This is a genomic window from Pseudomonadota bacterium, assembly GCA_039028935.1.
In the GTDB taxonomy this organism is placed as follows: Bacteria; Pseudomonadota; Gammaproteobacteria; order Steroidobacterales; family SZUA-146; genus SZUA-146.
In genome coordinates this window covers 1-115343 of record JBCCHD010000010.1, presented here as the reverse complement: position 1 = coordinate 115343, position 115343 = coordinate 1, and the positions used below count along the sequence as shown (strand labels likewise).

The following is a 115343-nucleotide window of genomic DNA, read 5'->3' as shown; positions in this document are numbered from 1 at the left end:
CCGCCATCACACGTTGCGTTTCAAGCCAGTCGGGAGCACCTCATAACCCGGCTCTTCCGGTTCATCGTCGACCATTTCGAGCGGGAAGCCCGGGGCGAGAATCGACAGTCCCGTCGCGTCTTCAAGCCGCCTGATGATGTTGGGTGAGAGTTCACGCGGTCCGTAGCGTTGTTCGCCATCCTGAAAGATGGATTTGAGCAGGGGTGAAATTTCAAGCGGTATGTTGGCGCGATCGGCGATGTCCTGAAACAGGGAAATATCCTTGACCACCAGGTCCATTGTGAAATTGATGTCGCGCGAGCCGTTTAGGATAACTTGGCTTTCCGTTTCGTGAACAAACGATGTGCCGGACGAAATCCGAATGGCTTCAAAAGCGGTATTGAGATCCATGCCGGCGGCTTTGGCCGTTACCATGGCCTCGCAGAGAGTCACCAGGTTAGCCGTCGCTAGATAATTGGTGACAACCTTTAAGATCGAGGCGCTGCCGATATCGCCTGTGTGCAGTATGCGGCGCCCCATGGCTTTGAGCACAGGCAACGCACGCTCAAAGGTTTCTCGCGTGCAGCCGGCGAAAATTGAGATGTTACCGGTCGCCGCACGATGACATCCTCCTGATACTGGGCAGTCAACGGGTTCCGCCCCCTTCGCACGGACGCGCTCGGCGATGCGACGCACCTCGGTTTCATCCGTCGTTGACATCTCGGCCCAGATTTTGCCTGCAGACAGTCCGGCCAAAAGACCATCGTCGGCCTCCATTACCGTGGCGCACACAGCCGGGGACGGTAAGCAAGTAATCACCATGTCGCAGCTTTCAGCGATGGCTTTTGGGCTATGTGCCCGGCGAGCACCTTGCGCGACAAACGCGTCGACGAGTTCATCGTTTAAATCTCGCACCGTTAAGTCGTAGCCGTTGCGCAAGATGGAGCCGGCTAATTTGCCGCCAACGTTTCCAAGACCAATAAATCCGATTTTCATTGTTGCTCTCTTATTGAGGGTGATGACATTCGCGGGGTGCATCAGTCGCTTAATCCATCTGCGAACACTCGTCGCTGTTCATGTGCATCCGTTGTCTTACCGTATAAATTCATAACGCGCGCCTTGCTGCCGACCATTCCCGGCGCATCGGCAAACGACATGATGAGCACAAGGCGGTCGGCATCGCCGGTATTTTTCGTGACTCGATGCAGCGCAAATCGACCAAGAAAGAACTGAAGGTCGCCGGCATGAAGCGCGAGTTGCCTTACGCGGCTTCGATCGCCCTCAAGCACCTGCTTTACGTCGTGGTAACGCTCGTCGTCTTCGGTGCGAAGGCCGGGCACGTACTCGAAGTGTCCGCCTTCACGTGCGGGGCGCAGCAGCATGGTGATGGTGAATTCATTGGTGTCGAAATGCCAATTGAATTCCTCGCCGGGCTGACCCACATTCACGATCATGTTGGAGATTGGGTCTTCATAGATATGCAAGTTGTCTTTTTCCAAACAATCGGCGAGAAAGCGTTTTAGCGGTTCCCAGTAATACAGTTGGTGCGACGCGGTTTCTTCGCCAAATTCATCCGACCGGACAAAGCCATTGGTGCGGGGTAGCAGAACGTTGACGGGATGGTCATCGGGTAAATTGGCGTTGCCCTCGTTTAGATAGACGTTGCACGACTTGTTGGGCGAGTAATACGCGTAAGGCTTACGCTCGTCGGCTTCGGCGACTAGCGCGTCCAGTCCGGCTTCGCTAAAGAAGTGGCGAATTACCGCGCAGCCATCCTCGGCGAGTTCGTCGCGGACACACTGGACCGCGTTCCGCCGCAACGGGTTATCGAGTTCATCGATGGGAAACAGCGGATGATTGATAATGTCACGGCATTTCATCGTCGTTCTCGCCTGTTTTTTGATGACCTGCTTGGTTGCGGACACACCTGCTATCAATCATTTTGCACCAATTTTTCCAGTGTTCCCGCCTAGACGCGACCTGGACTTTTACCTAGCGCCGGCGACCCAATGAGCGCAAGCAAAGGGCGTTCTGTCGACAATCTACTCGCAAATCGCACATTTTTTGCTAAGGTGAGCAGAGGTAAACGGGCTCAGGAGAGCCCGCGTTTGCACACAGAGGGAGCGCCATTATGAATCGATCAACCTTACTCGCCGGCCTGTTTTTGGTTTTCTATACGGCAACCAGCGCACCAGAGGCGGTCGCCGTTACTTACTCAGGAAGTTTTGATGAAACCGTGCCCGAAGCCAACGCGCTGGGTATTTCTTCTTCCTTAGTGTTGGTCGACGATGTGGTGATCAGTTCGCTCTCGGTTGCCGTTACGATTGATCATCCTTGGATTGGCGATTTGACGATGACGCTCACTGCGCCGGACGGCACTCGCATTGTGTTGCTCGACCGACCGGGACTGGCGCCTGGCGCGGGCTTGGGTGCCTGCTGCGGTAGCGGTGCAGACCTTAACAGCATTACTTTTGATGATGCCGCGACCCTCGCGGCTGAAGACATTGTGTCGAGTTTTGATCTCAATCCAGTGGCAGCACCCACCGACTTGCTGGCATCGCTCAATGGCCTTGCCGTCACGGGTGTGTGGACACTCACCATCGCCGATTTTGCACAAGGACAGATGAACACGGTCGCACCGTCTTGGTCGCTCATTGTCAATGAGTCGATTCAGCCCGTACCACTGCCTGGAGCGCTTGGACTGTTTGTGGTCGCACTCGGCGGCATCGTCAGTTGTCGCGCCAAATCCTAGGCGCCTTATTTCATTTTCACTCCTGCTCGGTTGATTGATCGGCCCGATTACTGAAATCCGTATTGCTATATTTGCGCAAATATGCAAATATCAGCCCATGACGAGTACCGAACGAAACGAATTGGCGAGTTTATTAAAGACCTTGGGCGAATTTAACCGTCTGTCGTTGGTCTGCGAGCTTTGTCAGTGCGACTTACCCCAAAACGCCATGTGCCTGTGCGAGTGCTGCAGTGTCGACTCCTCGGTCGCATCGCGACATCTCAAGGCGTTGGCACAAGAAGGTGTGGTTCAGGTCGAGAAAAAGGGCCGGGAACGCATGTATTCCCTCAATCGCTCCGACCTTGCCAACAAACTCAGATCCTTGGCGGATTACATCGACGATGCGCCAGCCTAACGCAAAACCGGAGACGAAAATGACGGACGAAAAAAAGTGCCAATGCGAGTGTAAATCGAAAGAATGTTGCAAAGAGAAGAGCTGCAGCTGCTGTAAGGATTCGTGCTGCTGTTAATCTGAATCGGCCCGACCCAGTGCCCGTTTAGGCGCCGGGCCGGAATCCCTTCCTGGCATGCGGCCGCGCCGCGCGACGTAACTCAGGTCATCACCTCGGGCCGCGCCTTCGCTGATTTCCTTCGAACATTGCGCTCGAAGACCCGACTTACCGACCGAATCATTCCTGTGCTGGGTGCGTATTACCCGCTTGCTAACTGCAAAAAGTAGCCGTTCGCTTTGGTCACTCGCTCGCAAATCAACCTGCATCTCTCGGCGCCGCCACCTTCCGACGCCTCAACACGTGTTCAATTGCTCAAGCAATTGCCGGTCAATTTCTCTCAATCGACTGTTGTCGCAGACTGTGTGCTATTGATGGGTTCTCGTGGCTACCGTCGGCACGTCGGACAGGATAGGATGGCGTGTGTTCAATTCGGAGTCGCACGACAACGCGCCCGGTTTGTTTTCAGAACGTTCGATCAAGCGTCGAGCCACAACTGTATTGCGTAAGGGAGATCTCAATGACAAGGCCCTCTGTCATCCGGTTAATAACGGTATTTTTGTTGACGATGTCGTTCGCCGCGCCGAGCGCTGCGGATGCGTTTGCTGTGCACAGCAGCGATATTGAGCACGGCAGTTTTATGAGCAAGGCGCAAGAATATGAAGGGTTCGGATGCGCGGGCGAAAACGTCTCGCCAAATTTGTCTTGGACCAACGCGCCAAAAGGCACCAAAGCATTTGCCGTGTTCGCTTATGATCCGGATGCACCAACCGGTAGCGGTTGGTGGCATTGGCAATTAATAAACCTGCCCGCTGACGTCACAGAACTCCCAGCGGGCGCGGGTAATGCAGATTCGAAGTCAATACCAGATGGCAGCATGCACCTACGAAATGACTTTGGGTATAAGGGCTTTGGCGGCGCTTGCCCACCGAAAGGTCATGGCGCACATCGCTACCAGTTCACGGTGTTCGCGTTGTCGGACAAACTCGACATTCCAAAGGACGCCTCGGCCGCGCTGACTGGCTATATGGTGAACGCCAACGCCATCGCGTCGGCTACCATCGAGGCACTGTACAAACGGTAATTTCAGCAGGCTGGGGGTGCGTGTAAGGCCGCGCTAGAGCGAGTGAGCGAGCAGCGGTGCTTTGCGGTACGCTAGACACTATCCATTGGCGGGAGACAGAACTATGGCATCACTAGGTGTGATCGGTACGGGTGTAATGGGCCGCAGTCTGGCGCTGAATTTTCTCGATAATGGTGTCACCGTGGCCGCCTGGAATTTGGAGCGAGATAAACTCGATGAGGCGGTCAAAGAAAGCGGCGGTCGGATACAGGCGGCCGATTCGTTGGCGGCGCTGGTGTCGACGTTGGAAAAACCCCGTCGCCTGTTAATGATGATTACGGCGGGCCGGCCCGTTGACTTGGTCATGGACCAGCTGGCACCGCTGTTGGACGAAGGGGACATTGTTATCGACGGGGGTAATTCGGCCTTTGTGGATACACAACGTCGCGAAAAAGACTGGGCGGAACGTAACTTACATTTTGTGGGCATGGGTGTATCCGGCGGTGAGGAGGGTGCCCGTCATGGGCCATCGCTTATGCCGGGCGGCAGTAAACACGCCTACTCGCATCTAGCTGCGATGCTTGAGTCCATTGCAGCCGTCAGCGAATCGGGACCTTGCGTCACCCATTGCGGACCGGACGGCGCAGGTCATTTTGTCAAAACCGTGCACAACGGCATCGAATACGCCGACATGCAGGCGATCGCTGAAACCTACGATGTTCTTCATCGCATCGGTGGGTTTGATAACGCCCAGTTGGCGCAGACGTTTGAGGCGTGGAACGACGGACCGCTCGAGTCGTTTTTGGTTGAACTCACCGCGGAAATATTTGCCCGCAAGGATGACGACGGTTATCTCGTTGATCGCGTGCTCGACAAAGCGGAACAAAAAGGCACCGGGCGTTGGACGGCGACCACTGCACTCGAGCTAAGTGTCGCGGTTCCGTCGATCATCGCGGCGGTGAATGCGCGTTTTATCTCGAGCGTTAAAGCATTGCGACAGCATGTCGAAACCGAGTTCGAGCCGCCCGCTATACCTTCTGTGCCTGACCAATTTTCGAACACTATGCATGACGCGCTGTATGCTGCAAAAGTGCTGACCTATGCGCAAGGTATGCGATTGATTATGCGTGCCAGCGAAACCTACAGTTGGTCGGTCAATTTGCGCGAAGTGGCGAGAATTTGGAAAGCGGGCTGCATTATTCGAGCGCGCCTGCTTGATACGATCATGGCCGCCTACGAAAAAGACCCTTCTCTACCGAACCTGATGTTGGACGACGCCATTACCACGACGCTCAAAACGACGGTACCGGCGCTTCGACAGGTGGTGGCGCTTGCCGCGGCGGCTGGCGTTCCGGTGCCGGTGATGAACGCGAGTCTTGCTTACTTTGACAGTTTGCGCACATCGCGCCTGCCGCAAAATCTCACTCAAGCGCAGCGCGATGCGTTTGGTGCGCATGGTTATCAGACCATCGACGATCCCGACGGGGCGCCGAAACACAGCGACTGGTAGCGCACCTGCGTCGGTCAGCGGTCGTTCAGTCGATCCTGGTCAGCGAGATAGTCGAGAAATTCCGACCACGGTGGCGGACAATCGTTGTGGCCGCAGCGGGCTTCCACGAACACACTCCTGGTGGCGATCGCATGGAGTCGCCGGCCGTGCTCGATTGGTATCAATGTGTCTTGAGTCCCATGATAAACAAACACCGGTACGTCGATCGTGTCGACCGTTGAAGAATTGTCGAAGCGATCGCGAAGCAGAAAAGAGGGCATGCCTTTTTCGGCGACAAGGTCGGCCAACGAGGTAAAAGTTGACTCAAAACCAAGCGCCATCACCGGTCGCTCGGCCGCGAGCAAACTAACCGCGCCGCCACCGATCGAGCGGCCGTGGGCAACCACCCGATTCGCATCAATGTCGGCACGAGCGGTGACGACGTCATAAGCCTCGAGCATGGTGGCGCGGATGCTGGTTAACGATGGTTTGCCCGGGGCGCCGGCATAGCCAGGATATTCGATCAGCAACACAAATAATCCAGCATCGCGCAGGGTGCGCACGCGATTGACAGACCAGATGGCTGCGCCTGCATTACCGTGGGTGTAGATCAGCAGTGGTGAGGGCTCGGTTTGGGTGCGTGTGGGCGTTAGCAATAGCGCATAGCCTTGTTTCAGCGGCACTTTCTCGACACCGGGTGGCAACGGGGAGGGCAATTCAACGCTTGGCGCCGGAAAGATCATGCTGCGCTGAGAGAAATAAAAGAACGCGGCCGTCAGTAGAACTCCCGCCGCGAGAATTTTAACTAGCGTTGCCATCCTTCTCCTCGTCTGTATCGTGCGCCGTGCAACAGCGACTCGTCATTCACCGCGAACGAGCCAAATCGTGTCAAGGCAGTCGACAATTAGCAATGTTGGCTCGGCGTGGGTGCGGCCTCTCGTAACGTTGACCAAGGCTAATCGATTCCACCTCATTACGCACGACCGTTGTGCGCGCTTGAGATCAATCTGTGTCCTAACGGACGCATTGGGCGGCGTCGACGCTGTGTGATACTCGTTGATAAGTTAAGTAAAACCAGCACGCGTCGCCCGCGCAGCGCGTCGGAACAGGAGTCAGCGATATGTCGTCCATCAAGTTGGAACTTGAGCTTGGTCTCAGAGAATCTTCTTCCGAGTCGAACTACTTTGACTATGTCGAACAAAAAATGAATCGTGATGACGACGGACGCGTGGTGGTGAATCCGAAAAAACCCGATATCAATGTGTTGGACTTATCGCTCGAAGACGACACGCCCGCCGGCGCCGACCGAGCAGGTCAGCCGAAAGGCTAGTCGTTCGTCGGTAAGCGCCAGAAGCCCTGACCTAGATCGCTTTGCGAAGCATCGCCGATGGCGATTTGGCGTCGCGTCGCAACACTCGAACTCGTTGGCGCAAATGGCCCGCGTGTTGGATCTACCAACGCACAATGATAGTGCACTAAATCGATCGTTTTCGCGGTGGTCAGACCGTCTTTCAACGCCTTACCGATCAGGAACGCCAGGATTCCGGCTCGGCCTCCCTAGCGTCTCGACTTTCTTGTGTTTGGGCGCTAGCCTGTTCGGCCGAACCCAGCAAGGCGCGTGACATGAGTCGAAAGAAAACGGTGTTATTTCTGTGCACGGGCAACTCATGCCGCAGTCAAATGGCGGAAGGCTTCGCGCGACATTATTGGGGCGACCGATACACCGTGCTGTCCGCCGGTATTGAAAAACACGGACTCAACGAACGTGCTGTTCAAGCCATGCGCGATTCGGGCATCGATATCTCCGACCACCAAAGCAAAACACTTGATGAAGTGCAGGGGCGTCCGGACGTGGTCGTCACGGTATGTGGGCATGCGGATCAAACCTGTCCTGTGTTAACCGGACCGATCAGAAAACTCCACGTGGGATTTAATGACCCACCTACCATGGCGCTCGACGCAAGCTCTGACGCGGAGGCGATGGTGCACTACCGTGAGGTGCGTGACGAAATTGAGGCCTTCATCAAGGAGCTGCCCAGCCAGCTAACGCCCGTCGCCGCACTCCATTAACACAACGGGCTCGCCGGTTCTCCGACGGCTCTTTTAGGAGCGGGAGCCCATGACGCGCGGAACAGACTGACGCGCGCCATGCATCGAGCGCCCATCCCCATCATCACCACATGGTCAGTCTTTGTTATCGCCGTCACTCGTAACGATCGACCCAGTCTCACACCCGGCGACGACGATCATCGTATTAAGCAAAATGCGTATGCGAATAGTAATGATTCTCATTGCTAAGTCGCTGTCGGATGGTTATGCTTCGTCTCATAAACGATGCGGGTGCACCGCACGACGGGAGAATGATGATGAGCGTGAGCAAACGATGTGGCCTGCTTCTGGCCGCGGTGTCACTGTTGGTACCGGTCTCCGCCCAGGCGGATATCTGGGACGTAGTCGAAGATACCTATATTTATGAGTTTTTGGGTAACCAGGGTGCCGGCACCGGAGACAGTGAAGGTATGTTGGTGTGGAACCACGAAACGGTACACGGCGCACAAACCTTATTGCGCTTCGATGCCAATTGGGTCAACGACGCCGCGTTGAGCGGTGACTACGTGGCGATTCTTCACGTGTATTCGGCCTGTACGCCGGGCGGCTTTGTGGGCGCGTGTGCAGGCGACCCAGGGGTCGAGAGCATCATGACCGATGTGGTGCTTCAGTCTGCCGACTGGTCGGAGAATGACCCAACCCTCGCGTGGTCCACGATCAGTCAGACCGGACCCAGTGTGACGTTCGAACAAACCACCGCGTCAGGGTGGTTGAGCATCGATGTTACGTCACTAGTGGAAGTCTGGGCGAGCGGCACCGTTGATTTTGGCCTATCGATTACACAAGAGCAGTACCCAGTGATGCGAGCCGATTCCGGCTCCGTCGCCGTGTCGGTGTTCTGTGATTCGGAGTCGAGCATCGGGCCCTGCGCGACGAGCGACCTACGTCCCTATCTTGAGATCGTCGCGGTAGCGGATAGCGATTCCGACGGCGTGGCGGATGCGAGCGACAACTGTATCGATCTTGCCAACGGCAACCAGTTGGACAGCAATGGGGATGGTTTTGGTAACGCGTGTGATGCGGACATCAACAACGATTGCATTGTGAACTTCCTCGACCTGAGTCAGTTCAGCGGCGTGTTCCTGACGGACGATGCCGACGCTGACTTCAACGGCGATGGTTCGGTTAACTTCGTGGATCTGAGCATCCTCAGTAGCCAGTTCTTTAACCCGCCTGGTCCAAGTGGGCCGGCCGGTGACTGTGTGGCCGACCAACCGGCGGGATACACTCTTTAGGGAGAGGTTGGCGGCCGGATGGCCGCTGACTTAAAAAAACGCCACATGCTCTGCGTGTGGTGTTTTTCGTTCACCCCTGGTGGGGAAGGTAACGAATTTTACCCATAATCTAAATGAGAATGATTTGCATTTCAGTTGGGAGTGTGGGATGCTTTTCAGCCTCAAAACCGCGTCGACACGGCGTGCAGTAGATAATGAAAAACGCGGAATTGTGACCGCGAATTGGGGAGTAACAATGAAAAAAGGGATTCTGGCTTTAGCCGCTTTCATGCTGATGGGTGTCCACGCGGGCGCCACGTCTTTGTCGCCAACCGTCGATTTTTATTCGTTCGCGGGTGGGTTTAGCGACAACGACCGACTGATCGTCAACAACCCAGGTGCGGGTGCAGCCTTTGAATCGGTTGCCTTTATGGACTTCGACGTCAGCAGCCTTGCCGGACAGACCATCACCAGCGCCACACTCGTAATGGAGATGTACTGCAACCCAGGGCTAACCTGCACGGGCGACTCAGCGGGTAGCTTCATGGACATTTCGGTCAACGAGGTGGGCATTGATGTGGAAACTGTGACCGACGCAGCCGGCGCTGCCGTGCTGATGAGCAGCATCGGGTCGGTTGTGGATACCGTCGTGGCGTCGACTCCGGGCGTCTATACCTGGGATCTGACGTCACTGGTTGCATCGTGGGTTGCCGATCCGAGTTCGTCTAATGGCTTCGCCATTACTGCGCGCGGTGCGGGTAACGGCACATTCAATAATTACTTTTACTCTTCGATTGCAACTGGCGGCATGATGCCCGTACTGCAAATCGAAGCAACGCCCGTCCCGGTGCCGGCGGCCATCTGGCTGTTGGGTTCGGCTCTGTTGGGATTGGTTGCGCGTCGCCGATAACACAAAGCGACATCGAAATAAAAACCGGGTGCAGCGTGGCTGCGCCCGGTTTTTTGGCTCAAGGGAGTGCAGAACATGCGTAAAGTCGGCTTGATTGTTATAGGCCTATTGCTGTGCAGTGGCGCCGCGACGTCACACGCGATCACGATCGAATTTGACTATCGCTATGACAATGGGTTTTTTGATGACCCGGCACGACGTGCTCGGTTGGAGCAGGCCGCTTCGTTTTTCACGTTCTTCACCGATTCGTTAACAACGATCTCCCCCGAGGCTGGCGATACTTGGAGTGTGATTATTAATAATCCCTCCAACCTTGGCATGCTGGAAGTACTGACCGACCAGGAGGTGGCCGCCGATACGCTGCGCATATTTGTCGGCGGTGCGAGCATGGGGCCGAGCGTGCTGGGCTTTGGCTCAACCGGCACGCTGTTTGATATCGACGGCAGCGACGAATTCGAGGCGTCGCTGTTCACCCGGGGGCAGCAAAACGCGCTGGGCGCTACGGCCACCGACTACGGAGTGTGGGGTGGCGTGATCAGCGTCAACAGCGACAAAGAGTGGTACTTCGGTGAATCCGCCGATGGGCTTGGCGCGAATCAGCACGACTTTCTCACGACAGCCGTGCATGAGATCGCCCACATCTTTGGCTTTGGCTCGGCCGATTCGTGGTTTTCGCAAATCGTTACAGGACCGGACGGCACGCTTCAATTCGAGGGCGCGGCATCCATGGCCTTGTTTGGTGGTCCTGTGCCACTGGAAAACAGCGCACATTGGCTGGAAGGGTTGTTCAGCGAGGTGGCGGGCGAGTTTCAAGAAACGCTAATGGATCCCAGTACCCCTGCAGGTGAGCGTCAGCTAATGACCGCACTCGATTATGCTGGGCTTAACGACATTGGCTGGGAGACGGTGCCGGTGCCGGTGCCCGCTGCATTCTGGCTCTTGCTCAGTGCGCTCGGTGGCTGGGCGTGGACGGGCCGGTCGGCTCAGAAAACGTCACATGCCGCTTAACGTAATGATGAGCGGGGACGTTGAGCAACGGTAATGCGTTGTTTGGCGGGCACAGGGAACGGTGCGAACCGAAAAAAGTTTCGAAATACGAATAATTATCATTTACATTTGCAAAAAATGAGTTTAGAGTACAATCAACATCGGGAAATCGATGGGAGAGATGCCATGACGAAAACAAGCAAAATGCGACAAGCGCTGTTTTCCAGTTTTATTCTGGCGGCAGTCGGACTGTGTGGTCCGGTCATGGCGGGTACATACGACGCCACACAAGACACCTATCTGTATGAGTTCCTGGGCAACCAGGGCGGCGGTTCAGGTGAGAGCGGTGGTCTTTTGATCTGGAACCACGAGAGCATTCATGGTGGCCAGGCACTGATTCAATTCGATCCCACCTGGATGATGGACGCGGCATTAGCTGGGCCATTTACCGCGACGCTGAACTTATACGCGTACTGTTCCTCGGGTGGTTTTGTTGGGGGATGTCCCGGTGATCCGGGCGCTGAAACGACTACCACCGATGTGGTGATTCAGCGCAGCGTGTGGGACGAAGCAGATGGCTCGTTGTCATGGGGTGAACTGGACAACGCTGGCACGAGTGTGAGCTTTTCACAAAGCGGTGCCGACGGCTGGATCAGCATCGACGTCACGTCGCTGATCCAGGTAATACTCGATACCGGTGTCGATTTTGGCTTCGTACTGAGCCAGGAAGCGTATCCGGTAATCCGAACCGATGAGGGATCGGTGGCGGTATCGGCGTTTTGCGATTCGGAGCTCAGCAGTGAATTTTGCTCGGGCACCGGCTTTACGCCTTATTTGGAAATTAATGCGACACCCGTGCCGGTCCCAGCAGCGGTGTGGTTGTTTGCCACCGCGCTTGGATCGCTCGGTGTGATGCGCCGACGCAAAGCTCGCGACTAGTTCGTCGCGGATTGGTTGTCGGTAGATCGGTTTGCGTACGCAAATGGATAGGAAAGGACGTCTGAGGTTCGCCTCAGGAATACTGCTCGTCGTATTGATGACGGCGAGTGGGTGTAAAGAGTCTGAACTGGAAAACGAATTCATCGCCACGGACGGTGGTGATCCTTCCAGTCAGGAGGTAGCAATTGAAAACGCTTCGCTGTCTAACGGAGTAGGCACGCAAAAGCTTAACGCAACGGATAACGATAAATGGGTGTATTTTGACCTTGATCGGTTTGCAGTGGTGTCGCCCGAGGACCCCTACGCAGACAATTCATGGGACATTGCATTTCAACGATTCAAAATAAAAATAAATAGCGGCGTCAGCGGTAACGGTCAGGTTACAGCGGCTGTTAGTCGAGAGGGAGGGCTTCTGGACGTCATCACTTCGCCCGAGATCCAGTTCCTTCCTGATCGGAGTTTGCTTGACTTAAGCGACGAAGAGATTCTCCGCCTCGGCGGGAATCTCTTTTTTTCTGTCTGTCAGCAGGGCTTCGATGATCGTGATGCCGACAATTACTGTTTGGCCAATGACGTTGTTAACCGTAACCGACTTGATTTAAACACCGCCGCGTTTGCGTTTTTGACGCTCGGCAGTGGTGTGGTGTTCGAAGCCGACGGGACGCCTGGCGAGGCGATCCTCGGTTGGTACGATTATTACCCCGATGAGAATCATTTACTGCGACCTTCCGGCGATATTTGGGTGATCAATAGCTCAGAAGGGGTGAAATTTGCCTTTGAAATGTTGGGCTACTACGGCCTGCCAGAGGGCAGCGCAGAATCAGGCAATATCGCGTTTCACTACACGCCCGCAGCCGACGAAGACTTTGTCTTGCCGCCACCGGGGGCTCAGCAGCTCGGTGTGAGCGCCAGCGCCGATGTGATTTCCGGTAGCGCGCCTTTGTTGGTGAATTTTTCTGCCGAGTCGTCGGGCGCGATCGGCTCGACAACGTATACCTGGAATTTCGGTGATGGCGGTACTGCGACGGGACAGGCCGTTGCGCATACATTTAATGACGCCGGTGGTTACACGGTGAGTGTGACCGCGACCGACGAACGCGGTGCCGCCGGTGGGGCGACGAGCGAGGTCTTTATTCAGGTCAACGCGCCCGATTTGGGACCGGTGCCTGTGGCCAACGCAGGAGCGGATCAGGATATCCTACTCGAGGAACGCGGCGGACAGGTGATGGTGCAGCTTGACGGCACGGCCTCGATGGATGACGACAACAACATCGCCAGCTATGTATGGAGCGGTGAGCCGTTGCCGCTCGCTGAAGCCCAGCCGACGGTTGTGCTTGGCGAAGGCATGTATATGTTCACGCTGACGGTGACCGACGCTAACGGTCAGTCGTCGCAGGACACCGTGACGATCACGGTGCGCGCGCCCGACAACCAGTTGCCGGATGCTGTTGCTATCGCCGATGTGGTGACTGGACCGGCGCCGCTTAGTGTCAATTTCTCTGGCGATCAAAGCAGCGACCCGGACGGCTCGCTGGTGAACTTTGCATGGGACTTTGGCGATGGCGCAACGGCCAACGGCGTAAACGCGACGCATGTGTACACGGTACCCGGACAATACGCCGCGCGACTCACCGTGATGGACGCGGACGGCGCCATGAGCGTCGATATTGTAGCCATCAGTGTGGCGGCGCCTATTCTGACCGCGGCCATCGATTCGAATGTGGTCGGCGGTGATGCCCCGCTTGAGGTGACGTTTGACGCCACGACCAGCGGCGCTCAAGGCGATGTTGACTACACCTGGGACTTTGGTGACGGCAACAGCGCGAGCGGTGCGACCGTGACACATACGTACACGCAAATCGGCGTTTTTACAGCCACGTTAACGGCAACGGACGACCGCGGCCCGTCGTCTGCCGCCACCGCCACCGTTACTATTACGGTCGATCAAGTGGATTTAGGCCCCGCTCCCATCGCTGATGCGGGGACGGATCTTGATTTCACTCTCGACTCGCCGGGCGGGCAGATGAGCGTAATGCTCGATGCATCGGCTTCAAGCGACGGCGACAATAACATTGCCAGCTATGTATGGAACGGGACGCCCGATCCGGATGATGTGCCCATGCCAACCGTGGTGCTGGGTGAAGGGCAGTATGTGTTTGAGCTCACCGTCACCGATGCCAACGGCCAGTCGTCCAGCGACACCGTGAGCGTCACCGTGCGCTCCCCTTCAAATTCGCTACCACTCGCGATCATCGAAACGGATGTCGTGGGTGGCCAAAGCCCGCTCACCGTGCAGTTTTCGGCTGCAGGCAGCAGCGATGCCGACGGCACTATCGACAGCTATGTCTGGGAGTTCGGCGATGGCTCGGCTGACGCATCGGGTGTGACGGTAAGCCACACCTATGCGAGCGCCGGTGACTACATTGCGCGTCTTACGGTCACCGACAACGAGGGTGCGTCGGCGAGTGCGGTCGTGACGATATCCGTCGCTGCGCCGCCGCTGATAGCCGGAATCTCGAGTGATGTAGTGGGTGGCGATGCGCCGCTTACGGTGTCCTTTACGAGCAACATCATGGGTGCCCAAGGTGCCGTTGTGCTCCTTTGGGACTTCGACGACGGATCGTCGGCTCAAGGGGCGAACGTGGTGCACACCTTTACCACCGCGGGCGACTACACGGTGCGTCTAACCGCTACGGATGAGCGCGGACCGTCCGCTGCCGCTACCGCAGAGATAGTTATCACTGTTGAACAGCCGGATCTCGGGCCAGCTCCGATTGCCAACGCGGGCCCCGACCAAACGGTCGTGCTCACGAGTGCGGGCGGCCAAGTTTCTGTGCAGCTCGATGGTTCCGGCTCGACGGACGCCGACAACAACATCACCAGCTACGTGTGGAGTGGTAATCCGGATCCGTTGGACGAAGTATCGCCCGTCGTGTCCCTTGGCATGGGACAGTATGTGTTCCAGCTCACCGTGACCGATGCCAACAATCAGTCATCGCAAGATACCGTGACAATTGTCGTGGAGGACCCGGTTAACCAGCTACCGCTTGCGGCGATCACAACGGATACGGATGCGGGCGTGTTACCGCTTGCCGTTGAGTTTTCCGGTTCGAACAGCAGCGACCCGGATGGTTCCATAGTGAGCTATGAGTGGGATTTTGGTGATGGGTCGATGCCCGTCGTTGGCGAGAATGTGTCTCACACATACACAACGGCGGGTCAATTTAGTGCGCGTCTTACAGTGATGGATGCCGACGGCGCCACGGCCGATTCCACCGTAACCATCCGCGTGTCGGTGCAGCAGATCGCCACGAAAGACACCTTCGTGTACGAGTTTTTGGGTAATCAGGGATCGCCGGATGGTGACAGCGGCGGAATCTCAGTGTGGAATCATGAGTCGGTGCACGGTGGCAAAGGGCTCGTTGCGTTCGGCAGCGACTTGTACGATCAGATACGTGATCTGCCGGTTGGCAGCTATACGGCGACGCTTCACCTTTACTCCGTCTGTGAGAACGGTGGCTTTGTCGGCGGATGCCCGGGCGACGCGGACATGGACAATCCCCATACACCTGGAAATGCCACGGTGCTCACCGATGTCTTTTTGCAATACACGGCATGGGATGAGGGTGGCGACGTGCAGTGGCTGGACGTCAACGATTCGGTCGGCCCGTTTGCCACGTACACGCAAGAAGACTCAGGCCTTTGGGTTGAGGTTGACGTAACGGGCCTGATGACCGCGTGGATTAATGGTGGTGGTGTGGCCGACGGTTTATCATTAAGCCAGGAAGCGTATCCAGTGGTGCGCACGGACAGCGGTTCGGTCGCCGTGGCGGCCTACTGCGACAGCGAGCGCTCTGAAACGGTGTGTACCGAGGCCGAGCTTGGTTTTGACGCGCGGCCATTTATTCGAATTACGGTCAATTAAGCATGTTGTTTAATCACGTTTTGTCTTTCCGACCGCGCATCAGTGCGGTAACGGCGCTCGTTTTGGTCGTGGGTGGTTTCAGTGTTCAAGCGCAAGAAAAGCGCGCGGACGAAAACGTGAACGCCAGCGACGTGCTTGAGCAGGTGATAGTGATCGGTACGCGAACACCGCGGCGACTGTATGAAGCGGCGGAGTCGATCAGCGTCGTCGATGTATCCGAATTCGAGAAGTTTCAAGCGCAGTCGCTCAGCGAAGTCTTAAAAGGCGCGCCGGGTGTTGAATTTACAGCCGGACCGCGCGCCATTGCCCAGGAGCCGGTGATTCGGGGGCTCGGCGGCAATCGGATACTGATCACGGTGGACGGTGTTCGCCAGAATTTCGATTCGGGTCACAAAGGCCGTGTCTTTGTCGAAACCGAACTGCTCAAAGCGGTTGAGGTGCTGCGTGGACCCGGTTCGGCTGTGTACGGCAGTGGCGCCCTAGGTGGCGTAATCGCGATGAAAACCAAAGACGGCGCCGATTTTCTCGACCGCGGTCAATCATTGGGTGCGCGTGTTAAAACCGGGTATACCGACGCGGACAACCAGCAGTCGGGTACCGGCATTGTGGCGGCGCGATCAGACTTTATGGGTGGTCTGGACCTGCTGCTAAGCGGCACCCGACGCGCCTCGGAAGACGTGCGGCTCGGTAATGGAGAGGTGCTCGACGATTCGGCACAAGATGTTTGGGCGGGGCTGGTCAAGCTGGGTTGGGCGCCGACCCTCACTACGCGCGTGCAGTATTCTCGCCAGGCGCATTTTATTGCTGGCGAGGTGCCCGCACAGGCGGATGAGCGAACGTCGCCGACCGCCGTGCTCACCGATCGCGAGACGGAAGTTGAAATCGATCGGGTCGTCGTCAGCCACGGCGATTTGAGCGGTTGGTTTAATCCAGAGCTATCCGTTTACAACAGTGCTCAAATTCTTCGCGAAAAACGCATTGGCACCAACGGTCGACTCGATATCATCAATTTCGACACGCAGGGCGCTGAGTTTCATAATGTCACGCTGTTCGACGGGCCCTGGGGTGAGCACCGCCTCGTCTATGGTATCGAACACTACGAAGACGAAACGCGCAGTACGCGCGGCGGCGGGCCAAACTTGGCTTTCCCTGACGCGACGGCCACTTTCACAGGCAGTTATGTGCAGGACGAATGGCGTGTTAATGATCGATGGACCACCGTGCTTGGGTTGCGCTACGACCAATATGAGACCCAATCGGATGGCGCGACGGTCATCGATAATTCGGAGCGTGACATCAGCGAGTGGTCGCCACGCGCGAGCGTCGTGTTTGCCCAAACGGACCGATTGTCTTGGACCGGATCGTATAGCCAAGCGTTTCGTGCGCCGACTTTCCAAGAGCTGTACATTTCCGGCGTGCATTTCGGCGCGAACAACTTCACGCCTAATCCCAATTTGACGCCTGAAAAACTGGACCGAGGCGTGGAGGTCGGACTGCGTTATTTTCTCAGCGATTTTCGTGACACCGACCACCGTTTCTCCGTGCGGGCCAACCTGTTTCACAATCGGTTTTCCAACTTCATCGACTCAATCATCACCACGACGATCACCTCGTTCGACAACATTAGCAAAGCCGAAACGCGAGGATCGGAGCTTGAGCTGTCATACCAAATGCCTGAGCGCGGCTGGGATATTTCAGCGGGCGTTTCTTATCTAAAGGGAGACAATCTGACGGACGATGTGCCACTTCGGGGTATCTCCGGACATAACTTGAAACTTACTGTCCAAAAGTACTTTGATGGGGTCGATTTGCAGCTCGGCGCACGAAGCGTGTTTTATGCCCGTCAAGGTCGTTTACCGGGCGATCAACCCGACACGGCAGGTTATGCCACGCATGACCTATTTGGTGTATGGCGGCCGCAATTTACGGACAATGACATTACCGTCACATTTGGCATTGATAACGTTGCCGACAAGAATTTCACGTCGCATTTGAGCTCGCTGCCGGCACCCGGTCGCAACGTGAAGGTGACGCTAGCCGCGGGATTCTAAACGCGTCTCTCGCGCGATTGACGGGTGACGTTCGTCGATTGATTATCTTGAACCCTCTTTGCGCCCGCCATCAAGGCCATGCGGATGCGAGCGCTGCGCGCAGGGACCACCAATAAAACCACATCATTCGCGTTATGACACCGCATCGCGTCGCGTGCGTCGTGCGTAAAACCACAGCGCAATTACGGAGATGGTCGCGGCGACGATAAATGGTGACCCGGGATAGTGCACGATCGGTTGCGCGCCAGCGGTTAATGCAAATGTGCCGTTGTAAATCAGCGGCGACAGAATCATTGCAATACTGGTGAGCGATGACAGCCCGCCCTGCAACTCGCCCTGGGCGTCTTCCGACACGCGAGAGGACAGCGCTTGGCGTATTGCCGGGTCTTGCATGGTGCTGATAAGTGCGGTGGTGACCATGACATACACGAACCATCCTGCCGTAGCGCTGCCAATGCCAATCAGCGCAATCACTTCCACAATGAGTGCGATCCAAATAGCTCGTTGTACGCCAATACGCGGAAGCACAATCTGAATAATGACGGCTTGTGCGATAAACGAGATCGTGCCGTAATACGCGATGGACCAGCCAATTTCACTTTCCGTCCAAAGAAACTTGGCTTTCGCCACATACGACCACACGGTTGGGTAGACCCAGGAGGATAGCGTGGCCAAAAAGAAGACCGGTAGCATCGAGCCGATGCCGGGCGTGTTGAAGAGGCGGGACAAGGTGCCCAACGGGTTCGCGCGTGCCCAGCTAAACGCTCGGCGTCGCGACGGCGGCAACGACTCGCGCACAAACAACGCGCCGAACAGTGCATTGATACTGGCGACTAGAGCCCCCGCATAAAAAGGGTAGCGAATATTGATGTCGCCAAGCACGCCTCCGATCGCCGGTCCCAGAATAAAACCCGCGCCGAACGCGGCGCCAATAATCGCAAACCGTTGTCCGCGTTTTTCGGAGGGCGTGATGTCGGCGATATACGCGTTGGCGGTTGAAAACGTGGAGGCAAAAATACCGGCAAAGGCGCGAATGAGCAAAAACCACGGCAGCGTTTTAACCAGTGCCAGCAATAACATATCAAGCGCAAACGCGGTGAGTGACATCACCAAAACTGGGCGTCGACCAAACCGATCGGATAGGGCGCCCACAATGGGTGAGAAGACGAACTGCATGGCCGCATAGCTCACCAGCGCAATCCCGCCCCAGAACGACGCGTCAGCGATATCGCCGCCGGAAATCTCGAGCAGCAGCGAGGGCATAATGGGCGCAATAAGGCCCATGCCCATCGAATTTATGAAGGCGGTTACCGCTAAGAAGATGAGGGCGGCACCCGCGTTTGGCGTGTGGTTGTCTTGGGTCATAACGGCGGTTAGCGAGAGGTTGTTTGTACTGTATGCGTTTCTTAGTCAAATTGATATTGCGGGGTACTCCGCTATGCGCAATGGACAGGCGGTGGCGACCCGAGTTCTGGGTGTGTCGGGCTCCCACCGCGCTTGCCGGTAGCGGTGACGTTGTGTCATCGTCTAATCGTTGACAACACGGTGTCCGGAAATAGAGACGTACTGCAATGAGCCATGACGAATCGCCGCTAGATCGACTGACACAACGCCTCGCGCAGACGCTTGATGCGCAGCGGCCCGACGCGCTCGCTCGGCGTCGCGCTAAGGGTTATCGATCAGCTCGGGAAAATCTTGAAGATCTAATCGACGCCGATACCTTCACAGAGTACGGGCAACTCGCTATCGCTGCGCAGCGCTCCCGGCGCGATGAGACCGAGCTTTACAGCGCGACAGCGGCCGATGGGGTCATTACGGGCACTGCGTGCATTAACCGAGAGCTGGTGGGTATCGCGCGTGCGCGCGCCGCGGTAGCGATCAACGACTACTCCGTTCTGGCCGGCACGCAAGGGTTTTTTCACCACAAAAAGCTTGATCGCCTTCTCGATATTGCGGCCCGCGAGGAACTGCCCGTGGTGATGTACACCGAAGGCGGTGGTGGACGACCGGGTGATACCGATGTCACGGTACAAATGGCTGGACTCGACACGACGGTGTTCGTTGAGTGGGCACGACTCGCGGGCAAAGTCCCGCGCATTGCGGTTAATAATGGGTACTGTTTTGCCGGAAATGCGGCGTTGTTTGGGGCGGCCGACATTACGATTGCGACACGGACATCGTGGATTGGGATGGCGGGACCGGCCATGATCGAGGGTGGTGGGTTAGGTCAGCATGCACCCACCGACATCGGTCCCACGGAGGTGCAGGCGGCGAACGGCGTCATCGATATCATTGCCGAAGATGAAGCCGATGCCACTCGGCTCGCACAAAAAGCACTGAGTTACTTTCAAGGGCCGTTGTCTCGCTGGTCGAGTGCCGATCAGCTGTCCTTGCGCGAGAGTGTGCCAACGGATCGACGATGGGGGTATAAGATTCGCCCGATTATCGATACGCTCGTTGACACCGATTCGTTTTTGGCGCTGCGCGAACACTTTGGGCGTGGCTTGATCACCGGCCTTGCCCGCTTCGAGGGCAAGCCTGTGGGCGTGATCGCGAACAGCGCCATGCCGTTGGGGGGCGCTGTCGACGCCGAGAGTGCAGACAAGGCCGCGCGTTTTTTATCGCTGTGCGATGCCTTTGCGTTACCCATTCTAGCGCTCATCGACACACCGGGTTTTATGGTCGGACCCGGCAGTGAGCAACAAGGAGCCGTGCGTCGCATGGCGGGATTGTTTACCGCTGGTGCAAATCTGTCGGTACCCATCATCACCGTCGTTTTGCGTAAGGGCTATGGGTTGGGTGCGATGGCAATGGCGGGCGGATCATTCAAAGAGTCGATTGTCACCGTCGCGTGGCCCGGCGCTGAATTCGGCGGCATGGGACTCGAGGGCGCCGTGCGGTTAGGGTACAAAAAAGAACTCGATGCGGTGCCCGAAGGCGATGAGCGCGACGCGCTGTTTGAGCAACTCGTGCGCGCGCTCTACGAGCGGGGCAAAGCTACGGAAGCCGCTGCATTTCTTGAAATCGATGCGGTGATCGACCCCGCTGAGACCCGGCGCGTCGTTCTTCGCGCCTTGCGTCAATCCTCCCGCGGTTAAGGCGGTTAACGCACACAACGGTCGCGGGTGGTTCAAGCAGGCGGCTGGACGCGCGCGCCAGACGCATTAAAGAGCGCTACGGACGTCGTCAACCAGACGATTGATGTCTTGTGGTGGCGCGGGATTGGCCGGTGGCACCGGCGCGCTGGGCCAAGTGGCGAGCAGCTTTTTCAGACGGTCAATCACGCGGGAACGTTTAGGTTCACGGTAATCTTGCGCGCGATTGATCGCCACCACTGTAAAGCCGAAGGCGTCCTGGTATTCGCCGGGGTCGGTCACGGCACCGCCCTGCACCCCGATAGCGTACTCTTCGACAATCGTATCAAGTAGGAAGTCAATGACCTCAGTCGTGTCGCCGCCCGCGCGCGTTGACACCATCGCGAGGTTCTGCTGAGCCGCTAGGAGCTGCGGTTCAATCTCGTTTGCCTTTAAACCTTTTGCGAGGGCGTTCGACACTGCGATGAACCGCTCTGCATCAAAGCCCAGTGCATCGAGACCCACTCGCTCCGACGCGTGGGTTTCCGATACGGGATGCTCGAGGTGCTGTGCCGCCATGGTGGGTTCGCCAGCACGATACAGAGCGAGGCCCGCTTCGACATGCCCGGTCATAAACGCCAGGCGTTTTGGCAAAGGCAATGAATCATGTTTCTCGTGATCGGATGCGGCGTCGTGAGCCGCTGATGGGCTATGAGTGCATCCGCCAACTGCGACTAAACCAACTGCCATGAACAGGGCGAACAGCGAGCGAGTGTGGGTGAACATGAGTGATTCCTAATCAGTTAACGGACAGGTGGTTGCAGGCTATGGCTAAGGGTCGCGCTGTGCGGTTCAAAGCCCGAAATATCGACGTGGGTTTGCCCGCGTCACTACTTGAGTGAGCGAGATTGTTGGGTGATCGGCGTTTTGGTAGTTACCGTCCACTCGTCCAGCACGGCCTCAATGCGAGAGGTTTGGTCCTGAACGCTAAGGTCTTCCACTTCGCCTGCCATTTCGAACGTGCTAACAATAATCGGCATGCCGTCCACTTCGGTCGTCAGGGTCAGCGTGTTGCCGCTTTTAAGACGACGCTCCCAGGCTGTGCGTACCCGTGCCCAATACTCAGAGGTTTTTTCCCAATATTCGAAGGCAGGCGAGAAATCGTAACCCTCGATTGTGCGATAGTCATTGAAGCCAAATTCACGCACCAGCGTTCGATCGGTACGGCGTCCATCGCGAACAGTCTTGGTGTTGTCCTGCTCATGAGTCCAGCCATGGGGCGTGATGGTGTGTCGGTTCTCTGCGTTCAGCGAATTGTAGTCGCTACGCTTTGTGTACTCGCGTCGCGGTAAGGGGCGCCAGGAGCGATCGCTGGTCCAGGTCGACACACCGTACTTGTGGTTCCATTCGCCTGTGCCGCAGTAGCGCGGTGCGTCCGATACTTCGTAGACACACTGAGTCCAGTGACCATCGCGTTTATCGTTGTCGATCGCGACATACTCCCAGGTTTGATCGGCCACAAACTCCCAACGTTCTTCCGCTTCGTAGGTCCAGTCCTGGCGCCAATGTTTGATCACGTGTCCGCCCATCACCAAGATGTGCTGCAGAACGATTTTATTCGGCGAGTCTTCAACGATAATGACGGTCTCATAGCCACCGGTGGTTTTGTCGTCATGCAGCGTATAGCCGGCTTCGAGCGCGACGGTTTCTTGAAACGTAAAATCGACCTTATAGTCGCCCTGCATCGCGAGGATCGCCGCATGATCCTTGCCGTGTTTGCTCGACTGAGCAGCAATGGCGGCGTAGTACGGATTGTTCACTAGCGTACCGACCGCTTTTTTCTCTTCTTTGGCCGCGTAGCCGCTGCCGTGTTTGTCGGACGCTTCGTCTGTGGCGTTCTCGGTGGCGTTTGCGGGCTCGCTTGGCGTCACGGAAGCGCACCCAGAAAAAAAGAAAAGCGCAATAAAAACAATAGAATAAAGTGATCGAGCGGCCATAATCGGTTTCCTTCAGGCAGTGGTCAGAGCGGCATCGCGCCCGCTTCACAAACAGTAATCATTCTCATTTACAAAAACAAGTTTTTCGCTGGTTTTAAGCGGTATTTATTCAACGGTCGTGCGCCTTTGGCCACACGATCTTTGCCCTAATTCTGTGCCTCGCAGAAGCGCTGGATATCGTTCGCCAGGTTATCGTCGCCCCCAAACCAAGGGTGAAGGTGAGTCACCATATCTTCGTGTGTGTAGCCAGTATAGAGGCGGCGTTCATTGAGCTGCTTGGCACCGGTGAGCGCGGCGCCAAGCTCGTCTAAGTGATAGCCAGCGACCGTCTTATCGTCGGAACCATGCATGATGAAAAACGGCGGTTCGTCGCCGTCGATAAATGCCAGCGGATTCATCTCAGGATAATTTTGTTCTGGCCCAAACACCGCCATTGTCGCAGGGCGATCAGGTGTAAATCGATAGGGTCCGGCAATGGGGACAACGCCCTGCAGATCGGTGGGTGCTAAACCCAAGTCGATGAGATAGTGCTGGTCGGTACTCACCAGCGCAACGGTGTGCCCGCCGGCAGAATGGCCCGATAGGCAAATGGCGGTGGGGTCGCCACCAAAGCGAGCGATGTGTTTCTTTGTCCAGGCAATGGCCTGCGCGACATCGTTGAGGTGAGCCGGAAACCGCGCTTCGCGCGCAGGATACTTGATGTAGTCGGGTACGACCACGGTGTAGCCCAAGCGCTGAAAGGCGTCGGCAACAAACAGATATTGCTCTTTGCGTCCATGGTACCAACCGCCGCCATGCACAAAAATCATCACGCTGGATCCGGATGCGGCGGGATACACGTCGAGCGTTTGCCAGGGAAGATCGCCATAGCGCTGTTGTGTGATGCGCTCAGGATTACTGACGAGCTTTACCGCTGTATTCATGACCCACAGCGATCGATCGCGATCAGCAAGCGTAAACTGCAGAGCACCATAAAAAAGTAGCGCTATTGCGCTGATGCCTACCGCCACAACGATCAGCCTTCTTGTCATACTGTTATCCGGGGGTCGTCGGGTTGTGGCCTACCGCGCATAGGCGGCGCCAAGCAAACAACAAACCCGTGCCTATTTCATGGCACGGGTTGTTGTCATTCGAATTGAACCAAAAAATGGCAATGCGCTACCCGCCCATCAGGCTGCGCTCTTCGCAGTCCGGGTAGAACTCGGTCTTACCGCCACCCACTTCAACAAAGTCGGTGACCGAGCCGCTGGCGAGGTCTTCTGTGCGAATCGGAAACGTGTTGCGCAGCTCTGGGTTATCGAACAGTTCCATCATGCCGTCGTTCATGAAACTACCGCCACCCATGTTCTTCATGAACTGCTTGAACGTGCTCATCATACCCTCGTAACCCTTGCGCACGTCCGCTGCGCCCTTGATTTCGCCCACGGGCGCAACCCATACGCGCATGGTTAACTGGCCACGTGAATCTTTGACGGCGTAGCCTTTGCCCTTCACGCCGGCGATCTTGATGCTGTCGTCAAGGGCGGTGAGTGACACAGAACGGTCAACGTTCATGGCGTCCATGTTCATCGCGGGGCCCGTAAACTGTCGCATCATGGCTTCTTGCTCCGGCGTCATGCCTTCCGCGCGCGCCTGCGCCATGGCCTGCTCCATCGCAGATTGAGCTTGTTTCATGGCAGCGGCCATTTGTTCGTTAGCTGCCCCAAGGTTACCGCCCATAGCGGCAAGTTCAGGCGGTGGTGCACTATTGGCGCTGAGTTTGCGGCACGTTCGCCCCTCGAGCACGACCACGGTTTCTCCGCGAGATTGATACACCATCGAGTCGCGTACGGGACCCGGCTTACCCCCGGCATATTCGTGTTCGTCAACGCGAAGATCGCCGTCGCTGTTCGCATACATGTGTGTGCGGGTAACCAGCGAATCGCCCTCACGCGTATCCGTAATAATGTGTGCCGCCAGCGTTGTGACGGTTAATGATAGGCTGAGGCCCGTAAGAATCAATTGACGTTTCATGAATCCATTCCTTGATCAAAAGTAAGTTTAAGCGATGAAAAATTACGAGAAAACCGCGCATCAGGCAACTGGCCGTGCGCTCGTTCGTGTCAGGGTGTCGTAAACAGGGCGCTTTGCAACGTCAAGGGTGACGCGTTGATGCGTTTGCTGCAGGTGCGTTGCGCGAGTAGGTCGATGGTCGCCATGTCGTTAGTCCAGTGAGTGCGCCAAGATGGGGGGCTATTGACGGCGGCAGTTGGCATCGAGTGGTTGGTTGAGCGCATTGACGACAAATTGCCGTGCGACTTGTTGTACGCAGGGGTCATCAAGCACGATATGGGATTGGGCTGAAACGGCCAAATGGTGATTCGAGAAGTGCACCACCCGTTCTTCAACATGTTCCAATAATGTCACCGAATCGAGTTCACCATGGATAAACAAGGTCGGGACATCGGTGAGAATCGGATCAGCCAGATCCGTTGCCAGGACAGGGATGTTCATGTCATCGCAGTAGTCGCTAAACCGCATACTCATCGCGGCGATATTGCGCACATAGGAATAGGGGATGGTGCTGATGGCGCGTTCTAGCGCGGGCTGATCGATGTAGGGTTTTTTATCGACACAAAAATGCGCCGACGCGCTGATATCCCCATATGAGTGGTCAAGCAGAAAATACAGCAGCTCTTCGACATGCGGTGTCAGACGTGTTGTGTCACCGCGCTGCATATCTTGCAGTAGCGAAGGAAAGGTCGGAAAGATGTCCTCGCCATAGGTTGCCCAAACTACCGAGTCGAGAAAGCGCCAGCCCGTCAGCACAACGCGCTCTTGGCTGCCGGTGAACGGGTGATGAACCACCATTTCCAGGGGCGTTTCGTCAAGTTGAGCAACGAGCGACCAGAATGTGCGTTCAATGTCTGGTGGGGACATTGCCTCGTCGCACTCGTGCTGCGAGCAGTACCCGAACAACTGCTCATAGGGGCGAGTCATATCACGAACAAATATCTCGTGGTAAGGGATATCGAGAAACGTTGCGGAATCCAGAATCATCGATTCAACGTGCTGGGGAAACTGCCGTGCGTACAGCTGCGCATACACCGTGCCATACGAACCACCGTAGAGCACCCAGCGCTCGATTTGTGCCGCACGACGCAACGCGTCGATATCAGCCACAACCGATGGCGACGAATAGCGTTCGAAATCCGTCCCGTGTTGAGTAAATTGCGCGATACACTGTCGATAGTCGGCATCGCCGGACGCGTAAGACGCCTCGAGTGACAGGTTTTTCTTCCAACGGCGCAATTCGTTTTCAATGTACGTTTGACACATCAAAAGAGGTTTGGCTAATCCGGTGCCCCGTGGATCGATCACATACAGGTCGCGTCCCAATTCAAGAGACACTTGCTTGAATAGCTTGTGCAGCCAAAGCACGGTGTACTCCTCTTGGAGCGCCATCGCACCGCCCGGTCCACCACCACCCAGGTGCAAAACGGGCGAATCGCCGGAAGGATTTGGGCTGTCAAATACGAGAACGGGAAAAGTCACGAGTCGACGAGCGGTCGGGTCATCCGTCTCGGTAACGGTCATTTCGAGGCAGCGATGGGTTGGTAGATAGGATGTGTCGTCGAACCAGCATGCAACTTCCTTAAGACCGAGCGTTGATTCTGCCGGGCTGGGTGCTGAGCAGCCCACAAGCATCAGGGCTATGAGCGCAAACCAACACCCGATCGGGTGTCGGTCGAGACGCGCTGGCGTGAGCTGGTTAAGGCGGTACGGATAAGGCATTTTGCGAGTGTACTGAAATTCGCCTGACCGTTAAAATCGGGTCTCCACTAGAGGAGATTGTGCATGCTCTTTTTTGCCGGACTCATCGCCATTGTGGTGGCCATCGTTCATTCCGTGTTGGGCGAACGATTACTCTTTTCACGAATGCGGGTGGCCGGTGTCATCCCGACGAACGGCTATCCGCTTCTGCGAGAGCGGCATGTTCGTATTTTGTGGGCTACCTGGCATTTGGTTTCGGTGTTCGGCGTCGCCATCGGCGCCTCCCTACTTATCATCGATCGCGCAGACTCTGTTCTATCGTCGATGCGAGTCGTGCTGTGGAGCGTGATTGTCATGATGACGCTGGGTGCGCTACTGGTGTGTGTGGCAACTCGCGGACGGCACCCTGGATGGCTTGGCCTCGGTGCCGTTGCGCTGTTGACCTTCGGTCATTTGCAGGCGCTTTCTTCTGTCTAACGTCTCTACGTATCGCCGTTGAACGTTTGAAATTAAACGCACGGATGGGCTGTAGCAGGCGCGGGACGGCGCATTGCGACGGCGGCGGTCTTGCGCGTGGTGGCTTCTCGTGGGGAGCGCTTAGTCTATTCTGAAATGGGCGCAGGGTTAGCCGCCCGCGACGCCCTCGGCGGTCTCGCTTGGCGCGCGCAAAGCCCTAGCGGTACGCTCAGAGGCACTATGAATTTGCGTCAGTGGTCGACTGTATCGACTGATCAGGTCGATACCGGATTGTCTCGAACCGGTCAGGCTGCATGAGGTGTTAAGTGACGTATCAAAAACCGGCTCATTGGAGCCAGCCTGAAAACAAACTATTTCCTCACCAAGTTGGGTTCACATGCCCGCCGCATGATTTTGATGGTGCTCCATCTGACTTTTTACGCATGGCGCCAGAAACCGTCGGCGTTCATGGACGCATGTTGCATGTGCCGGATTATGCCCACCGGCTCGACCAGCGCAAACACAACTTTTCGCTACTGGAAGAGTTTGTTCACTGCATGGCAAACAATGGTGTGGATGTCTGCGCGCAAGTTGGTTCCAATTGGGTCCATGCGAGCGGGCTGGGTGTGGCAGGTGTGCGCGATTACTGTGCGCGCCTGAGCGATACCTATCAGACCCCTTTTCATATGGCCGGCTACGCCATGGTGGAAGCGCTGCGCGCGATGAATGTCGAAAGGGTGGCGCTCAATGCGGTCTATCACTGGCCTGATTGGTGGCAGGGCACCGTTGGCTTTCTGCGTGAGGCTGGCTTCGATGTGGTTTGGGCAGGCAATTTTGTCGACCAGGGGTTCATCGAAACCCAAGAAGAATGCAACGCTATGCGATGGTGTTTTGATGGTGATCTGGCGGCGCGCTCATTCGCCTACGTGCAGGACAAAGCGCCGAACGTCGATGCCTATCTTGCCAACGGCATGTGTAATTTTCGTCGCCCATCCGATGGGCTGGCTCAGCGTTTTGTTTCACTCGAAGTCGCGCTAGAGGCGGCATTGGGTAAACCGCTCATCACCCATGACAATGCGCTTTACTGGCGCGTCTTTAAAACCCTTAACCTGGCCCCTGTCACACAGCAGGGTGCACTTCTCTCGTCGCTCAACACTTAGGAGTTTGCCGCATGAACAAAATAGTTGCCTTATGGGCGGTGCCGCGCTCAACGTCGACGGCATTCGAATGGATGATGCGCCAACGTGGTGATCTGACGTGCTTTCATGAGCCATTTGGCGAAGCCTGGTATCAGGGTGAATCACCGCTGTGGCCGCGGGTGACCCCCGACAGCGTGCGCACGCCGGGACTGACGCTAGAGAGCGTCGCACACACTTTATTTAGCACCGCATCGAAGGAGGCGGTGTTTATCAAAGATTTCCCCCACTACATTGATCATTTGTGGGACGACTCGTTCTTATCGCACTTCACGCACTCATTTCTCATACGGGATCCAGCGAAAACGATCACGTCGATGTACAACAAATGGCCCGACTTTCATCCGAAAGAAGTGGGTTTCGCAGAGCAGCGCCAGTTGTTTGATCGACTGACGTCTCAAGCTGGCTCGCCACCACCGGTGATCGATAGCGATGATCTGCTTGAGAACCCTCATGACATGGTGCGACTGTGGTGCGAGGCGGTAGGTATTCCGTTCTTGCCGGACGCCCTGCGCTGGGAGCCGGGCGCACGTGACGAAGTCAGCTGGTGGGACGGTGGTTCGTTCCACGCCAATCTGCGTAATTCAGACGGCCTGAAACCGCAAAAAAGGCGCTATGTGGAACTCGACAAGCTCTCTGATCGGGTCAAGTCAGTGCATGCAGAGAATCTCGTTCACTACGAACATCTGTATGCGCATCGCCTGACGGTCTAACCGCAATCTCGCCCACGGCTGGATGGTTCATTAATCGGAGCTGTGGCGGTAACACCGCGACAGACTAATCGAGTTTGGCAAACGCCTCGCGCGTCAGATTGCGTGGGGCACCTTCGGTGACCACCACGTTGTCTTCAATGCGAACACCACCGAATGGTCGCAACGTATCTACCAGGTCCCAATTTACCTGTTTTTTGAGTGGACCCTCGCGAACGGCTTTCAACAGTGAATCGATAATGTAGACACCGGGCTCAATGGTCATGACCTGGTTGACGTCGATGCGCCGTGTTAGGCGCAAAAACGCATGCCCGTCAGGCGGCGCTACGTATTCGCCGCTTTTGTCCTTCATAAAGCCACCAACATCATGTACCTGCAGGCCGATGTAGTGGCCAAGACCATGTGGATAGAACGCCGAGGTCAATCCGCTGTCGGCTGCATCGTCCCCACCGAGCGTGATGACGCCGGCGCTGTGAAGCAGGCCACCGATGGCGCGATGGGTGTCAAGATGCAGCTGTGGATAGCGAACCTTAGGCTTGACCATGTCGCAGATAATGCGCTGCAGCTCGTCCATGCCCTCGATGAGATCGGCATACAGCCCCTCGCGGGCCGCGTAGGTTCGCGTGATATCGGAGGCATAGCCATGACAGGACGCCCCCGCATCGATGAGAAACGAACGGCGCTCATCGGCCGGAACGATGTGTGTGTCGCGATAGGTGTAGTGCAGGACGGCGCTATGGTCATTCAGCGCGATGATATTGCCATATGGCAACTGTTCCTCGGTGTGCCCGCAGGCTGCGCAGTACGCCAAATGGATGTCGTATTCCGAGGTCTCGTCCTCAAACGCTCGGTAGGCGGCGCGATGACCCAGCGCGCCCAGCCACGACGCCTGTTCCATGCAGGCGATCTCATAGTCGGTCTTCCAGGCGCGATCGTAGTGCAGGTGGTGCACCAGCGCCTCTGGATTGACCGCGAACTTGCCCCAGCGTTCGAATCGTTCCTGCCATTCGCCCAAAAAGGCGAGTTGACCCTTGGGCATCCATTTTTTGGCGTCATTTTTGTTACTGACCACTTTTATGTCGATATCATCCACCCAGAACCCAGAGGGAGCGTCGGGTGTTTTGTGCCAATAGTCGTCGGGCTGGTAATACACAAGAACCGGTTTAGTTGTGGGCGTAAAAATAAGGAAACTGTCGGGCAGTTCCGTCAGTGGTACCCAGTGCTTAAATTGTGGGTTGGCTTTAAAAGGATAGGTGTTGTCATCAAGAAACTGAACGAGCGGCGTGCCGGAAAACACCACAGCGGCATCAAACTGATGTTCGGCGAGGGCTGCGGTGTAGCGCGAGCACAGAGTGCGTACGTGCTCACCATAGGCCTGAGCGGCCCGGTCGAGTGTTGAAGTGGAGGTGTCGCCCATGTTCATTCCTTACTCAGAGTGGCCAAAAAAAACCCGGGAAGAATTCCCGGGTTCATCATACGAAAGAATGCGGCGCGACGAAATGCGCGCGATCGTGTGGCTTAATTTTCCACGTAGTTGATATTGACGCGGAAATTGAGCTCGTAGTTGCATCGAATCACATTGTGGGCACGAGGGCTCACGCCGTGTCGGCCATGACACACGCGGCGACCGTTAATGGAGCGCTCGCCTTTGGCAATCCCATCAGCAACAGTCTCTGTTAGATCGAAGCCGCCGCCCTGGCATTCAACGTTTTTGCATCGAAACTCAAAGTACGCAAGCGAATCAGGTCCGAAGCTGCGACCGTTGAGTGTTGGCTCGGTTTCGTAGTCGGGTGGGCTGATCATCAGGTTCACCGCCAGACTACGGACCTGGGGGAATTTCTCATGCATTTTTGCCTGTGACTGCAGCTTGTGATTGACAGGCTCTACCACAAGGTTTGGGGCGGCATGCTCGTCAGGCGATGCCAGCCCAAGGGCTTTTTTGATTGCCGAAAACACGTTTTCTCTCCCGGCATTTTCACGCGAGTCATGCGTAAAACTGCCTGTCTTGCCGGATCGGCCAGTAGCCTTCCGATCGTTAAAGACGGTCTGGGCGCGGTATAAAGTGCGCCCGCCTCGCGCTCTTTTTACGCCAACCGTATCGGACGTAATGTGAACCGAGTCACAATCCGGTGCGTCGGCACAACGCGCGCTACATAACACTCTAAGGCGATAACAAAGTGTCACAAAGTGGCGTTATCGCCACGCATTCAGCGTGTAATGATCCGGGTTTTTACTGAGAGGTGACAACATAACGCACGGGACCCGTAGGGGGTGGGAAGACCCTGAGTGGTGGTCGCGCAACGTGCTGCAGCGATCGTGGGTATTAGCGTTCCTTGGCGGGGTCTTCTGAGGTCCCTGATTTGCTTGCCGACTCAGATTGCAGCGCCTGCAGCTGACGCACCGCCAAGTCCAAATCGTCCGACAGCTCACGAATGGTGCGATCGAGTCGAGCTTCGGTTTCATCCCGATGAAGCCACTTTTCACGGTTTTCGGCCACCAGGCGCTCGAGCGCTTTGATGATTTCCGCCTTAGACGCGTTTTGTTTTTCAAGTCGCTCTATGCGTTCCGCGCCGGACAAGCCCGCGATCGTGTTGATTGCGTCGTCATCCCACGGAAAATCACGAGTCAAATCGGGTACCGAACTGTCTGTCTTGTCGATCGCCGCGTGTTCGACGACCGCGTGTTGCGCCGCGGACGACTGATCTTCGTCGTCCGGTGCGTCGACACCGGGGCGCAGCATCATCAACGGCTCAAGAAGGGCATGACGAAACAGCCAGCCGCACAAAAAGGCCAGCGAAAAGAGCAGAGCAGGCCAAAACGGAGATGGTTTGATGACGCGATCGATCGGTGCAGTTTGCGCTGGCTTGGACGACAAACGCGGCGTCATGGTCATGCCTTCACCATTGGTCATGCGGTTGTTCAATCCGGCTTCAACCGACAGCTCTACCGCCCGCCCCTCGCGCGTTTTTTCGATGGTCAGCATGAACGCCACCGCAAACAGTGCGCTCAGCCCAACCGTGGCAAGGATCAAAAGCCAGCGATGGGCGATGAGGCGGGATTCAGACATCGATCGGCGCGCCTGTCTTGATGCCGACGCGTTGAGAAGACCGATTTACCGACAACGTCGAGACACTATTTACGTGGTCCATTGAGCAGGGCGTCCTTGACCGCCGCTAGAATCAGATCAATTTCTTCGGACGTTATTCGAAAATGCGGGGTGAAGCGCAGCGCGTTCTGGCCGCCATGAATCACATTGATGCCACGTCGGCGAAGATACTCTTCGGTGCTGTTGGCTCCATAGCTTTTGTATTTGTCTGGATTCAGTTCACCACTCGCCAGGAGTCCGGTGCCTTGCACCTTATACAGGTCGCCGCCGAGTTCGATGCCAAGTGCGCGAAGCTTTTCAAACAGCTCTACGCCACGGTCACGGATATTTTGTCGCAGCGCGTCGTCCACATCCGCCAACACCGCACAGGCCACATCGAGTGCACGAGGATTGCTGGTCATGGTATTGCCGTAGATGCCCTTGCGGTAGAGCTCGGCGGTTTCCGCCGTGAGTGCCAATACCGATAGGGGGTACTGACCAGCATTGAGTGCCTTGGAGAAGGTCTCCATATCCGGTGCGTCGCAGTCTTCAAAACCGGGATAGTCGACAATCGATAGACAGCCCTGTGCGCGCAGTCCGGCTTGAATGGAATCGACGAGTAAAAGCGAGCCATGCAGCTTGGTAAGCGCGCGTGCGCGATCGTAAAATTCGCGCGTGGTGCCCATGCCCGGATTGCCTTCGCCCATGACGGGTTCGATAAAAAAGGACTCGATAAAAACGTTGTCGCGGTTGGCTTGAGCGAACACGTTCTCGAGCGCATCAATATCGTTCGGTGGCGTAGTGATGAGTCGATCACTGTCACGGAAAGACGCAAGATGACGGGAATAGGTGGCCAGTGTGCTGTCGGAGAACTGTGCGGGACGATCGGTGCGCCCATGGAAGGCACCGTCGAGTGCCAAAATCTTTATGCGTCGGCCTTCATACCGTGCACCGTCGTCGGTCAGTAATTTAGCGTTGACATCGGATAACCGGGCGGCGAGTGATACGGACTCAGAGCCGCTGTTGAGACACAGATAGCGTGTAAACGGATTGCCCTGACTGTGACGATGACCCAGCTCCTTATCGATCGCCTCAATGAAGTTTCGTTGACTGATGCTCGGCGTCATGATGTTGGCCATCACATGCGGTTTGTTCATGGCGTCGAGTACGGCGTCGGGCGCATGACCAAATCCGAGCATGCCGTAACCGCCACTGTCGTGAACGACTGCCCCCATCGTCGTGATGATCCACGGTCCTTTCGCCGCTAGCGGCACGTAAGGGCAGATGGCGTCGTCGGCATAAAAGTTGGTGAAACCCTGCTGTAGAGCCTGCACCTGATCGGTTTCGTCCTGATCGAATGTTGTGGGTTCGCTGGCCAGCAGTCGTTCGAATGCGGCGTACGCTTCGGTCACAGCTGCGCGCAAGGATGCATCGGTTTCCATAAACGCGTGTACATCGGAATCGGGCAGGCCCACGGTTAGTGCTTTGCCCGCAGCGCGCGCCCGAATTTTTAACAGAAAATCAAACGCTGTTGGATCGGGCTGTAATGTGATTGAAGACATGTTGAACTCCAGAATGTGTGGTCTGTGCCTGAGCCGAGCGTGTGATGCGTCTGACTGGCCAAACCACTATTATAAGTGACAAGCGCTAGGCGAAACAAAGCAAATCCGTGCCAGTGCGAGCCAGTATTGCTATACTTTTTTCATAAAGCGCCCATTTTGCCGTAATACTGCGGATTTAGAGGCGGCATTGTGAGAGTTGGACATGTCAGAAAACAATCCTTATCGCCTGTTTGTGAGCCATACTTGGCAAGAAAGCGATGACTACATGCGGTTTTTCGATTACATCTCGGATATCGAATCGTTTTTTTATGTCAACTTGAGCGAGCCCGATAAGTTTCCCGGCAGTCGTGTCGAGTCTATTCAGACTGAATTGAACCGCCAGATGAAGGACGCCGAGATCGCCATTATCCTCTCATCGTCTTACGTCGAAGACGCCAATCTCGTTCAGTACCAAATGGACCTAGCGCGGGCGCTGGGTAAGCCCATCGTCGCGGTTGAGCCATTTGGGCCTGAATCGATTCTCAAACCGGTCAAAGACCGAGCGGTACAGGTGGTGCCCTGGTACAACCGAGCAATGGTTGACGCTATCCTCCATCATGCCCGCGGCGAGAATACTAGCCGCTACGAGGTGATCGACTTTCCATAGCGTGCAGTGCACGTTTTGCCCGATGCCTTAACCCTGCGGGGCATCACCCGAACGCAACTGAGCGATCATTTCCAATTGCTCGCGATTTTCACTTTCCAGCGCTGACAGGCGTGATTGCAGTTGCTCGACGCGAGTATCCTCCGATACGGTGCGGCCGATGTTCTGGTGGCGGGCGAGTCGTTTCGCGGCTTTCTCTAATTCGTTCTTGAGTGTTTTGTTTTCGACAACCGCTTTGGCGAGCTCATGTTCTAGAAAATCATTGTGCTCTTGCTTGGACGTGAGCTCCACCTCGGTGTCGTGCAGCATGTTCGAATCGTTCTCAAACACTTTTACCAGATCTTTAGTGGCTTTGAGTTCATTACTCAGTGACTGAGCCAGCCGGCTTTTATCCACCAGCGATTGTTTAAGCGAGTCGATTTGCGCAGCATTGAGCGATTCGCCGTCCGGTATTCCTTGCGCCTCGGCGCGTGACGCCATCTCTAAGTCGTCGAGCTTCTGTTGCAGTCCGGCCATTTTTACATCCGCTCGTTGTACCTCTTTTTCGAGCGCGGCAATAATGTTCTCGCGCGCGCGCAGTGCTTCGTCAAGAGATTCGGCTTGTTCGACCGGTGGGGGGAGCTGGGGCGCGGGCGTCATGGCCTCGTAGTCTTGTACCTGCATCGACAGTTCAGAAATCTGCGCCAAATGTTGTTCGCGCTGCTCGTTCAGAGCGACCAGCTGCGAGCCCAGCGTGCTGACCCGACTATTTTTCTTGTTCAGTTCGTTTTGCGCCCGATCAAGCTGGTCTTTTAACGCATTGGCATTGCGCTCGTGCTCATCGCGAGCACCGGTCATCTCGCTAAGCAAACGAGTGCGCTTATTGAGCTCGGCACGGGTCTGCTCGAGTTGTTGCCCGATCTCTGTTTGATCCACCGTGTGCTGCTGATTCTCGACCTCGTTCTCCATCAGATCGATTGCCGTGGTGAGTTCGTCGACTTTTTTCCACACAGACTCGAGTTCGGTGTGTGCGTTGTCGAGTTCGGCGTTCTGCTCGCCGAGCTGTTGACGCAAATTCTGCAGTTCTTCATCTCGATCACCGAGCTTACCGGCGGAGTCTTGCAGTGCGCGTCGTGACTGGTCGAGTTCATGTCGAATCTTGCTACTGGATTTACTCAGCTCGCGATTCTCGCGTTCGAGGTCACGTGTGTTTTCCTCGAGTTCGTCGCGATATTTACGGGCCTGATCCAGTGTCTTTTTGAGGTGCTCATTTGACTGTGTGCGATTTGCCATCGCGAGCTTGAGTGACTCCAGCTCTTTTTCCAATGAGGCGTTGCGTTCCGCCTGTTGCTCAATAAGACTCTTTTGTTGGATGGTGGTCTGAGACAGACGCGCGTCAGCCTTGCTCCGTTGGGTTTTCTCATCCTCCAACTGTTGCTCGAGTTCGACGATGTGCGTATCGAGTAAATCAGTGTGCTCGACACGCGCCTCGAGTTCCGCTGTCTGGTCGGTGGCGCTGTCCAGCGCGGCCAGCGTCTGAGTGTTTTCAAGTTGCTGAATCTCGAGGGTAGATTCCAGTTCTTCGACGTTTTTCTCAAGCTGTTCGAGCGCTTGTTTTTTCGTTGCGTTGTCTTCTTTCTCGCCGCGCAAGTTGTTGCGCAAAACCGTGTTCTCGCGTTCGCGTTGCCCGATCTTCTCTTGGAGCGCCGTGCAGGTTTGCTGGGCGTCGTCGGCGCGTTTGGATTCTTTTTCGAGTTGTTCGGTCGCCGCGGTCAATTGCGCCTTCAGCGCGTCGATGTCGACTTGCTGCGCGCCGAGTTGCTCAACCTGTGCGCGCGCATCGATCAGAGCCGCATCGGTTTCGGAGACCACAGTCTTGAGCGTGTCCAGCTCTTGATTGCGCAACTCGAGGTCGTGGCGGAGTGGCTCCAGGTCAGCGAGCGCGTGACGCGATTCGGCCAAGGCGGCATTCAGTTTGTCCATCTGCTTGGCACGCTCGGCGAGATCGCGAGTGGCTTTCTCGTGTTCTTGCTCGAGTGTTTTGAGTTGGCTCTCGGCGTCGGCATTCGCCTCGAGCTGAGCATTCATCGCCGCGAGCTCGATGTCGCGCTCCTCGGCGTCGGCTTGGGCGGTCGACTGTGCCGCGACCAATTCCTCCGATAAGGCCATGATCTTCGCGTCACGCGCTTGAATGGTTTGGTCGCGTGCATCGACTTCTTCGGTCAGCGCCACGCGAGTCTCGTTAGCAGTTTGGTTTAGCGCCGCGCATTCCTCGGCGTGGGCGGTTTTTAGTTCCTCGACCTCGTTACGCACGGTCTGCAAGGATTGTTCGAGCTGTGTGTGGTCAGCCTGCAGCGCGGAGAGTGACTCGCCGCGCTCGGCAAGTGCGGCATCGAGCTTGGCGTTATCAGCCGAGAGTGACTCAATGCGCGCGACGTTTGACTCCCTGTCCGACTGCAGTGACATTAATTCGTCTGACACGCGCGCTGTTTCGGCTTGCTGCGCGTCAAGTGCTGCGTCGCTTTTCTCCAATTGGGCCTGGAGTTCATCGCGTTCTAGAGCGGCGGTCCGAGTATTGTCGACCGCGCCGTCGCGTTCTTGTTCGAGGGCGCCGATGGCCGCCTGGTGTTCACGCTTGAGCGATTCGATGGCATCGTCTCGGGCTTGTTCAATCGTTTCGATGCGTTGCTCAAATTCGGCGGTAGTGGCCTCCAGGTCGGCTGTCAGTGATTCTTCGGTCACTTTTAACTGCGCTTGAAGCTCCGCTTGAGCATCGTTGAACTCGGCCAGGAGCTTCTCGGACAACGCGGTGGTTTCTGAGACCAGCGTTGTCGCATGATCTTTTTCGATTTGCGCATGCACTTCGTGCTGCGTTTCGATCGATTGTTCAAGCGTCTCCACCTGATGAGCAAACGCACCATTTGAGTCGTGCAGTTGATCGATGTAGGTCGATTTTTCGCGCAATTGCGATTGCAGTGTGGCGAGCGTTGACTGCCATTCCTCGCGAGGGCCTGAACCGCTCTCGATGACCGCCTCTTTGAGTTCATCGATTCGAGAGCGCAGGGAAGTCTGAACGAGCAGTCCGTCGGCAACCGCGTGCTGTTGTTGACGCTTACCGAGCCAGAACATGAAAGGGAGCGCCAGCAAAAATACAGCGAGCCAGCCTGGATGAATACCGTTCGATGATGAGGCAGGCTGTGCCCCATACTCAACCGGCGCGGTGTCGGACGCACTCAGCGTAGGAACCGGATCGGGTTTCTCGCCGGACGGGTCGAGTGTGAGCGATTTGGAAAGTGTTAGGTCGAGCGAATCCGATGTGCGGTTGTCATCGGCGACAGCCACTACACACAAAAGAAACGCCAGGACGATACCTGCGTGTTTCATGAGAGCCCCTTGGCAAGCTCTTTTCGCTTCGCGAGCTGGGCTGACGGTCGCAAATGGACGATCGATACCATGCCGTAGGCGCCTCGAGCGAATGAACTCTTTGTTGTTAATCCACTAGCCTGACTTTCCGTGCCAGACCGTAGCTTTTCATTATTGTTGTGCGCCCTAGTATGAATCGAAGATTATTAAATGCAAGTCGGGTTTTTCTATTTTTAACGTAAAATCATAGAGTTGACCATAACTTACAATTCGGGCGGCGACATTGGCGTGGATCTCACGTTGAGCGCCTGTCATGCACGACAGGGTTCGCACATGGAAATTAAAGCATGGATTTGCTAAAAGATTCGGGTGGCGCATTGGCGTCTTTTACTAACCGAAACAAGGATTTGTTTATGCGGTTTCGGAAGCAGAACGACCGCCTCGTCAGCAACAGGATCGGAGAATGATCAATTATCAGCAATCACACATGATTAGCGCTCCCTTGCCGATGGTGTGGCGCACGGTCAGCAACCCCGCCAATTGGTCGAACCTGTTTGATGGCCTGGCGCGTTTGCAGATTGCGCAAAAAGACAATGACATAACGCGTGTGGAAGCGGTCGACGATCGCTCGCGGCGCTTTGTCATGGTCGTGACAGAACTCGACGACAACGGCTCAACAGGCCGCCGATCAATTCGCGCAACCGTTGAGCAGCCGCGTGCCCATCCTTTTCGTGTGGCGTCCTTCACGTGGCGCGTCGATCAGGTTGATGACCAAACCCGATTGACACTCAGTGCCGACTATCTGACCCCGTTGCCGGTGGTCGGTGCGATGTTGTCAAAATTACGCGGGCGCGTTGACGCGCATGAGCACTTGGATAGCGCGCTGGAAGCGGCCGCGCACCGCGCGCATGGAGAGGCTTGGCGTTATCGCGATACGGTGCAAACAATCCTCAATCGTAAGGGCACACGTGTGGTGTCCGCACGACCCGACGAACCCGTCCAACATATCTGTGATTTGATTCAAACACGGCGTATCGGTGCGGTGCTAATCATCGATGACGATGACCGTCTCGTCGGTCTGGTATCGGAGCGAGACGTGGTGTACCGGCTGTCGGCCGTCGGCGCCGAGGCACTGACGCAGCCTGCCAGTCAGATCATGACGCGCGAGCTCATCATCTGCGAGCCGGCCAGCGACTTGTTGTTTGTCATGGCGTGTATGACCGATAACAAAGTGCGCCATTTGCCGGTGCTCGACCAAGGCAAATTGTGCGGTGTCATCAGCATCGGTGACGTGGTGCAGCAGCGCATGCACGCGCTTGAGGCCGAGTCCGATACGCTGCGCGACTATATTGCTGCACGCGAGTGGCGTTTCCATCATCATCATGGCGTGCCGGGCAGCGAAAACGTACCGCTCACCGAGAGTCCTTAGTGAACGACATTTATCACGCGCTGGATCGGTTGATGACCGAATACGTTGCCGCCGTACAGCGACGCCACAATCGGTTGCCGAGTGTGCCACACGACTCGGAGTGGCCGTCGCTCGCGATCGTACGAACAGAGGGTGATGAGGCATTTTGGCAACCCACGCGGCGCCATGACCCGCTGACCTTCGATGGCCTTTCGCGGGCCCTAGAAATCGACATTCCCGAGGCGTGCGCGGCGTTTTACGGGCGCTATTGGTCTGCGTCGATTCCCGTTATCTGGGGTGAGCGTCCGTTCGAATTGCTTCAGCTTTGGAACGACGAAGACCAAAACAACCTGATGCACAATCTGCTCGGGCACTCATTAGAAAAAAAGCGCGTGCGCGAACCCCTCACCCTGTTCTTTGCGCTGGTCGATGACGCGCGCTTTTTGAGTATCGACCTGGCCTCTGGCGCCGTCATGCTCGAAGAAATCGATGGGCCTCGGCCCGAGGAAGTGGCGGCTGATCTTGGCGCGTTACTTGCGGATGTCACCGCCGTCGCCGCGATTGACGATCCGTCTTGATCCGTAAACTTCCCGCGATTGCACGGATCCATCTCATATGCATCGCGGCGCATCGGCCACGCTGGAATGTGGTGGCACCCGTGATACCGTACTCGTCGAGGCCGTTTTTAAAGATGCTCGTCCAACGTGTTCACAAGAAACACGCGGCGGCCGTATACGACTCTCTTTCTGAATCGCTTTACTGTTCGTACTTTGGGGGACAACATGACTAACTCTATTCTGCGCAAAGGCGGGTTCGCATTCGCAGCCGCGTGGCTGCTGATGGGAAGCGCACACGCTGTCGTGCTCGATACCGACCGCGATAACGACTCAATCAACAATGCCGCGGACAATTGTTCGGGGGTAGCCAATCCGGATCAAACCGACGCTGATGGCGATGGTTACGGCAACGCCTGCGATGCCGATTTCAATAATGATGGCGTGATCAACTTTATCGATTACGCGCAATTGACTGCCGGATTTCTCGGTACCGATCCGGTGCTCGATCTCAATAATGACGGCGTTGTAAATTTCTTGGATATCACCCTGCTCACGAATTCGTTTTTGGGCGCGCCAGGACCCAGCGGCGTTGCAGCCTCGAATCTCACGCTGAGCGGCGAGCGTGTGTATGCCGGCGTGCCCACCGGCTCGCTCATGCGTCTCAAACAAGCCCCTGGTGATAGTTCGCGGTGGTACGGCTTGCAGCGGCAGGGCGCGGTGTTCGCGTTCGACAAGCAGGATAACGCCCAAGGGTCAACGAGTGTTCTGGAATTTAGCGCGTTGGTCGACACCAATTTTGAGGGCGGTGCGCTGGGTTTTGCCTTCCATCCGGACTTCGAAACAAACGGTTATTTGTACATCAGCTACACCACGGAAGGGCCCAACTTTTCGACGCCGTTAATTTCGCGCATTTCGCGTTTTGACACCGCGCCAAACAGCGACGGCGTCGCGATTGCCGATCTGGATTCGGAAGTGGTGTTGATCGCCGTTAACCAGCCTTTCGCGAATCATAACGGCGGTGACTTGTCGTTTGGTCCGGATGGCTATTTGTACTGGAGTCTCGGCGACGGCGGTGGCGGGGGCGACACCCAAAACGCCGGGCAGAACACGACCAATTTGCTGTCGACCTTTGTGCGGCTCGATATCGATGTGACGCAGGCGCAGATCGATCAAGGCATCACGTATCTCATCCCCTCGGACAATCCGTTTGCCTCGAACGCCGATTGCACGGTGGCGTGCCCGGAAATCTATGCTTGGGGCGTGCGGAATCCGTTCCGATTCAGTTTCGATCGCGACACGGGTCTACTGTGGGTCGGTGACGTGGGGCAGAACGCGCGGGAGGAAATCAGCATCATCTCTAATGGCGGCAATTACGGGTGGCGTTGTTTCGAAGGGTTTAATACGTTTAACACGTCACTGTGCGATTTGACCCAGACGTTCGAACAACCGCAATACGACTACGTCCATGCGCTGGGCCGTTCGGTCACAGGCGGGTACGTGTATCGCGGCAGCGCTTACCCGGCGCTGCAGGGCACGTATCTGTTTGGGGACTTTGTGAGCGGACGCATTTGGGGGCTGTTTGAGGGCGATTACATGGGTGAGCGAATCGCCACCAACTTGTCGCTCGTGGCCTTTGCGGAGGACTTTGATGGAGAGCTCTACTACATCGAGCTGGCGTTTGGCGGTAACAGTGAAATTTATCGCTTGACCGCGGACTAGGTCGCGCGCTCCCAGGCACGGGGGGTCGCCGGGTGGATTCTGCTCGGCATACCCCATGCTCACGGCGGCGCCGGCCTCGGCCAACAACTTTGTGCGACGGCGTCCAAGCGGGCGCCGTTTGCCTTTTAGAGGGAGTAACGCGAATCAGGATTCGGGTGGCTGTGCGGCATCGGGTTGGTTAAAGTGCTCGGCATGAACACCGTCACTGCTACTGCCGCGCGTACCGATTACGAATTGGTTGAAGCGGCCATCGATTACTTTCGCGATCATCAAAACGCGCAGCCCAGTTTGGCGGAGGTGGCGCGCACGCTAGGTGTGAGCGACGGTCATCTGCATCGCCTTTTTCGTTCGATGACGGGTCTTACGCCGAAGCAGTTTCTGCAGGCGTTGACGGTTGAAAAAGCCAAGCGACTGCTCAACAACCCCGAAGCCTCACCACCCGTACTCGATACCGCGCTTGACGTTGGACTGTCCGGGCCCGGTCGTTTACACGATCATTTCGTCACGCTGGAGGCGATGACGCCCGCCGAGTTTCGTGACCAGGGCGCCGACCTGACCATCCGTCACGGCCAAATCGATACGCCGTTTGGACGCGCGTTTCTCGCGCTCACGGAACGAGGCGTTTGCCAGTTCGGCTTTGTCGATGGGGCGCAGGGCAAAGACGGGCTGTCTCGACTGCAAACGACGTTTCCGCAAGCCGAGCTGATCGCAGACCAAGCCGTCGCGGAACAGGCCGCCTCGACGTTGTTGGACTGCGTGAACGGCACCTCGATCCAGCCGCTGAGGCTATGGGTCAAAGGCACCAATTTTCAGGTTCAGGTGTGGCGCGCGTTGCTGGGACTGTCGCGCGGGACGCTGTGCGATTACGCCTCGGTAGCGCGTCAGATTGGTAAGCCCTCCGCAACGCGAGCCGTGGCATCAGCGGTGGGGGCCAATCCTGTTGCACTGGTCATTCCGTGTCATCGTGTGATTCGCCGAGATGGCGGTTTGGGTGGCTATCACTGGGGATTGGCCCGCAAGCAAATGTTACTGGCGCAGGAGGTGCGCGCCGATTAATCTTGGCGTCCAGTTGTTCTTAAAGGTCCGCCGATGACTTCTAATGCCTCCCCACGCGAACTGACGCTTGCTGTACGCGGCATGCAGCTTAGCGCGCTTGCCTTTGGTGACCCGTCGCGTCCGCTGCTGCTCGCACTACATGGTTGGATGGACAATGCCGCCAGTTTCGTGCCGCTTGCGCCACACCTAACGTCGCACTATGTGGTGGCGCTCGATTTACCGGGTCATGGCCGCTCGTCGCATCGCCCTGAGGGCTGCGCCTATTTCCACGCGGACTATGCGCTGGATGTCGCTCACGCTGCCCAGACACTCGGAGCGGAGCGATTCGCTCTGTTGGGGCATTCGATGGGAGGCGGTATCGCGACGTTGGTTGCTGCGGCCCACACCGATGCGGTAAGTCAGCTCATCATTATCGATGGGTTGGGACCTTATGTTGAGCCGGCCGACAATACCGCGCGCCAACTGGGTCGTGCCATCACGCAAAGTTTACGGCCCGCATCTCCACCGCGTCGTTATGCCAGTCTCGATGCGCTACTTGCGCGCCGTGCGGAAACCTCGAGTGACATAGATCGAGCGGCGCTTAAACTGATTGTTGAGCGAAATGCACGTGAGCAGAAGGACGAACAGGGCCAGCCGTACTGGCACTGGACGACCGATCCACGGCTCAAACAGGCATCACCGACCCGCCTCACGCCGGAAGCCGCGCTCAACCTGGTCGGGTCGATTGAAGCGCCCGTTCTCAATTTGGTAGCCAGTCGCGGTATGAGCAAACAGTTTCCGTTGATGCGTGAGCGTGAAAGCGCCTTAATTAATGGGCGCACTGACGTTATTGACGGGCATCATCATCTGCATTTGGATGGCGCGGTCGACGAAACGGCAGCTGCCATCAACGCCTTTCTCGAGGCAAGCTGAACGACGCGTCCGCCCACGGTAGGTGTGCGCCACCTGATAGTGTTATCGTTCGGCGCATGGCGGTGCGTGGGTTCCGTTAATCGGCTCCGCACCCCTGACAATTTTCTTATTCACTGCGGATCGACCGGAGCACACCATGGCAGACTCAATTCTCATCGACATTCAGGATCACGTAGCGATCGTCACGCTGAACCGCCCTGAAAAACTCAATGCCGCCGATCAATCGGTTTTTTCAGGCATGATCGATGCCGGTGACGCGCTTGCCGAACGAGATGATGTTCGCGCGATTGTGTTGCAGGGCGCGGGTCGATGTTTTTGCTCAGGCATTGACGTGACAAGTCTGATGTCGGACGGCACGTTTATGCAAAAAGCATTTGAAACCGGCGAAAAGAGTCCCGCGAATTTCGCGCAGCGCGCCGCGTATGTGTGGCAAGAGGTGCCCCAGCCCGTCGTCGCGGCGGTGCACGGTGAGTGTTTCGGGGCCGGGCTGCAGTTCGCGATGGCTGCCGATATTCGCGTGGGTGCTCCGGACGTTGATATGCGAGTGCTGGAGATAAAATGGGGCATCGTTCCGGATATGAGCCTGACCCAGACGGCATTGCACACGGTGCGTCTTGATGTGCTCAAAGAGTTGACGTTTACCGGTCGATCGGTGGGCGCAGAGGAAGGCGTCAACCTGGGGTTACTCACGTCATTACACGAAGACCCGCAGGCACACGCACTGTCGCTCGCTCAGAAAATTGCCTCAAAAAGTCCCGACGCGACACGACGCGCAAAGCGACTGTTCAACGACTCTTGGCGAACCCATGCGCGTCATGGTTTGGAACTTGAAGCGGTACTGCAAAAAGAACTACTCGGTCAGCCAAACCAAATTGAAGCGGTTATGTCGAACGTGGAAAAACGGGCGGCTAACTATCGATAGCGGCGTGTTGTGTGAACCGCGTCATTCGATTGGTCATGTTATGAAAAAACAGTTTTTAGCATGATGGATAGGCCCAGAAATTCGGTATTTTTTTGTGATCGCGTTTACGGATTTTGATGAGTGGCGAGGCTAGTCTGCGCACATCGTTAACTCAAAAGAGAATCCGTATGTCGAGCAATGTTGATCGCGACGTTTCCAACGCTAGTCCGTCACGCCAGAACAACTGGTCAGACGAGTCCCGTGAGTTGTGGGTATCAATGGCCGTTGCGGCCGCTACCGCCAGCCTACGCGCGCTCCCCGATAACGCCGCTCATAGCGAGCGTACGATCGATCCAGATTCGACTTAGCACGTGGGTCCGCCCCCATGCCTGCCCGATGATATCGGTTGGGCGTCGCCAAACCTTTGACCGGGCCTGTCTCGCATGCTAAAAACGCGCCTTAATTAAGCAGTTCACATAAGGTGCAATATGGAAGTGATCGGCCTCGATATCGGCTTTGGTTTCACCAAAGCCTCAAATGGCAAGCGGTCCATTGTGTTCAAGTCGGTCTATGGTGAGGCCAGTGAGCTGCAGTTCAAAGAGCAGCTGCTGTCCGGCGCTGACCAGGAAGAGCACCTCGAAATCGAAATTGATGGCGTTAGTTATTTTGCCGGCGAGCTAGCCGAGCGACAGAGCGTCGAACGCTTCCACACGCTCGACCAGGCGCAGTTTGTCACGGACTTCACCAAAATCTTGGCGCTGGTACCGCTCGCGCGGATGGTAAACCGCCAGGATCCCATCAAGTTGGTTGCGGGATTGCCGGTCAGTTACTACCGCAAACACAAAAAGCAGATTGTCGACATACTCAAAGGTCAGCACGAAGTGCAGGTCGTCGATCAGAATCAAGAAAAGACGCCGACTGTCATTCGCATCAGTAACGTGCGCGTGGTGCCCCAGCCATTTGGTGCGGTGATGAATTTGATGCTCAACGATATTGGGGAGGTGCGCGATCGCCGTTTCATGGATGAAAAAATCGGCGTGATTGACGTGGGCTTCCGCACTACCGATTTTACGATCGCCGATCGCACGCGCTACTCAGAGCGTGGTAGCCGGACGCTCGATATGGGTATTTCCAAGGCGTTCACCTCCATTGCCACCAAGCTGCATGAATCGAGCGGCGTGTCGGTTGAGCTTTATCGACTGTACGACGCCGTTGATTCCGGGTCGATCAAGATTCATGGCAAGAAGTTTGATTTAACGTTGATTAAGGAACACGCGTTCTCACAGTTAGCGACACGAATCGCAAACGAAGCCAACCGCATTTGGGCGAACGATTGGGATATGGATAAAGTATTGATCACCGGGGGCGGCGGAAAAGTGCTCGCGCCGCACCTTGAAAAGTTGGTCAAAGGCGACATCCTGTCTCAAGAAGACAATATCGATACGCGACTGTCGAATGTCCGAGGGTTTTGCAAGTACGGCAAGCGGCTCTGGACACGTGGTTCGAATCCACCGCCAGGACGCTAATACTCCCTCACCTTCTGGATATTGGGTTGACGTCAGCCCTTGGGGTTATGGTGGTCCGTGTGACCCTTGAGTGTGCGGCGTGGGGCTGTTCGTGATGTTGGTTGCAAGGTTTTACAATTGAGCGATCGATCGCATCGCCTGTTGACCAAGGCTAAATACCGGGATTTCTCTGTTTTTTCATGTGCAGATCGCACTTTTGTGCGAAATCGCTCGATGTGTTGCGCCTAAGCATCAGACTTGCATGAAAAAAAGAGTTTTGGTTAAATTGTGGCGCGCAATAGTTATGTCCAGTCGTCGATCGCCATTGCGAAAAGTGAGAACTGGTTAAAATTTTGGTGTGCAGTCTGCGCTTACGATTAACCGCGCGACTGGCACTTTTAGAATCATTTGGAGAGTTTGAGCATGAAAAAGATGGTAGCGGTGTTACTCAGCGGCACACTCCTGCTGGCTCCTGCAGCGAGCGCGTATAGCATCAAGCACAGTTACTCTGCGGCGGGTAACGCGACCGAATACCACGGCCAGTGTGCGAACGGTGAGGCGATTGTGATGGTGGAAAAAGCCAACGGCGTGTGGAGTTATGAAGGACCGCGTGGCGACGGCACCGTTGAAGACGGTGACCTCGATCAAGTCGCGCGCAAAGCCTGCGGCGAATAATCGCAACAACACAACGAATACCCTCGCGGCCCCGTTTTACGGGGCCGTTTTTGTTTGGGCAAACGAACATAATCAGATGGCGGCGTGCGGCCGGACACCGGTCGCTGATCGGGTGATCCATTCCTCAAAGTTAGACTTTTGGCACGTCGAGACACGCGGTGACTTGATACGGTGTGGTGATGAATCAGGATGCCGCCATCGCGTTCGACACAAGCCGTTCTTCATCGTCGGAGGCAGAGTCCGTTGGAGCGGATTCTGATGCAGCCCGCGCGTCGGCACCCGCGCCTGTGGTCACCGATTATGCCTGCGAGCGGCGCTCTTTTCAGAGCAAACTCAGCTTAGCCCTCGATGCCTTGCGGCAGGACCGGCCACACGCGCAGCAAAGCGTACGGTCCTGTCTGTCGGTGCTCGCAGAGTCGCTGTGCAGCCTGCACAAGAGGCGTGCGCGGGAAGGCGCCTTTGATGCACGCGTGCTGGCTTTGATCGACGCGACTCGACATGGCGCGCAAGACTATCGCACATTGCTGAACGAATTGGCGACCCACAGTGCCTTGGAAAGCGAGCCGATCATTGCGTTTCTCGAGCAGGTGTTGGCGCTGAAACAGTCGGCGGCCAATGATCAAGCGTATCTTTGGCGTGATGCACCCGCGTTTGTCGCGCGGGAGCTGTTTGTGAGTACGGTTGCGGTTCTGCTTCGCGCAGAGCGTTGGCCGGAGTTGAGCGAACTACTCAATCACCGTTTCAGTCACACCCGCCCTATCGCCGCAACCTATTCGGCATTCGACGGCTTCCATCGGTCGCTGGATGTATTTCGGAAGCGACGATTGAAGCTCGCGCGCACGTCGGTTTCTGCTGATCTTTTAAAGGCGCGCGTCGAGCGTGGTGACGTGCGCTTTGATGATGTGATTCAGGCCGATTTTGTACTGCATGTCCATTCGGTATTTCACGAGGATTCGATGCAGAATTACTGGTATCCGCGTACGCTTTGCTATGCGGAGAAGCAGCTTGTCACCGGAACGGATCTGTTTATCAATATGCGTGCGGGTAATGCCAACAAGGGCTTGTGTGATGTGTTCGGTGTCGACGATTGGTCGGCGTTTAACGCGGCACTGGGCGAGCGAGTTTGTCTTGATTCCGGGCAGAATCCACTTAACATCGATTACGCGGGGTTGATCGGGGCGAACAACGCCTTATTCGATTGATCGCCTGTTGCGTCAAGGCATCGGTTTTCACTCCGTTTCCAATTACGATATTCTAGGCTCCGGTTTATCACTGGATGCCTCGCTATGCGCCGAATCTACGTGCTCGCGTTTCTTGTCATGATGCTTATCCCGGTTAGTGGCTGCGTTGGCATGGTGGTTGGGCAAACCGCCGATGCCGCGATCGAGGTGGCCAAAGTGCCGTTCAAGGTCGGCGGTGCGGTCATTGACGTGGCCACCGGCGACGATGACGACGATGAAAAAGACAAAGACAACTGACGGTGAACGGTCAACCATGAACCGTGCACCAATGTGGTTACGTCTGAGCCTGAGCGCGACCGGTCTGGTCTTTCTCAGTGGGGGGGCGGCATTGCTTTGGGTCGTGTTTCGCCTATTGTCTGACTCGTTACCCGCGCTCGAAATCAGTACGCATGACCGGGTCTTTTGGGCGCTGTGTGGGGTCGTTGCGCTATGTCTGGTGATGGTGGCCATCAATTTTCTAGTCGCTGCGGCCCGCCGGCAGACGCACAACATCGTGCCTGGGCCCACGCTCTATTTGCTTGGTGTCACGTTGGTCATCTTGGGCTTGTTTATGGCATTGAGTGGCGCTTGGCTGGCCACGCTGGCTCTAGTCGCGTCGGGCGTCGGCTGTATGCGGCTTGAATACCGCAGCGATTTTATTTAACCGTGATGTTTCGCTCTATATCGACGCTGCCGCGCGAACCGAGAGGGGATCAACCGTTTGGTTATGGCATTCTGGCGCTGTTCATGCTGTGCCTGACGGCGTGTGTATCAGAACCGACACCGCCCACGGCGCCGGCCAAGCCCGTCGCCGCGTTTGGCCAGCCGCACACTAGCGCGCCGCCGGAGCTGGATCAGTTTGGACGGTTTGCCGGACGCTGGCGGTGTGGCGTCAATGAACGTCGACCAGATGGCAGCTGGCGGACTCGACCCGATGACATTCTTTGGACGTTTTTCTATACGCTGAATGGATTGGCCGTTCAGGACATCTGGACGCCGGAGGGTCAGGACCTTCTCGCCGAAGGCATTGCCACGAATTTACGCGTGTTTAATGCGCAAACCGGCACCTGGAACGTATCGTGGACCAATACGGTGCAAGCCTCATTCGAATTGTGGTCCGGCGGCGTGGCGGGCGATGAGATGCTGCTCAGTTCGGTACGCGACAATCGCCCCGTGCGTATTCGGTTCTACAATATTCTACCGCGCCAGTTTCAATGGACTTACGAAGCCGCGACGTCGGTCTCTGGCACAGCCTTTGCGCCGGTCATGCAGCTCTTATGCCAGAGAATGGACTAATCGTTCGGTGCATGGGCAGCCGTCTTTCGGCCATGAAGTTAATCGTCGAGGCTCAGCGGCAGCGAGCGCTTTCAGCGTGTAAAGTCGTCGCGTGCTTGAGACTGATGCCGTAGCGTGCTCGCGGTTGTCATGCCTAGACCGCACAGACAAAGCTGTATCCGATTTCTACATCATCCATTTCACGGGAAAAATCATGAACGTAAAACGACAGATACTGTATATCGCGATGTTGGTGCTGTGTGTGGTCGGCTGCGGACAAGGCGATGACGCGACCGGTCCGAGCGCCGTCGCACCGGCCTCAACGGGCGAGCTTGTTATTGAAGATAAGGTGGTCGGTGAGGGCGACACCGCGCAAGAGGGTTCGGCCGTCGCAGTGCACTACACCGGCTGGCTCTATGACGAAACCGCGGACGATCTACTCGGAGAGCAGTTCGACTCATCCGTTGAGCGCAATACCCCGTTTGAATTGGTTCTTGGGCAGGGTCGGGTAATCAAGGGTTGGGACCAAGGTCTCGTGGGCATGCGTGTCGGCGGCAAGCGTCGGTTAATAATTCCTGCCGAGCTTGGGTACGGCAAGCGCGGTGCGGGCAATCGCATTCCTCCCAACGCCACACTGGTTTTTGATATTGAATTGCTCGCAACGGCCTCGATCGAAAGCCGCGACCAAAAAATCGGCGAAGGCGATGAGGTGATCCAGGGCGCCAAAGTATCCGTAGACTACACCGGCTGGCTGTTTGATCCAGACGCTTTGGGCAACAAGGGCAAGCAATTTGATAGTTCGATCGATCGAGGCAAACCCTTCGGTTTTGTGCTGGGTCGGCAACAGGTGATTACGGGCTGGGATGTCGGTGTGCTCGGCATGAAAACCGGCGGCAAGCGTACGCTCATCATTCCGCCGAGTATGGCTTACGGCGCGCGTGGGTTTGGCAATACCATTCCGCCTAATTCCACGTTGGTCTTTGACATTGAGCTGCACGAAGTCGATACCAAGGCGCTGCAATGATCGTGCGTCTTCAGTTTGCGGCGTTTCTGGCATCACTGCTATTGGCGTCTTCCGCGACGGCCGTTACCTGGATACACGCGGGTAAGTTGATCGATGGCGTCAGTGATCGCGTACAGACTGAGAAGACCGTGATCGTTGAGTCAGGACGCATTGTGGCCGTGCGCAATGGCTACGAAGAACCCGATCGTGGTGTGACGCTCATTGATCTTCGAGACTATACGATCATGCCCGGTCTGATGGACATGCATACACATCTGTCTACGCAGCTCAGGCGTGGGTCTTATATCGATCGTTTCATCAAATCCGAAGCCGATGTCGCGCTGTTTGCCGCCAGTAACGCACGCAGAACCCTTGAAGCGGGGTTCACCACCGTGCGAGATCTCGGGGATGCCTACAATGCGACGGTGGCACTGAAAAACGCCATCAACGGTGGCGCGCTACCGGGGCCGCGCATCTTTACCGCGGCCAAATCGCTGGCGACGACCGGTGGTCACGCGGATCCAACCAATGGCTGGCGGCCCGATCTGCGCGGAAATCCGGGTCCTGAATCCGGCGTCATCAATGGCCCTGAAGACGCCGCTAAGGCGGTGCGACAGCGCTATAAAGATGGTGCGGATCTGATTAAAATCACCGCAACGGGGGGCGTACTGAGCGTAGCGCGTAACGGCCAGAATCCCCAGTTTACCGAAGAAGAGGTGGCGGCGATCGTACGCACCGCCAACGACTATGGCTTCATGGTTGCGGCACATGCCCACGGCAAGGAGGGTATGCAACGCGCGATTCGTGCCGGCGTCAGATCCATTGAGCATGGGACGTTCATGGACGATGAGACCATGCGCCTAATGCGTAAACACAATACTTTCTATGTGCCAACCATACTTGCCGGCGAGTGGGTGGGCGAAAAAGCGCAAATCGACGGGTATTTTCCCGAAATTGTGCGCGTGAAAGCGGCGCAGATTGGTCCGATCATTAAGCAGACGTTCGCGCGTGCGTATGACGCGGAAGTTCGTATTGTGTTTGGCACCGACTCCGGCGTGTCGCCGCATGGGGACAATGCACGCGAGTTTGAGTTGATGGTCGAAGCGGGTATGCCGCCGATGACCGCTATTCAGTCGGCCACTTCCGTCGCAGCAGAGTTTCTGGAACTCGATAATTTAGGGCGCATTGAACCGGATTTCCTTGCCGATATTATTGCCGTGCATGGTGATCCGCTTGACGATATCGGCGTCATGCGCAAAGTGCGCTTTGTGATGAAAGGCGGCGTGATCCATAAACGACCAAACTAATTCATCGATTCAGGTGGTGGCGAGTGCGGTGGCGTTGAGTGCCGTTGCGCACGAACGACTAGGGGTTTAATGATGCGAATGCTCCATACGATGCTTCGAGTTGGCGATCTCAATCGGTCCATTGCGTTCTATACCGACGTGTTGGGCATGACGTTGCTCAGACGGTCGGACAACGATGCCTACCAATACACTCTCGCCTTTGTCGGTTATGGCGATGAGGAAAGGCATACGGTGCTTGAGCTCACCTATAATTGGGGAGTGAGCGAATACGAGCTGGGTACGGCGTTCGGTCATATTGCGCTCGGCGTCGAGGATGTGGCAGCGGCCTGTGAGCGCATTCGACAGCGCGGCGGTGTGATTACGCGCGAAGCAGGTCCAGTTAAAGGCGGTACGACGATCATCGCGTTTGTCGAAGATCCTGACGGCTATAAGATCGAGTTGATCGAACGCAACGCCTAGCTCGGCGACCGGTGCGACTTACTCATCATCGCGTGTTGGACACGGCGTCGTCGTGCTGGCGCGGACGCGATCGAGTCTGACGTTTACGTTTCGTTATCGAGCGTCGATGAGGCGTTTCGCCTGTTCCGACCAGCGGCCATTGATAATGCGATCGGGAAACGAGCGCAGTTCTTGGGCGACCCACTCAATATCATTGGGTGTCAGTGCGGCGATCTGATCAAATGTATAAAGCCCCAAGTTGTTCAGCGCCTTTTCAAACGCGGGGCCAATACCACTGATTTTTTTTAGGTCATCCGGTTGATCGGGCGCTTCGGTATACAGCTCAACAACCGGCGCGGTTGCATCGCTTGGGGTGTCTTCATCCAGTTGCGCAAAGAGATCGCCGGAGTGTGGCGCGTCGGGGGCCGATTCGGTGGGTTTCTTTGCCGCTGCGGATTTGGCGCGCGCAGGCTTGTCGAGCACAACGCGCAGTTGCGCGACAATGTCGTCCTGGGCGGACATTGCGTCGCGCAATTCTTTCAGCTCGCGCTCATACTGAAGATTGCGTTCGCGGGCCTCATCGCGTAACCGTTCGACGGTGAGTTCCTGATGTTCGATCACCGTTTTTAGCGTTTGCTGGCGCTTCTCCAGTTCAGACTCGTCGACGTGGCTGGTCTTGAGTCGTTTGATGAGGGCATTGCGTTCATTTAATTTAGCTTCGAGCTCAGTATTCGACTGCGTGAGCGTTTCATTGCTAGCCGTTTGTTCTCGAAGTGCCTCTTTGAGCTGTGTGAGTCGCTCACGCTGGTGGTCGACGACCCGATTACCCTGCGAAAGTTGCTCGATGCGCTCGAATTGATCGTGGTTCTCCTGCTTCAGCTCATCGAGTTCCTGCTGCAGCGCCGAGATTTGCGCGTTGTCGTGAGTGCCTGTTTGGGTATCGCGCTTGGCCAGTTCCGAGCGCAACGCGCCAATGGTCTGCATATGCTCTTCAATCGTGTGATCAAGCCGCTGTTTGTCCTGTTCCGCAGCATCGGTGGCCGACTGCAGGCGCACACGAAGGCGCTGAATTTGCGTGGCGTCGTCGCCTACCGCGGCCGATTCGGCTTCGCTGTCGAGCCGGGCTAGCTGCTGTTCTCGGTCGTGGAGCGTGCGGGATGTGTCCGTGAGTTTCTTTTTGATTTGTTGCAACACGTCTTCACGCGCGAGGCTCTGCTGTTTGAGCGCGTCGACTTGCTGCGAGAATCCACTCAGTTGCTTGCGAGCGCGATCCAGTTGACTTTGGAGTTTGACGGTAACCGCTTTCGCGGCCGCTTCGTCTTCTGGTGAGCGCGGGGGTGACTTGCCGTCCGCGCGGCGGTTTTCGAGAACGCGAATCTTACCGTGTGCCACTTCCACCTGATCGCGGAACGCATCCCGATCTCGGCGCAACGTATTCAGCTGATGGTGCCACTCGGTTTCGCGCTGCTTGAGACGGCGCGTGCGTTCGATACTGGCGACCCAGTAGCCAATCCAGAACCACAGCAGGCCCGTGAGCAAAATGATCAGTAAAATGACGCCGGAGAAATGCAGCATGGTTAACTCTCGTCAAGCAACGAAAATTCGATTCGTCGGTTCATCTTGCGGCGCTCGGCGGTGGTGTTTTCGACCAAAGGTCGTTCCTCGCCATAGCCCACCGCGCGAAGTCGGCTCAGGGATACGCCATTGCGCACAAAAAATTCCATAACTGACTCGGCGCGCCGCTGGCTCAGCGCCAAATTGTTGGCCCGCGTTCCGAGGTCGTCGGTGTGACCGCCAATTTCGAGTACTGCCTGTGGGCACTGTTTGGCGATGCGCACAAGATCTTGCATGAGCGATTGACTGGCCGAATCAATGTCACTACTACCAGTATCAAAGCCGATGTGCTGTTCGGCTAGGCGGGTGCGAATGGCCGCCGCACACGGTGCGCTTGCCATGGCCTGCGTTACGTCGGTTCGCGTGTTGGTGGTTTGCTGTACGGGTACGCGCACGGTTTCGATAACGGTGTTGTCCTCGGCACGCGTGCCAACTGTGCCCACTCTAGCCGCCAGACTAGGGTGAACGCGAAGCAGTGCCTGCAATTCCTGTTCATCACCGACCTGAATATTGGGCGCGTAGTCTTCGGGCAAGTTGCTGAGGAGTGTTTCGAGTGTTTCGCGACTGTCGTTTGAGCCACTCAGGCCCTGCACGATCACTTCATGATCGTTCACCAACACCATGCCGCGACTGAGCTCGCGCGCGGCGGCAAGTGCCTGTGTGGACGCGGCCAAGTAGCCATCGGGGGCACCCGGTGATACGAGTAATCGGTCGATGACGCGCCCGTCGCCAAACGCGCGGTTGGCAAGATTCAGTACACTTTCTTTGGCGATGTTATCCGGCACCAGTCCGCTCAGCGTCAACACAGCCGCCTCCACTTCCAGGTGAAGTTCATAGGGCAGGTCGAGTGTAAAAATTGGCGCATCGTCTTCGATATCCGCCAGCAATTCGCGCGCGCGACGTTCGGCTTCCTCTGGCGCCAGTTGCGGTGCGCGAGCTGCCGCGACCAGAAGTTCGTCTTTCACTCGACGAACCCCGGCGACCGATTCGACCAGTCCCACGGCGCGTGACTTAAGCGCACCGTTGGGTGCGATGCCGCTCACTTGCAGATCCCGGCCGTCGGCGTCCACCCTCGCCCAGGAGAGATTGGCCTCTTGCAGCAGTTGTTGGCTGTCTTGCTCAAGACGGCTTTCCACGTACGGCACCACGCGCCAAAGAAACAACGTGGTGATAATGACTTGCAGGCACACGCCAAGGAGTATGACCGCGCCGCGGTGAGTGCTTAGAACCATGAAACCTTATTCTGGGCCAACGGGCAGGGTAGGGCCGAACGGTGTCACTATTCGCCCCGACCCTATTATGGGCAATATTGGTCTCGAGCAACAGCCTCTTTGTGCCGGCCACCGATCGTCGGAGAACCGTCGTGATTCTCGACCCTCTGCGGGGCCCGGCGCGGGTTTAAGGTCGGGGCGGCTAGCGCACGGTAGACCGCAATAAGCGCCATAAATCCGTTACGCCGCAATAGTTTGTGAAAGTTGCCTGGAGGTTGCACTGGGGCCGCGTGAGGGCTACGGTAGGACCCGTCATTGGCAAAGGTCTTTGTCTTGGATACACATCATTTGAGTTTTGCCCTCGTGTCGCTCGTCGCGCTCGGTGTGGGCGCGCAGTGGATGGCGTGGCGATTTCGACTGCCGGCCATCGTGTTGTTGGCTCTGGCGGGCCTGATTGTCGGTCCGGTCACCGGCTTAATTACTCCTCGTGAACTGTTTGGCAACCACCTTCAGTCGGTGGTGAGCCTCTGTGTGGCGATCATCCTCTTCGAAGGTGGATTGAGCCTGCATTTCAACGAACTGAAAACCACTGCTGTGGGCGTCCGTCGACTGGTCTATTTGGGCGCGCCGCTCGCCTGGCTGTTTGCCACCGCAGCGGCCGTCTTTATCGGTGGTCTCAGTGTGCCGGTTGCCGCCGTGTTCGGTGCGATCATGGTGGTTACTGGACCGACCGTCATTATCCCGCTGTTGCGTCAGGCTCGTCTCAATCGACGCACCGCTGCGTATTTTAAATGGGAAGGCATCGTCAATGACCCCATTGGCGCATTGCTCGCGGTGCTGGTTCTGCAGTTTCTGGTTTACGCGGGACAAGGTTCGGGTTGGGCGTCCGTGGTGACCGGTCTTGCCCTCGCGCTGGCATCGGGACTCATTCTCGGCGGTCTGGGCGGCTGGCTGACCGGAAAGGCGTTTCAACTTGGATTGGTACCGGAGTATCTAAAGCCGCCGGTCATGCTGGGTCTTGTGCTGCTCGTGTTCGTGACCTCTAACTTGCTGCAACACGAGGCGGGGCTGCTCGCCGTCACCGTGATGGGGATTGTGGTCGGCAATATGCACTTGCCCGGCATTCAGGACATGAAACGTTTCAAGGAGTACATCACGGTGATGTTGGTCGCCGTGGTGTTTGTGGTCCTGACGGCCAACCTCGATCCTAACGTGTTGCTTGGCATCACCTGGCGGGGAGCGGCGCTGGTCGCAGCGATTTTATTTTTATGCCGTCCCGCAACGATTTTATTGGCGACACTTGGCAGCGATATGGACTATCGCGACCGCGCGATCTTAAGCTGGATCGCGCCGCGCGGCATTGTGGCGGCGGCCACAGCCGGTGTGATGGGCCCCAGTCTTGAAGCGGCCGGTTACGAAGGCGCGGAGGCGTTGTTACCGCTTGTGTTCTTAGTGATATTTGCGACCATAATTTTGCACGGATCCACCATCGGGTGGGTGGCCAGACGGCTTAATCTCGTGTCAAAAGTCCGCGATAGCGTGCTCATCGTCGGGGCCTCGCCCTGGACGGTTGCGTTTGCAAAGAAACTCAAAGCGCTCAATGTGCGCTGCATGATCACCGACACCTCATGGCACAACTTGCGACCTGCTCGACTCGCTGGTGTCGATGTGTTTTATGGCGAAATATTGTCGGACTTTGCCGAAGAAAGTCTTGAGGTTGGCCACGTCGGGCATGTGTTTGCGGCGACGAGCAACGACGCCTATAACGCGTTGGTATGTACTGCCGTTGCACCCGAAGTGGGGCGTCGGGAAGTATTCCAACTCGCCATGGGAGACGGGCAGGGAGACGACGACCCACGCGGCGTGGCGCGACCTTTGCGTGGACGTGTCGCGTTCAGTTCCAAAGCGGTATTTGAAAAACTCTGGCAACGCCATGTGCGTGGTTGGACCTTTTATCGCACGCGCATCAGTGAGGGTTACTCGTACAGCGACTTTCTGGGTGACTGTCCCAACGGCGCGATCGTGCTGCTTGTGCAGCGGGGCGACGGCAAGATCGAGTTTTATTCAGTGGATGCCGAAGTCGAGCCGCTGCCGGGTGATACGCTGTTGTATTATGCGCCGCCGCGCGAAGTGGAGGCACGTGAGCCGGACACGAGCGATAGTGATTAATGGTCGTTGAAACGGAGCGTTTCCTGTTCGATGGGCCGGCTGGGGCACTCGAAGCGATGTTGGAATTACCCGAGTCGTTGCCGGCGACACCCGCTGCCGTGGCGGTTGTATGCCATCCGCATCCACAGTTTCAAGGCACTATGCTCAATAAAGTCGTGCACACCTTGGCGCGCAGTGCCCTCGACAACGGATGGCCAGCTCTGCGTTTTAATTACCGCGGTGTGGGTAAAAGTGAAGGTAACTATGACGAAGGGCGCGGCGAAACGGACGACGCGCTTGCCGCTTGTGAGCTTATGACCGCACGCTTTAATGCGCCGCTGGTGCTCATGGGCTTTAGCTTCGGAGCAGGCGTGTCGTTGCGTCTGGCAAGCCGTAATTACCCCTCGAACGCGATATCCGCCGTCCTATCCGCGGCACCTCCGGTCGGTCGACTGGGCGTGCCGGACGACTTAGCGATCACGGTGCCGTGGCTTGTCATTCAAGGTAGCGCGGACGAGTTGGTGGATGCTCAGTTGGTGAAGCGATGGGCCGAACAGCAATCACCGACTCCGGAGTTGGTGATGCTGGATGGCGTGAGCCATTTCTTTCATGGCAGTCTCACTGTGCTGCGCCAACATGCGGTCGACTTTCTGCACCGCGCGGATTTCTCTGCGCGATAAATCCGACCGGTGATAGGCGTTTAGCTGACCAAATGTGCGCCCAATGCGGCGAGCGACTCGGTCACGTTGGCGCGGCCAATGCCAATTCGAAATCGATTTTGCGGCACATCGACCAGCGTTGAGCGATAGACGTGTGCGGGTAACAACAAGACACCCGCCTGTTCCACCGCTCGGGTGCAGAATGCGTCGGCGCTACCGGGCCCCAGATAGCGTGGAAACGCAACGCAGCCGCCGTCGGGTGTGCGGTAATCAAACACGGGATACTGCGTGACGAACGCGCGAACCGCGTCGTCATTGCGTTGAATGAGCGCGCGGTTTCGCGCGAGGATGCGATCGCCATTGCGCAGCGCCACGCCCGCAAGATGCTCGCTGGGCGCGGAATTGCAGATGCTCGTGTAGTGTTTGGCGCGCTCCAGTTTGGCTAAAGCGTGAGTGTCCTGACTGGCGACCCAACCGACGCGAAGTCCTGGCAACCCGTAGGCCTTAGACATCACCGAAACCGACAGTGCACTGGGGTTGATTGACGCGGCTGCTGGCAACGTGCGGGCTGGATCAAGCTCGACGCCGCGATAGACCTCATCACTGACCACCCGAATGCCGCGCGCGTGGCACAACGCGTTGAATGCCGCCCACGTGTCCTGGTCGGGTACAAATCCGGTTGGGTTGTTGGGAAAATTCACCGAAACGAGCGAGGTATTCGGGCGCAGCATATGGGTTAATCGATCTAGATCGAGCTGCCAGCCTTCTTGGTCGGCTTGCCAAAGCGGTAGGCCCTCCACCGACACCCCGCTCGCGACGGGCACCGATTCGATGCTTTGGTAATTGGGCACGTTGACGATCACATGGTCGCCTGGCTCAACGAACAGCTGCATCGCCCAAAACAGGGCTTCTCCGGCACCGGCAAAGGCTAAGACCTGCTCATCGCCAATACCGTCATAGGTGTCAGCGATTGCGCTGCGCAGCGCGTCTGTGCCCCAGGTTGGGGTGTAACCCAAGTGCAGGTCGTGATACGCGACTCGATCTTCCTCGGTGCCGAGCGCCAATAGCGCCGACGTCGACATCGACTCCGCGTCTGAGGCGGTGAGGTGATAGCGTGCCTTAAATTCCCACTGACTGAAGTACGTTTCAAGAGCAAAATCAGGCAGTGTAAGGCGTCCGCTCATGGTGCGTTATCCGGCAGAAAGGCGCGATCAGCTTAGCAGTCGTGAGTAGATCGCGCTACATGGGGAGGCGGCGCGATGGGTGGTTACAAAAACGAAAAAGGCCGGGCAATGCCCGGCCTTTTAATCGTGCGATGAAAGCGTACGGTCTTAGACCATTTCTTTCAGGTTCTTGAGCGCAAGTACCTTCACGACATTGCGTGCAGGCTTGGCTTTGAAAACCATTTCTTCGCGCGTAAAAGGGTTGATGCCTTTACGTGCTTTGGTGGCCGGCTTACGGACCACTTTGATTTTCATCAGGCCAGGAACGGTGAAGACGCCAGGACCGCGTCGGCCCAGGTTTTTCTTGATCAGGCCTTCCAGTTCTTCAAACACGCTGCTGACTTCTTTACGAGTCAGGCCGGTTTTGTCGGAAATGTGAGCAAGAATTTCGCTCTTTGTAGGAGCCTTCTTTACCGCTGTTTTTTTCTTAGCAGCCATTAATCGATCCCCTCAGGATGGTGGAATGAAAACAAGAGTCAAATTACGCAGCGGAAAATAGCATAAGATGACGCAAGGTGTAAGCGTTTTTGCAAAACTTTTTAGTTCGCTGACGGCGCGCTTACCCCTATTTTGAGGCTGTCAAACGTGATCTGTGTGCGGGGTCAGTCGGTGTGGAACTGTTGCTGAAACGTCACGTTTATGGGGCTCGTTTCACCGTCGGGCAAAACCTCGATTTTGAACGTCAAATATTCGCCGTCAGAGATCGATGTTTGGCCAATGTAGTACACCACGTCACCATCGCGAATCTCTCGCATCTCAAGATTTTTCAATTGTCCCGTAAGGTTATTGGCTTTCGCTGAGACTTTACCCGATGTTGATTGCGTGTCCGAACCCGCGGTTTTCTGATGCAAAACGACATTGAGTAACACTTGCGATTTGCTCCGAGAGAGACCGTATGCTCTAGCGGCTTCCTGCGGGAGTTGATCGGTTGTGACCGCGTTGTAGTGGACGACATAGTCGCCAGACTCGAGGGTACGTGGTGCGGCGGGTTTGGCCGTCGGTACATTTTCGGCAGAGCGGGTTTCAGGTGCCTTTTGGCACGCCGTTAGCGCAAACAGAACGCCAATAGCGACGATGTGCAAAGAGCGGTTGAGCATGTGATTCCCCAATGGTCAGGTCAGGTTTCGACTCCCACTATAGCTCACTGTGGCCATCTGGCAAGCCAGGCGGCGGGAGTTAGCGCGTTAGAACAGCGTGCGAATATCCGAAGTAATAAGAATGCTCAGGGCCTGAATGAGCACGAGAACGATCAACGGCGATAGATCGAGTCCACCTAGCGGCGGTATGAAGCGCCGCGCCGGAGCCAAAATGGGCTCGGTGAGGCTATAGAGAATGCTGACGATCGGGTTTCGCGGGTCTGGATTGACCCAGCTGAGGATGACTCTGAGAAAAATGGTGATGGTGTAGAGACCGAGCACAAGGCTGATCAGACCGAACACGGACTGTACGATCAAGTAGCGTACACCGGGTACACTGCCAACCTGCACCACCACAAGCACGATGATAACGAGCACCTGCATGATCAATGCCGCGAATAAGCTTGCCATGTCCATGCCTTTGAACCCGGGGATGAATTTGCGCAGCGGCATGACGAGGGGATTGGTAAGGCTGACCACCGCCTGCGACACCGGGTTGTGAAAATCGGCGCGATGAAGCTGCAGCAAAAAGCGTACGATAAACAACCCAACCAGCAGTTGTCCGGCGAAATTCAAAATAAATATCAGTGCGTTCATAACCGATTAGTCCGAGCCAAATTCATGAGCCAACTCGACGGCGCGCGCGTTGGCCGCGTCCATGGCTTCCCGCATGATAGACGGCAGGTCGCGCGACGCCAAGACATCGAGTGCTGCTGCAGTGGTGCCGCCTGGTGACGTCACCCGATCACGCACGGCATGGAGTGTATCGCGTTCGGCCAACGCCATGTGCGCGGCCCCCAACGCGGTCTGACGCGCCAGAGTCTGCGCCATCGCTGTGGGCAGACCTTGGGCCCGACCGGCGTCTTCCATCGCTTCGAGCAGATAAAAAAAGTAGGCAGGCCCACTACCCGATACCGCCGTGACCGCATCGATTAGCGATTCTTGGTCAACCCAGGCCGTGACGCCGACCGCGCTGAACAAGGCGTCCGCCAGTGCGCGATCCGCTTCAGTGACCGCGCGGTCGCCGTACAGACCCGTCGCACCCACGCCGAGTAACGCGGGCGTGTTGGGCATCACTCGAACCACTCGTCGATAGCCGTCGAACCAGTGGCTCATCTGATCGCAACCAATGCCCGCTGCCACCGACACAATAAGGGGCGTAGTCGCCGCCACCGCGGTGGCCGCCTCTGTGCACACCGCGCGCATAATTTGTGGTTTGACCGCGAGCACGACGCAGTCCGCCCCTTCGATCGCCTCATTATTATCCGCAAAGGTCGTGACACCGGGTAAGGTCGCCAAATGCTGCCGCTGTTCGGGACTTGGGTCGGCGACGCGACAAGCATAGGCGGGCGCGTCATTCTCCAGCGTGAGTGTTGCCAAACGCTGAATAAGGGCACCGGCCATATTACCGCCGCCGATAAAAGTCACACGGATTGTCTGCATGAGTTGGGCCTCGTGGGTGTCGGTTACTCGACACGGTAAAAAAAGGGTGCCGCCGGTCAAGCCAATCACGGTAAGGCGGCATCACGGCAACGTGCTCGCGCACGCAGCGTGTCGTTCGGCGCGCCATGCGGTCGGTGTTAAGACCACTCCCTACCGCTTCGGCGCGTCGTATCGCGGTGTTAGTGTGTCAGTCGACGGGACGTTTGCCAAACACATCGGTGCCGATTCGCACCCAAGTGGCTCCGTGCGCGATCGCTGCCTCGAGGTCGCCCGACATGCCCATCGACAGTTCCACCAGATCGGGCCATTTTTGTTGAAGCGACTGGCTGAGCGCCTCGACTTTGGCGAACGCGGCCGCTTGTTCGTCATAGTCATCGGTTGCGGGCGCCATGGCCATCAGGCCGCGTACGCGTAGCCTGGGAAGCGCACGGGTTCGCTCGATAAACGCCGGGGCCTCATCAACGGGCACCCCAGACCGAGTCGAATCATCGCTTAAGTTGATTTGCACGAGCACGTTTAGGGGTTGACCGGGACCTCGAAATTGATCAAGTCGGCGCGCAATTTTATCGCGGTCAAGGCTATGCACCCACGAAAAGTGGGTCGCCACCTGCCGCGCCTTGTTGGATTGAATGCGGCCAATAAAATGCCAGCGAAGCGCCTCGGCGGCGGCGGGCGCATTTTGCGCGTCGATGATCCGCTGTTTGTCGAGAGCCTCGGCCGCGAAGTTCTCTCCAAAGTGGATGTGACCCGCCGCCTGCGCGTCGAGAATCGCCTCCGCAGGGTGTTTCTTGCTGACCGCCAGCAGTTTGACCGAGGCTGGATCCCGTCCACTCGCGCGCGCCGCCGAGGCGATTCTTTCCTGAATATTCATCAGATTATGTGTGATTTGGGTCAAACTTTTTGCTCCACATTGTCGGTATACTCTAGCGCATCAAGCGGTTCTGCGGCGTCGCAGTATGGCCTGAATGACCCCTCTGAGGCGAAAAAGTGCGCCCCAATGGGGTGCAAACGCATGACCATTCGGTTTAACCGATATACAGTATTAAGTTAAACCCTGACGACCGCACGGTTGCCGTCGGATTATCGCAGGGAAACCCATAGGGGACACGCAGCGCATGGCCTTGGATATTGCACAACTACTGGCGTTCGCCGTCAAAAACGACGCATCGGATTTACATCTGTCGTCGGGCGTTCCGCCCATGATTCGCGTCGATGGCGACATTAAGCGCATCAACATGCCCGCGCTCGAGCACAAAGAAGTGCACAGCATGGTGTATGACATCATGAACGATAAGCAGCGAAAGGATTATGAGGAGTTCTTTGAAACCGACTTCTCGTTTGAAATTCCAGGTCTGGCGCGTTTTCGTGTTAACGCGTTTAATCACAATCGCGGTGCTGGCGCGGTGTTTCGAACCATCCCATCGAAGATACTTACGCTCGATGACCTGGATGCGCCCAAAATTTTTAAGGATATTTCGCTGACCAACCGCGGTATTGTGCTGGTAACGGGACCAACTGGTTCCGGTAAGTCCACCACACTCGCGGCGATGATCGACTTCATTAATGATACAAAGCCCGACCATGTGTTGACGGTGGAAGACCCCATCGAATTCGTACATGAGAGCAAGAAGTCGCTGATTAACCAGCGCGAAGTGCATCGCGATACATTGGGCTTTAACGAGGCGCTGCGTTCTGCACTGCGAGAAGACCCCGACATTGTGCTCGTGGGTGAAATGCGCGATCTGGAGACCATTCGCCTGGCATTAACCGCCGCCGAAACCGGTCACCTTGTGTTTGGCACCCTGCACACCAGCAGCGCAGCCAAAACCATTGACCGCGTAGTCGACGTGTTTCCAGCCGCCGAGAAAGACATGGTGCGCTCGATGCTATCTGAGTCGTTACGCGCGGTGATATCGCAGTCATTGCTCAAGAAAAACGGTGGCGGCCGAGTCGCGGCACACGAAATCATGATCGGCACACCCGCTATTCGGAACCTCATTCGTGAGAATAAAATCGCTCAGATGTATTCGGCGATTCAAACCGGCCAGGCGGCCGGCATGCAAACTCTCGATCAGTGTTTGCTCGATCTTGTCCGCAAGGGCGTGGTGAGCAGGGAAGAAGCACGTTTCCGTGCTGTCCATAAAGAGCAGTTTTAAGCTCAGGGGAACAGGAGCCCGTCATGGAACGTGATCAAGCGATTAAATTGATGCAAGACCTCATGCGCGGCATGGTGTCCAAAAACGCATCCGACCTTTTTATCACCACAGGTTTCCCGCCGGCGATCAAAATCGATGGGGTGATCACACCAGTGTCGCAGACCCCGTTAACGGCATCGCAAAGCGCGATGCTGGTGCGTTCGATCATGAACGACAAACAAACCAAAGAATTCGACGCAAACAAAGAGTGCAATTTTGCGGTCAGCCCCAAAGGCATTGGCCGCTTTCGAGCTAACGCGTTTGTTCAGCAGGGCAATACGGGCGCGGTGCTGCGAACGATCACTACTGATATCCCAGTGTTCGACGATCTAAAATTGCCCCCGGTGCTCAAAGAAGTGGTGATGTCCAAGCGTGGGCTGGTCATTATCGTGGGCGGCACCGGTTCGGGTAAATCAACCACACTGGCTGCAATGATCGGACACCGAAATAAGAACTCTCGCGGTCATATCATTACGATTGAAGACCCGGTTGAGTATGTTCATCCGCATGAGGGTTGTGTGGTTACGCAACGCGAAGTGGGTGTGGATACTGATAATTGGCACGCGGCGCTCAAAAATACCTTACGACAGGCGCCCGATGTGATTTTGATCGGCGAGATTCGTGACCGCGAAACGATGGAATATGGCGTTCAATTTGCCGAAACCGGCCACTTGTGCCTGGCCACGCTCCATGCCAACAGCGCCAACCAAGCCCTTGATCGCATCATCAACTTTTTCCCCGAGGAACGACGTGACCAGCTGCTCATGGACTTGTCGCTCAACATTCGCGCCTTAGTCTCGCAGCGACTGATTCCGCGTGCGGACAACGTGGGCCGGATAGCCGCTATGGAGATCATGCTCGCTTCGCCACTTATTTCCGATCTTATTTTTAAGGGAGAAGTGGCGCAAATTAAAGAGGTAATGGCAAAGTCCAACCGCCTCGGCATGATGACGTTTGATCAGGCGTTGTTCGATCTGTACGAGGAAGAAGCGATCGGCTATGAGGAAGCGTTGCGCAACGCTGACTCGAAGAACGAACTTCGATTACGTATCAAGCTGGAAAGCAAACGTGAATTCAAAGCTCAGGATGAAGGCGGTCAAAGTCTGCGCATCATGGAGCACGAACCGGACGCTAAACAGTTTTAACGTCGCGCATCGACGCGCCGATTGATCTTCGCTGTTCGTCACACTTCTACCGCACTGACTGAGACGCAATGAATACCAAGCCCCTGTTCAAACTCATGGTGGAGAAAAAAGCCTCCGACCTGTTTTTCACAACTTACGCGCCGGTCAAAATTAAGATCGATGGGCGGATTATCCCCGTGAACAACACAGAGCTGACGCCCAAGATGGTGAAACAAGCGGCGTTTGGTCTGATGAATGAGGAGCAGCTCGATCAGTTCGCGCGCGAGCTTGAGATTGATTTCGCCATCTCCGAACCAGGGCTCGGTCGATTCCGCGTTAACATCTTTCATCAACGCGGCAACGTCGCGATGGTGTTGCGCTACATCACGTCCGATTTACCGCGCCTCGACGAGCTCGGCATGCCGCCCATTCTCAAAGATCTCATCATGCGTAAGCGCGGTCTGATTTTGATGGTCGGCGCGACGGGCTCCGGTAAGTCAACCACCATTGCGGGCATGATTAATCACCGCAATGAATCATCGAGCGATCACATTTTAACGATTGAAGATCCCATCGAGTTTCTTCACCCGAATAAGAACTGCCTGATTAATCAGCGTGAAGTCGGGGTCGATACCATGTCGTATGCGCGGGCACTGAAAAGCGCGTTACGCGAAGCGCCGGATGTGATTTTGATCGGTGAGATTCGCGATCGCGAAACAATGGAGTCGGCACTTGCGCTGGCGGGTACAGGGCATTTGTGTCTGTCGACACTCCACGCCAACAATACCGCAGAAACGCTCGATCGCATCATCAATATGTTTCCTACCGAGCAGCATGCGCAGATTCTCATGGATCTGTCGCAATATTTGCGCGCCATAATTTCACAACGTCTGGTGCCCGGGAAAAACGGGATGCGCTGTGCGGCCATCGAGATCATGCTCAATACACCGCATATTCAAGAGCAGATTCTTAAGGGCGACATCGACGCGATTAAAGAGGCGGTAGCCGAGTCATCCGAGAATGGCATCCAGTCGTTTGATTCGTCGCTCTATGAACTCTACAAGCAAGGTCGCGTGACGCTCGAAGCGGCGCTCAGCGCGGCCGATTCACGCGCCAATCTCGAAACGAAAATCAATTTCGGCTAGGTTGGAGTGCTACGCGGCGGGAAAAACGTCGCGTGCTTCGAAAACCGGACCGTCCACACACACTCGCTGCATGCTCACGCCCTGGTCGTTCTCGACGCGAACGACGCAGCCGGCGCAGCCCCCAACGGCGCACGCCATGTGTTCTTCCAATGAAACCTGCGCAGGCAGATGGTAGTCACGTGCCAGTTTCGCGACCGCTTCGAGCATGGGTGTGGGACCACAGGAGAATATCTCAATGTCTTTTTTCGCCGCATCGTCCAGGGTGTCGAGAAAAGACGCGGCTGCCTGCGTCACATAGCCCTCGAAACAGCCGTCATACCCTTGAAGCGAGGTAAGGCGGGCTGGGATTTGCCAGCGCTCGAGAAGCGCTAGAGTCTGATTGATCGAGGGCTCGATGCCGGGCATGGGCAGCGCTGAGGTGGTGAGCTCAAAGGGAAACGGCACTTCTGAGCCCATGAACAGAACCGGGGAGTAATCCGTATCATCGCGGAGCGCATCGGCCAGGAACACCATCGGTGGGATACCGACACCGCCTCCGAGCAACAGAGGCCGGGGGCGCTCGGGATGAAGCACAAATGGCTTGCCAATTGGGCCCATGACACTTAGGCAATCGCCCGGTTTGCGCAAGGATAGTAACCGCAGTCCATCACCCACGATCTTATACAGAAAGTCGACCCATCCCTGGTCGGCGTCTACGCGCATAATGGAGAGTGGTCGTCGCATCGGCAGCGTCGGGTCGCAGGTTACGTGCGCAAACGAGCCGGGCAGGGCCGCCGCCGCACATTTGGGTGCGTGTACGCGCAGAATAAACTGCTCGTCGCTGTACACATCCTGACTCAGGATGCGCGCCTCTTCGACAAAGATGGTGTTGCGATGGCTATTGGCCGTGCCGTTCATGCGCGATGCTCCGCGAGTGCACTTAAGATGGCCATACGCGCCGACACCCCGATGGCCACCTGTTCCTCAATTACCGATTGCGGGCCATCGGCGACGGCATCACTGAGCTCGACGTTGCGATTAATGGGTCCCGGATGCATCACAAGCAGTGCGTCGCGCGCCGTTTTTAGGCGTTCAGTGGTCAACGAAAAACGCGCGCGATAGTCGTCCAGGTCCATCTCATCGTCTTTATCGAGGCGCTCTTTTTGAATGCGCAAGGCCATCACGACATCGGCGTCGGCGATGGCGGGCGCCAGTTCGTCGGTAAACGATAAGCCGGCAAAGTCCTCGCGACTGGCCTGCCATTGCCTCGGCGCGACCAATCGGATATCACGGCAGCCGAGCTTGGATGCGCCCTGAACAAATGAGCGTGCTACGCGCGAGTGAGCGATGTCGCCGATGATGGCGATCGATAGATCGTCAATGCGTCCTTTGCGCTGCTTGAGCGTGACCAAATCCAGCAGTGCCTGGCTCGGGTGAGACACGTTGGCCTCGCCGGCATTGATGATTTGAACGCGACTGGCTTTTTCAGCGAGCATCGCCGGTAGTCCGACCGTTGACGTGCGCACCACTAGCTGGTCGATTCCCATCGCCTGCAACGTGGCGACGGTATCCCATTCGGATTCGCCTTTGGATCGTGAGGACAAGGCAAGATCAACATTGACGTGATGCGCCCCGAGGCGCTTTGCCGCGAGCTCAAACGACACGCGTGTGCGCGTGCTGTTCTCAAAAAATAAGCTGGCCACACAGATATGAGCCAAAGAGGTGTCGTGACGCACGGGCTTTGAGGCTCGGCGGGCGGCATCATCAATCAGTGCTTCGAGTTCAGGGCGGGTTAAATCTTGAATCGAAACAAAGTGCTGCATGAGTTATCCGTCACCGTTCTCCGGTTGACGTCCGCCACGTTGATTAAGCCAGGTGCGTAGTATGACTTGTGCAGCAAATTTGTCTATATCACCCGGTTGCGTGCGCTTGGCCATTCCCGCCTGTCGGCGCGCTCGAATTTCATCCCGCGCGGCGGCGGACGAGAGCTTTTCGTCCACCATAATGACCTTGCGCCCGGTGTGTTCTTGCAGGTTTGCGCCAAAACGCTCCGCGTCGACGGTGTTTGCGCTCGGAGAATCGTCGAGCATAAGCGGTAGGCCAACCAGCAGCAGGTCGGGTCCCCACTCGCGCACGAGCTTGTCGATCGCTGTCCAGTCGGGGTCGCCCGTATGGTGGAGTGTGGTCAAGGGGTTGGCGGTGCCGATCAACGTGCTACCCACCGCGACGCCGATGCGTCGTTTGCCATAGTCAAACGCCATCACCGTGGATACGGCGCCGGCGCTACTCACGCGTGGCCGGCCTCGCCGGTAATTTGATGCGGGTCGATGCCCAGAAGGGCAGTGGCGGCCGACCAACGTTGCTCGACCGGGGTGTTGAACAGAATGTCAGAGGAGTAATCGGCCGATAACCATGAATTGGCTGTCATTTCTTCTTCCAATTGGCCCGCACTCCAGCCCGCATATCCCACTGTCATGACGGCGCGCGTTGGGCCTTCGCCGTTGGCCATGGCTTCGAGGATATCCCGCGAGGTGGTGAGCTGAAGATCGGGTGACACGCTCATGGTCGATTCCCATGGGCCGCGTTCCTCGTGCAGAACAAAGCCGCGATCCCGTGAAACTGGGCCGCCATGGAGCACCGCTTGCGCAGCCAGTTGGTCATTGGCCGTGGTCAGATCCATTTGCGCCAACAGCTCTCCGACATTGATATCGCTCGGCCGGTTGAGCACAAGCCCCAGCGCGCCCTGTTCGTTGTGTTCGCAAATAATGCTCACCGTGCGCGAAAACCCAGGATCCTGAAGTCCCGGCATGGCGATCATGAACTGATTAGCAAAGTGCGTCATAGCCTTTATGGTACCCCCAATTGATGAGCACGAAAACCGACGACAACCGTGTCGGTCTCTTAGTCTCAGACTCAGTTTGCCGCCGGTAGTTTCACGGCCCCATCGAGCGCTTCACCGTCCACAAATTGCCAAATGTACACAAATCGCATCACGTCGTATTTGTTACGAATTTCCGCGGGAAAAGGCTCGAACGGAGAGGCGAGGCGCACAATATTCATCGCTGCTTGATCGACGCGTGGTTCGCCCGATGAGCGACGTAGCACCACATCCTCCAAAAAACCGTTGGCGGAAATCGCGACCTCGAGCGTGGGGTTGCCCGACAGTCCTTGCAGCAGCGCTTGGTTCGGAAAGTTGAGCGTACCCACCTGTTCGATTTTGCGTTTCCACATCACTAAGTAGCGCGCGAGCTCGGTTTTTTTTGTGTTGACTGACACAAACAGTTCGCGCAATTCGGGACTGTGAATTTGCGTGCTGTCATCGAACTCGCTGACCAAATCGGGCGCGTTTTCCGTTTCCCGCATGAGCATCGCTTCGGTTGCCTCGGTTTGGCTGTCCTCGCGTTCGCGCAGGCTCAGTTTCGAGTGTTCGGACAAACTGCGGGAGACAATCAGGCTGACGTCGTTCTTGGCGGCGGCAGGATTGGACTGGATGGCGTTGCCTTCATCGGTGCCCGCGTTAGACATCGGTGCGCGATTACTCAGCCGCGATTCCGCTCGTACTTTTTCAGTGGTGGTGCCATCGCCGCTCTGGTTTTGTTCGGACAGGTAGTGGGCGTCATCCGGCGCGAGGTCGCTCTGCTTGGGATCCTGGACCAAGATCACTTCCAGCGACGGGCTGCCGAGAAAATTCGGCGGCGGCATGAAGTCGAAACTAACACCCAGAATCAGCACGCCGTGCAACAGCCCCGTGATAAACAGCGCCGTCACAAGCTTGTCGTTTTGGTTGGGTGTCGCGACGAGATTCATTGATCGCGCCCTGCACCGGTTTTTGAAAGACGGGTGTTCATGCGAACGACCAGTATACCGGCCAGACTCATCCGGTGGCAGTCGGATCTGTGACGCGGGTCTTCTTTCTGACCCCAAATTAGGCCTTTGAGCGCCCTGCCGTCAGCGCAAGCGTATCGGCAGTTCGACGCTCGTGCCGGGCAGTCGGTGCACCGCGAGCTCGGCGTCGATCAGTAGGGCCTCGTCGATCTCAAGCCGTGCGGCGATCTCTTCAAATGACTGAGGCCCGGCCACCATTAGCGCGGTGGCGGCCACGTCGGCCAAGACCGGATCAGAATGCATCACCGTGGTGGCGATGGCGCCACGAGCCGGGTTGCCTGTTCGGGGGTCGAGTATATGGTGAGGTCCAACATCGTCACGTGGCCTCGCGCGGACGGCGTCGATGTCCGCCGTACCGCGCGCCGAACCGTCGTGATCGGCGTGCTCCAGCGTCGGCGCGGGTCGTCGTCGAAAATAGTCCCCCGACGAGAATACGGCGGTGCCATCGTGCACATCGAACGTGGCGATGACGCCAGGCGCGCGCGGATGTTGAATGGCCACGCGCCACGGTTGTGGGCCGCGTGTTCCCAGCACCAGCAAATCACCCCCGAGGTTGATGATCGCGTCGGGTGCATTGTGGTTGCGTAGAAGTGTGGCCAGATCCAAAGCGATGGCGCCCTTGGCGATGCCACCCAAGTCGAGACGTACGGGCCCGTCGGCGCATATCGTTGAATCGGTGATCGACACAGCGCCTTTGCGCGTTGGTAATTCGGCGCGCTCTGTTTGAGCCGTGTCACGAAATCCATGGTGATCGACTTCAATGCCTAAAGTCGGGTCAAATAAGCCCTGGCTGCGCACGCGATAATCGAGTGCACGCACGATCAGCGCATGGGTATCGGCGTCGGTGGTGGCACAGTCGGAGCGTTCGAGCGCGTCATTGAGGCGACCCAAACTGCCGTCGCCGAAACTTCGCCATCGCGTGTCGAGCGTCGCCAAACGGGCTTCGATGGCGGGCACTGTCGTGAGGTAAAAGTCGTTGGACGGGGCATAGACACTCAAGGACACGGTGGTGCTGAACGCCAAAAAGTCGATGGTCACCACACGCGGTGGGGGCTCGATGCACGACGGCGTGAACGCCAACAGCAGCGTGAGCGCGCCGACTTTCAGGCCAAAGAGAGTGGGGAGGGCCGGATTCCGTCGGTCTGTCATCGCGCCCACCCGATCGGCACCCGCCAACCGGGGATGCGGTCGCACATTGCTCTGATGCGCATGGGCGGGTGACCGAGGGTACAGGCGACTAGGCGTCCAGACGTTTGCCGATGGCTGCCATCAGCGTGCCGGCGATGTCCAGATCGTAGCCGGCGTCCAGTTCGCGAATGCCGGTTGGGCTCGTCACATTGATTTCCGTAATGTAGTCGCCGATGACGTCAAGCCCGACAAACAACAGGCCGAGTTCGCGCATCGCAGGACCAACCACCGCACAAATGGCTTTGTCGCGATCGCTGAGTGGTTGGGGCCGCCCGGTGCCGCCCGCCGCCAGATTGCCACGCGCATCGTCGGCGCCGGGAATACGCGCAAGACAATAGGGAATCGGTTCGCCATCGACGATCAAAATGCGTTTGTCGCCGTCCTTGATCTCGGGCAGATATTGCTGGGCCATCGCAAATCGTTGGCCATACTCAGTCAGCGTCTCGAAAATCACGTTGCGATTACCGTCGTGTTCATTGACCACAAAAATCGAGGCACCACCCATGCCATCCAGTGGCTTGACCACCATTTTTCCGAGTCGATCGTGAAATGCGCGCAGATCGTCCATGGATCGGGTGATCAACGTATCGGGACAAAATTCGGGAAACCAAGCGGTATAGACCTTCTCATTAACATCGCGAAGGCTCGAGGGATTGTTGACCACCAGCGCGCCCTGCGCCTGAGCGCGCTCGAGAATGTAGGTCGCATAGATGTATTCCATGTCAAAGGGCGGATCTTTGCGCATTAGGATGACATCGAGCTCGCCGAGCGGTGCATCGCGCTCGTCGTCCAGTTCGAACCAGTGGTTGGGGTCGTCACGTACCGTGAGCGCCCGACTCCTGCCGAGGGCCCTACCACGCTCCAGCCGCAAGTCATTGAGATTGAAATACCGTATCGCATAGCCGGCTCGCTGAGCAGCGAGCAGCATGGCGAAACTGGAATCCTTGACCGGTTTAATGGCGTCGATGGGGTCCATAATGATGCCCATCACGCGGTTGGTTGTTGTCAAAATCGATACTCCTTGGCCGGACGATCAGCGCAGTGAACGGGTCTTTTCACGGACAATGCGCGAATTCTTGAATGGGCAAATGGAAGCGCGGCTTCCAATGTGTTAAAAGGTAGGCGTAATCGCCAAAAACACGTTGCTTTTCAGTCAATAACACCTGAGAGCATGGTAGTTTATCACTCTCTGGTCACAGCGCTTAATGCGCCGGACCAGTTTATCCCTTCGAGGTGGCGTCGCGCGTGACGACGTTGCCATCAGAAGAGCCCGGCAGGCTCGCGTTCGAGGACAATCAGTGTGACATCCAATCCCAACGATCTATCCGGTTTGAAAGTACTGGTCATTGACGATAGTAAGACTATCAGACGCACGGCGGAGACGCTGTTGTCGAAAGAAGGCTGTGATGTGTTTACCGCTGAAGACGGGTTCGACGCACTGTCGAAAATCGCTGATCACCAGCCTGACATCGTGTTCGTCGACATCATGATGCCTCGACTGGACGGGTACCAAACCTGTTCGCTGATCAAAAACAACAAAGTGTTCCGCAGCACGCCGGTCATCATGCTGTCGAGTAAAGACGGACTGTTTGATCGCGCTCGGGGTCGCATCGTGGGCTCGGAGCAATACCTCACCAAACCTTTTACCAAAGACGAACTGCTGGGCGCTATCGAGCGTCACGTCGGTCGCTAGCAGTCTGTCGGGAGAAACCATGCCAGTCGTACTTATCGTTGATGATTCACCGACGGAGGTGCACGTGATCAAAGCGGCGCTCGAGAGTGAGGGTTACGACATCCTATCGGCCGAAAGCGGCGAAGTGGGTGTTCAAATCGCGCGCGACAAGCAGCCCGATCTGATTCTTATGGATGTGGTAATGCCTGGCCTAAACGGCTTTCAGGCCACACGGCAATTGAGTCGGGATCCGGCCACCGCCGATATTCCGGTGATCATGGTGACCACCAAGAATCAAAAAACGGACCGCATTTGGGGCATGCGACAAGGCGCTGTCGATTATATCGTTAAGCCTTTTTCCGCGGCTGACCTCATCGAAAAGACGGCGGCTGCACTGGCCTGATTATGACGCAGTCAAGTCTGTCCGGATTATCCGATCAACCGTTCGCGCTGCTGCGCGAAATGGAAAGCCGCGCGCGCGCCGCCGACGTGCAGGTGCAAAAAGCGCGCACCGAATGGGTGGGAGTTGGTGTCGCGATTGATGGTATCAACTACCTGGTTCCCCAAGAGCAGGTGCTCGAAGTGCTCAAGAAACCGGCCACCACGCGCGTTCCGGGCTCTCGGCGCTGGATGCTGGGGTTGTCGAACGTACGCGGCACGCTGTTTCCGGTCATCGATGTGCGTTTGTACTGTGGTGATCAACCGACGCTCATCGGTCGAGATAGCCGCATTGTGCTGATTAATATTGAGCCGGCGCCGGTGGCGATCGTCGTGGATGAAGTGTTCGGCTTTCGCCGCTTTCCGGCCAAGATGACGATGGCGCCGCGCTCGTCCTCTCCGTTGAGCGATTTTGTGTTGGGCACCTTTGCCCAGGACGATAGCAATTGGGCGGTGATCGATGTCATTAAACTGATTAATAGCGGTGGCGACGGCGCCGCAATGCACTAGCGGCACATTTGCAGCGGTGCTTCAAGCAACAGGCAACAATCGCATTAACGGACGAGTATTGAATCATGATGAGACGTGAGCGAGGGGCGGGTAGCGCCCTGTTTTTCGGCATCTTGCTCTGCATTTTGTTGATTGCGGCTGCCGCTCTCCATGTGCTGGGCAATCGTGAAGCAGCCGGTGCGAGCCAGCACGCTCAGTTTTTGACGCTGTCATCCGAGGCGCTCACCGCCGCACTGGATGCGCAAGAAGCCGTGAATGGACAAGAAGCGGCCTTTGAGCGACTGAAAAAACAAAACAGTCGTTTCATGAATCAGCGAGAAGTTCAGCGCAACGCCGCGAGTATCGATGGGCTCAATGCCGAACGTGTTGCGGGCTCGTGGGGGTTGGTCGTTGCCAGCGTTAAGAAGGTGATCGATGGACAAGAAGCGGTCATCGGAAGCCTTGACTCGGCCGCACTTGCGAGCCAACGCGTTGGGGCATTGCTCAGTGAAATGGGTAACGTGACCGCGGCGCTTACGCCTCGACAGCGTCAGCAATTCTCGCCGGTACTCGAGCGTGTGGAGTTACAGGCCGAACAGCTTGTTTTGGCCCTGGAGCAGCGCGGACTGGCGCTGACGGCCAAACCGATGCAAGACCCGGAACTGTTTTTGCGCGAGGTGGTGAGCAGCTTTGGCGGCTCGGGCACTGTAGCTGGCGTGCCGGCCTTGAGCGGTGCGCAACAGTCTCAACTGACGGCCGTGCAAAGCGCGATGGCCAGTGTCTCTCAAGAGTTGGGTAACACGCTTACCGCGTTGGAGGCGGCAAAAGAAACGCAGCTCGCGGCGGCGCAAATCGATACAGCTGCTCGTGCGTTGAATCTGCGTTTGGGCAGCGTGCGCGCCGAAGCCGGTACGAGTTCATGGTGGCAGTCGTCGTGGTTACCACTCGCATTGCTCGGTGGCGCGTTATTGTCGGCTCTGGGACTGATGATCGGCGCGCGATCACGCCCTGAAGAGCCACCGGTAGCGGTAGAGACGGGCTCGGATGTGGCCGATAAACAGCAAGAAGCCATCTTGCGTCTGCTCGACGAGATGGGTGATCTGGCCGACGGCGACCTGACGGTGGAAGCCACAGTAACCGAGGACATCACCGGTGCGATTGCGGATGCGATTAACTACGCGATCGAGGCCTTGCGCGACCTCGTGTCGACCATCGATGGTGCGGCCGAGTCAGTCGATTCTGCCGCTCGCCAAACACAGGCCTCAGCCAACCATCTGGCCAAGGCCAGTGACAACCAATCCAAACAAGTGGCGTCGGCGACCGATTCGATTGCAAAGATGGCCCACTCCATCGAGCAGGTGTCGAGCAATGCCGAACGCTCCAGCGAAGTGACACGTCATTCGGTTGAAATTGCGCACAAGGGCGGTGAGGCCGTGCGTCGCACGATCGACGGGATGAACACCATTCGGGAGACCATTCAAGACACATCGAAGCGTATTAAGCGCCTCGGTGAGAGTTCTCAAGAAATTGGCAACATCGTTGAACTGATTAACGACATTGCCGAGCAAACCAATATTTTGGCGCTCAACGCCTCCATTCAGGCGTCGATGGCCGGCGAAGCTGGTCGCGGTTTTGGTGTGGTGGCCGACGAAGTGCAACGGCTCGCCGAACGTAGCACCAACGCCACTAAACAAATCGAAGTGCTGGTCAAAACCATTCAGGCCGACACCAATGAAGCGGTCGTCTCGATGGAGCGCAGCACAACCGATGTCGTGAGCGGCGCGCTGCTGGCTGAAAACGCGGGCGCGGCCCTCGACGAAATCGAAAAAGTGTCGAATCAGATTGCCAGTTTGGTACAAAACATTTCCGGGTCTGCTCGACAACAGGCCACGGCGGCCTCGGACGTCACGCGTAACATGAGCGTACTGCAGGAAATCAGCGCGCAAACGGCAGAAAACACCAGTGCGACGTCGGACTCGATCAGCAAGCTGGCGGAGATGGCCTCTCAGCTTCGACACTCGGTGACCGGGTTTACGCTGCCAAAAGAAATGGTGATGGAGGAAGCGGAGGCCGTGGCCGAAGAAGAGGACGCCCTGTTACAGGACCTTGTGGCGACCGAAGAGAACGACTTTATTGAAACCATTATCGAAAACGAGAAATCCTCAACGTGAAAGAGCCGGTAGACACCACACGCAGCGAGGGCAGCGATGAGTAATGTGGCCACGCGATCGCCTGCCGAGGGTTTGGAGTGGGTGCGAGTAGAGCTGAGCACCACGTTCGGCGACGCGCGTAACCAACTCCAGAAGTACGCAGACAATCGCGACGCGAAAGAGCACTTGGCCAATGTTGGTGATCTGCTCCACGCTGCACACGGCGCCTTGCGCATGGTCGAGGTATACGGCGGTGCACTACTGGTTGAAGAGATGGTGTCGCTCGCGCGCAAAATGCACGATGGCGACGCGGGCATCGACGACGGTCTCGAAGTGCTGTCACGCGCGATTGTTCAGATTCCTGGTTATCTCGACCGTGTTGCCGGCGGCGGCCACGACGTGCCGCTGGTGTTGCTGCCGCTGCTCAACGATTTGCGCGCCGTGCGCGGCAGTCCGCTGTTGTCGGAAAGCTCGCTGTTTGTGCTCAACATTGACCAGGGTGGCGCCACGCCCGAGCGTGCCAAACCGCCGGAAAGTCTGGACTACAAAGTGCTGGCTCGAAAGCTCCGACCACACTATCAAAAGGCGCTATTAGGCTGGCTTCGTGGTGAAGATGCGCTCAATAATCTTGCGCGTCTGGGCGGTGTGGCCGCCAAACTTGAGGCCGGAGCCGCCGTATCGTCTGTGTACCAGTTTTGGTGGGTGCTGGGGGGCGTTGTCGAGGCGGTTCAAGAAAGTGGTCTATTACCAAGCGCCGCGATTAAGCGTCTGCTGGGACAGGCGGATGCGGTGCTCAAGCGCCTAACGCTCGAGGGCGAGGAAGGCTTTACTCAAGATCCCCCTCGCAATCTGATTAACAACCTATTGTATTACGTCGCGCGCTCTGACTCCGACGGAAAGCGTGTCACCGGCATCAAGAATTCATTTAGTTTGTCGGAGCTTCTCGAGCCGGGCGAGGCGGGAACAGCCGGCGAACACACCTCGCTCCAGGGGCCGAGCGTGGAGCTAATGAAAACCGTTGGCGCGGCAATCAAGCAAGACGTGGGCAACGTTAAAGACGCGATCGACGTCTTTGTGCGCACCAAGAGCGACAACCATCAAGAGCTCGAGCCCGAGCGCGAATCGATGAAAAAACTCAGCGACACGCTGGGCATGCTGGGACTGGACGCATTGCGCCAGCAGGTTGCCGGCGAAGCGCGGCGGTTGCACACCTTTATTGAGGACAAGCGCTCAGGCGACGACGAGCTTTTGCATATCGCGGCGACGTTGATCAATGTCGAAGACGCGATCGACGAGCAGCTCTTGGGCGTCATTATTCCCGAGAAAAAAGACGAACAGCCGACGAGCGCGAGCGATGTGGCGGCGGCGGCGGATCGCAAAAACGTGGCCGGTGCCGTGCTGCGCGAATGTGTCGTGAACCTGACCCGTATTAAAGAGATGCTGTCGCAGTTTGTCGACAATCCGGATCACGGCGCGGTGCTCGATTCGATTCCCAAGCTTATTACGGGTATTCGAGCCGGACTTGGCATGCTCGAAAAAGAGCGTGCGGCTGAGCTTCTTGAACGCATTGAATGGCATATCAGTGCGGTGACGGGCGAAGACGACATCAACCGCCACACGCATGAGCTTGATCGTCTCGCCGATGCGATTGTGAGCATCGAGTACTACATGGAAACAGTGCGGTCGGGCCGGTCTGATCCTTGGTATATGCTCGACAACGCCGAACGCTGCCTGGAGTCGATTAAACGTCAACCGGACACCGAGGGACCGGCGGCGGTTGACACGACCCCACAGATCGATGAGCCGGCGTCGACGGGCGTCTTTGAAGCCACCGGTGTGCGCCAGGCCGCGAAGCTTAATGCCGATTCCGACGCCGCGCGTCGGGCGGCGGCGCTCGAAGAGCCCATTGCGGGCATCAGTGGCCGACGGGTTGATCCGGAGCTACTCGAACTCTTTATTGAGGAAGCCAAAGAGGAAGTGGTGACGTTGCGTCGCGCCTTGCCTCGTTGGAAGCAGGAGCTGACCAATCGGGAAGTGCTGCTAACGATTCGACGTTCCTTACACACACTTAAAGGCAGCGGTCGCATGGTCGGTGCGATGCTGATTGGCGAATACGCCTGGAGCTTCGAGAATCTGGTCAATAAAGTCGTCGGCCATGATTTTGAAGCCACACCCGAGGTGGTGGCGACGGTTGAAGAAGCCGTTGACGGCTTGCCAGCGCTCATTGAGCAGCTAGAGATGGGCACACCGACGCCGGCGTCGCTCAACCGATTGATGGAGCGCGCTTGGCAGCTGGTTGAACGGCCGATCGAAAAAGAAGAGCCGTTTGATGAGTTTGCGGTAGAGTCGAACGACGCCGAGTCTGACGTCGAGCTGCCGGCGGTGGACGAGGAACCATCGGCGGTAGCGCAGGATGTGGTAACCGGACTGGAAGAGGTCTTGGAAGATTTGGGCGATGCCCCACCGGCGGCTGACGCTACCGTACCCCCTGCCGACGATACGATGACTGAGCTTGAAATATCCGAGGATGTCATCGACGACAGTTTGATCGTGGCCATCGCCGAAGATGCCTTTGACCGAGGCGAGGCGCGTCCCGAAGTGGATGATAAAGATCGCGATGACACCGTCAGCGTTCCTGCCTTCGACGCACCGCCTGACGAAGACCCATCGCCAGCGACCTCGGAGGTGCCGAGCACCGACGACACGTCGATCACGGCGATGGTGCCGGGCGTCGTGCTGGAAATGCAGCCGCAAGAAGCGCCACCCGATCATTTGGTGTCGGAGTTGCCCCCGACATTCGACGATGCCGCCGTCGATACGTCGGATGCGGAGCAGGCTGAAGAGGCCAACGATGCGGAGTACGCGATTACGCTCGATCCGACACTCTACGACATTTTTCTCAAAGAGAGCCTCGGTCATCTTGAAAACGTACGGCAGTTTATTCTTGAGGTGTCGCAACAGGCCGAGCCCTTTGCGGTGAGCGAGCCGCTCCATCGCGCCTGGCACACGCTCAGCGGCAGCTCCAATACGGCGCACGTGCAGCCTTTGGCGGCGATTGCGACTCCGCTCAACCAACACCTACGAACCGCGCGGGCGGAAAGTTTGCCGCTCAGCCATGAAGCAGTCGCGATTATCGGGCGCGCGGCTGATCAGTTCGAGTTTCTCGTGCGTGGCGTCAATTCGCTCACTGAGCTGCCCGATCAGTCGTGGCTGCTCGCGGACATCGATTCACTGCCACAGCTGTTTGATTCCGCTCAACAGGCGGTCGAAGCACTCGAGCGTACCGGCGAAGTGATGCTGCCGCCGACCGATGAAGGCCCTGGCTACGATCCGGACATCGCGTCGATTTTTTCCGAAGAGGCGGTGGAGATACTCGACGCGTCAGAGCAGGCGCTCAGAGGGTGGTTTGCCCACGACGAATCCAGTCCGCAACGTCTCGAAGAATTGCTGCGCCATTTGCATACGCTCAAAGGCGGCGCGCGCATGGCGGGCATTGCGGCGATGGGCGATTTGAGTCACGAGACCGAATCGTTGGCAGAGCATCTTCGTGAAGGCGGTGAGGCGCCAACACCGGAGCATGAAAAGACGATTCGAGCCAGTTTTGACCAGCTTCATGCGATGACCGATCAACTCACGCGAAGCGTGGCGGTCACTCCGCAGCCGGCGTTAATCGATGCACTCCAGGCATTGCTGCGCGGTGAGCTTCCGGCCGAGGTGCCGGTTATGACGCGCGAAGTGTCCGTGGAGCCGGAGGCGAAAATCGAGCCTGAACCCGCATCAGCACCGCCCGTGCTCGAAGACGTGTTTGAGCAGGCACCGATTGAGAGACGCGATAGCGTGTTCGATGAGCCGGCCATCCACGCGCACGATGACACCGAAGTCGACACCGGCGAGGCCGTGTCGTCGTTAGCAACCAGCGTGAGTGATGAGCCGAAGTCCCAAGACAAAGCGCGCATCGATGCGCGTCTGCTCGACGATATGCTAAACAATGCGGGCGAAGTGAGCATTTTCCATGCTCGACTCGAAGAACAGGTGGGCTCGATTTCGTTTAATCTCACCGAACATCAGCAAACCGTCATGCGTTTGCGCGAACAGCTGCGCAAACTCGAAATTGAAACGGAAGCGCAAATTCTTCATCGGCATCAAGATCAGACAACGCGCGATGAAGAATTCGATCCTCTGGAGCTCGATCGCTATTCCGGCCTGCAGCAGCTCTCGCGAGCGCTCGCCGAATCGGTCAGTGACCTGGCCAGCCTGCAAGATTTGATGACCGATATCGCGCGCGAATCTGAATCGCTGCTGGTGCAACAAGCGCGTGTGACCGGCGAACTCCAAGATGCGCTCATTCGATCGCGTATGCTGCCGTTTTCACACTTTGTTTCACGCTTCGAGCGTATCGTGCGGCAGGCCGCCAGCGAGCATAACAAGCAGGCCCGCCTGGTAGTGACCGGCGCCTCGGGAGAACTCGATCGGCAAGTGTTGCAGCGAATGTTACCGCCGTTTGAGCACATGCTGCGAAATGCCGTTATCCACGGAATCGAAACGCCGCAAGCACGTCAAGGCGCCGGCAAGCCCGAGCAGGGCATTGTCAATATCGACCTGACGCGCGAAGGCGCTGAAATGGTTATACGGGTTACCGATGATGGGCGTGGACTGGACGCCGAGGCGATTGTACAAAAAGCGCAAGCGCTGGGTTTGGTCGATGATGCGCGTCCACTCGATGATCGGGCGGCGTATGACCTTATCTTCCGTCACGGCTTTAGCACGGCGAGCAGTGTTACCCAGTCGGCGGGGCGGGGCGTGGGCATGGACGTCGTCGCCAGTGAAGTGAAAGAACTGGGCGGCTCGATTCAGCTCGACTCGCAGTTCGGTCAAGAGACGGTCATAACGATACGTTTACCGCTCACCCTTGCGGTGAGTCAGGCGTTGTTGGTTCGCTGCGGCACCGAGCGCTTTGCGATTCCATTGCCGGCAGTGCACGGTGTGGTGCGCGCTGAGCGAGACGATGTGCTCAACTGTCTGGAAGCGGACATTGAGTACGCTCACGAAGGCGAAAACTACAGTGTGCGTAAGCTGAGTCCGTATCTCGGCGGCGCTGAACTCAGCGCTGAGAGTTTGGAGGGCGCTTCAATTCCATTGATTCTAGTCCGAGCCGGTGAAGAATCGTGCGCGTTGCTCGCCGATGAGTTGCTCGGTAGCCGTGAGGTCGTGGTTAAGTCGGCAGGGCCGATGGTGTCTAGCATTACGGGCGTCGCGGGCGCCACCATTTTGGGCGACGGCAGCATCGTCGTGATTCTCGATGTGGCTTCACTGATTCGCAACAACACTCACGAGCGTGACGGCGATGACTTTGTGATAGCTGAGTCGAGCGAGGACCTGCGCCCAGTTGTGTTGGTCGTCGACGATTCCATTACAGTGCGTCGCGTGACACAGCGTCTGCTCGAGCGCAATAGCATGAAAGTGCTGCTGGCGAAAGACGGCGTCGATGCGGTCGCGGTGATGCAAGAACAGGTGCCCGACTGCGTGTTGCTCGACATTGAAATGCCACGTATGGACGGCTATGAAGTGGCCTCGCATATTCGCAATACGGATGCACTCCAACACGTGCCGATCTGCATGATCACATCGCGAGTGGGGGAAAAGCATCGGGCTCGCGCCTTTGAGTTGGGAGTCGATAAGTACCTCGGTAAGCCGTACCAGGAGAACGCCTTACTGGATGTCCTGCAGCCCTTGCTCGCACGCGCGATCAAACAACGAAGTTAGGAACGCGAATGTCCGACGAAACTAATGAAGTGCAAAGCCTGCTCATTCCGTTAGCCGATAAGACGTTGCTGATTCCGCGCTCGAACGTGATGGAAGTGATCAGTCTCAATGAGCTAGAAGATAACCCCGGCAGTGTGCCGTGGTTTGTGGGCTCCGCCGAGTGGGAAGGCTCGTTGATTCCCGTGGTGTCATTTGAGGGAATCTGCGGCGACGACCTGCCACCCTCTGCGGGCCGTTCGCGCGTGGTGCTCGTACGCTGCCTGACCGATCATCTCAACACGCGCGCGTTTGGTTTGATCAGCCAGGGCTTTCCTCAGCTTGTGCGGGTGCAAGAGGATGCGCTCTCCCTTGAGCCTCAGCAGTTTGGTGAATCACTTCCCGTGCTGTGTCAGGTCACGATGGCCAGCCAATCACCGCTCATTCCCGACATTGAGAAGCTCGAGCGATTGGTCAGCGATGCGTTGGCGGTGACCAGTTAACTGCCTTTGCGCTGAACGCTTTTTCAGCACCAGTCCGGACTGAACGGAGTCGCTCTGCGGTGATCCGACCAATCGAAGAAAAAGACCTGCCGGCGCTGTTCACCCTTCGACCCCAAACACGGGAGAATCCAGTATCTGTCGAGCGCTTAACGGAGCTGGGCATTACGCCTGATTCGCTGGCCGCGGCGCTGCGTGATTCGCAACGAGGCTGGCTCTATGAGACGGATGCTCAGGTCGGCGGCTTCGCCATGGGGGATGCGGCGAACCATGAGCTCACCGTGATTGCGCTGTTGCCGGAGTATGAGGGCCAAGGCATTGGCGGTCAGTTACTATCGCGCGTTGAAGGCTGGTTAGCGTCGACGGGTTGCCAGCAGATCTGGCTGGCAACCAGCCTCGATCCTGCGCTTCGGGCCTACGGTTTCTACTTACGAAATGGTTGGCGCGATTGGAAAATCGAGGACGGGCAGCGGTTGATGAGAAAAACCGTCGCTCAATCGAGTGAGTCGTAGAATAGAGACCCATCGCTTCATTCGACTCGTGCTTCCACCGGTCGAGTTGGGAATCTCGACAGAGTGGTGAAGGGTGGGCAGACAATCTTGAAAGGGTAAACACCCATTCGTTGTTTGTCTTTAGGCATAAGGTTCAAAGAGTCGTCGTCATTGACTTACCGCACGAGTATTGCTATCCCAGCAACTACGATGAATGCACCTGCACAGTCTGTTACCAATAAATTGGGCCCGCTGATTGGCGTGACAATCAGTACCGGCGCCTTTGTCTACTGGTGCCTGATTGATCCCAATCCGATTTTCTGCACCTTTGTGCTGGTCTATTCCCTGCTTATAAATGGGTTTATCTATTTCGTGAAATTGAGGCACGGCATGAGCCAGGATCTGCCGTGGGAATCCAACTACAGTCGGCAAGACCTCGGTATCGTGCAGATTGCGGGCGACAACTTTGACAACGCGATAAGCAATAAAGCCTCCGAAAAGCTCAAGCTATTTCTCTATTCGCTTACCGATATCGCGATCGTGCCGGCGAATATTTTGCGTGGCGCGCTGCTCGTGCTAATCACGCCAATGAGACACTGGAATTCCGTGTTCGTCGCCCATTACGTGCCGAACTACGTGATCGTCTCGTCGAGCGTATTGGGAGTCGGCATCTTACTTTTCTTTAATTACCCGGATCACGTCTTAGTCGTGGGTGGGGTTCTTGAATTTCTCTACTACTTGTTCCCATTTTACGCCATCTTTGTGTTTATTGTCTTCGGTCAGAACTTTGAGGCCAATAAGTTGATCGCGCGCTTCCACCCTAACGTCACGATTATATTGACCGTCTTGCTTTTTGCATTAGGCGCACTGCTATCGAATGCCTCGATTGCGATGGACGCAGAGTCGGTGTCGTTGATGGAATTCCTGCGTACGAATGTGATGGATACGATTCGCTCCTTGCCGGGACGAATTCAGGCTGTCGGCGATATTTACGCCAGTATTCCAGACTTATTGAATGGCACGCTGACGGTGAGCGAGAAGCAAGATCTGCATCTGATTGCGCTGCTGTCTTTTGTGATTGGCGGTCTGGGTCTGAAAGGGCTCACCCGTAGCTTCACCGCCCGTACCGATACAGCCCAGCTGGAGGCGGTCATTCACTTGGTGAATGACGGTCGTATTAGACGCGCAAGAAAATACGCTAAGCGCATAAAACCACAGTCCGCTGTCGCCCATTCTGTTTTGGCAAGCGTCTATTTTCACGACAATGATTTCGAGTCATTTAAGCAGCAGCTGATGCTGTCGAGTCAGGCGGCGTTCTACGATACGCACCAAAAAGACCCCGACGCGCACAATTTTGCGGTGTTGTGCAATTTTATCGGCGGACTGCTGAAAAAAGACCGCAGTCCGGTCATTCTCAGCGTCCACTACAACGATTTCATCCGTGACCCATCTTACTTATGCGTCATGCTGTTCTTTGTTTTTTCAGTTTCCCCGCGTCCGCCGAAAAGCAAGTCGATATCGGCCGAGGAAGCAAACGAAAAGCTATCCAATTGGATCAATCAGATTGGGTACAGCACGCCGTCCCCGAGTCTTGAGAATTTTTACGACTGGCGTGAACGCGGCTATAACGATGCCGATGCGTTTGGCTCTGAGGATGCGGATCAACCCGCGCTGATATGCATTGCACTACGGCTGGTAGCGCTGCTTGTCTTGCAGCAGCAAATTACGGCCTATCGATCTGAAGTCGATCAAGCCGGTCTTAAAATTGCCGAGCTTGCCAATAAGATTCCCCGATACTGCGAGCGGCTATTTCGTCGTGTTGAACCACTTGAGACCGCTCAGCAGGCGATATTCGCTACGCTGGTGCTGCAGGCGCTCGAGAAAGCCAACACTCCCTATGTTGCTCAGCTTCGTGATCGTTATGTCTCTGTCAGCGAACGCGCCAATGCGTTAATTCGAATCGACAAAGGGGCGAGCCGTCGCTCGTGAAACGGGTTGGGAGTCTTGCGCCTGATCAGTTGATCACGCCGAAGATGAAAGCGCCGTTCGTTTGCGTGATCGTTTGGTGTTTATTGTCTTCGTCTATTGAGCGACGCCGCAGTCATTAGGTAGACCGCTGGGCCCTGTCGGCATAAAAAAGCGTTGAGCGACAATGGAAAGGTCGGCAAAATTGGTCAGGTCGTCGCCATTGAGGTCGGTCACTAAGTCGCCCGCAAGCAGAAAGTTGTTGCTAAAGAAAGAAAGATCAAGAAAATTAACGAGGCAATCTTGGTTAAAATCTGCATCGCACGCGTTGCCCACGTTGTCCCCGTCGGTGTCCCGTTGATCGGGGTTGGCGAGCGCGCTGCAGTTATCGGCGATGTCAAATACACCATCACCATCGCTGTCGATCGGCGCTGAGCCTGCGACGATGATCGTTAGGCCGCCGACAAATGTATCGGGTCGGGTATAGACGCCTGGATTAAGCAGCGCAAAATCAAGGCCGATCACTTCTACCGTTGAGTTGAGCGAATAGTCGTCCTCAAAGGCAAACAGTCCGTCGAATACCAGCGCGAAGTCGTCCTGACCTTGGCCTGCGCCATCACTGTCGAGCTGCAGTTGAGTGATGTCTGCATTGCCCGAAAAAGAGACTGCGGAGGACAATGAAAAAAGTGCGTTTTGCAGCGAATTGTTAAACGGATCGCCGCCGATGAGATTCGACCAATTTAATCCACCGCCCGCACCGAGCGTCATTTTGCTGCCGCTTCCGGAAAACTCTGCGAAGGTGCCGCCATCATTTGTTGGGTAAAACGCGACGGAGATGGCGCCGAGCGATTGCGGAGCGGCCAGAGCAAGTAGCGCAGCAAGCAGTGTTATTGATGATCTCATTGTTACGCTCCTTTCGATTGAATTCGACGCGGACTGTCGGCGTCACCGACATCTTACGAGAAAGCGAATGGCGTTCGGCACGGATGTGACTTAATGCGTGACGGGGCACCGATGCACGCGGTATTGATCGCGTATCGAAATGGACAATCTTGACGCTTCCTAAACTGTATAGCGCCAACGCGTCGAGTTTTCCCTCACCCTCGAAACACCGAGAACTTGATCACGTGGGCGGTGCCAGGTCTCCCCACAGTTGTTGGCAGAGCGCAACAGCGACGATGCCCGCGGTTTCGCTGCGCAATACTCGTGGTCCAAGTGTCATCGTCGCCGCACCGTGAGCCTTGAGTTGATTCACTTCATCTGGTGAGAAGCCACCTTCCGGACCGATGGCGATCGACACATCGGTGGGACGCGAAATCGAGGACAGCGCGGTCGGCGTGCTCCAGGGGTCGAGTACAAGCCGTTGCGTTTGAGTGGTCTGCGCGATTGCGGCCTCCAGATCAGTGGGTGCGGCGATCACTGGGATGCGTGAGCGCCCGCTCTGCTCACACGCCGAAACAGCAATGCCCTGCCAATGTGCGACGCGCTTGGCCACTCGATTGGATGGCAGCTTGGCGGTGGTGCGTTCTGTGATGACCGGTACGATTCGATTTACACCTAGTTCAGTCGCTTTTTGGATGCAAAAATCAAATCGTTCCTTGCGAATCAGACTTTGTATGAGCGTGATGTGTAATGCGCTTTCAGTGTCGACGTGTGCGGCATCTGTGATACGAAGCGCAACGGCTTTTCGCGACAGCGTGTCGATCTGCGCGACAAATTCGTGATCACCGTTATTGAACAGCACTACCTCGTCGCCCGGTCGCAACCTCAGCACCTGCGTCAGATAGTGCGCTTGATTGTCCTGAACGGTCACACGGGTATTGAGGGCGAGGGGACCTGAAAAATAAAGTCGGTGCTGCCGCATGGCGGAATCTGTTTGGCCGAGTCACACAGAGTGTGACGACTGCCGTCGAATTTCGCAACTGCGCGCAGAGGGTGTTTCAGCGTTGCCGTCAACACGGTTGACGTCCGTTGATGTTGGCCAACAGGGCCGAGACACCATTACGGGCTCCCAATCGGTTTTCGGCCGCCAAACGCGGCGAGTCAACCGGCGGCTGAAGCGAGACGCCGTTTAATGCCGACTTACTCGCTGCCGTATTTATGCGCCGCACCAGTTTTGATAGAGTGCTGCGCCATGATCTTTGTATATGGCTCCGTCCCCCATGCTGCGCATTGACAACACCACCGGCCTCATTCGCGAGGCGGCCTATCACGCATCGCCCAACTGTGATGAGCGGCCCGACGATTGCGCGCCGGAGTTGCTCATCGTGCACAGCATCAGTCTGCCGCCGGGGGAATATGGTGGTCCACACATCATCGATTTTTTTCAAAATCGACTGGCGGTCGACGCACATCCTTATTTTGAAGAGATCCAGGCGCTAAGAGTGTCTGCCCACGTATTGATCGGCCGCAATGGCGAACTGGTGCAGTTTGTGCCGCTGCATTGGCGCGCCTGGCATGCCGGCGAGTCGCAATTTGACGGCCGGACACGCTGTAACGATTTTTCGATCGGCATCGAGCTTGAGGGCACCGATCACACACCGTTTCGCACCATCCAATATTGGAAGCTGGCTTTGCTCGTTGACGCTATTCGGCATGCGTATCCGTCTATGCACCAGTGCCCAGTGGTTGGGCACAGCGATGTGGCGCCAGGTCGCAAGACCGATCCGGGCGTAGAATTTGAATGGTCGCGATTGCAACGTCTGTTGAATACGCTCGGAGGTCACGCGCTCTGACGCGTCAACCGCCGACCCTCGCCTTATGGTGTCATCCACACACGCCACCGGGATGGCAGACAGCCGTTTGTGTGAGGCTGCTTGGCGGGTGTTGTCCTGGCCGTCCTCCACAAGGCGTCTTTTTGTCGAACGCGCTCGGTTCGTGACCGTGGTTTGACACCGGATTTGGCACGCTTGTCTAAATGACTGATTTCGCTATAGTGATCGTATGAAACTGCTTGCATTGCTCATCGCCTACACGCTAGAGCGATTTTTTACGCACCTGTTTGGTTTGCGCGAAATTCGATGGCTCGACGGCTATTTTGATCAAACCTTTAAATGGATGGGCCAGGGGCATGGCATCCGCGCCTACGGGGTGGCGGTGGCCGCGCTATTGGTGTGTGCCTTGCCGATTTTTGCGCTTGCCCATTATCTTGAGAGTGCTTTTTTCGGCGTGTTCTATTTGGCGACGTCGGTGGTTGTGCTGTTTCTGTCGCTTGGGCCACGCGATCTGAGTGCGGAGGTTGAGGAGTTTTCGGAGGCCAGCATGCGCGGCGACCATGAATCGATGCGTCGCGTGGCCAAGGAGCTGCTGGAGTTTGACGCGCCCGAAGAGGAGTGCAAGCTGGGTGGCGCAGTTGCGTCGGCCGTGTTTGTGCAGTCCACCAACCGCACGTTCGGCGTGTTTTTGTGGTTTGTTTTGTTAGGCCCACTGGGTGCGTGGATTTTTCGCGTGTCGGATCTTATGCGTCGCCGCGCGTTTTATGAAAACGAACGGCAGGAGGAAGAGGGCAACACCGAAGCGCCGTACCTACAACCGCTGCAGACGATCCATGGAATCCTAACGTGGCTGCCATCGCGACTGGCCGCCATGAGTTTTGCGCTCGCCGGTAGCTTTGAGCCGGCGACATCAGCATGGAAGGCGTACTACACGGACAACGAAGCACGCTTTTTCGATGCAAATGATGAAGTGGTCGCCTCGGCAGGATGTGGTGCACTGGGGCGCCAGGCACAGGAGGATATGTTGGAAAGCCCGAGCGCCGGTGCGCGTTGTGCATTGAGCTTGGTTGAGCGTTCCACCATCGTATGGCTTGTCGCCATTGCGCTCCTAACGATCGCCGGAGCGGCCATTTAGCGACCGCTCAGCTGGGTTTGCGTTTCCAGAGTACTTCGGTGCCGTTTTCATGGCGTGCCAACACACGCGCAAACACAAACAGTAAATCAGATAGGCGATTGAGGTATTTGGGTGTGGCTTCCACCACCGATTCATGACGCGCCAGAGTCCATACGCGGCGCTCGGCACGACGGCATACGGTGCGCGAGACATGACACGCCGCTGCCGCTGGGCCACCACCGGGCAAGATAAACTCTTTTAGCATCGGTAGATCTTCGTTGAATTCGTCCAGCCAAGACTCGAGTCGATCCACATACTCGGTGGTGATCATTTGCTGACCCGGAATGCAAAGTTCGCCGCCCAGGTCGAATAGATCATGCTGAATGTCGAGTAGGCAGGCGGCTAATTTGTCAGGCAAGCCCTCGACCGCCAAAACAACGCCGATCGTGCTGTTGAGTTCATCGACCGAGCCATACGCTTCGACGCGATGACTGTCTTTGTCGACGCGACTGCCGTCGCCTAGCCCGGTGCTGCCACTGTCACCTGTTCGCGTATAGATTTTACTGAGCCGATGTCCCATGTTGACGATTCCCGTGTGGTGGTGTGAGAGGTAGTGTACGAAGCGAAGCTATCGTTTTCCACACCGGATCGTCGCTGATGCCGCGTGAGGATGGTGTGTCGATCACACGGTCGCGACCGGCGGCGCCTCCGTGCGCCGCTTGAGGGATGTCCAAACTGCTCGTCGCGTTAGCGAACCAGAGACAGCCCGTAGTTGACCTCGACAAAGTAGCTGCGCTCTGCCGTGTTGAAACCGTTTGCAGTTTGATAGTCAGTATCGAGCAGGTTGTCGATGCTGGCACGCACCGTCCAGCGATCGTTTACTCGATGACTATAGCTTAGGTTGCCCAGCCAATACCCAGGGTTGTCTGTGCGTCCGAACGACGCGGAGTCAAAGTCGGGTCGCTTACCGGATGCCAGCACATTGAGACCGATCGTGCCATTGCCGATTTGATATGACGCATTGGCACTCAGCACCTCTTCGGCACGTCGGAGCAGCGTTAGGCCGGTGCCTTCGTCCGTGGGGTCTTGCAGGATTAAGCTTGTCTCAACACGGAGTCGTTCGCCGGCCCACAAATAGCTTAGCTCAAAACCGTCGTTGCTGGTCTCATCAACGTTTTCGTTCATACCAGCAAACGTCGTGAAGTCGGTAACCACAAAGTTGATGAGATTATCGATGTCCTGTTGGAAGGCACGCACGCTGACCATTTGGCGGTCAGAAATTCGAAAACGCGCACCCAGTTCAAGGGTCGTTGATTCTTCCGCGTCGAGCTCAGGATTGCCACCAAACCCGAATCGGTCCGTCGCGTCGGGGGCGCGAAAACCCGTGCCGGCTGCGGCGATGAGCTGTACGCGGGGAGATACGCGATATCCCACGTCTACGTGCCAGGTGGTGGCGCTACCGAAATCGTCATGATCGGTAAAACGTGCGCCAAACGATGCGTCATAGTTTGCGCCGCGAATGCCGTATTCAGCATACGCACCATATACGTTGGTGTCTTCATTGAACGGCGTGCCAAACGACAGCACGTCGGCGTTCTCGTCATAGCCGTACAAGCCCAAGACAACGCGGTTGTCACCGGAGTCGACCAGCGTGTTCTGCCAGTCGAAGCTGTAGCGCTCGGTGGTCACAAAATCGTTTTCGCCGGTGAAGCTAGGCTGATTTTGCTGAATGTCGTCGGTGAGGTGCGCAAGTGTCAATGCGCTCTCCCAGAAGGGGCGGATTTGCGTGACCAATCTGCCCTTAAGTACCTGATTGGTGAAATCCTGGTCAACGGGAGCCAGGAAGAAGTCGGCGTATTCGGTGTTGCCGTCGCTGCGGAACGCGTCGAATTCAAAGCGGTGGTTGTCGACGGTCTGCCAGAGCGAAAAGTTGAAGGACAGATTGTCGTGACCGCGGTCTTCGTCGACACCCTCACGCGTTGCAAAGCCGTCGGTATCGTAATGGGAAACGCCGATATTCGAACCAAACTCGCTGTCACCAAAACCGAACTTCGCACTGACATCCGTGGTGTTAAAGCTCCCGCCGCCTACGGTGAGCGACACGTCCTGTGGTGAGGTTCCTTTACGGGTAATGACATTAATCACGCCACCGATGGCATCGGTGCCATACACTGTGGAGCGAGGTCCTTTGACGATTTCGATGCGCTCGACTAAGTCTGGGTCAATGTTCTGGATCGCCGCTACGCCAATAGTACCGGGATTGATGCGCACGCCGTCGATCAACACGAGCGTGTGATTGCTCTCGGCGCCACGAATAAACACGGACGTGGTCTGGCCGGGGCCGCCGTTACGACCGATATCGAGGCCCGCGTTAAAGCGCAGCACGTCGGCCAAATCGCGTGCGTTTTGTAGCTCGATTTGATCGCGATCGATCACAGTGATGGAGGCGGCCCGACGGGTGGCCCATTCTTCGGCCCGAGACGCGGTAACAATCACGCGCTCTAGGCGAGTTTCTTCGTCGGCTGCGGCGACGGGCGCCCCGCCCGTAGCGACGGTTAATAAACCGGCAATCAGTAGGAGATATTTCACGATAGTATCCTGTGTAGAAATGTTGGGAACGGGCACACAGGTGTCAACGACCTGCCCAAACGCCCGCCGCGTTGTGCAAATTTGCCAAGGCCGGTCTCCGGGCTGACGAGTTAAACCACATCTTTCTGGTTTCCACCCGGATAACCTTCCCACGATTAACGCAGTGGCTGCGACACCTGGCGGTGCAGCGAATCCGGGTGATGCTCGATCACCGTTGCGGGGGCAGCGTCGGATTGGCGGCGAACCGCGCACCGACTTCCCGTTCACCCAAGCTGCGGCTTGGGTTCACCTATAGCGGCAACGAATGTACGGCGATGTGAAGATCATGTCAATTGAGAGTGGGTCCAGGCCTGTTCGGCGCCACGACCGCCGCATTGGTCAGTGCCAGAGGGATTCGGGTCAAGCGCGGTCCAAAGCTGTGCGTTCAGGGCCTGAACGCTGAAAACGGGGAAACTGGGGGTTACTGGGTCCAGCGAATTTCACGGGCGGTGAGCGGCCCGACCATCACCTGACGCAGGCTGCGCGGAATCTCGGCGCGCTCCGGCGAAATCGGGATACGGCCACCCATCAACTCGGCGCGGTGCTGGGGAAACAGTGGTTTGGCGTCCGGATCAGCGAATCCGTCGGGATGGACTGGCTGCACCGTTTGCAGATCGTATTTGTCGGTGGCGCCCAACGTGTGCAAGAGTTCATGCGCGATCACGACTTGATTGCTGCCACGGTATTGTCTTGAAGCGAACGCATTAATGATGCCGAACAGTCCCTTTTGCACACCGACCGAGTGGGGAAGCTGCGTGTGACGGGCTGGATCATAATACACAACAAACAGTTTGATGTCTGGGGTCACGCCGTCCTGACTACGCTCCATTTTCCACGCCCAGTGACGCATCACTAGACTCCATTTGATCACACTCAACGCCGAGCCTTCGGGTGGCGATGGCGGTTTCTCACCGAGTTGGTCGCGAAGATCGATGCGTACCGGCTGGTCCAGCGACAGACCATAACGATTGAGCTCAGTTTGGAAAAACGTTTCGATCGGCGCGAAGTCATCCTCGTGAAGATCGGTAATATAGGCAGCCGCTGCATCGGATTGGTCGCCATTGATCGGAAATACGGCCACCCAAAGCGTGTTGTTCCAATCCGTGGAGCGTTCACGCGCTAGCCAGGCGGACAGTGCGACGGCAATCAGCACGTAAAACATGAGCATCTGACGCAGCCAAGCAATGCCGCGTTTCTTTTTCACTACTCGCGCTCCACGTCAACATGCACCGAGTGACCATCCTGCGTCACGCTCAACGCGATGGGATGGCAGCATACCTGGCAGTCTTCGGTATAGCGCTGATGCTCGACGGAGGGATCGAGTAGGATATCCAGTGACTCCCAACAAAAGGGGCATGTGATGGTGTAGGGCTGTTGATCCAAATCAAAATGCCTGTTCAGTGGTCCAAAGTGGGGGATGAGTCAACTACACGATGCTCGAACACCCTTAGGGCTGCAGGCGCGTTGCCCGCCATGCGTCGCCGCCAGTCGGCTCAGTCGTGTGATTAAGAACGCGCTGCCAAACCGCGCGGTCATGCAGTCGAAATTCGCCGTCACACCATAATTCGAGTCGATCAATAAACAGTCGAAAACCGCCCCAGTGCGGCGGCCTCGGCACCTTGTCCTCACCAAATCGTTGCTCGGTTTGAGTGCGTTTCTCAAGCAGCTGCTCGCGCGATTCGATAGGCTGACTCTGCGCGCTGGTCCACGCGCCGATGCGCGATGCGCGATGACGCGACCCAAAATAGGCGTCACTCTCGGCTGCCGGTGATTTCACCACGGCACCCTCCAGGCGAACCTGACGGCCAAGTTTGTCCCAATGAAGCAGAGCGCCTGCGCGACAATTGGTGAGCAACTCATGCCCCTTGCGTGATTGATAATTGGTGTAGAACACAACATAGCCTGGATCGACGACCAGATTTTTGAGCAACACGATGCGTGTCGATGGAAAGGCCACTCCATTCTCCACGAGCGCGCTTGACAGCGCCATGCCATTGGGATTCGGCGTGTCAGCGTTCGCCCAGGCCTCCTCCAGCCAGTTGGCAAACAGCGGCATTGGATCGGCAGGCAGTAGATCGTCGAGCATAGTGTGGGGACTCTCGTGTAACCGGTTAACGCGTATGGGCGTCGATCCGCACCGATTCGCCGTTGTCCAGGACCTGCAGCGTGGGGATGGATTCGTCGCCGAGCAGCGCCAGGCGTGAATGTTCGTCACGCAGTGTCGTTAGTGGCAGGTCCTGGCCGTCGTCACCGAGTGCAAACGTGCCGTAATGAATGGGGATCATAACATCGCTACCGAGGTCGCTGGTGGCCGTCAGCGCATCCGAAGGCGACAAATGATTGTCTTTCATGAACCAACGCGGCAGATACGCGCCGATGGGCATGAGCGCCACGGGCACCTCACCGAGGCGCTGACGAATCAGACGAAAGTGGTTTCCCAGTCCGGTGTCGCCCGCAAAAAACACCAAGGGCCGCGCGTCATCGTGCAACACAAAACTGCCCCAGAGGGTGCGGTTTGTGTCGAGCGCGGTGCGTTTGGACCAGTGCCGAGCGGGCGTCATGGTTAGGGTGAGCGAGTCACCCACCTTTGTTTCCGCCCACCAGTCCAGCTCAATCACATTATCGATGTTGACCTTTGCTAAATTGCCGGCATTGCCAAGACCCACGATAAAAAGCGGAGCATGGGTTTTGTCGAGTCTCGCTAACGTTGGTAAATCCATGTGGTCATAATGGGAATGGCTCACAAACACCGCGTCGATGGGAGGAAGCGCATCGAACGGCACGCCCGGATGGCGAAAGCGTGATGGTCCAATCTTGCCAAAGGGGCCGGTGGAGCCTGACCAAGTAGGATCCGTTAGCAAATTGAGGTTCGCGGTTTGGATGAGTAGGGTTGCGTGGTTAATCAGTGTAATGCGCAGGCCTTCGCTGACACGTTCGGGTGGACGCTGCGTCTGAGTTGTCCGATGTTCCCAGGCGCCGGGTTCACGATTGAATCGCCACTTAAGCAGATCGGAGGGACGTTTCTTCTCGTAACTGGCTGAGTAAAATGTCTGGCCATCAAACAGGCCAGACTTGGGTCCCTCATAGCGCGCCATCGTCAGTGCGTCATAGACCAGGCCAACGGCCGTCAAACTCAAGACAATCCAAAGCAATCGCTTGATCATACGTCGATCAGGCGATGGCCCGGCCGCCGCGACGACGGGGATCGGCGGCCGCGATCAGCTCAGACCCTGGCGTATGAAGTGCCGCGCCGACACCACCAAAGAACATAGACGGTTCATCAAATTCGCGCGTGGGCAAGATCACACCACTCGCGTCCACGCCCCGCTCGTAGGCGACCCGTGGATCGCCATCATTAATTTCAAGATGTAGGCGGGGCCGCGCGATGGCCTCTTCAAGCGATAACCCTTCGCGCATGAAGTTATTGAGCGTGCAGAGCAGGGCACTGGTGATGCGATCCGCGCCTGGCGAACCGATCGACAGCACTTGACCATTTGCGTGGCGACCGGTCGTTGGCGCCATGTTTGACGCCAGTCGCATGCCGGTTGGCCCCGCATTGAGTCCTTTGCGATTGAGCTCAATTTCGCCAAGACAATTATTCATCCAAATGCCCGTACCGGGTGGCATCACGCCCGCCCCGTAGCCCGATGAGAGGGTGATCGCGCAGGCCAGCCCGTCCGTATCGACGGCGGATGTGTGCACGGTGGAGGCCGCTGGCCGGGCTAACGGAACCGACCCGCTGCGGGCCAGTTCGAGTAGGCGTTGTGTATCGGCTTGCAGTGCCTCACTGTAATCAAGATGATGCAGTCGATGCATCAGAACCCGGTGTTGAATATCGGCGATACGGGCGGTGAACGCGTTATCCCAGCCGCCGCCTGCCGGATGATCGGGATGGGTCAGTAATTCGAGCATGGCCATGAGCGTGACGCCGCCGATGGCCGGAGCGGGGTTGGTCGCCAGCCGCCAATCGTTCAATACGAACGGGAGCGGCGTGCGCTCCAATACCTCATATTCGGCCAGATCCATAGCCGTCATGACGCCGCCGTTCGCCTCAAAATCGGCGGCGATCAGTTTGGCCAGATCGCCGCGATAAAATGTGTCGACGCCATCGCGCGCGATCGCTTCGAAACTGTCCGCTAGGTGTTCAACCACCACCGTGTCGCCCACTTTCTTAAGCGCGTCATTGTGGTGTAGCGGCGCGTGGCTCTGCGGTAGCCAACCGTAGACGCACTCGTGCGAAAACTGCAGGTAGCTGTAGGAGGCCGGTGATAACGGAAATCCGTGCTTTGCACTGTCGAGCACCGGACCGAATAATGCCGCCCAAGGCAGATGGCCAAATCGCTGCCAAGTGCGATCGAGTGCGGCCAGGCCGCCAGGCGTGCCCACGCTGCCATGACCCACGTAGGTCGACACACCGCCGCCATACTGCATCGTGACTTCCCAGGCCCCTTGGCCGAGTCGCGCGGGATCCAGGCCGCGTCCTGGCATTTCGATGTTGCCATCAATCGTCACGGGGTCGCCGTGTGGAGGCCACACCGTCACAAAGCCCCCGCAACCGGGTGAGCAGATGCCGGGTTCGGTTGTAATGGCGACCAACGCAGCGGCGATGGCGGCATCGACCGCATTGCCCCCCTCTCGCGCGAGTGACGCGCCGGCGTCGGCGGAAAGCTGAGTGCTGGAGGCGATGGCTACACGGGACATGAGCGACTTTTTTGATGAGCGGTCCTTGATCATAACAAAATGCGTTCCAATGAAGGTGAGAAGTGCCACGAGAATCACTGAGGTGCCGTGTAATTTTTAGTAGACTTGAGTCTCGTCCAGATCCAACTAGAGCACGCCACGGTTCAACGCCCTATGCCCATCATCGAAGTGAATGGAATCCAACTTGACTACGCAGACGCAGGCAGTGGTGAGCCGCTATTGATTATTCATGGTCTGGGATCAAGCCATCACGATTGGGAGGATCAGATCGCGCTCCTTGCGCAGCATTTTCGGGTGATCGCGCCCAGCATGCGCGGTTTCGGTGAGTCGGAAAAAGTGCACGATCACTCGGTTAAAACCTGGTCAGAGGACGTGTTGGCCTTGGCGGATTATTTTGGCTTCGAGACGTTTCACCTGCTCGGGTTTTCGATGGGCGGCGCCATTTCCTACCAGACGGCGGTGGATCAGCCGACCAGGCTGCGCTCGCTGACGATCATTAACAGCCAGCCAAGTTTCGAGCTCAACGAGTGGTACAAACACATGATGGTGTTGTACCGCATCGCGATGGCGCGCGTTGTTGGCATGAAGCGCCTTGCGCGTTTTGTCGCGAAACGCGTGTTTCCAGACCCGCATCAGGCGGATCTGCGGCAACGGATGATCCGACGCCACGAAAATAACGATCAAGACAGCTATGTGAAAGCAGTTCAGGCGCTAGCCGGATGGAGTGTGGCCGATCGTATTCATCAACTTGAGATGCCCGTATTGGTGCTCGCGGCGGATCAGGACTATACGCCTCTCGAGGACAAGCTCGTCTACCTTGAGCAAATGGGCAATGCGCGTCTAGAAGTTATTCAAAACAGCCGGCACGTGTCCCACGTGGATCAGGCTGAAGTGGTGTATGAGCTTGTGCGCGATCATGTGATGAACGTCGAGGCGGATCAACTGCGCTGACCCTTTGCATTGATTATTGACGAGCGCGACGCAAAACGGCCGGTGATACAAACCGGCCGTTTTTTACTGACGCTCATGTTGCCTTAGAGAAATGCCGTCAGGCGGTCCGGTGGAACGAAAATACCTTTGAATCGATGCGCAGTATCAGCGTGTTTGCCGTCGCACGCAGGACCGTGAACCGATCATCGTATTCGTCAAGCGCCTCCTCGATGTTGCCATCGGCAAACCGAGACTTCTGCGCTTTTACTGCCAGTTCGACCGCGTCCCCGTTGCGTTCCCAGGTGCCGCATCGATACTGTCGCTCGAGCGTTGTTGAGCTACGCTCGTCGAGAATAAACTTACCACTGTCTTCAAAACTCAAACTGGCGATATCGCCGTTGTGTGACGTTGCTGCCCACTGGCCCACAAGCTCGGGATCGTGGTTATGATACGCGTCATTTTCCATCGCCAATGTAGGCATCGACAACAGTAAAAACGCGATTAAACAAAATACAGTCTTGCGCACAGCGTGCCTCCTCAATCAGTGTTGTCACTGTATCGAAGCGTGAAAATTTTCGCTGTGAAGCCTGCACGTTTTGCCCAGCTTCGCGCTAGGTGCAGTGTAATTTCTTGAGACCCGTCACGTTTTAAAATCCGCCGTTAGAATTTTCTTAATCGCGGTTTAACAATGTATCGGCACGCTCTTCATTTATGTCAATTGACTATGTAAAGCCACATGATGCGTGATACAAAAGACTGTGACAGTTCGCACAGGTGTCGGCCCATGCCGCGTATGCGGGTCGGCTCAGAAGCCGCCGAATTCGACAGTGTTGATCAGCGTATCGAGTGCACCTGATTCATCCGCTACCGCCATTATGACAATTATGGCCGCAATCGCGGCGAGTGCCGCTAAGGTAATCTTCCACACGCTGTAGGGGCGCTCGCCGCGCACTTTACCTGTGCGACCGTTGACGACGAATCGGTAGGTCTTTTTGCCAAACTGAAAGCCGGCAGACCATACCGGTAGCAGCACGTGTTTAAACGTCGTATTGGAATGGCGTGTATCCGCATGATGGATTCGTTGATGGTCGCCACCAATATCGTTTGCGATGTCGCGACGGATTAGGCGGTTCATGGTGTCGACCGCCACGTCAAAACCCTGATCAAGATCGACCTGATAGACCTCGCTCTGAAAGCCACTTAGGTACTTCTCGTTATACGGCGTTAGATTTTCCAGGTCCCAGGGTAAGAGGCTGTCTGTGATTTTACGGGGCAACGAGCGGGTTGCTCCGACCAGCACGTCATCAAAAAAGCGTCTCACCCGGCCGCGTACCGGACGCCAGCGGACTTTTCTGACCATGCGAGTGCGGCGTACTCGACGACCATTTTCTACGGTGGTGTAGGATTCGGGCACCATATAGGCATCGCCTCGTTCGCCTACATACTGAGTGTGGGTCTGGCTGTCGTATGTCCAGTACGGGACGTACACGCCATTGAGTGAGGCTTCTTGTCGAGCATGTCGCTTGATTTTACTCGGTGCAAACCACAGGCCTTTTAGCCAGCGTCGAAACTGTTCCTGTGCTTGATGCTCGGTGATATGAAAAGGCAGCAGCGATCGCGGCTTGATGTGTTTGTCGCTTCCGGTGCCAATCACAATCGGCGTGCCGCAGAACGGGCACTCGCCGGAGTGCACGTGACGATCAAAATCGAACTCGGCGGCGCACGAGTCGCACTGCGTAGACGGTCGCTCGTTCGCTGGTCCTGCGGTCTCGAGCCAACGCAGTGCTTCATTTAGATCGTACTCGCGTACCAGCCCTTCGGCGCGTGTTATCGGTGTTCGATGCGAGCAGTAATCGCACACCAGCTCGTTAGATCCCGGCTCAAACGTGACGAGCGCGCCGCATTGCTCGCACGGAAACTGGCGCGGCGCTTCCGCGCGCTGAGCGGAACGGACCCGCGCCGGAGGCTGGGCCGTTTCAGATTCACTTCGGCGCCACGCAGCCATGCGTCAATCCTTAGGGCGATAGATTAGGACGACGTCGGCACCGGTGGCGGTTGGTGGTCAAACAATGTGGCTAATTCAGTCAGCTTGGCTGCGGGCTGCCAATCTTTCTCACCCTGTGTCCAAGTGAGCGTTTCCGGTTTCACTTCGCCGCCGGCGATTTTGGCGTTCATTTCCACCAGCGTATACGGACCGGTTTGATGGCCATTGACGGCCACGTAAAACCGCGCTTCCGTCGGAATGCGCGGTGGGCCAGCCGGATGGCCGCTGCCGGCCGCGCCAAGTGACTCGCTCATGCGGGTCGCAATCGCGATACCCATGCCGAGTCCAACGCCATCGGAGGCACCGCCTCCTGGATTGGAGGCCGCTTGCGTCATGGCTTCGGCTGCCTGGAAGTCTGCATAGTCGCGTAGGCCACCGATCGCGCCCATGCTTGTCCGTTTGTCGAGCGCCTTTTCGACCTCGGGCGGCAGTGAAATATTCTCCACCAGCATTCGCGTGAGCGTCAGTCCATATTCCTTAAACTCCGGTGAAATTTTGGCTGTCACGAACGTGCTCAAGTCGTCGTAGTTTGCCGCCAGGTCAAGAACGGGTATGTCGGATTCACCCAGTACGTTGGCAAACCGCGAGAGGATCAGATTGCGCAATTGATTGGTGATTTCATTGGTGGTGTAGTGACCGTCGGTGCCCACTACTTCGCGCAAAAACGCGACCGCATCGAGCACGCGAATTTCGTACGTGCCAAACGCGCGCAAACGCACAACATCAAACTCCTTGTCGCGCAGCATGATCGGATTTTTGGTGCCCCATTTGAGATCGATAAAGCGTTTGGTGTTAAAAAAATACACCTCGGCCTTGAACGGGCTTTCGAATCCGTGCGGCCAGCCCTGCAGCGTGGAGAGCACCGGCATATTGTTGGTTTCGAGTTTGTACATGCCAGGCTGGAAGACATCGGCAATTTTTCCCTCATTAACCAACACCGCAACCTGCGACTCGCGCACAGTGAGAGCGGCGCCATACTTGATTTCGTTGCCGTAGCGCTCAAAGCGATACACCATCGTGTTGGCGGAGTCATCGGTCCACTCAATGACATCAACAAATTCGCCAAACAATTTTTCCCAAAATCCCATCAGTCGTGCTCCTGTTCGTTAATTCGGTTCGCCGGTTCGTGTGATGACTGCATGCGCTTACGCGTTAGCCCGGGCGCTCGCAGCTGCCAGCGTTTCCTTGAGATTGTTTTCCATCTCTTGAAGCTGCACGACAGCCTCTGCACGGCGGCGCTTGCCTTCGTCGGCAATTTGCAGGCTTTCTTCGATGGTGTCGATGAGCGACTGATTCGCTTTCTTCACGCTTTCGAGATCGAATACGCCGCGCTCGATTTGTGCGCGAACCTCAGCGTTGGCGGTTTTAAGCGCCTCGGCGTTTTCCTCAAGCAGTTCGTTAGTAAGGTCAGAAGCCGCCTTGACGGACTTGGCCGCGGCGTGCGAGCGCGCGATCGTTACCGATGTCGCAAGCTGCGTTTGCCACAGCGGAATCGTGTTGGCCATGGTGCTATTTATCTTAGTCACCAGGCCCTTGTCATTTTCTTGCACTAAGCGAATGCTCGGTAGACTCTGCATCGTGACTTGGCGCGTGAGTTTGAGGTCGTGAACCCGACGCTCAAGATCATCCCGTGCACTTCGCAGGTCGCGCAACTCCTGGGCTTTGATGACATCGTCGGTGGCCTGCGCTGCACGATCGAGTTCGGGAATGACCTCTTCGTCAAGCAGGCGCAATTTTTCATCGCCTGCAGCGATGTACAGTTCTAAATCGTGAAAGTACTGCAGGTTGGCTTCGTACAGTCGGTCGAGCGATGTGATGTCGGTGAGCAGTTTGGTTTTATGGGAGTCCAGCTCGTTGCTGATTTTATCGATCTGTTTGCGCACGTCTTCGTAACGCTGTAAAAACTTGACGATCGGTTTGGCGCGGCCAAAAAGACGCGCGAAGAAGCCGGGTTTTTCAAGGCCATCCGCATCAAACCCACGCAGTGTCGCGACCATGTCACTCAGCGAATCGCCCGCTGCACCGAGGTCTTTGTTTTTGACGCCCTCGAGCATGTTATCGGACACGGTTGTGAGGTTTTCTTGGGCTTTGGTGCCAAAGAAAATGATGGAGTTGGTGTCCGCCAGATTGATGCTGGCCATTAGCTCTTCGATTTTGGCACGCTCTTCCGGCGCGGCCGACTCATAGACCACCATCGCGTCCTTCAGCTCTGGTAGGTTGGCAGCGGCTACGTGCAGGTCGCCACCGACCATAGTGGTTGCGGTTTGATCAACACTGGAATCGCTTTGGTTAGACATGTGTGTACTCCATATTGCTTCGTTGTGACGGTGGGCGGGCGATGCGGCTAGCCCACTCCTTCTTTTTCAAGCTGCGTTTTCAGCACTTCAATTTGAACATCGAGATCAAAAATATCGTCTTGCAGCAGTTTTTCCTTTTGTTCGGCAAAGGTGCTTTCGATGGTGTCGAGCACGTTGCGGAAATTGGTTTCGAGCATGCCATCGGTGTCGTTTTCGTGGCTGCGCGCGTATCCCTCGGTCACTTTCACTGCGCCATCCAGATACACATTGAGAAATTTGCGTGCCCGGCGTAGATCACCGGGGTCGTCTTCAATCACACCAATGATCTCTCGTGCCTTGTCGGTAATGCGATGCAACCGCTGCCCAAGCTCGGAGTTTGGGATACCGCGACTGGCCAGTTCAATGGCCTCGATCTTGCGTTGCGCGCTACTCAACGCGTCGACAATTTCTTCGGTCGTGTAGCCATGAGTCGCTTTTGCGACCCCCTTATCGCCACGCGGATCGGTGCCGTAGTGCATGATCGAGCCAAGACCCGCGAGCGCGCCTGCGATTGCCCCTACGGTGAAACCATTGCCCACCAAAAACGCGGCGGTCAAAAACGTGCCGGCAGCGATCAATATTGCGCCGAGCGTTTTGCGCGGTGTCGCGGGTGCTGTTGCAATTTTACGGCGTCGAAATTCGGCCTCGGCCTGTAGTCCGCTGCGATTGAGCATGGCCCCTAACCAGCAAAGACCGAGCGCCACGACGGCGGTGATCAAGCGATCGGTGGCGCCGCTGGCAATCGCGGTAACCACCACCCACAGCAAGGGCAATGGCAGCACAAACAGCAGCACGCCCTGTGAACGCCAGTAGCCCGCTGTTTCTCGTGTATAGGGCTCAGCCACGCGGCGCATCCTGATAGTCGGCGCCGGAAGGCGTCTCGGCATTGGCGTTTAACGCCATAACCGATGACACACCGAGCGTGCCGATCAGCAAAAGCGCGCCGACCAAGCGTTTTATCGATGGATTCATGCCGCGTTCCCCACTGGCTGCCTGCGAAATGACCGAGTTGTACCCTCAGCCACGCGTCGATTCGGCGCAGCGTATGTCACTGCGCAAGGCGAGTGCCTACATTCCTTATTCTCTTATTATAGGGGGTTGACGATACAAAAGTGTAAATGTTCATGGGTTTAAACGGTGCTTAATTGTATATTCCTGTAAACAGTCGCTGACGAGGACCACCGAATGCGCATTTTGAGCCTGACTTTCGTTTGTATTTTGACGCTCACGCTCGTGGGGTGCACCCGCGCGATTTATACCGAGTCCACAGAGAACGCCGGCGTTGCGCCGCATGGGCTCGTGATTCACGGCGGTGCCGGGGGTGGCTCGCGGGCCACGATTTCACCGGAACTGGAAGCACAGATGCGTGAGGCATCGGCGCGAGCACTGAAAGCCGGATTTGACGTGCTCGATCAAGGGGGGAGCAGTCTTGACGCGGTGGCCGCCACGATCGTGGTGCTCGAGGAGGCACCGGTCTTTAATGCGGGTAAGGGGGCGGTCTACAACGCCCGCGGTGGGCACGAGCTCGATGCTTCCATAATGGATGGATTCACGCTCAATGCCGGGGCTGTGGCGGGTGTCAAACAGATTCGCAACCCAATATTGTTGGCGCGTGCGGTGATGGATCGATCGCCGCATGTGCTGTTGTCCGGGGAGGGCGCCGAGCACTTTGCACGCGAGCACAACCTCGAGTTTGTGTCGCCCTCGTTTTTCGATACGGAACGACGCCGAAAACAGCTGGATGAGCGACTCCTTCGAGAACAGGCGACGTTGCGTGAGCCGATGTCCGGCCGAATGGATCCGTCGACCTCTTATTTCGGCACGGTCGGTGTGGTCGCACTCGACAAACAAGGCAGGCTTGCGGCAGGTACCTCCACGGGGGGCATGACCGCGAAGCGGTATGGACGCGTCGGCGACTCGCCCGTCATCGGCGCCGGGACGTATGCCAATGGTGAATGCGGCGTGTCATCGACCGGTCATGGCGAGTTTTTTATTCGTCACGTTGTGGCCTACACCATTTGCGCGCGCATGGCCTTTCAATCCGTCACGCTCGAGCAGGCGGCAAACACCGTGATTATGAGCGAACTGGTGGAGGTGGGCGGCTCTGGCGGCGTGGTGGCGATGGATGCGGATGGCAATATCGCCTGGCCGTTTAATTCGGCGAGTATGGTGCGCGCACACCAGTCGCGGGATCAGCCGCCCCGCGTTCTGATCTTTAAAGACGACTCGCCAACCAATTGAGTAGGATCGGCTAGCGAAGCATGGCCGAGAATTGCTTGAGATCACTGAGCATCTGCTCGCGTACGCGATCGATGTTGACCCGTCGCGTGATACTGACATTGGGTGTGCGGTGTGGCTCGATAAATGTCTTTCCGGTGGTCTCGAGGTTAGCGCGGGTCTCGATCTTGACGTAGGCGCTGACGGTCTCAAACAGTTCGGGATAGAACGCAAAGGCGACCGCTGTCGCATCAGCGGCGCAAAATCGCGGTTGATCCACTGACATCAAGTGTTTTTGGGTGGCGCCGACCAAGCGCCACACAAAACGACTGACGCGGGTCACGTCTTCGTCAAAGCCAGCGGCACGTAGATGATCAAGATTGAGATCAAATTGGCGCGACACGTCGAGTGGGATGAGCGTGACGTTGGCATTCGCGTGAAACAAGCGATGTAACGCTCGTGGATTAAAATGGGCGTTGAATTCCGCTTCGGGCGTCACGTTGCCCCGCATGAATGTACCGGCCGTGGCGACGATGTGTTTGGCTTGCCCCAGCGAACCTTTTGACATCACCTCGACCGCCTCGAGATTGGTGACCGGGCCGGTCGCCAAAAGGGTCACCTCGTTGCCCTCGTCGCTTAGCCAGCGTTCAAGTAACTGTGGGGCGCGCGGCGCGCTTTCGTAGCTCTTACTCGGAGCCGGCATCGAACTGGTGAGGCCGACCAGACCGTCTACACCGTTGAGATGCTCGGCGGTTTTGCCCGCATGCGACGCCGACTTTGCCAGCGTCAGGTCGGTGCGACGGCACAGGTCGAGCACGCGGCAAGCGTTATTGAACGTGGCGCGTCGTCTGAGGTTGCCTTCGGCGGTGGTTATGCCAATGACATCGGCTTTGTAGCGCACATCGAGCGCCAGCAGCCACAGAAGCGCCAAAATATCGTCAACGCCCGGGTCGGTGTCCAGAACTACCTGCATGCGTGAAGGTTACCAAATTCACGTGGCGTGAGGGACCTTATCCGCGCATCAGCGTGACAAGAGAGCGACTTGCCGCAGCGACGTGGGTTCCGTGCGCGATCGTGATATGGTTTCTGACGATTACCACGGCAGGATTTCACTCATGGCTCTGATCGCATGCTCCCGTTGTCGCAAGCAGATTTCCAGCGAGGCGTCGGCCTGTCGTCACTGCGGCAAATCGCTGCGCGCGGCATCAGAGGGTTATGTTCCGCGCCGCAATTTCGCCTTGCACTATCTGCTTTCGATGGTGCTGGCAGTGGCGGGTGCGGCCACCTACATTTCCGCTCTCAATGGGGTCGCGCTCGATCCGATGGTCGTCTCGACATCATTGTTTGTCGGTGCGATTGGCGTGATCTGGTATGTCGTTGCGCGCATTTGGGCATCGATTTCCTAAGACGCTTGCGCGTTCCTTCCTTGTCTTTTTTCACGCGCACGCCGAGCGTCTCGACGTGTGTTTAGTTCAGTCCTTCGAGCGGCTCGAGCGAGGCAGGTTGCGAGCTGTGTGGCCATTGATCGTGTGCATGTTGATGGCAGCGTGCAGCGATCATTTTCTACCGCGTATCGAAACAACACGCGACACGGTGGCGTCGTGGCGCATAGATGACAACGTTACCCTTGAGATTGACAGCCCGTCGGGCATCGGCACGTTGCGCATTCAACATGACGGATCGTGGCCGGACGCGATTTATATTGACCTGTCGTTGGCCGGTCTCGAGCACTTTGCGGTGCATCATGGCACAGAGACGCATTCACTGTCGGTCACCGAGGAAGGGCTCTTACGCTCACCGCCGTCGACAAAGGTGCTGTATATGGATAATTCAGAATCACATAACCGGCTCGACACCGTTCGTTTGATTATTTGGCCAAACGCGCTGGCCCAGCCGGTTCGCGACTTACGCATCGAGTGGGTGGATTTTTATCGATAGATGCGAATTCGCGCCAAACCATTATGTCAATTAAAAGATTGGCTTGTGTCCCTAGCGTATTCCCACTACCCTGAGCAAAGAAAAAAAAACAGCTGTGCATCATCCACTTGCGTTGTCGCGCTAGCGGATGTGCATCGACAAGATGATTGTGATGAACTCGCTGTAGCGCGAGTCTCTTGGGGAACTCTTATGCGTACTGTTCTGATTGCGATGGCGCTGTCATTGACAACCGTTGCGTTTGCCAGCGACACCAACAATGCCTGGTTTAGTAAAGATCGCGAGCGTGTTGTCGTGCGGGCGTACTACGATAACCAAACCATGCTTCAATCCCTAGCGGATCGAACGCCTATTTGGCAGGTCGACAAAAACAAATCTTACGCCGTGGTCGAAATCAGTCAGTTCGACGAAGTGGAACTGATTAAGGACGGTTTTCGGCTTGAGCTCGACATGCAGCGGACGTTGTCCAACGCGCTTTCGTACGATCGATTGCCGAATCAACGCGCCGGTATCGATGGATTTGAATGCTATCGCACGGTCGATGAAACCTACGCAACCGCCGAACAGTTGGTTATTGATTACCCGGATCTTGCCGAATGGGTCGACATTGGCGATAGCTGGGAGAAAACCGACGGTCAGACTGGACACGATCTGTATGTGCTCAAGCTCACCAATAAAAACCTGACGGGTGACAAGCCCAAGCTCTTTGCGATGAGCGCGATTCATGCGCGTGAATACACCACCGCCGAACTCAACACTCGGTTCGGTGAATACCTGCTCAACAATTACGCGACCGATGCCGACGCCCGATGGATTCTGGATCACCATGAGGTGCATCTGTTGCTGCACGGAAACCCCGATGGTCGCGTGCAGGCTCAGACCGGCCTGTCTTGGCGTAAAAACACCAACGGTGATTATTGCAGTCCCACCAGTACCTCGCGCGGCGCCGATCTTAACCGAAACTTTGAGTTTGGCTGGGCCTGCTGCGGCGGTTCGAGCGGTAATCAGTGTAACCTGACGTATCGTGGATCGTCACCGGCGTCTGAGCCGGAGGTTGATGCCGTACAGGAATATGTCCGCTCAATCTTCCCAGACCAGCGCGGCCCGGCAATCACCGACGCGGCGCCCATCGACGCGACCGGTGTGTTTCTGGATATTCACAGTTTCAGTCAGCTAGTGCTGTATCCCTGGGGCAATACGTTTAGCCCCGCCCCCAACCAAGTTGGGTTGCGCACGCTGGCGCGCAAATTGGCCTTCTTCAACGGTTACGAACCGCAGCAGGCGACAGAGCTTTACATCACCGACGGGACTACCGATGACTTCGCCTACGGCGATCTTGGCCTGGCCGCCTACACATACGAGCTGGGCACCGCGTTCTTTCAGGCGTGCGGTACCTTTGAAAGCACCATCTTTCCAGACAATCTTGAGTCATTAATTTACGCAGCCAAAACCGTGCGGGCCCCGTATCAGCTTCCGGCGGGACCCGATGTCACCGGGTTGGCCTTTGCCAATAACACTGTGATGCCCGGCGTTCAGGCCACGCTGACGGCGAGCGTGAGCGACGCGAGGTACGAAAACAACAACGGCGCAGAGCCGACACAGGCCATCGCGTCGGCGGCCGCCTATCTCAACACACCTCCTTGGGAGGCGGGAGCTGTCGCGATTCCGTTGGTGGCTACCGATGGCGCGTTTAATAGCGTGACCGAAGCGGTGGAAGGGGTGATTGACACCTCTGGGTTACCCAACGGTGAACATATTGTGTATGTGACGGGCACGGATGCGGCGGCCAACACCGGCGTGGTGACAGCGCAGTTTCTGTACGTGATCGATCCATCGACGTCACCGGTGATTGCCGGCACCGTGACCGCCGCGGACACGGGCGCAGGTATTGCTGCAACGGTGGCAGCGGGCGCGTTTTCAACAACGACCGACCCTGCCACCGGTGCCTATGAACTGTTTGTCTTTGCGGGGGACTATACGCTCACGGTGACACCGTCCTCCAACGACTATGGTGGCACGACGGTTTCCGGTGTGAGCGCCAGCAATGGACAAACTACGACGGCGAACATCAGCCTGTTCCCCTTCTGCGCGGTATTCGCGGATGACATGGAAACGACCGACGTCGCTTGGACCACCACGGGTTCATGGGCGCGTACGACCAGTTCGTCAAACAGTCCAACGTTCTCCTGGACGGACAGTCCCGCCGGCAACTATGGAAACAATCAGGATGTCTCGCTGACGTCGCCGTCGATCGACTTGAGTGGCGTCACATCCGCGGAACTGTCTTTTGCCCAACGTTGTTTGACTGAGGCGACGTACGACTTCTGTGTTGTCGAAGTGAGTGCCGATGGCGCGAACTGGAGTCCGATCAGTAGCTCAGACGAGTCGGACGGTACGGGTTGGAGTACTCAATCGTTCGATATCTCATCGGTGGCGGGCAGCAGCACAGCGCAGGTGCGTTTTCGACTAACTACCGATGTCACCGTAACACGCGATGGATTCTATGTTGACGATGTTGAGGTTCGTGCCGCAGGAGCACAGTGTGTGACCGCGGTCGATACCGACGGAGATGGCGTATTGGATGATCAGGACAACTGCACCCAGATTTCGAATGCCAGTCAGCTCGATGTTGACGGCGATGGGTATGGTAACGCCTGCGATACGGACTTCAATAATGACAACATCACCAACTTCCTCGACTTAAGTCTGTTCTCCAATGATTTCGGCGTGAGCGGCGTGCTTGAAACGGATGCCAACGGTGATGGAGTGGTGAACTTCATTGACCTGGTCGTGCTCAGAGACTTTTATCTTCTGCCGCCTGGACCCAGTGGCGTTGTGGGTCCCTAACGATGGATCGCTAAGATCGCAAACCACGGCGAGCCTCGGCTCGCCGTTTTTTTAATTGTCTCTACGGTCAAGTCGTCGGTTCATTGATGGCAAGCGCGTCACACGTCTGTGGGGTATGCAGTGCGCGCTGCCTGTGTGAGTTGACGATTAGCGCTGCACTAAAATTAATCGGTTGCTGTCTTGATCGATGCTGACATCAAAATGTCGAAGAAACGACAGCCCGAGTAAGCCATCAAATCCTTCAAAGTTCTCCAGTATCACGACGGGCACATCGCTTACGCTCGCAGAGCCAAGCTGAATCGAATTGAGGTGCATGCGCTGGGCATACAGCGTGCCGTTGGCCGACTCGAGTTGCACAATATCGGAAGCGTCATTAAGCCGATGTCCTAACCCAAGACGCAGCAATGTGCCCCGCGACAGCGCGGTGTAGGTCGCACCCGTGTCGACCAAAAAGCGAAATGACTGGGGGCTATTATTGAGCTGGGCGGTCACGACAATTCCGCCCCCACTCGGCACGAACGGCACTTCACTGGCCGGTGCGCTGTCGGCTCGTTGAGTGCTGTTTCGCAGCCGGTTGCCCAACGTAGCGGCAATCGAGGGATCAAGACGGATTGCCGCGTTGTAGTAACTCTGCGCCGCCGCATAGCGCCCCGACTCATACTCGATGTCACCCAGTCGCCGATACAGTGAGGCTTGCTCGGCCAGATCGAGCGCGGCGAGCAGCACGTCTGATTGCGCCGCGGGGGACATGCGTGTGTCGCTGGCAAACGTCATGGCGGCTTGGTGGGCCGCGCGAATAATGGCCTCACGCGAATCGAGCGAACGTAGGGTGTCACGCATCGACGTGGCCAAGCGGGGGGTGTCATGTGGCCGCGTGCCGGTCGGTCGATTAAGGCAAGCGGTCGCCTGTTCAACCACCGATGGCCAGTCCTGTTCAACCACGTGCGCTTGCAGGCGCAACACACACCAGGGCTGCGCATCGGGATATTGATTCTGCATGGATTGCACCAGTGTCAGCGCCGCGGAGCCTTCACCCGCGGCGGCAAGTTGGTGGCCGTAGTAATACGCCGACAGCGTGAGCGCTTGGCGCTCGGTGGCGGTGAGATTGCCGCCGCTGCTCAATCGCTGGAGGCGCGCGTAAACCTCTCCCCACTGTTGACGCGTCGCGAGTAGGCCAATTTCATGACGAAGGCCACCCGGCGATTGAGCAAACCGCGACGTAAAATCGCGGGGTGATTGCGGCGCTTGTCGATCATTCTGCAAAAAGGCGCGCAGCGAGGCCGCGTCGATGGCGCTGTACAGGTCCCCGGACACATGCATCCAAGGGAGGGTTGCATGGCGCGATGTCACCACAAAACCAATTAGCTCGTCGCCTTGAGCCAGTGCGCCGCCGCGTCGACTGACGCTGCTGTCAAATGTGACTTGATAGTACTCTCGGCCGTTTTCCGCGATTTGCAGCGCCGACTCGATTTGGCCAGGCAGTTGCCGGTCGGGCAGTTCGAGCGTTACATCGCGACCGATGTACAAGGAGCCGGTATCCGCGCTTAATCGAAAGCCAGTCGGCTCATTACCGGCGGCCAATCGAGGATCGCTCAATGCCACGAGCTGAGACTGCGCATCGAACGCCACTACCTTTGGGAATTGGCGTTCGCCGTTGTTATCGACGAAATACACGGCATTGGTGGGATACACACTCATTAGCGAGGCGAGTAACAGTCCTTCAACCCGCGCGGCCGGTACGAGGCTAGAGCCACCGTCAAACTCGACGGTGAGCCATAGAGTGTTGGCCTCGGGTGTGGTTGGTTGCGCCAAGACGGGTGCGGCTGCAACCGGGGCTGGCGTGGCCTCAGGTGACGCGGGCTGCGAAGCCGCCCACCAACCGGTGGCAACGCCGGCGCCAAAGAGTAGCGCAGCGACCAGTACATTGATCAGTAGCGTGGAGACCTTCATGCTGATGTTTGATCCTCAAACCCGCACTCGGTTCACTGGGCGCCTCGGTGAGAGCGCATGAGTGCGTTGGGCCCAGTTTACACCGAGCGCGTCAATCCACGCTCGAATGCGTCCATCGACTGCTCGCCGATGAGGTTTGCGCAAGGTCGGTCCACGGCGAGCGCCGCAGCAATTGGGCCGATCGGATTTGCCTAGTCGAAAGTGTCGGTAATCAGGCAGTGACGTGGTTGACTGGCCACGCGCTCTAGCCACGCGTTCAGTGCCGTATAGTCGGAGAGATCAAAGCCGCCTTCGGGTGCAACATGGGTGTACGCATAAAGACCAATGTCGGCAATGGAGTAGCGATCACCAACAAAAAAATCATGATGCTCGAGATGATTGTTCATGATGTTCAACGCCGCCAGTCCGCCCTCGCGTTTACTTTGCAGTCGGTCTTGTGCCGCCGCGTCGCCGCCGCCATGCATCAGGATAAAGCGCGATACGGCGATAAAGGGCTCATGGCTGTATTGTTCAAAGAAGAGCCATTGGAGAACCTCCGCGCGCTCGCGTCTCGAGGTGGGTAGCAAGTCGGAATTGTCTGCCAAATAATACAGGATCGCGTTGGACTCAAACAGAAACTGCCCTGGGGCATACTCGAGTGTGGGTATGCGACCGTTTGGGTTTTTTTCAAGAAAGTCGGGCGTGCGCGTGGCTCCTTGCATGATATCCATGTCGACATAGCGAAACGGCTTTTCGAGTTGGGAGAGCGCGAGCCTTACTTTGTAGCCGTTACCGGAAGGCAGATAGTCGTAGAGCGTGAACATGGCGGCTGTCCTGAGCGATGTGTGTATCAGAAGCCTAGCATGTGAATGAATTTTGACCGGCGTTCCGGTGCAGAGAAATTCCACACTTTTCGCAATGCTATCTATTGCGACCGTTGATTAATCGAGGTCTGTCAGGCGTGACTCGTTGAACGTCGATGCTGCTCAAACCAATCGAGCATAAAATGATCCGCGTAGCTCTCTCGATGAAGATTAAACAAAAACCCGCAGTGACCGCCGTGCTTGCGGCGCTCAACGCGGATATTCGGCTGAGGTGGTAACGCGGCGAGTGGTTCATCGGGCACGATCGGATCGTCAATCGCTGACAAGATAGCCGTGGGCGCGGTAACGGTCGAGAGTCGATCACCGCGAACACTGTAACCGTCAAAGTAGTCCTCGACGGTGTCAAAGCCGCCGACTGTTTCGACCAGCACCTTGGTCAGGGGCAGCAGTTCACGGTGCGTGTCCAGCACCGACATATCAAAGGCGTCGGGGAAGTGGTTGTGTTTGGTGCGTAGCGAGCGACGCCATTTGCGCATGAAGTAGTAGCGATAAATAGCCGGGCCGTTCTGCATATGTCTGAGCGTCGGGGACGGGTCGATTACGGGCGATACGGCGCACACGCCATCGAGCGAGAGTCCGATCGTTTCTGCCACGGCGGCGATGCGCAAAGAAAAGTTTCCGCCCAGGCTAAAACCGCCGAGAAAGAGTTGGGGCGGCGCATACCGCTGGGCGATCTGCCGCACCGATTCGGCCGTCTCATCGAGTCGGCACGAGTGGAACACCTCGGGATTGAGATGGTGGCTGTCGCCGTGGTCACGGAGCTGGAGTCGAAAGATGGCATAGCCTCGCCGCCAAAGATGCGCGGCACACGACAAAATATACTGCGACGACGCGCTGCCCTCCCAGCCGTGAATCAGCACCACAAGCGGCGCTCCGTCAGCTGCGGGTGTGTAAAGCCCACTGAGTCGCACGCCATCATCTCCTTCTATGACCGTGTAGGTCGAGGCGGCCATCATGTCCCCGGCGCGGTGATGTATAAATGGCAGGCGAATTTTCAGGCTGGCCAACACGGACTGGGCATGGGCGTGACGAAGCAGCGCGGGTGGGTAAAAATCGGCGTCGGGTGCACCGTAGGTCATCGGGTTGGCTTCCGGCTAAAAGCGATCATGATAGGGCCTAGCCGTGTCGATTGAAACCGCCCGCCGTTAGTCGATACAGTTTAGGCAATCGATGGAAATAGGAGGGTCAGTGTTTAATGGGCGGCCGTTCCCGACGCTCTCAGTCTCGCTGCAGCGCTGGACTGGTTTGCCAAGCACGGCCACACCGCGCCGCGCGGATGGCTAAGCGATGGGGTGGGTGGCGAGTTGGGTGCGTGTGCGCTCGCGTTACCGCGAAGCGTGCGGTCGTGCGACTAGGCGTTTTCCTTGATCTTGACAACATCGGGGTTGGTGATCATTTGCATCTCGCCTTCGATAACAGCGCCTTCGTCGACCGCGATTTTACGGCCGATGAGGCTGCCCCGCACATGCGCGGTCGAGGCCACTTCGATCATGCCGTCGGTGCGTACGTCACCTTCAACTTGTCCGGCGATGACAACCTCCGACGCGCGAATCGTGCCCTTCCACTGGCCTTCTTTGGCGAGCGTAACCGGGCCGTCCAGATCGCAATCGCTTTCGACCACACCGCAAACGACAAAGCTGCCAGTGCCGGAAATGGTGCCGGCGACGTGTACGCCTTCACCGATGATGGTTGTTTGTGAATTAGCGCGGTCGGTGCTGCGACGACCTTTGTTGTCTGTCATCGAAATCTCCGGACAAATCTGAATCGGACGACGAACGTGTGGTGGCGCGCATCGCATACTGCCGTCATTCTAGCCCAAAGTCGCTGCAGAAATACGGCCGGGTTCACATTTTTGCTGGCTTAAACGGCAATGCCTGCGTGTTGTGCGTGTTTGGCGGGCAGCCAACCTAGCGCTCGGGTGTCCATCCGTCTGAGTCGTGCGTGTCGGCCACACGACCAACGTTGTACACCTTCGGCGGCGCGCGTTGCGGCGCGGCCTAACGCTGTGTGTCGCCCTGCCCCAGGCGCGGGATAGGGTGTGCGGTCATCCAGTGAGTGTCGGCCTCGTCGAATTCCGGCGTTCGCGATGGTTAGGCGTGATCAGGCCGGGGCGTGCGTACGACCGGCTTGCTGCATGTTTCGCCATCGCGCCAGCCAGGCCGGAGTGCTGCCGGCCGGCAACGGTCGAGCGATGAAAAAGCCCTGACACTCATCGCAGCGCGCTGCTTTGACCGCATTCCACTGTTCTTGCGTTTCCACGCCTTCGGCGATCACTTTCATATCCAGATGATGGCCAAGTTCAACGCTCGACTCGAGAATCCGTCGTGCTTGCCCATTAACCGGCGCGTGTTTGATGAACGATCGATCGATTTTCAGTTCACTGAACGGAATGCGCGAGAGCTGCGAAATGGAGGAGTAGCCTGTGCCGAAGTCGTCGATCGAGAGCCGAAAGCCCTTGAGCGAGAGTCGTGTAAGGGAATCTAAGCAGTTGGTCGGATCGCTGCTCAACCACGACTCGGTAATTTCAAGGGTGATCTGTGCTGGCGAAATGCGGTAGCACGTGACCAGATCTTCCAATCGATCAGGGAACGTGACATCGCCGAGCGTGCGCGTCGAGATGTTGATCGATGTGTTCACAATCAGATCTTGCTTCATCCATTGATTGCACTGTTCAAGAGTCCGGCGGATTATGCGATCGGTCAGGGCGTCGATTTGACCGCTTTCTTCTGCTGCTGGAATAAAGAACCCCGGTGCCAGCAGGCCTTTCGTTGGATGCTGCCATCGGACCAACGCCTCAACGCTGGTAAAGTCCATGGTCTCCAGATCGATCTTCGGCTGAAACATCACGACCAGTTCGTCGTGGCCTGGGATGCGTGCTTCGGTGTTGTCCAGTGGGTGGCGGTGCAGGCGTCGACGCGTGGCGCTCAGACGCGCTTTGGCCAACAGCGCCACGAGGTTTTCAGGTACGAACGGTTTTTTCAGGCTGCCGACAATGTTCAATTCGCGATCATGGGCGAGTTGTTCGGCGGCGTTTAATATCTTGTTATCACTGCCGCTGACAATAATTACTCCCGCCCGGCAACGACGCTCGGCCAACAGGCGAAGCACTTCAATACCGTCCATATTGGGCATCACGATGTCGAGCAGAATGACGCTTAGATCGTCGCGCCAGACGCGGTCCAACTGAGCGGGGTCGTCACACACCAGCGCGTCGCCCCCCATGTCCGACACAACCGCGTGCATAAACGCGGACAGATCGGGATCGTCATCAATAATGAGTACGCGTGGCCGAGTCATTCCACGATTCCCATACAAGGGTGACCACCCGGTGAGCATGGTGTCGCTGGTAGCCGTGCGACCAATCGCCCTGGTGAGCGATTGGGTGTGCGCCGATTCTCGATCACTCGGCGATACCCAGGCTGCGATTCCAGTGACTGCGCCAGTCCGGGAGTTCCGCCGCGGTCATGGGGCGGGCGATAAAGTAACCTTGACCCTCATTGCAGCCGAGCTCGGAAATCAAGTCCCAATCGTCCTGCCGTTCAATGCCCTCGGCAACCAAGTGCAGACCCAAGCGATGACCAAGATCGATGCTGGTTTCCACTATCGTGCGGGCATCGGCGTCGTTGGCCGCGCCACGAATAATCGACTGGTCGAGCTTGAGTTCGCTGAACGGAATCTGCTTGAGTTTGAGCATGGTCGAATAGCCCGTTCCGAAATCATCGATCGACAAATTAAAGCCCTTCATGCGCAGCCGAGTGAGGATGTCCAGCGCGTCGATCGCGTTTTGTTCCACCCAGCTTTCGGTGATTTCGATAACGATACTGTCGGGCGGCAGCGCAAATTTTTGAGCGCTGGCAAAGAGCTGGTCGGGTAACGTCAAGTCGGCCAATGACGCCACGGAGACATTAATAGCGACCTTGAGCGGCACGCCGCTTTCTTGCCAGTGGCCCGCGTGGCAAAACGCGTTTTCAATAATCGCGTCGGTTAACGGCACGATCAGTCCGGTGCGTTCGGCCAAATCCACGAATGAATTAGGTCCGAGCATGCCGTACTCGGGGTGGCGCCAGCGCACCAGTGATTCGACGCTCACCAGCTCGAGCGTCTCGACGTTGATCTTGGGCTGGAAAAACACCACAAACTCGTCGTTCGCCAAACCGCGACGCAAGTGATGGTGGTCGGTCATCACGATCGGCGAGCGCCGATCCGCGTGGCCGATACTGTGCATATCCCGCATCGCGTTGTTGAGTGCTTCGGCCGTTGGTTGCCGTGGCAGCGTGCCACGCACGATCAGGCCCTTGGCCTGTGCCAAACGGGTGGCGGCGGCAACAACCCGCGCATCCATGTCACTGATGATGATCAACTCGGGTGGTGAAATTTGTTGACCAAGGTAACGAATCACCTCGATGCCATCGGCATCGACGAGCTCAAGTTCCATAATCAAAATGCTGACGTTGCGTTCCTCTTGGCGAAGCTGTTCGAGCGAACTTAGCGAATCGATTGTGTGACGATCCGAACAGACGTAAGCACATAGCGTGGCACGACGATCCGCACAGGCGCTCATGACCAAAGCAAGTGGCGGGCGACATATCGCGGAATCCGCTAAAACCGGCACCTGGCCCGAGGTGTCGAGTGTTGAGAACGGTGTTGTCATTCATCCAGTGTGCGAAAACACAAGCACGGCGACCATGATGGAGTTGGCGTTTTGTGTGATTGAGGTCTATTGTGAAGGTGCTGAAGCGCGCGAATTTTGCATAACGTCAACACGCTGTCACAACGTTACCGGCAGTCTGTGGAGCACGATGGATTCTGATCAAACCGCAATTCGGAAACGCATGGCCGATCTTGTGGCGGAAGCCGGCAAGAACGAGACGATTTTGCGCCGCGCGCAGGCCCGTGAACTGCGGCTTCTTGAAAGTGCGTCCCTTGAAGAGCTGTTCGATAACCTGGTCGACGGACTAGCCCGTTCGTAT

At 56.8% G+C, this 115343-nt stretch carries 105 protein-coding genes and 1 riboswitch; of the genes, 54 read left to right on the top strand and 51 right to left on the bottom strand.

Annotated elements, in window-relative coordinates; translation table 11 throughout:
* Nucleotides 1-6: 6 nt before the first annotated feature.
* Nucleotides 7-975, bottom strand: coding sequence for an NAD(P)-dependent oxidoreductase (locus AAF465_07115; GenBank protein MEM7082489.1), 969 nt, complete (start codon nt 973-975; stop codon nt 7-9).
* A 41-nt stretch (nt 976-1016) separates the two neighbouring features.
* A complete protein-coding gene (locus AAF465_07110) occupies nt 1017-1859 on the bottom strand; it encodes an arpA protein (protein ID MEM7082488.1) in 843 nt (280 codons plus the stop codon).
* A 251-nt stretch (nt 1860-2110) separates the two neighbouring features.
* Between AAF465_07110 and AAF465_07105 the strand changes: the two genes are divergently transcribed.
* The 4 genes from AAF465_07105 to gndA all read left to right on the top strand — a co-directional run bounded on the left by AAF465_07105 (nt 2111) and on the right by gndA (nt 5792).
* Nucleotides 2111-2731: a proprotein convertase P-domain-containing protein gene (locus AAF465_07105; GenBank protein MEM7082487.1), complete on the top strand. Its 621-nt coding sequence runs from the start codon at nt 2111-2113 to the stop codon at nt 2729-2731.
* Between the two features lie 97 nt (nt 2732-2828).
* Nucleotides 2829-3125, top strand: a complete 297-nt coding sequence (locus AAF465_07100) for a hypothetical protein (protein ID MEM7082486.1) — start codon at nt 2829-2831, stop codon at nt 3123-3125.
* A 614-nt stretch (nt 3126-3739) separates the two neighbouring features.
* Nucleotides 3740-4303: a YbhB/YbcL family Raf kinase inhibitor-like protein gene (locus AAF465_07095; GenBank protein ID MEM7082485.1), complete on the top strand. Its 564-nt coding sequence runs from the start codon at nt 3740-3742 to the stop codon at nt 4301-4303.
* Between the two features lie 103 nt (nt 4304-4406).
* Nucleotides 4407-5792, top strand: coding sequence for an NADP-dependent phosphogluconate dehydrogenase (gene gndA, locus AAF465_07090; protein ID MEM7082484.1), 1386 nt, complete (start codon nt 4407-4409; stop codon nt 5790-5792).
* A gap of 14 nt (nt 5793-5806) precedes the next feature.
* On the opposite strand, the gene AAF465_07085 is transcribed toward gndA, so the two are convergent.
* Entirely contained in the window at nt 5807-6589 is a 783-nt protein-coding gene (locus AAF465_07085) for an alpha/beta hydrolase (GenBank protein MEM7082483.1), read from the bottom strand.
* 302 nt (nt 6590-6891) lie between these two features.
* Here AAF465_07085 and AAF465_07080 point away from each other — a divergent pair, with 302 nt between their 5' ends.
* The 8 genes from AAF465_07080 (at nt 6892) to AAF465_07045 (ending at nt 17906) form a co-directional block, all read left to right on the top strand.
* Nucleotides 6892-7101, top strand: a complete 210-nt coding sequence (locus tag AAF465_07080; protein MEM7082482.1) for a hypothetical protein — start codon at nt 6892-6894, stop codon at nt 7099-7101.
* A gap of 293 nt (nt 7102-7394) precedes the next feature.
* Nucleotides 7395-7841, top strand: a complete 447-nt coding sequence (locus tag AAF465_07075) for an arsenate reductase ArsC (protein MEM7082481.1) — start codon at nt 7395-7397, stop codon at nt 7839-7841.
* Between the two features lie 245 nt (nt 7842-8086).
* The gene (locus tag AAF465_07070) at nt 8087-9115 is read left to right on the top strand and encodes a dockerin type I domain-containing protein (protein MEM7082480.1); all 1029 of its coding nucleotides are present in this window, start codon (nt 8087-8089) and stop codon (nt 9113-9115) included.
* Between the two features lie 235 nt (nt 9116-9350).
* Entirely contained in the window at nt 9351-10004 is a 654-nt protein-coding gene (locus AAF465_07065; GenBank protein ID MEM7082479.1) for a DNRLRE domain-containing protein, read from the top strand.
* 75 nt (nt 10005-10079) lie between these two features.
* Nucleotides 10080-11012, top strand: coding sequence for a PEP-CTERM sorting domain-containing protein (locus tag AAF465_07060; GenBank protein ID MEM7082478.1), 933 nt, complete (start codon nt 10080-10082; stop codon nt 11010-11012).
* A gap of 165 nt (nt 11013-11177) precedes the next feature.
* On the top strand, nt 11178-11930 hold the full coding sequence (locus tag AAF465_07055) for a VPLPA-CTERM sorting domain-containing protein (protein MEM7082477.1): 753 nt from the start codon (nt 11178-11180) through the stop codon (nt 11928-11930).
* A gap of 43 nt (nt 11931-11973) precedes the next feature.
* Nucleotides 11974-15855: a PKD domain-containing protein gene (locus tag AAF465_07050; GenBank protein MEM7082476.1), complete on the top strand. Its 3882-nt coding sequence runs from the start codon at nt 11974-11976 to the stop codon at nt 15853-15855.
* Nucleotides 15856-15857: 2 nt separating this feature from the next.
* Nucleotides 15858-17906 carry a TonB-dependent hemoglobin/transferrin/lactoferrin family receptor gene (locus AAF465_07045; GenBank protein MEM7082475.1) on the top strand — a complete coding sequence of 683 codons (2049 nt, stop codon included), beginning with the start codon at nt 15858-15860 and terminating at the stop codon, nt 17904-17906.
* 132 nt (nt 17907-18038) lie between these two features.
* Here AAF465_07045 and AAF465_07040 read toward each other — a convergent pair whose 3' ends face one another.
* Complete coding sequence (locus AAF465_07040; GenBank protein MEM7082474.1) at nt 18039-19271, bottom strand: TCR/Tet family MFS transporter; 1233 nt, start codon at nt 19269-19271, stop codon at nt 18039-18041.
* Between the two features lie 206 nt (nt 19272-19477).
* Here AAF465_07040 and AAF465_07035 point away from each other — a divergent pair, with 206 nt between their 5' ends.
* Nucleotides 19478-21004 (top strand): carboxyl transferase domain-containing protein, encoded by a 1527-nt coding sequence (locus AAF465_07035; GenBank protein ID MEM7082473.1) that lies wholly within the window; start codon nt 19478-19480, stop codon nt 21002-21004.
* A gap of 66 nt (nt 21005-21070) precedes the next feature.
* Here the strand turns inward: AAF465_07035 and AAF465_07030 are convergent, their stop codons facing one another.
* From AAF465_07030 to AAF465_07010, 5 genes are all read right to left on the bottom strand, one after another.
* Nucleotides 21071-21766: a hypothetical protein gene (locus AAF465_07030; GenBank protein ID MEM7082472.1), complete on the bottom strand. Its 696-nt coding sequence runs from the start codon at nt 21764-21766 to the stop codon at nt 21071-21073.
* A 104-nt stretch (nt 21767-21870) separates the two neighbouring features.
* On the bottom strand, nt 21871-22977 hold the full coding sequence (locus AAF465_07025) for a DUF6607 family protein (protein ID MEM7082471.1): 1107 nt from the start codon (nt 22975-22977) through the stop codon (nt 21871-21873).
* A 146-nt stretch (nt 22978-23123) separates the two neighbouring features.
* The gene (locus tag AAF465_07020) at nt 23124-24008 is read right to left on the bottom strand and encodes an alpha/beta hydrolase (GenBank protein ID MEM7082470.1); all 885 of its coding nucleotides are present in this window, start codon (nt 24006-24008) and stop codon (nt 23124-23126) included.
* Between the two features lie 127 nt (nt 24009-24135).
* Nucleotides 24136-24990, bottom strand: coding sequence for a hypothetical protein (locus tag AAF465_07015; protein ID MEM7082469.1), 855 nt, complete (start codon nt 24988-24990; stop codon nt 24136-24138).
* A gap of 219 nt (nt 24991-25209) precedes the next feature.
* A complete protein-coding gene (locus AAF465_07010) occupies nt 25210-26751 on the bottom strand; it encodes an alpha/beta fold hydrolase (GenBank protein ID MEM7082468.1) in 1542 nt (513 codons plus the stop codon).
* A 63-nt stretch (nt 26752-26814) separates the two neighbouring features.
* On the opposite strand from AAF465_07010, the gene AAF465_07005 reads away from it, so the two are divergent.
* The 3 genes from AAF465_07005 to AAF465_06995 all read left to right on the top strand — a co-directional run bounded on the left by AAF465_07005 (nt 26815) and on the right by AAF465_06995 (nt 29095).
* Entirely contained in the window at nt 26815-27207 is a 393-nt protein-coding gene (locus AAF465_07005; protein ID MEM7082467.1) for a hypothetical protein, read from the top strand.
* A 305-nt stretch (nt 27208-27512) separates the two neighbouring features.
* Entirely contained in the window at nt 27513-28346 is an 834-nt protein-coding gene (locus AAF465_07000; GenBank protein MEM7082466.1) for a hypothetical protein, read from the top strand.
* 11 nt (nt 28347-28357) lie between these two features.
* Nucleotides 28358-29095, top strand: coding sequence for a sulfotransferase family protein (locus AAF465_06995; GenBank protein ID MEM7082465.1), 738 nt, complete (start codon nt 28358-28360; stop codon nt 29093-29095).
* Between the two features lie 64 nt (nt 29096-29159).
* Here the strand turns inward: AAF465_06995 and pepQ are convergent, their stop codons facing one another.
* The 4 genes from pepQ to AAF465_06975 form a co-directional block, all read right to left on the bottom strand.
* Nucleotides 29160-30509 (bottom strand): Xaa-Pro dipeptidase, encoded by a 1350-nt coding sequence (pepQ, locus tag AAF465_06990; GenBank protein ID MEM7082464.1) that lies wholly within the window; start codon nt 30507-30509, stop codon nt 29160-29162.
* Nucleotides 30510-30610: 101 nt separating this feature from the next.
* Nucleotides 30611-31048, bottom strand: coding sequence for a hypothetical protein (locus AAF465_06985; GenBank protein ID MEM7082463.1), 438 nt, complete (start codon nt 31046-31048; stop codon nt 30611-30613).
* Between the two features lie 367 nt (nt 31049-31415).
* A complete protein-coding gene (locus tag AAF465_06980; protein MEM7082462.1) occupies nt 31416-32159 on the bottom strand; it encodes a hypothetical protein in 744 nt (247 codons plus the stop codon).
* 65 nt (nt 32160-32224) lie between these two features.
* Nucleotides 32225-33739: an aminotransferase class III-fold pyridoxal phosphate-dependent enzyme gene (locus AAF465_06975; protein ID MEM7082461.1), complete on the bottom strand. Its 1515-nt coding sequence runs from the start codon at nt 33737-33739 to the stop codon at nt 32225-32227.
* A 202-nt stretch (nt 33740-33941) separates the two neighbouring features.
* Between AAF465_06975 and AAF465_06970 the strand changes: the two genes are divergently transcribed.
* Nucleotides 33942-34385, top strand: coding sequence for a TIR domain-containing protein (locus AAF465_06970; protein MEM7082460.1), 444 nt, complete (start codon nt 33942-33944; stop codon nt 34383-34385).
* A gap of 27 nt (nt 34386-34412) precedes the next feature.
* On the opposite strand, the gene AAF465_06965 is transcribed toward AAF465_06970, so the two are convergent.
* Complete coding sequence (locus AAF465_06965; protein ID MEM7082459.1) at nt 34413-37745, bottom strand: hypothetical protein; 3333 nt, start codon at nt 37743-37745, stop codon at nt 34413-34415.
* A 442-nt stretch (nt 37746-38187) separates the two neighbouring features.
* Between AAF465_06965 and AAF465_06960 the strand changes: the two genes are divergently transcribed.
* The 16 genes from AAF465_06960 (at nt 38188) to gloA (ending at nt 51721) form a co-directional block, all read left to right on the top strand.
* Nucleotides 38188-39153 (top strand): CBS domain-containing protein, encoded by a 966-nt coding sequence (locus AAF465_06960; protein MEM7082458.1) that lies wholly within the window; start codon nt 38188-38190, stop codon nt 39151-39153.
* A complete protein-coding gene (locus tag AAF465_06955; GenBank protein ID MEM7082457.1) occupies nt 39153-39710 on the top strand; it encodes a SecY-interacting protein Syd in 558 nt (185 codons plus the stop codon). Before AAF465_06960 ends, AAF465_06955 begins: the two co-directional genes overlap by 1 nt.
* Before the next feature lie 204 nt (nt 39711-39914).
* Entirely contained in the window at nt 39915-41408 is a 1494-nt protein-coding gene (locus AAF465_06950; GenBank protein ID MEM7082456.1) for a PQQ-dependent sugar dehydrogenase, read from the top strand.
* A gap of 192 nt (nt 41409-41600) precedes the next feature.
* Entirely contained in the window at nt 41601-42464 is an 864-nt protein-coding gene (locus AAF465_06945) for a methylated-DNA--[protein]-cysteine S-methyltransferase (protein ID MEM7082455.1), read from the top strand.
* A gap of 33 nt (nt 42465-42497) precedes the next feature.
* Nucleotides 42498-43376 carry an alpha/beta hydrolase gene (locus AAF465_06940; protein MEM7082454.1) on the top strand — a complete coding sequence of 293 codons (879 nt, stop codon included), beginning with the start codon at nt 42498-42500 and terminating at the stop codon, nt 43374-43376.
* Nucleotides 43377-43512: 136 nt separating this feature from the next.
* Nucleotides 43513-44298, top strand: a complete 786-nt coding sequence (locus AAF465_06935; GenBank protein ID MEM7082453.1) for a crotonase/enoyl-CoA hydratase family protein — start codon at nt 43513-43515, stop codon at nt 44296-44298.
* A gap of 167 nt (nt 44299-44465) precedes the next feature.
* Nucleotides 44466-44645 carry a hypothetical protein gene (locus tag AAF465_06930; GenBank protein ID MEM7082452.1) on the top strand — a complete coding sequence of 60 codons (180 nt, stop codon included), beginning with the start codon at nt 44466-44468 and terminating at the stop codon, nt 44643-44645.
* Nucleotides 44646-44765: 120 nt separating this feature from the next.
* Nucleotides 44766-45803 (top strand): ParM/StbA family protein, encoded by a 1038-nt coding sequence (locus AAF465_06925; GenBank protein MEM7082451.1) that lies wholly within the window; start codon nt 44766-44768, stop codon nt 45801-45803.
* Between the two features lie 402 nt (nt 45804-46205).
* Entirely contained in the window at nt 46206-46457 is a 252-nt protein-coding gene (locus tag AAF465_06920; protein MEM7082450.1) for a hypothetical protein, read from the top strand.
* A gap of 179 nt (nt 46458-46636) precedes the next feature.
* On the top strand, nt 46637-47659 hold the full coding sequence (locus AAF465_06915; GenBank protein ID MEM7082449.1) for a hypothetical protein: 1023 nt from the start codon (nt 46637-46639) through the stop codon (nt 47657-47659).
* A gap of 84 nt (nt 47660-47743) precedes the next feature.
* The gene (locus AAF465_06910; GenBank protein MEM7082448.1) at nt 47744-47935 is read left to right on the top strand and encodes an NF038104 family lipoprotein; all 192 of its coding nucleotides are present in this window, start codon (nt 47744-47746) and stop codon (nt 47933-47935) included.
* Between the two features lie 16 nt (nt 47936-47951).
* A complete protein-coding gene (locus AAF465_06905; protein MEM7082447.1) occupies nt 47952-48341 on the top strand; it encodes a hypothetical protein in 390 nt (129 codons plus the stop codon).
* A 5-nt stretch (nt 48342-48346) separates the two neighbouring features.
* A complete protein-coding gene (locus tag AAF465_06900; GenBank protein ID MEM7082446.1) occupies nt 48347-48973 on the top strand; it encodes a hypothetical protein in 627 nt (208 codons plus the stop codon).
* A gap of 193 nt (nt 48974-49166) precedes the next feature.
* The gene (locus tag AAF465_06895) at nt 49167-49976 is read left to right on the top strand and encodes an FKBP-type peptidyl-prolyl cis-trans isomerase (protein ID MEM7082445.1); all 810 of its coding nucleotides are present in this window, start codon (nt 49167-49169) and stop codon (nt 49974-49976) included.
* On the top strand, nt 49973-51262 hold the full coding sequence (locus AAF465_06890) for an amidohydrolase family protein (GenBank protein ID MEM7082444.1): 1290 nt from the start codon (nt 49973-49975) through the stop codon (nt 51260-51262). Before AAF465_06895 ends, AAF465_06890 begins: the two co-directional genes overlap by 4 nt.
* Before the next feature lie 72 nt (nt 51263-51334).
* Complete coding sequence (gene gloA / locus AAF465_06885) at nt 51335-51721, top strand: lactoylglutathione lyase (GenBank protein ID MEM7082443.1); 387 nt, start codon at nt 51335-51337, stop codon at nt 51719-51721.
* A 93-nt stretch (nt 51722-51814) separates the two neighbouring features.
* Here gloA and AAF465_06880 read toward each other — a convergent pair whose 3' ends face one another.
* On the bottom strand, nt 51815-53275 hold the full coding sequence (locus AAF465_06880) for a hypothetical protein (GenBank protein MEM7082442.1): 1461 nt from the start codon (nt 53273-53275) through the stop codon (nt 51815-51817).
* A gap of 2 nt (nt 53276-53277) precedes the next feature.
* The gene (locus AAF465_06875; protein MEM7082441.1) at nt 53278-54546 is read right to left on the bottom strand and encodes an OmpA family protein; all 1269 of its coding nucleotides are present in this window, start codon (nt 54544-54546) and stop codon (nt 53278-53280) included.
* A gap of 312 nt (nt 54547-54858) precedes the next feature.
* Here AAF465_06875 and AAF465_06870 point away from each other — a divergent pair, with 312 nt between their 5' ends.
* A complete protein-coding gene (locus AAF465_06870) occupies nt 54859-56694 on the top strand; it encodes a sodium:proton antiporter (GenBank protein ID MEM7082440.1) in 1836 nt (611 codons plus the stop codon).
* Nucleotides 56694-57353, top strand: a complete 660-nt coding sequence (locus AAF465_06865; GenBank protein MEM7082439.1) for an alpha/beta fold hydrolase — start codon at nt 56694-56696, stop codon at nt 57351-57353. The genes AAF465_06870 and AAF465_06865 overlap by 1 nt, the downstream gene beginning before the upstream one ends.
* 20 nt (nt 57354-57373) lie before the next feature.
* Here the strand turns inward: AAF465_06865 and AAF465_06860 are convergent, their stop codons facing one another.
* From AAF465_06860 to AAF465_06835, 6 genes are all read right to left on the bottom strand, one after another.
* On the bottom strand, nt 57374-58516 hold the full coding sequence (locus tag AAF465_06860; GenBank protein MEM7082438.1) for an aminotransferase class I/II-fold pyridoxal phosphate-dependent enzyme: 1143 nt from the start codon (nt 58514-58516) through the stop codon (nt 57374-57376).
* Nucleotides 58517-58663: 147 nt separating this feature from the next.
* Nucleotides 58664-58993: an HU family DNA-binding protein gene (locus tag AAF465_06855; GenBank protein ID MEM7082437.1), complete on the bottom strand. Its 330-nt coding sequence runs from the start codon at nt 58991-58993 to the stop codon at nt 58664-58666.
* Between the two features lie 164 nt (nt 58994-59157).
* Nucleotides 59158-59652 carry a DUF4426 domain-containing protein gene (locus AAF465_06850; protein ID MEM7082436.1) on the bottom strand — a complete coding sequence of 165 codons (495 nt, stop codon included), beginning with the start codon at nt 59650-59652 and terminating at the stop codon, nt 59158-59160.
* An 87-nt stretch (nt 59653-59739) separates the two neighbouring features.
* Nucleotides 59740-60288, bottom strand: coding sequence for a YggT family protein (locus tag AAF465_06845; protein MEM7082435.1), 549 nt, complete (start codon nt 60286-60288; stop codon nt 59740-59742).
* A gap of 6 nt (nt 60289-60294) precedes the next feature.
* Nucleotides 60295-61134 carry a pyrroline-5-carboxylate reductase gene (proC, locus tag AAF465_06840; GenBank protein MEM7082434.1) on the bottom strand — a complete coding sequence of 280 codons (840 nt, stop codon included), beginning with the start codon at nt 61132-61134 and terminating at the stop codon, nt 60295-60297.
* Between the two features lie 187 nt (nt 61135-61321).
* On the bottom strand, nt 61322-62029 hold the full coding sequence (locus tag AAF465_06835) for a YggS family pyridoxal phosphate-dependent enzyme (protein ID MEM7082433.1): 708 nt from the start codon (nt 62027-62029) through the stop codon (nt 61322-61324).
* Nucleotides 62030-62255: 226 nt separating this feature from the next.
* Here AAF465_06835 and AAF465_06830 point away from each other — a divergent pair, with 226 nt between their 5' ends.
* From AAF465_06830 to AAF465_06820, 3 genes are all read left to right on the top strand, one after another.
* A complete protein-coding gene (locus AAF465_06830) occupies nt 62256-63290 on the top strand; it encodes a type IV pilus twitching motility protein PilT (protein MEM7082432.1) in 1035 nt (344 codons plus the stop codon).
* Between the two features lie 23 nt (nt 63291-63313).
* The gene (locus AAF465_06825; GenBank protein ID MEM7082431.1) at nt 63314-64474 is read left to right on the top strand and encodes a PilT/PilU family type 4a pilus ATPase; all 1161 of its coding nucleotides are present in this window, start codon (nt 63314-63316) and stop codon (nt 64472-64474) included.
* 68 nt (nt 64475-64542) lie between these two features.
* The gene (locus AAF465_06820) at nt 64543-65598 is read left to right on the top strand and encodes a PilT/PilU family type 4a pilus ATPase (protein ID MEM7082430.1); all 1056 of its coding nucleotides are present in this window, start codon (nt 64543-64545) and stop codon (nt 65596-65598) included.
* Nucleotides 65599-65607: 9 nt separating this feature from the next.
* Here AAF465_06820 and AAF465_06815 read toward each other — a convergent pair whose 3' ends face one another.
* The 7 genes from AAF465_06815 to gshB all read right to left on the bottom strand — a co-directional run bounded on the left by AAF465_06815 (nt 65608) and on the right by gshB (nt 71638).
* A complete protein-coding gene (locus tag AAF465_06815; GenBank protein ID MEM7082429.1) occupies nt 65608-66495 on the bottom strand; it encodes a dihydroorotate dehydrogenase electron transfer subunit in 888 nt (295 codons plus the stop codon).
* Nucleotides 66492-67400 carry an aspartate carbamoyltransferase catalytic subunit gene (locus AAF465_06810; GenBank protein MEM7082428.1) on the bottom strand — a complete coding sequence of 303 codons (909 nt, stop codon included), beginning with the start codon at nt 67398-67400 and terminating at the stop codon, nt 66492-66494. The genes AAF465_06815 and AAF465_06810 overlap by 4 nt, the downstream gene beginning before the upstream one ends.
* Nucleotides 67401-67403: 3 nt before the next feature.
* The gene (gene ruvX / locus AAF465_06805) at nt 67404-67868 is read right to left on the bottom strand and encodes a Holliday junction resolvase RuvX (protein MEM7082427.1); all 465 of its coding nucleotides are present in this window, start codon (nt 67866-67868) and stop codon (nt 67404-67406) included.
* Entirely contained in the window at nt 67865-68428 is a 564-nt protein-coding gene (locus AAF465_06800) for a YqgE/AlgH family protein (GenBank protein MEM7082426.1), read from the bottom strand. The genes ruvX and AAF465_06800 overlap by 4 nt, the downstream gene beginning before the upstream one ends.
* 62 nt (nt 68429-68490) lie before the next feature.
* The gene (locus AAF465_06795) at nt 68491-69384 is read right to left on the bottom strand and encodes a TonB family protein (GenBank protein ID MEM7082425.1); all 894 of its coding nucleotides are present in this window, start codon (nt 69382-69384) and stop codon (nt 68491-68493) included.
* A 141-nt stretch (nt 69385-69525) separates the two neighbouring features.
* Nucleotides 69526-70611, bottom strand: a complete 1086-nt coding sequence (locus AAF465_06790) for an FAD:protein FMN transferase (GenBank protein ID MEM7082424.1) — start codon at nt 70609-70611, stop codon at nt 69526-69528.
* Between the two features lie 88 nt (nt 70612-70699).
* A complete protein-coding gene (gshB, locus tag AAF465_06785; protein MEM7082423.1) occupies nt 70700-71638 on the bottom strand; it encodes a glutathione synthase in 939 nt (312 codons plus the stop codon).
* A gap of 312 nt (nt 71639-71950) precedes the next feature.
* Here gshB and pilG point away from each other — a divergent pair, with 312 nt between their 5' ends.
* The 8 genes from pilG to AAF465_06745 all read left to right on the top strand — a co-directional run bounded on the left by pilG (nt 71951) and on the right by AAF465_06745 (nt 84118).
* The gene (pilG, locus tag AAF465_06780; GenBank protein MEM7082422.1) at nt 71951-72343 is read left to right on the top strand and encodes a twitching motility response regulator PilG; all 393 of its coding nucleotides are present in this window, start codon (nt 71951-71953) and stop codon (nt 72341-72343) included.
* A 19-nt stretch (nt 72344-72362) separates the two neighbouring features.
* A complete protein-coding gene (locus tag AAF465_06775; protein MEM7082421.1) occupies nt 72363-72725 on the top strand; it encodes a response regulator in 363 nt (120 codons plus the stop codon).
* A 2-nt stretch (nt 72726-72727) separates the two neighbouring features.
* Entirely contained in the window at nt 72728-73270 is a 543-nt protein-coding gene (locus tag AAF465_06770; GenBank protein MEM7082420.1) for a chemotaxis protein CheW, read from the top strand.
* A 65-nt stretch (nt 73271-73335) separates the two neighbouring features.
* On the top strand, nt 73336-75420 hold the full coding sequence (locus AAF465_06765) for a methyl-accepting chemotaxis protein (GenBank protein MEM7082419.1): 2085 nt from the start codon (nt 73336-73338) through the stop codon (nt 75418-75420).
* 36 nt (nt 75421-75456) lie between these two features.
* Nucleotides 75457-81162 carry an Hpt domain-containing protein gene (locus tag AAF465_06760; protein MEM7082418.1) on the top strand — a complete coding sequence of 1902 codons (5706 nt, stop codon included), beginning with the start codon at nt 75457-75459 and terminating at the stop codon, nt 81160-81162.
* Nucleotides 81163-81170: 8 nt separating this feature from the next.
* Nucleotides 81171-81641 (top strand): chemotaxis protein CheW, encoded by a 471-nt coding sequence (locus AAF465_06755; GenBank protein ID MEM7082417.1) that lies wholly within the window; start codon nt 81171-81173, stop codon nt 81639-81641.
* 59 nt (nt 81642-81700) lie between these two features.
* On the top strand, nt 81701-82150 hold the full coding sequence (locus AAF465_06750) for a GNAT family N-acetyltransferase (protein ID MEM7082416.1): 450 nt from the start codon (nt 81701-81703) through the stop codon (nt 82148-82150).
* 189 nt (nt 82151-82339) lie between these two features.
* Nucleotides 82340-84118 carry a hypothetical protein gene (locus AAF465_06745; protein ID MEM7082415.1) on the top strand — a complete coding sequence of 593 codons (1779 nt, stop codon included), beginning with the start codon at nt 82340-82342 and terminating at the stop codon, nt 84116-84118.
* Between the two features lie 93 nt (nt 84119-84211).
* Here the strand turns inward: AAF465_06745 and AAF465_06740 are convergent, their stop codons facing one another.
* Nucleotides 84212-84997, bottom strand: coding sequence for a thrombospondin type 3 repeat-containing protein (locus tag AAF465_06740; GenBank protein ID MEM7082414.1), 786 nt, complete (start codon nt 84995-84997; stop codon nt 84212-84214).
* Nucleotides 84998-85217: 220 nt separating this feature from the next.
* Nucleotides 85218-85958, bottom strand: a complete 741-nt coding sequence (locus AAF465_06735) for a 16S rRNA (uracil(1498)-N(3))-methyltransferase (GenBank protein ID MEM7082413.1) — start codon at nt 85956-85958, stop codon at nt 85218-85220.
* A gap of 298 nt (nt 85959-86256) precedes the next feature.
* Between AAF465_06735 and ampD the strand changes: the two genes are divergently transcribed.
* A complete protein-coding gene (ampD, locus tag AAF465_06730; protein MEM7082412.1) occupies nt 86257-86829 on the top strand; it encodes a 1,6-anhydro-N-acetylmuramyl-L-alanine amidase AmpD in 573 nt (190 codons plus the stop codon).
* 208 nt (nt 86830-87037) lie between these two features.
* Entirely contained in the window at nt 87038-87943 is a 906-nt protein-coding gene (gene ampE, locus AAF465_06725; GenBank protein MEM7082411.1) for a regulatory signaling modulator protein AmpE, read from the top strand.
* A 7-nt stretch (nt 87944-87950) separates the two neighbouring features.
* On the opposite strand, the gene AAF465_06720 is transcribed toward ampE, so the two are convergent.
* The 7 genes from AAF465_06720 to AAF465_06690 all read right to left on the bottom strand — a co-directional run bounded on the left by AAF465_06720 (nt 87951) and on the right by AAF465_06690 (nt 95251).
* The gene (locus AAF465_06720) at nt 87951-88502 is read right to left on the bottom strand and encodes a cob(I)yrinic acid a,c-diamide adenosyltransferase (GenBank protein ID MEM7082410.1); all 552 of its coding nucleotides are present in this window, start codon (nt 88500-88502) and stop codon (nt 87951-87953) included.
* Between the two features lie 167 nt (nt 88503-88669).
* The gene (locus tag AAF465_06715; GenBank protein MEM7082409.1) at nt 88670-90511 is read right to left on the bottom strand and encodes a TonB-dependent receptor; all 1842 of its coding nucleotides are present in this window, start codon (nt 90509-90511) and stop codon (nt 88670-88672) included.
* A gap of 70 nt (nt 90512-90581) precedes the next feature.
* Nucleotides 90582-90819: riboswitch (cobalamin riboswitch) on the bottom strand.
* A 152-nt stretch (nt 90820-90971) separates the two neighbouring features.
* Nucleotides 90972-91754, bottom strand: coding sequence for a hypothetical protein (locus AAF465_06710; protein MEM7082408.1), 783 nt, complete (start codon nt 91752-91754; stop codon nt 90972-90974).
* Nucleotides 91754-91933, bottom strand: a complete 180-nt coding sequence (locus AAF465_06705) for a CPXCG motif-containing cysteine-rich protein (protein MEM7082407.1) — start codon at nt 91931-91933, stop codon at nt 91754-91756. Before AAF465_06705 ends, AAF465_06710 begins: the two co-directional genes overlap by 1 nt.
* A gap of 64 nt (nt 91934-91997) precedes the next feature.
* A complete protein-coding gene (gene pdxH / locus AAF465_06700) occupies nt 91998-92636 on the bottom strand; it encodes a pyridoxamine 5'-phosphate oxidase (protein ID MEM7082406.1) in 639 nt (212 codons plus the stop codon).
* Nucleotides 92637-92661: 25 nt separating this feature from the next.
* Entirely contained in the window at nt 92662-93714 is a 1053-nt protein-coding gene (locus tag AAF465_06695; GenBank protein MEM7082405.1) for an MBL fold metallo-hydrolase, read from the bottom strand.
* 7 nt (nt 93715-93721) lie between these two features.
* Nucleotides 93722-95251: a gamma-glutamyltransferase gene (locus AAF465_06690; GenBank protein ID MEM7082404.1), complete on the bottom strand. Its 1530-nt coding sequence runs from the start codon at nt 95249-95251 to the stop codon at nt 93722-93724.
* Nucleotides 95252-95404: 153 nt separating this feature from the next.
* Here AAF465_06690 and AAF465_06685 point away from each other — a divergent pair, with 153 nt between their 5' ends.
* Nucleotides 95405-96202 (top strand): alpha/beta hydrolase, encoded by a 798-nt coding sequence (locus tag AAF465_06685; protein MEM7082403.1) that lies wholly within the window; start codon nt 95405-95407, stop codon nt 96200-96202.
* Between the two features lie 97 nt (nt 96203-96299).
* On the opposite strand, the gene AAF465_06680 is transcribed toward AAF465_06685, so the two are convergent.
* The 6 genes from AAF465_06680 to AAF465_06655 all read right to left on the bottom strand — a co-directional run bounded on the left by AAF465_06680 (nt 96300) and on the right by AAF465_06655 (nt 101533).
* Nucleotides 96300-96707 (bottom strand): hypothetical protein, encoded by a 408-nt coding sequence (locus AAF465_06680; protein MEM7082402.1) that lies wholly within the window; start codon nt 96705-96707, stop codon nt 96300-96302.
* 279 nt (nt 96708-96986) lie between these two features.
* Entirely contained in the window at nt 96987-98186 is a 1200-nt protein-coding gene (locus tag AAF465_06675) for a primosomal protein N' (replication factor Y) - superfamily II helicase (protein ID MEM7082401.1), read from the bottom strand.
* Between the two features lie 23 nt (nt 98187-98209).
* Entirely contained in the window at nt 98210-99313 is a 1104-nt protein-coding gene (locus AAF465_06670) for an SPFH domain-containing protein (protein ID MEM7082400.1), read from the bottom strand.
* A 57-nt stretch (nt 99314-99370) separates the two neighbouring features.
* Complete coding sequence (locus AAF465_06665) at nt 99371-100522, bottom strand: toxic anion resistance protein (protein ID MEM7082399.1); 1152 nt, start codon at nt 100520-100522, stop codon at nt 99371-99373.
* Between the two features lie 47 nt (nt 100523-100569).
* Complete coding sequence (locus tag AAF465_06660; GenBank protein ID MEM7082398.1) at nt 100570-101406, bottom strand: 5-bromo-4-chloroindolyl phosphate hydrolysis family protein; 837 nt, start codon at nt 101404-101406, stop codon at nt 100570-100572.
* Complete coding sequence (locus AAF465_06655; GenBank protein ID MEM7082397.1) at nt 101399-101533, bottom strand: hypothetical protein; 135 nt, start codon at nt 101531-101533, stop codon at nt 101399-101401. Before AAF465_06655 ends, AAF465_06660 begins: the two co-directional genes overlap by 8 nt.
* A 213-nt stretch (nt 101534-101746) precedes the next feature.
* Here AAF465_06655 and AAF465_06650 point away from each other — a divergent pair, with 213 nt between their 5' ends.
* Nucleotides 101747-102802, top strand: a complete 1056-nt coding sequence (locus tag AAF465_06650; GenBank protein MEM7082396.1) for an isoaspartyl peptidase/L-asparaginase — start codon at nt 101747-101749, stop codon at nt 102800-102802.
* Between the two features lie 10 nt (nt 102803-102812).
* Here AAF465_06650 and AAF465_06645 read toward each other — a convergent pair whose 3' ends face one another.
* The gene (locus AAF465_06645; GenBank protein MEM7082395.1) at nt 102813-103751 is read right to left on the bottom strand and encodes a nucleoside hydrolase; all 939 of its coding nucleotides are present in this window, start codon (nt 103749-103751) and stop codon (nt 102813-102815) included.
* Nucleotides 103752-103893: 142 nt separating this feature from the next.
* Between AAF465_06645 and AAF465_06640 the strand changes: the two genes are divergently transcribed.
* The 3 genes from AAF465_06640 to AAF465_06630 all read left to right on the top strand — a co-directional run bounded on the left by AAF465_06640 (nt 103894) and on the right by AAF465_06630 (nt 107560).
* Nucleotides 103894-104184: a hypothetical protein gene (locus AAF465_06640; protein MEM7082394.1), complete on the top strand. Its 291-nt coding sequence runs from the start codon at nt 103894-103896 to the stop codon at nt 104182-104184.
* Between the two features lie 106 nt (nt 104185-104290).
* A complete protein-coding gene (locus AAF465_06635; protein MEM7082393.1) occupies nt 104291-104716 on the top strand; it encodes a hypothetical protein in 426 nt (141 codons plus the stop codon).
* Nucleotides 104717-104905: 189 nt separating this feature from the next.
* Entirely contained in the window at nt 104906-107560 is a 2655-nt protein-coding gene (locus AAF465_06630; GenBank protein ID MEM7082392.1) for a M14 family zinc carboxypeptidase, read from the top strand.
* A 147-nt stretch (nt 107561-107707) separates the two neighbouring features.
* Here the strand turns inward: AAF465_06630 and AAF465_06625 are convergent, their stop codons facing one another.
* The 6 genes from AAF465_06625 to AAF465_06600 all read right to left on the bottom strand — a co-directional run bounded on the left by AAF465_06625 (nt 107708) and on the right by AAF465_06600 (nt 114934).
* Nucleotides 107708-109510, bottom strand: coding sequence for a TIGR02281 family clan AA aspartic protease (locus tag AAF465_06625; GenBank protein ID MEM7082391.1), 1803 nt, complete (start codon nt 109508-109510; stop codon nt 107708-107710).
* A gap of 191 nt (nt 109511-109701) precedes the next feature.
* Nucleotides 109702-110313, bottom strand: a complete 612-nt coding sequence (locus tag AAF465_06620) for a glutathione S-transferase family protein (GenBank protein MEM7082390.1) — start codon at nt 110311-110313, stop codon at nt 109702-109704.
* A 131-nt stretch (nt 110314-110444) separates the two neighbouring features.
* Nucleotides 110445-111452, bottom strand: coding sequence for an alpha/beta fold hydrolase (locus AAF465_06615; GenBank protein MEM7082389.1), 1008 nt, complete (start codon nt 111450-111452; stop codon nt 110445-110447).
* A gap of 272 nt (nt 111453-111724) precedes the next feature.
* Complete coding sequence (locus AAF465_06610) at nt 111725-112114, bottom strand: polymer-forming cytoskeletal protein (protein ID MEM7082388.1); 390 nt, start codon at nt 112112-112114, stop codon at nt 111725-111727.
* A 359-nt stretch (nt 112115-112473) separates the two neighbouring features.
* A complete protein-coding gene (locus AAF465_06605; GenBank protein MEM7082387.1) occupies nt 112474-113670 on the bottom strand; it encodes an EAL domain-containing response regulator in 1197 nt (398 codons plus the stop codon).
* Nucleotides 113671-113773: 103 nt separating this feature from the next.
* Nucleotides 113774-114934 carry an EAL domain-containing response regulator gene (locus AAF465_06600; protein ID MEM7082386.1) on the bottom strand — a complete coding sequence of 387 codons (1161 nt, stop codon included), beginning with the start codon at nt 114932-114934 and terminating at the stop codon, nt 113774-113776.
* Here AAF465_06600 and AAF465_06595 point away from each other — a divergent pair.
* Nucleotides 114933-115343: hypothetical protein (locus AAF465_06595; GenBank protein MEM7082385.1), on the top strand; the 411-nt coding region annotated here is incomplete at its 3' end. The two genes, AAF465_06600 and AAF465_06595, sit on opposite strands and share 2 nt — an antisense overlap.

Coding starts and splice junctions, on each gene's coding strand:
- AAF465_07105 (MEM7082487.1), top strand. CDS start 2,111: ATGAATCGATCAACCTTACTCGCCGGCCTGTTTTTGGTTTTCTATACG.
- AAF465_06925 (MEM7082451.1), top strand. CDS start 44,766: ATGGAAGTGATCGGCCTCGATATCGGCTTTGGTTTCACCAAAGCCTCA.
- AAF465_06615 (MEM7082389.1), bottom strand. CDS start 111,452: ATGACCTACGGTGCACCCGACGCCGATTTTTACCCACCCGCGCTGCTT.
- AAF465_06940 (MEM7082454.1), top strand. CDS start 42,498: ATGACTTCTAATGCCTCCCCACGCGAACTGACGCTTGCTGTACGCGGC.
- gndA (MEM7082484.1), top strand. CDS start 4,407: ATGGCATCACTAGGTGTGATCGGTACGGGTGTAATGGGCCGCAGTCTG.
- AAF465_07050 (MEM7082476.1), top strand. CDS start 11,974: ATGGATAGGAAAGGACGTCTGAGGTTCGCCTCAGGAATACTGCTCGTC.
- AAF465_07070 (MEM7082480.1), top strand. CDS start 8,087: ATGCTTCGTCTCATAAACGATGCGGGTGCACCGCACGACGGGAGAATG.
- AAF465_06790 (MEM7082424.1), bottom strand. CDS start 70,611: ATGACAGACCGACGGAATCCGGCCCTCCCCACTCTCTTTGGCCTGAAA.
- AAF465_06890 (MEM7082444.1), top strand. CDS start 49,973: ATGATCGTGCGTCTTCAGTTTGCGGCGTTTCTGGCATCACTGCTATTG.
- AAF465_07100 (MEM7082486.1), top strand. CDS start 2,829: ATGACGAGTACCGAACGAAACGAATTGGCGAGTTTATTAAAGACCTTG.
- AAF465_06810 (MEM7082428.1), bottom strand. CDS start 67,400: ATGCAGCACTTTGTTTCGATTCAAGATTTAACCCGCCCTGAACTCGAA.
- AAF465_06640 (MEM7082394.1), top strand. CDS start 103,894: ATGGCTCTGATCGCATGCTCCCGTTGTCGCAAGCAGATTTCCAGCGAG.
- AAF465_07075 (MEM7082481.1), top strand. CDS start 7,395: ATGAGTCGAAAGAAAACGGTGTTATTTCTGTGCACGGGCAACTCATGC.
- AAF465_06905 (MEM7082447.1), top strand. CDS start 47,952: ATGAACCGTGCACCAATGTGGTTACGTCTGAGCCTGAGCGCGACCGGT.
- AAF465_06915 (MEM7082449.1), top strand. CDS start 46,637: ATGAATCAGGATGCCGCCATCGCGTTCGACACAAGCCGTTCTTCATCG.
- AAF465_06920 (MEM7082450.1), top strand. CDS start 46,206: ATGAAAAAGATGGTAGCGGTGTTACTCAGCGGCACACTCCTGCTGGCT.
- pepQ (MEM7082464.1), bottom strand. CDS start 30,509: ATGGGCGACACCTCCACTTCAACACTCGACCGGGCCGCTCAGGCCTAT.
- AAF465_07025 (MEM7082471.1), bottom strand. CDS start 22,977: ATGGCCGCTCGATCACTTTATTCTATTGTTTTTATTGCGCTTTTCTTT.
- AAF465_06685 (MEM7082403.1), top strand. CDS start 95,405: ATGCCCATCATCGAAGTGAATGGAATCCAACTTGACTACGCAGACGCA.
- AAF465_06765 (MEM7082419.1), top strand. CDS start 73,336: ATGATGAGACGTGAGCGAGGGGCGGGTAGCGCCCTGTTTTTCGGCATC.
- AAF465_06760 (MEM7082418.1), top strand. CDS start 75,457: ATGAGTAATGTGGCCACGCGATCGCCTGCCGAGGGTTTGGAGTGGGTG.
- gshB (MEM7082423.1), bottom strand. CDS start 71,638: ATGGGCATCATTATGGACCCCATCGACGCCATTAAACCGGTCAAGGAT.
- AAF465_06665 (MEM7082399.1), bottom strand. CDS start 100,522: ATGTCTAACCAAAGCGATTCCAGTGTTGATCAAACCGCAACCACTATG.
- AAF465_07095 (MEM7082485.1), top strand. CDS start 3,740: ATGACAAGGCCCTCTGTCATCCGGTTAATAACGGTATTTTTGTTGACG.
- AAF465_07020 (MEM7082470.1), bottom strand. CDS start 24,008: ATGACAAGAAGGCTGATCGTTGTGGCGGTAGGCATCAGCGCAATAGCG.
- AAF465_07110 (MEM7082488.1), bottom strand. CDS start 1,859: ATGAAATGCCGTGACATTATCAATCATCCGCTGTTTCCCATCGATGAA.
- AAF465_06795 (MEM7082425.1), bottom strand. CDS start 69,384: ATGAATCTCGTCGCGACACCCAACCAAAACGACAAGCTTGTGACGGCG.
- AAF465_06720 (MEM7082410.1), bottom strand. CDS start 88,502: ATGGGACATCGGCTCAGTAAAATCTATACGCGAACAGGTGACAGTGGC.
- AAF465_06910 (MEM7082448.1), top strand. CDS start 47,744: ATGCGCCGAATCTACGTGCTCGCGTTTCTTGTCATGATGCTTATCCCG.
- AAF465_07060 (MEM7082478.1), top strand. CDS start 10,080: ATGCGTAAAGTCGGCTTGATTGTTATAGGCCTATTGCTGTGCAGTGGC.
- gloA (MEM7082443.1), top strand. CDS start 51,335: ATGCGAATGCTCCATACGATGCTTCGAGTTGGCGATCTCAATCGGTCC.
- AAF465_06895 (MEM7082445.1), top strand. CDS start 49,167: ATGAACGTAAAACGACAGATACTGTATATCGCGATGTTGGTGCTGTGT.
- AAF465_06745 (MEM7082415.1), top strand. CDS start 82,340: ATGAATGCACCTGCACAGTCTGTTACCAATAAATTGGGCCCGCTGATT.
- AAF465_06845 (MEM7082435.1), bottom strand. CDS start 60,288: ATGAACGCACTGATATTTATTTTGAATTTCGCCGGACAACTGCTGGTT.
- AAF465_06755 (MEM7082417.1), top strand. CDS start 81,171: ATGTCCGACGAAACTAATGAAGTGCAAAGCCTGCTCATTCCGTTAGCC.
- ampD (MEM7082412.1), top strand. CDS start 86,257: ATGCTGCGCATTGACAACACCACCGGCCTCATTCGCGAGGCGGCCTAT.
- AAF465_07010 (MEM7082468.1), bottom strand. CDS start 26,751: ATGCCTTATCCGTACCGCCTTAACCAGCTCACGCCAGCGCGTCTCGAC.
- AAF465_07115 (MEM7082489.1), bottom strand. CDS start 975: ATGAAAATCGGATTTATTGGTCTTGGAAACGTTGGCGGCAAATTAGCC.
- AAF465_07085 (MEM7082483.1), bottom strand. CDS start 6,589: ATGGCAACGCTAGTTAAAATTCTCGCGGCGGGAGTTCTACTGACGGCC.
- AAF465_07030 (MEM7082472.1), bottom strand. CDS start 21,766: ATGTTCACCCACACTCGCTCGCTGTTCGCCCTGTTCATGGCAGTTGGT.
- pdxH (MEM7082406.1), bottom strand. CDS start 92,636: ATGCTCGACGATCTACTGCCTGCCGATCCAATGCCGCTGTTTGCCAAC.
- AAF465_06600 (MEM7082386.1), bottom strand. CDS start 114,934: ATGAGCGCCTGTGCGGATCGTCGTGCCACGCTATGTGCTTACGTCTGT.
- AAF465_06975 (MEM7082461.1), bottom strand. CDS start 33,739: ATGTCTTCAATCACATTACAGCCCGATCCAACAGCGTTTGATTTTCTG.
- AAF465_06855 (MEM7082437.1), bottom strand. CDS start 58,993: ATGGCTGCTAAGAAAAAAACAGCGGTAAAGAAGGCTCCTACAAAGAGC.
- AAF465_06670 (MEM7082400.1), bottom strand. CDS start 99,313: ATGGGATTTTGGGAAAAATTGTTTGGCGAATTTGTTGATGTCATTGAG.
- AAF465_06930 (MEM7082452.1), top strand. CDS start 44,466: ATGTCGAGCAATGTTGATCGCGACGTTTCCAACGCTAGTCCGTCACGC.
- AAF465_06775 (MEM7082421.1), top strand. CDS start 72,363: ATGCCAGTCGTACTTATCGTTGATGATTCACCGACGGAGGTGCACGTG.
- AAF465_06825 (MEM7082431.1), top strand. CDS start 63,314: ATGGAACGTGATCAAGCGATTAAATTGATGCAAGACCTCATGCGCGGC.
- AAF465_06740 (MEM7082414.1), bottom strand. CDS start 84,997: ATGAGATCATCAATAACACTGCTTGCTGCGCTACTTGCTCTGGCCGCT.
- AAF465_06815 (MEM7082429.1), bottom strand. CDS start 66,495: ATGAACGGCACGGCCAATAGCCATCGCAACACCATCTTTGTCGAAGAG.
- AAF465_07035 (MEM7082473.1), top strand. CDS start 19,478: ATGAGCCATGACGAATCGCCGCTAGATCGACTGACACAACGCCTCGCG.
- AAF465_06945 (MEM7082455.1), top strand. CDS start 41,601: ATGAACACCGTCACTGCTACTGCCGCGCGTACCGATTACGAATTGGTT.
- AAF465_06620 (MEM7082390.1), bottom strand. CDS start 110,313: ATGTTCACGCTCTACGACTATCTGCCTTCCGGTAACGGCTACAAAGTA.
- AAF465_06970 (MEM7082460.1), top strand. CDS start 33,942: ATGTCAGAAAACAATCCTTATCGCCTGTTTGTGAGCCATACTTGGCAA.
- AAF465_06605 (MEM7082387.1), bottom strand. CDS start 113,670: ATGACTCGGCCACGCGTACTCATTATTGATGACGATCCCGATCTGTCC.
- AAF465_07080 (MEM7082482.1), top strand. CDS start 6,892: ATGTCGTCCATCAAGTTGGAACTTGAGCTTGGTCTCAGAGAATCTTCT.
- AAF465_06735 (MEM7082413.1), bottom strand. CDS start 85,958: ATGCGGCAGCACCGACTTTATTTTTCAGGTCCCCTCGCCCTCAATACC.
- AAF465_06695 (MEM7082405.1), bottom strand. CDS start 93,714: ATGATCAAGCGATTGCTTTGGATTGTCTTGAGTTTGACGGCCGTTGGC.
- AAF465_06950 (MEM7082456.1), top strand. CDS start 39,915: ATGACTAACTCTATTCTGCGCAAAGGCGGGTTCGCATTCGCAGCCGCG.
- AAF465_06865 (MEM7082439.1), top strand. CDS start 56,694: ATGGTCGTTGAAACGGAGCGTTTCCTGTTCGATGGGCCGGCTGGGGCA.
- AAF465_06630 (MEM7082392.1), top strand. CDS start 104,906: ATGCGTACTGTTCTGATTGCGATGGCGCTGTCATTGACAACCGTTGCG.
- AAF465_06900 (MEM7082446.1), top strand. CDS start 48,347: ATGTTTCGCTCTATATCGACGCTGCCGCGCGAACCGAGAGGGGATCAA.
- AAF465_06625 (MEM7082391.1), bottom strand. CDS start 109,510: ATGAAGGTCTCCACGCTACTGATCAATGTACTGGTCGCTGCGCTACTC.
- AAF465_06960 (MEM7082458.1), top strand. CDS start 38,188: ATGATCAATTATCAGCAATCACACATGATTAGCGCTCCCTTGCCGATG.
- proC (MEM7082434.1), bottom strand. CDS start 61,134: ATGCAGACAATCCGTGTGACTTTTATCGGCGGCGGTAATATGGCCGGT.
- AAF465_07045 (MEM7082475.1), top strand. CDS start 15,858: ATGTTGTTTAATCACGTTTTGTCTTTCCGACCGCGCATCAGTGCGGTA.
- AAF465_06610 (MEM7082388.1), bottom strand. CDS start 112,114: ATGACAGACAACAAAGGTCGTCGCAGCACCGACCGCGCTAATTCACAA.
- AAF465_06935 (MEM7082453.1), top strand. CDS start 43,513: ATGGCAGACTCAATTCTCATCGACATTCAGGATCACGTAGCGATCGTC.
- AAF465_07005 (MEM7082467.1), top strand. CDS start 26,815: ATGCTCTTTTTTGCCGGACTCATCGCCATTGTGGTGGCCATCGTTCAT.
- AAF465_07055 (MEM7082477.1), top strand. CDS start 11,178: ATGACGAAAACAAGCAAAATGCGACAAGCGCTGTTTTCCAGTTTTATT.
- AAF465_06820 (MEM7082430.1), top strand. CDS start 64,543: ATGAATACCAAGCCCCTGTTCAAACTCATGGTGGAGAAAAAAGCCTCC.
- AAF465_06655 (MEM7082397.1), bottom strand. CDS start 101,533: ATGAATCCATCGATAAAACGCTTGGTCGGCGCGCTTTTGCTGATCGGC.
- ampE (MEM7082411.1), top strand. CDS start 87,038: ATGAAACTGCTTGCATTGCTCATCGCCTACACGCTAGAGCGATTTTTT.
- AAF465_06645 (MEM7082395.1), bottom strand. CDS start 103,751: ATGCAGGTAGTTCTGGACACCGACCCGGGCGTTGACGATATTTTGGCG.
- AAF465_06770 (MEM7082420.1), top strand. CDS start 72,728: ATGACGCAGTCAAGTCTGTCCGGATTATCCGATCAACCGTTCGCGCTG.
- AAF465_06965 (MEM7082459.1), bottom strand. CDS start 37,745: ATGAAACACGCAGGTATCGTCCTGGCGTTTCTTTTGTGTGTAGTGGCT.
- AAF465_06995 (MEM7082465.1), top strand. CDS start 28,358: ATGAACAAAATAGTTGCCTTATGGGCGGTGCCGCGCTCAACGTCGACG.
- AAF465_06650 (MEM7082396.1), top strand. CDS start 101,747: ATGCGCATTTTGAGCCTGACTTTCGTTTGTATTTTGACGCTCACGCTC.
- AAF465_07015 (MEM7082469.1), bottom strand. CDS start 24,990: ATGAAACGTCAATTGATTCTTACGGGCCTCAGCCTATCATTAACCGTC.
- AAF465_06880 (MEM7082442.1), bottom strand. CDS start 53,275: ATGCTGCATTTCTCCGGCGTCATTTTACTGATCATTTTGCTCACGGGC.
- AAF465_07040 (MEM7082474.1), bottom strand. CDS start 19,271: ATGACCCAAGACAACCACACGCCAAACGCGGGTGCCGCCCTCATCTTC.
- AAF465_06675 (MEM7082401.1), bottom strand. CDS start 98,186: ATGGCTGCGTGGCGCCGAAGTGAATCTGAAACGGCCCAGCCTCCGGCG.
- AAF465_07065 (MEM7082479.1), top strand. CDS start 9,351: ATGAAAAAAGGGATTCTGGCTTTAGCCGCTTTCATGCTGATGGGTGTC.
- AAF465_06980 (MEM7082462.1), bottom strand. CDS start 32,159: ATGTCTGAATCCCGCCTCATCGCCCATCGCTGGCTTTTGATCCTTGCC.
- AAF465_06690 (MEM7082404.1), bottom strand. CDS start 95,251: ATGTCCCGTGTAGCCATCGCCTCCAGCACTCAGCTTTCCGCCGACGCC.
- AAF465_06875 (MEM7082441.1), bottom strand. CDS start 54,546: ATGGTTCTAAGCACTCACCGCGGCGCGGTCATACTCCTTGGCGTGTGC.
- AAF465_06860 (MEM7082438.1), bottom strand. CDS start 58,516: ATGAGCGGACGCCTTACACTGCCTGATTTTGCTCTTGAAACGTACTTC.
- AAF465_06850 (MEM7082436.1), bottom strand. CDS start 59,652: ATGCTCAACCGCTCTTTGCACATCGTCGCTATTGGCGTTCTGTTTGCG.